The organism is Micrococcus sp. TCR-5 (assembly GCF_052220525.1).
GTDB lineage: Bacteria > Actinomycetota > Actinomycetes > Actinomycetales > Micrococcaceae > Micrococcus > Micrococcus luteus.
The window spans coordinates 111,452-209,713 of record NZ_JBQPDO010000002.1; the positions used below are offsets into that span (position 1 = coordinate 111,452).

At 72.4% G+C, this 98,262-nt stretch carries 89 protein-coding genes and 3 pseudogenes (1 of these 92 running past the window's edge); 58 read left to right on the forward strand and 34 right to left on the reverse strand.

Annotation, left to right across the window (positions count from 1 at the left end; translation table 11 throughout):
* The 4 genes from ACTSKS_RS02280 to ACTSKS_RS02295 all read left to right on the forward strand — a co-directional run.
* Positions 1-364: the 3' portion of a DUF3817 domain-containing protein gene (locus tag ACTSKS_RS02280; RefSeq protein ID WP_036340922.1), read on the forward strand. 185 nt of this gene lie to the left of the window's left edge; 364 of the gene's 549 nt are visible here — the last part of the coding sequence; the start codon falls outside the window, past its left edge; it ends in the stop codon at positions 362-364.
* 22 nt (positions 365-386) lie between these two features.
* On the forward strand, positions 387-2,006 hold the full coding sequence (gene guaA / locus ACTSKS_RS02285) for a glutamine-hydrolyzing GMP synthase (protein WP_044659454.1): 1,620 nt from the start codon (positions 387-389) through the stop codon (positions 2,004-2,006).
* Positions 2,007-2,104: 98 nt separating this feature from the next.
* Positions 2,105-5,854, forward strand: coding sequence for a DUF4011 domain-containing protein (locus ACTSKS_RS02290; protein ID WP_442927244.1), 3,750 nt, complete (start codon positions 2,105-2,107; stop codon positions 5,852-5,854).
* Positions 5,844-6,083: a hypothetical protein gene (locus ACTSKS_RS02295; RefSeq protein ID WP_442927245.1), complete on the forward strand. Its 240-nt coding sequence runs from the start codon at positions 5,844-5,846 to the stop codon at positions 6,081-6,083. The genes ACTSKS_RS02290 and ACTSKS_RS02295 overlap by 11 nt, the downstream gene beginning before the upstream one ends.
* A gap of 20 nt (positions 6,084-6,103) precedes the next feature.
* Here the strand turns inward: ACTSKS_RS02295 and ACTSKS_RS02300 are convergent, their stop codons facing one another.
* Both ACTSKS_RS02300 and ACTSKS_RS02305 read right to left on the reverse strand, forming a co-directional pair.
* Positions 6,104-6,373 (reverse strand): FmdB family zinc ribbon protein, encoded by a 270-nt coding sequence (locus tag ACTSKS_RS02300; RefSeq protein ID WP_164570574.1) that lies wholly within the window; start codon positions 6,371-6,373, stop codon positions 6,104-6,106.
* 88 nt (positions 6,374-6,461) lie between these two features.
* Positions 6,462-7,127, reverse strand: coding sequence for a 5-formyltetrahydrofolate cyclo-ligase (locus tag ACTSKS_RS02305; protein ID WP_442927246.1), 666 nt, complete (start codon positions 7,125-7,127; stop codon positions 6,462-6,464).
* Between the two features lie 57 nt (positions 7,128-7,184).
* On the opposite strand from ACTSKS_RS02305, the gene ACTSKS_RS02310 reads away from it, so the two are divergent.
* From ACTSKS_RS02310 to ACTSKS_RS02320, 3 genes are all read left to right on the forward strand, one after another.
* Positions 7,185-7,811 (forward strand): GNAT family N-acetyltransferase, encoded by a 627-nt coding sequence (locus ACTSKS_RS02310; protein WP_041104377.1) that lies wholly within the window; start codon positions 7,185-7,187, stop codon positions 7,809-7,811.
* A gap of 77 nt (positions 7,812-7,888) precedes the next feature.
* On the forward strand, positions 7,889-8,800 hold the full coding sequence (locus ACTSKS_RS02315; protein ID WP_216879932.1) for a hypothetical protein: 912 nt from the start codon (positions 7,889-7,891) through the stop codon (positions 8,798-8,800).
* Positions 8,801-8,822: 22 nt separating this feature from the next.
* Positions 8,823-10,058: a phosphotransferase gene (locus ACTSKS_RS02320; RefSeq protein ID WP_270618454.1), complete on the forward strand. Its 1,236-nt coding sequence runs from the start codon at positions 8,823-8,825 to the stop codon at positions 10,056-10,058.
* Between the two features lie 64 nt (positions 10,059-10,122).
* On the opposite strand, the gene ACTSKS_RS02325 is transcribed toward ACTSKS_RS02320, so the two are convergent.
* Entirely contained in the window at positions 10,123-11,958 is a 1,836-nt protein-coding gene (locus ACTSKS_RS02325; protein WP_317677089.1) for a hypothetical protein, read from the reverse strand.
* A gap of 159 nt (positions 11,959-12,117) precedes the next feature.
* On the opposite strand from ACTSKS_RS02325, the gene ACTSKS_RS02330 reads away from it, so the two are divergent.
* The 5 genes from ACTSKS_RS02330 to ACTSKS_RS02350 all read left to right on the forward strand — a co-directional run bounded on the left by ACTSKS_RS02330 (position 12,118) and on the right by ACTSKS_RS02350 (position 16,688).
* Positions 12,118-12,594, forward strand: coding sequence for an NUDIX hydrolase (locus ACTSKS_RS02330; protein WP_036381048.1), 477 nt, complete (start codon positions 12,118-12,120; stop codon positions 12,592-12,594).
* Entirely contained in the window at positions 12,591-13,739 is a 1,149-nt protein-coding gene (locus ACTSKS_RS02335) for a glycine betaine ABC transporter substrate-binding protein (protein ID WP_317677087.1), read from the forward strand. The genes ACTSKS_RS02330 and ACTSKS_RS02335 overlap by 4 nt, the downstream gene beginning before the upstream one ends.
* An 84-nt stretch (positions 13,740-13,823) precedes the next feature.
* Positions 13,824-15,062, forward strand: a complete 1,239-nt coding sequence (locus ACTSKS_RS02340; protein WP_036383844.1) for a pyridoxal phosphate-dependent aminotransferase — start codon at positions 13,824-13,826, stop codon at positions 15,060-15,062.
* Positions 15,055-15,975: a PPK2 family polyphosphate kinase gene (locus ACTSKS_RS02345; RefSeq protein WP_036383847.1), complete on the forward strand. Its 921-nt coding sequence runs from the start codon at positions 15,055-15,057 to the stop codon at positions 15,973-15,975. The genes ACTSKS_RS02340 and ACTSKS_RS02345 overlap by 8 nt, the downstream gene beginning before the upstream one ends.
* A gap of 128 nt (positions 15,976-16,103) precedes the next feature.
* Positions 16,104-16,688, forward strand: coding sequence for a type 1 glutamine amidotransferase domain-containing protein (locus ACTSKS_RS02350; protein WP_036383850.1), 585 nt, complete (start codon positions 16,104-16,106; stop codon positions 16,686-16,688).
* A gap of 146 nt (positions 16,689-16,834) precedes the next feature.
* Here the strand turns inward: ACTSKS_RS02350 and ACTSKS_RS02355 are convergent, their stop codons facing one another.
* The gene (locus tag ACTSKS_RS02355; RefSeq protein ID WP_036316619.1) at positions 16,835-17,122 is read right to left on the reverse strand and encodes an exodeoxyribonuclease VII small subunit; all 288 of its coding nucleotides are present in this window, start codon (positions 17,120-17,122) and stop codon (positions 16,835-16,837) included.
* Complete coding sequence (gene xseA, locus ACTSKS_RS02360) at positions 17,119-18,432, reverse strand: exodeoxyribonuclease VII large subunit (RefSeq protein WP_036383854.1); 1,314 nt, start codon at positions 18,430-18,432, stop codon at positions 17,119-17,121. Before xseA ends, ACTSKS_RS02355 begins: the two co-directional genes overlap by 4 nt.
* Before the next feature lie 188 nt (positions 18,433-18,620).
* On the opposite strand from xseA, the gene ACTSKS_RS02365 reads away from it, so the two are divergent.
* Together ACTSKS_RS02365 and ACTSKS_RS02370 are read left to right on the forward strand one after the other, a co-directional pair.
* The gene (locus ACTSKS_RS02365; RefSeq protein ID WP_317677084.1) at positions 18,621-19,709 is read left to right on the forward strand and encodes a hypothetical protein; all 1,089 of its coding nucleotides are present in this window, start codon (positions 18,621-18,623) and stop codon (positions 19,707-19,709) included.
* 53 nt (positions 19,710-19,762) lie between these two features.
* On the forward strand, positions 19,763-20,869 hold the full coding sequence (locus ACTSKS_RS02370) for a 4-hydroxy-3-methylbut-2-enyl diphosphate reductase (RefSeq protein ID WP_144786646.1): 1,107 nt from the start codon (positions 19,763-19,765) through the stop codon (positions 20,867-20,869).
* A gap of 123 nt (positions 20,870-20,992) precedes the next feature.
* On the opposite strand, the gene ACTSKS_RS02375 is transcribed toward ACTSKS_RS02370, so the two are convergent.
* The 3 genes from ACTSKS_RS02375 to ACTSKS_RS02385 form a co-directional block, all read right to left on the reverse strand.
* On the reverse strand, positions 20,993-22,693 hold the full coding sequence (locus ACTSKS_RS02375) for an SLC13 family permease (RefSeq protein ID WP_442927247.1): 1,701 nt from the start codon (positions 22,691-22,693) through the stop codon (positions 20,993-20,995).
* Positions 22,694-22,823: 130 nt separating this feature from the next.
* Entirely contained in the window at positions 22,824-24,083 is a 1,260-nt protein-coding gene (gene rmuC / locus ACTSKS_RS02380; protein WP_442927248.1) for a DNA recombination protein RmuC, read from the reverse strand.
* A 65-nt stretch (positions 24,084-24,148) separates the two neighbouring features.
* Complete coding sequence (locus ACTSKS_RS02385; RefSeq protein ID WP_095347598.1) at positions 24,149-24,586, reverse strand: hypothetical protein; 438 nt, start codon at positions 24,584-24,586, stop codon at positions 24,149-24,151.
* 56 nt (positions 24,587-24,642) lie between these two features.
* Between ACTSKS_RS02385 and ACTSKS_RS02390 the strand changes: the two genes are divergently transcribed.
* Together ACTSKS_RS02390 and ACTSKS_RS02395 are read left to right on the forward strand one after the other, a co-directional pair.
* A complete protein-coding gene (locus ACTSKS_RS02390) occupies positions 24,643-25,176 on the forward strand; it encodes an O-acetyl-ADP-ribose deacetylase (protein ID WP_442927249.1) in 534 nt (177 codons plus the stop codon).
* Positions 25,177-25,271: 95 nt separating this feature from the next.
* On the forward strand, positions 25,272-25,748 hold the full coding sequence (locus ACTSKS_RS02395) for an Hsp20/alpha crystallin family protein (RefSeq protein ID WP_041104345.1): 477 nt from the start codon (positions 25,272-25,274) through the stop codon (positions 25,746-25,748).
* 99 nt (positions 25,749-25,847) lie between these two features.
* Here the strand turns inward: ACTSKS_RS02395 and ACTSKS_RS02400 are convergent.
* A pseudogene (locus tag ACTSKS_RS02400) lies at positions 25,848-26,291 on the reverse strand (GMC oxidoreductase); the annotation flags it as partial.
* Between the two features lie 386 nt (positions 26,292-26,677).
* On the opposite strand from ACTSKS_RS02400, the gene ychF reads away from it, so the two are divergent.
* The 4 genes from ychF (at position 26,678) to ACTSKS_RS02420 (ending at position 31,090) form a co-directional block, all read left to right on the forward strand.
* Complete coding sequence (gene ychF / locus ACTSKS_RS02405; RefSeq protein WP_144918878.1) at positions 26,678-27,763, forward strand: redox-regulated ATPase YchF; 1,086 nt, start codon at positions 26,678-26,680, stop codon at positions 27,761-27,763.
* A 16-nt stretch (positions 27,764-27,779) separates the two neighbouring features.
* The gene (locus tag ACTSKS_RS02410; protein WP_442927250.1) at positions 27,780-28,334 is read left to right on the forward strand and encodes a hypothetical protein; all 555 of its coding nucleotides are present in this window, start codon (positions 27,780-27,782) and stop codon (positions 28,332-28,334) included.
* A 126-nt stretch (positions 28,335-28,460) separates the two neighbouring features.
* Entirely contained in the window at positions 28,461-29,477 is a 1,017-nt protein-coding gene (locus ACTSKS_RS02415) for a hypothetical protein (protein WP_442927251.1), read from the forward strand.
* Positions 29,478-29,563: 86 nt separating this feature from the next.
* Positions 29,564-31,090, forward strand: a complete 1,527-nt coding sequence (locus tag ACTSKS_RS02420; protein ID WP_442927252.1) for a hypothetical protein — start codon at positions 29,564-29,566, stop codon at positions 31,088-31,090.
* Between the two features lie 214 nt (positions 31,091-31,304).
* Here the strand turns inward: ACTSKS_RS02420 and ACTSKS_RS02425 are convergent.
* Both ACTSKS_RS02425 and ACTSKS_RS02430 read right to left on the reverse strand, forming a co-directional pair.
* Positions 31,305-31,721: pseudogene (locus ACTSKS_RS02425) on the reverse strand (SCO1664 family protein); the annotation flags it as partial.
* Entirely contained in the window at positions 31,717-32,871 is a 1,155-nt protein-coding gene (locus ACTSKS_RS02430) for a glycerate kinase family protein (protein ID WP_442927253.1), read from the reverse strand. The gene ACTSKS_RS02430 and the pseudogene ACTSKS_RS02425, both read right to left, overlap by 5 nt.
* Before the next feature lie 151 nt (positions 32,872-33,022).
* On the opposite strand from ACTSKS_RS02430, the pseudogene ACTSKS_RS02435 reads away from it, so the two are divergent.
* The 9 genes and pseudogenes from ACTSKS_RS02435 to ACTSKS_RS02475 all read left to right on the forward strand — a co-directional run bounded on the left by ACTSKS_RS02435 (position 33,023) and on the right by ACTSKS_RS02475 (position 40,950).
* Positions 33,023-34,246: pseudogene (locus tag ACTSKS_RS02435) on the forward strand (IS3 family transposase).
* A gap of 261 nt (positions 34,247-34,507) precedes the next feature.
* Entirely contained in the window at positions 34,508-35,059 is a 552-nt protein-coding gene (locus ACTSKS_RS02440) for a hypothetical protein (RefSeq protein ID WP_442927254.1), read from the forward strand.
* A gap of 105 nt (positions 35,060-35,164) precedes the next feature.
* Positions 35,165-37,132, forward strand: coding sequence for an ATP-binding protein (locus ACTSKS_RS02445; RefSeq protein WP_442927255.1), 1,968 nt, complete (start codon positions 35,165-35,167; stop codon positions 37,130-37,132).
* A gap of 74 nt (positions 37,133-37,206) precedes the next feature.
* Entirely contained in the window at positions 37,207-37,860 is a 654-nt protein-coding gene (locus ACTSKS_RS02450; RefSeq protein ID WP_442927256.1) for a hypothetical protein, read from the forward strand.
* 439 nt (positions 37,861-38,299) lie between these two features.
* Entirely contained in the window at positions 38,300-39,070 is a 771-nt protein-coding gene (locus tag ACTSKS_RS02455) for a hypothetical protein (RefSeq protein ID WP_442927257.1), read from the forward strand.
* Positions 39,071-39,428: 358 nt separating this feature from the next.
* Positions 39,429-39,689 (forward strand): type II toxin-antitoxin system Phd/YefM family antitoxin, encoded by a 261-nt coding sequence (locus ACTSKS_RS02460; RefSeq protein WP_115166012.1) that lies wholly within the window; start codon positions 39,429-39,431, stop codon positions 39,687-39,689.
* Complete coding sequence (locus ACTSKS_RS02465) at positions 39,690-39,944, forward strand: Txe/YoeB family addiction module toxin (protein WP_442927258.1); 255 nt, start codon at positions 39,690-39,692, stop codon at positions 39,942-39,944.
* A gap of 1 nt (position 39,945) precedes the next feature.
* The gene (locus ACTSKS_RS02470) at positions 39,946-40,512 is read left to right on the forward strand and encodes a mismatch-specific DNA-glycosylase (RefSeq protein WP_442927259.1); all 567 of its coding nucleotides are present in this window, start codon (positions 39,946-39,948) and stop codon (positions 40,510-40,512) included.
* A 63-nt stretch (positions 40,513-40,575) separates the two neighbouring features.
* Positions 40,576-40,950: a hypothetical protein gene (locus ACTSKS_RS02475; protein WP_442927260.1), complete on the forward strand. Its 375-nt coding sequence runs from the start codon at positions 40,576-40,578 to the stop codon at positions 40,948-40,950.
* 13 nt (positions 40,951-40,963) lie between these two features.
* Here the strand turns inward: ACTSKS_RS02475 and ACTSKS_RS02480 are convergent, their stop codons facing one another.
* The 7 genes from ACTSKS_RS02480 to ACTSKS_RS02510 are packed head-to-tail and all read right to left on the reverse strand — an operon-like array spanning position 40,964 to position 46,673.
* Positions 40,964-41,746, reverse strand: coding sequence for an SCO1664 family protein (locus ACTSKS_RS02480; RefSeq protein ID WP_442927261.1), 783 nt, complete (start codon positions 41,744-41,746; stop codon positions 40,964-40,966).
* Positions 41,746-42,288, reverse strand: a complete 543-nt coding sequence (locus tag ACTSKS_RS02485) for a DUF3090 domain-containing protein (protein WP_101967565.1) — start codon at positions 42,286-42,288, stop codon at positions 41,746-41,748. Before ACTSKS_RS02485 ends, ACTSKS_RS02480 begins: the two co-directional genes overlap by 1 nt.
* Positions 42,285-43,010, reverse strand: coding sequence for a histidine phosphatase family protein (locus ACTSKS_RS02490; protein WP_181743493.1), 726 nt, complete (start codon positions 43,008-43,010; stop codon positions 42,285-42,287). Before ACTSKS_RS02490 ends, ACTSKS_RS02485 begins: the two co-directional genes overlap by 4 nt.
* Positions 43,011-43,041: 31 nt before the next feature.
* The gene (locus tag ACTSKS_RS02495) at positions 43,042-43,431 is read right to left on the reverse strand and encodes a hypothetical protein (protein WP_141843602.1); all 390 of its coding nucleotides are present in this window, start codon (positions 43,429-43,431) and stop codon (positions 43,042-43,044) included.
* Positions 43,428-44,834, reverse strand: coding sequence for a Dyp-type peroxidase (locus ACTSKS_RS02500; protein ID WP_119217901.1), 1,407 nt, complete (start codon positions 44,832-44,834; stop codon positions 43,428-43,430). The genes ACTSKS_RS02495 and ACTSKS_RS02500 overlap by 4 nt, the downstream gene beginning before the upstream one ends.
* Before the next feature lies 1 nt (position 44,835).
* Entirely contained in the window at positions 44,836-45,531 is a 696-nt protein-coding gene (locus ACTSKS_RS02505) for a hypothetical protein (RefSeq protein WP_044659971.1), read from the reverse strand.
* A gap of 53 nt (positions 45,532-45,584) precedes the next feature.
* On the reverse strand, positions 45,585-46,673 hold the full coding sequence (locus tag ACTSKS_RS02510) for a catalase family protein (protein ID WP_172717669.1): 1,089 nt from the start codon (positions 46,671-46,673) through the stop codon (positions 45,585-45,587).
* Between the two features lie 210 nt (positions 46,674-46,883).
* Here ACTSKS_RS02510 and ACTSKS_RS02515 point away from each other — a divergent pair, with 210 nt between their 5' ends.
* From ACTSKS_RS02515 to ACTSKS_RS02530, 4 genes are all read left to right on the forward strand, one after another.
* On the forward strand, positions 46,884-48,536 hold the full coding sequence (locus ACTSKS_RS02515; RefSeq protein WP_163721247.1) for an ABC-F family ATP-binding cassette domain-containing protein: 1,653 nt from the start codon (positions 46,884-46,886) through the stop codon (positions 48,534-48,536).
* Between the two features lie 114 nt (positions 48,537-48,650).
* Complete coding sequence (locus tag ACTSKS_RS02520; protein WP_442927262.1) at positions 48,651-49,334, forward strand: type 1 glutamine amidotransferase domain-containing protein; 684 nt, start codon at positions 48,651-48,653, stop codon at positions 49,332-49,334.
* 42 nt (positions 49,335-49,376) lie between these two features.
* The gene (locus ACTSKS_RS02525) at positions 49,377-50,387 is read left to right on the forward strand and encodes an NADP-dependent oxidoreductase (RefSeq protein WP_442927263.1); all 1,011 of its coding nucleotides are present in this window, start codon (positions 49,377-49,379) and stop codon (positions 50,385-50,387) included.
* Positions 50,388-50,413: 26 nt separating this feature from the next.
* Positions 50,414-51,220 carry an alpha/beta fold hydrolase gene (locus ACTSKS_RS02530; RefSeq protein WP_354403229.1) on the forward strand — a complete coding sequence of 269 codons (807 nt, stop codon included), beginning with the start codon at positions 50,414-50,416 and terminating at the stop codon, positions 51,218-51,220.
* Positions 51,221-51,251: 31 nt separating this feature from the next.
* Here ACTSKS_RS02530 and ACTSKS_RS02535 read toward each other — a convergent pair whose 3' ends face one another.
* Positions 51,252-51,743: a MarR family winged helix-turn-helix transcriptional regulator gene (locus tag ACTSKS_RS02535; protein ID WP_036382885.1), complete on the reverse strand. Its 492-nt coding sequence runs from the start codon at positions 51,741-51,743 to the stop codon at positions 51,252-51,254.
* A gap of 111 nt (positions 51,744-51,854) precedes the next feature.
* Between ACTSKS_RS02535 and ACTSKS_RS02540 the strand changes: the two genes are divergently transcribed.
* Both ACTSKS_RS02540 and ACTSKS_RS02545 read left to right on the forward strand, forming a co-directional pair.
* Positions 51,855-52,274, forward strand: a complete 420-nt coding sequence (locus tag ACTSKS_RS02540) for an organic hydroperoxide resistance protein (protein WP_063190262.1) — start codon at positions 51,855-51,857, stop codon at positions 52,272-52,274.
* Positions 52,274-52,699, forward strand: coding sequence for a DoxX family protein (locus tag ACTSKS_RS02545; protein WP_069941691.1), 426 nt, complete (start codon positions 52,274-52,276; stop codon positions 52,697-52,699). Before ACTSKS_RS02540 ends, ACTSKS_RS02545 begins: the two co-directional genes overlap by 1 nt.
* A gap of 150 nt (positions 52,700-52,849) precedes the next feature.
* On the opposite strand, the gene ACTSKS_RS02550 is transcribed toward ACTSKS_RS02545, so the two are convergent.
* Entirely contained in the window at positions 52,850-54,364 is a 1,515-nt protein-coding gene (locus ACTSKS_RS02550) for an acetyl-CoA hydrolase/transferase family protein (RefSeq protein WP_412004956.1), read from the reverse strand.
* Positions 54,365-54,551: 187 nt separating this feature from the next.
* Between ACTSKS_RS02550 and ACTSKS_RS02555 the strand changes: the two genes are divergently transcribed.
* The 3 genes from ACTSKS_RS02555 (at position 54,552) to ACTSKS_RS02565 (ending at position 58,651) form a co-directional block, all read left to right on the forward strand.
* The gene (locus ACTSKS_RS02555; protein WP_036338689.1) at positions 54,552-55,562 is read left to right on the forward strand and encodes an NADP-dependent oxidoreductase; all 1,011 of its coding nucleotides are present in this window, start codon (positions 54,552-54,554) and stop codon (positions 55,560-55,562) included.
* Between the two features lie 70 nt (positions 55,563-55,632).
* Positions 55,633-56,955 carry a DUF4921 family protein gene (locus tag ACTSKS_RS02560; RefSeq protein ID WP_442927275.1) on the forward strand — a complete coding sequence of 441 codons (1,323 nt, stop codon included), beginning with the start codon at positions 55,633-55,635 and terminating at the stop codon, positions 56,953-56,955.
* Positions 56,956-56,998: 43 nt separating this feature from the next.
* Complete coding sequence (locus ACTSKS_RS02565) at positions 56,999-58,651, forward strand: ABC1 kinase family protein (protein ID WP_036338696.1); 1,653 nt, start codon at positions 56,999-57,001, stop codon at positions 58,649-58,651.
* A gap of 28 nt (positions 58,652-58,679) precedes the next feature.
* Here the strand turns inward: ACTSKS_RS02565 and ACTSKS_RS02570 are convergent, their stop codons facing one another.
* Positions 58,680-59,810: a saccharopine dehydrogenase family protein gene (locus ACTSKS_RS02570; protein ID WP_036382893.1), complete on the reverse strand. Its 1,131-nt coding sequence runs from the start codon at positions 59,808-59,810 to the stop codon at positions 58,680-58,682.
* A 143-nt stretch (positions 59,811-59,953) separates the two neighbouring features.
* Between ACTSKS_RS02570 and ACTSKS_RS02575 the strand changes: the two genes are divergently transcribed.
* The gene (locus tag ACTSKS_RS02575) at positions 59,954-60,943 is read left to right on the forward strand and encodes a cation diffusion facilitator family transporter (RefSeq protein WP_134416730.1); all 990 of its coding nucleotides are present in this window, start codon (positions 59,954-59,956) and stop codon (positions 60,941-60,943) included.
* A 27-nt stretch (positions 60,944-60,970) separates the two neighbouring features.
* Here the strand turns inward: ACTSKS_RS02575 and arfB are convergent, their stop codons facing one another.
* The 3 genes from arfB to ACTSKS_RS02590 form a co-directional block, all read right to left on the reverse strand.
* On the reverse strand, positions 60,971-61,426 hold the full coding sequence (arfB, locus tag ACTSKS_RS02580; RefSeq protein WP_036316421.1) for an alternative ribosome rescue aminoacyl-tRNA hydrolase ArfB: 456 nt from the start codon (positions 61,424-61,426) through the stop codon (positions 60,971-60,973).
* Entirely contained in the window at positions 61,419-62,864 is a 1,446-nt protein-coding gene (locus ACTSKS_RS02585; RefSeq protein WP_442927264.1) for an MFS transporter, read from the reverse strand. The genes arfB and ACTSKS_RS02585 overlap by 8 nt, the downstream gene beginning before the upstream one ends.
* A gap of 137 nt (positions 62,865-63,001) precedes the next feature.
* Complete coding sequence (locus ACTSKS_RS02590; protein WP_141843617.1) at positions 63,002-64,738, reverse strand: bifunctional 3'-5' exonuclease/DNA polymerase; 1,737 nt, start codon at positions 64,736-64,738, stop codon at positions 63,002-63,004.
* Positions 64,739-64,987: 249 nt separating this feature from the next.
* On the opposite strand from ACTSKS_RS02590, the gene ACTSKS_RS02595 reads away from it, so the two are divergent.
* Entirely contained in the window at positions 64,988-66,469 is a 1,482-nt protein-coding gene (locus ACTSKS_RS02595) for a sugar porter family MFS transporter (RefSeq protein ID WP_442927265.1), read from the forward strand.
* A 73-nt stretch (positions 66,470-66,542) separates the two neighbouring features.
* Here ACTSKS_RS02595 and ACTSKS_RS02600 read toward each other — a convergent pair whose 3' ends face one another.
* A complete protein-coding gene (locus tag ACTSKS_RS02600; RefSeq protein WP_036316429.1) occupies positions 66,543-67,844 on the reverse strand; it encodes a dicarboxylate/amino acid:cation symporter in 1,302 nt (433 codons plus the stop codon).
* 228 nt (positions 67,845-68,072) lie between these two features.
* On the opposite strand from ACTSKS_RS02600, the gene ACTSKS_RS02605 reads away from it, so the two are divergent.
* Genes ACTSKS_RS02605 through ACTSKS_RS02620 form a run of 4 tightly spaced genes read left to right on the forward strand, consistent with a single transcriptional unit; the run spans position 68,073 to position 71,471 of the window.
* Entirely contained in the window at positions 68,073-68,714 is a 642-nt protein-coding gene (locus ACTSKS_RS02605; RefSeq protein ID WP_002855197.1) for an ABC transporter permease, read from the forward strand.
* Positions 68,711-69,718 carry an ABC transporter ATP-binding protein gene (locus ACTSKS_RS02610; RefSeq protein ID WP_134416722.1) on the forward strand — a complete coding sequence of 336 codons (1,008 nt, stop codon included), beginning with the start codon at positions 68,711-68,713 and terminating at the stop codon, positions 69,716-69,718. Before ACTSKS_RS02605 ends, ACTSKS_RS02610 begins: the two co-directional genes overlap by 4 nt.
* Positions 69,715-70,467 carry an ABC transporter permease gene (locus ACTSKS_RS02615; RefSeq protein WP_036316433.1) on the forward strand — a complete coding sequence of 251 codons (753 nt, stop codon included), beginning with the start codon at positions 69,715-69,717 and terminating at the stop codon, positions 70,465-70,467. The genes ACTSKS_RS02610 and ACTSKS_RS02615 overlap by 4 nt, the downstream gene beginning before the upstream one ends.
* Positions 70,464-71,471: a glycine betaine ABC transporter substrate-binding protein gene (locus tag ACTSKS_RS02620; RefSeq protein WP_134416720.1), complete on the forward strand. Its 1,008-nt coding sequence runs from the start codon at positions 70,464-70,466 to the stop codon at positions 71,469-71,471. Before ACTSKS_RS02615 ends, ACTSKS_RS02620 begins: the two co-directional genes overlap by 4 nt.
* 27 nt (positions 71,472-71,498) lie before the next feature.
* Here ACTSKS_RS02620 and ACTSKS_RS02625 read toward each other — a convergent pair whose 3' ends face one another.
* The 5 genes from ACTSKS_RS02625 to ACTSKS_RS02645 all read right to left on the reverse strand — a co-directional run bounded on the left by ACTSKS_RS02625 (position 71,499) and on the right by ACTSKS_RS02645 (position 77,380).
* Positions 71,499-73,136: an alkaline phosphatase D family protein gene (locus tag ACTSKS_RS02625; protein WP_052520106.1), complete on the reverse strand. Its 1,638-nt coding sequence runs from the start codon at positions 73,134-73,136 to the stop codon at positions 71,499-71,501.
* A gap of 110 nt (positions 73,137-73,246) precedes the next feature.
* Positions 73,247-74,419, reverse strand: a complete 1,173-nt coding sequence (locus ACTSKS_RS02630) for a cysteine desulfurase family protein (protein WP_442927266.1) — start codon at positions 74,417-74,419, stop codon at positions 73,247-73,249.
* Positions 74,416-75,336, reverse strand: a complete 921-nt coding sequence (nadC, locus tag ACTSKS_RS02635; protein WP_442927267.1) for a carboxylating nicotinate-nucleotide diphosphorylase — start codon at positions 75,334-75,336, stop codon at positions 74,416-74,418. Before nadC ends, ACTSKS_RS02630 begins: the two co-directional genes overlap by 4 nt.
* Entirely contained in the window at positions 75,333-76,661 is a 1,329-nt protein-coding gene (nadA, locus tag ACTSKS_RS02640) for a quinolinate synthase NadA (RefSeq protein WP_442927268.1), read from the reverse strand. Before nadA ends, nadC begins: the two co-directional genes overlap by 4 nt.
* The gene (locus tag ACTSKS_RS02645) at positions 76,658-77,380 is read right to left on the reverse strand and encodes an NUDIX hydrolase (protein WP_442927269.1); all 723 of its coding nucleotides are present in this window, start codon (positions 77,378-77,380) and stop codon (positions 76,658-76,660) included. The genes nadA and ACTSKS_RS02645 overlap by 4 nt, the downstream gene beginning before the upstream one ends.
* A gap of 128 nt (positions 77,381-77,508) precedes the next feature.
* Here ACTSKS_RS02645 and ACTSKS_RS02650 point away from each other — a divergent pair, with 128 nt between their 5' ends.
* Entirely contained in the window at positions 77,509-78,342 is an 834-nt protein-coding gene (locus ACTSKS_RS02650; RefSeq protein WP_442927270.1) for an alpha/beta fold hydrolase, read from the forward strand.
* Between the two features lie 126 nt (positions 78,343-78,468).
* Here the strand turns inward: ACTSKS_RS02650 and ACTSKS_RS02655 are convergent, their stop codons facing one another.
* Both ACTSKS_RS02655 and ACTSKS_RS02660 read right to left on the reverse strand, forming a co-directional pair.
* The gene (locus ACTSKS_RS02655; protein ID WP_041105414.1) at positions 78,469-79,416 is read right to left on the reverse strand and encodes a DUF808 domain-containing protein; all 948 of its coding nucleotides are present in this window, start codon (positions 79,414-79,416) and stop codon (positions 78,469-78,471) included.
* A gap of 145 nt (positions 79,417-79,561) precedes the next feature.
* Positions 79,562-80,080, reverse strand: a complete 519-nt coding sequence (locus ACTSKS_RS02660) for a ferritin (RefSeq protein ID WP_041105037.1) — start codon at positions 80,078-80,080, stop codon at positions 79,562-79,564.
* A 129-nt stretch (positions 80,081-80,209) separates the two neighbouring features.
* On the opposite strand from ACTSKS_RS02660, the gene ACTSKS_RS02665 reads away from it, so the two are divergent.
* On the forward strand, positions 80,210-80,749 hold the full coding sequence (locus ACTSKS_RS02665; protein WP_041105039.1) for a PACE efflux transporter: 540 nt from the start codon (positions 80,210-80,212) through the stop codon (positions 80,747-80,749).
* 24 nt (positions 80,750-80,773) lie between these two features.
* Here the strand turns inward: ACTSKS_RS02665 and ACTSKS_RS02670 are convergent, their stop codons facing one another.
* A complete protein-coding gene (locus ACTSKS_RS02670; RefSeq protein ID WP_041105041.1) occupies positions 80,774-81,676 on the reverse strand; it encodes a patatin-like phospholipase family protein in 903 nt (300 codons plus the stop codon).
* 81 nt (positions 81,677-81,757) lie between these two features.
* Between ACTSKS_RS02670 and tpx the strand changes: the two genes are divergently transcribed.
* On the forward strand, positions 81,758-82,258 hold the full coding sequence (tpx, locus tag ACTSKS_RS02675; RefSeq protein ID WP_442927271.1) for a thiol peroxidase: 501 nt from the start codon (positions 81,758-81,760) through the stop codon (positions 82,256-82,258).
* Positions 82,259-82,260: 2 nt separating this feature from the next.
* Positions 82,261-83,442 (forward strand): S1C family serine protease, encoded by a 1,182-nt coding sequence (locus tag ACTSKS_RS02680; RefSeq protein WP_095694781.1) that lies wholly within the window; start codon positions 82,261-82,263, stop codon positions 83,440-83,442.
* A gap of 15 nt (positions 83,443-83,457) precedes the next feature.
* Here the strand turns inward: ACTSKS_RS02680 and zupT are convergent, their stop codons facing one another.
* Positions 83,458-84,246 (reverse strand): zinc transporter ZupT, encoded by a 789-nt coding sequence (gene zupT / locus ACTSKS_RS02685; RefSeq protein WP_442927272.1) that lies wholly within the window; start codon positions 84,244-84,246, stop codon positions 83,458-83,460.
* 65 nt (positions 84,247-84,311) lie between these two features.
* Here zupT and ACTSKS_RS02690 point away from each other — a divergent pair, with 65 nt between their 5' ends.
* The 10 genes from ACTSKS_RS02690 (at position 84,312) to ACTSKS_RS02735 (ending at position 98,196) form a co-directional block, all read left to right on the forward strand.
* Positions 84,312-85,790, forward strand: a complete 1,479-nt coding sequence (locus tag ACTSKS_RS02690) for a phytoene desaturase family protein (RefSeq protein WP_095694779.1) — start codon at positions 84,312-84,314, stop codon at positions 85,788-85,790.
* Positions 85,791-86,047: 257 nt separating this feature from the next.
* Positions 86,048-87,907: an ABC transporter family substrate-binding protein gene (locus ACTSKS_RS02695; RefSeq protein ID WP_095694778.1), complete on the forward strand. Its 1,860-nt coding sequence runs from the start codon at positions 86,048-86,050 to the stop codon at positions 87,905-87,907.
* Positions 87,908-88,069: 162 nt separating this feature from the next.
* Positions 88,070-89,590: an ABC transporter permease gene (locus ACTSKS_RS02700; RefSeq protein ID WP_095694777.1), complete on the forward strand. Its 1,521-nt coding sequence runs from the start codon at positions 88,070-88,072 to the stop codon at positions 89,588-89,590.
* A gap of 5 nt (positions 89,591-89,595) precedes the next feature.
* Positions 89,596-90,786, forward strand: coding sequence for an ABC transporter permease (locus tag ACTSKS_RS02705; RefSeq protein WP_144826564.1), 1,191 nt, complete (start codon positions 89,596-89,598; stop codon positions 90,784-90,786).
* Complete coding sequence (locus ACTSKS_RS02710; protein ID WP_073117068.1) at positions 90,783-92,663, forward strand: ABC transporter ATP-binding protein; 1,881 nt, start codon at positions 90,783-90,785, stop codon at positions 92,661-92,663. Before ACTSKS_RS02705 ends, ACTSKS_RS02710 begins: the two co-directional genes overlap by 4 nt.
* A 148-nt stretch (positions 92,664-92,811) precedes the next feature.
* On the forward strand, positions 92,812-94,722 hold the full coding sequence (typA, locus tag ACTSKS_RS02715) for a translational GTPase TypA (RefSeq protein WP_148408396.1): 1,911 nt from the start codon (positions 92,812-92,814) through the stop codon (positions 94,720-94,722).
* Complete coding sequence (locus tag ACTSKS_RS02720) at positions 94,715-95,281, forward strand: hypothetical protein (RefSeq protein WP_206496550.1); 567 nt, start codon at positions 94,715-94,717, stop codon at positions 95,279-95,281. The genes typA and ACTSKS_RS02720 overlap by 8 nt, the downstream gene beginning before the upstream one ends.
* Positions 95,278-95,604 carry a ferredoxin gene (gene fdxA, locus ACTSKS_RS02725; RefSeq protein ID WP_002855160.1) on the forward strand — a complete coding sequence of 109 codons (327 nt, stop codon included), beginning with the start codon at positions 95,278-95,280 and terminating at the stop codon, positions 95,602-95,604. Before ACTSKS_RS02720 ends, fdxA begins: the two co-directional genes overlap by 4 nt.
* Before the next feature lie 5 nt (positions 95,605-95,609).
* Positions 95,610-96,761, forward strand: coding sequence for a succinyldiaminopimelate transaminase (gene dapC / locus ACTSKS_RS02730; protein ID WP_135039538.1), 1,152 nt, complete (start codon positions 95,610-95,612; stop codon positions 96,759-96,761).
* 148 nt (positions 96,762-96,909) lie between these two features.
* Positions 96,910-98,196, forward strand: a complete 1,287-nt coding sequence (locus ACTSKS_RS02735) for a citrate synthase (RefSeq protein ID WP_073117070.1) — start codon at positions 96,910-96,912, stop codon at positions 98,194-98,196.
* Positions 98,197-98,262 lie beyond the last annotated feature (66 nt).

A 98,262-nucleotide genomic window follows, 5' to 3' on the forward strand; every position in this document is an offset into this window, starting at 1 on the left:
CGGCATCATGCTCCTGCTGCTCGTGGCGGAGATGGTGCTGAAGTACGGCATGCACGTGGAGCTCTACGCGGGCGGCACCACCCTGGACGGAGAGGCCAACGGCCTGGGGCTGCACCCCACGGACAGCGTGACCGGGGGAGTGAACCTGTCCCTGTTCATCCTCATCGCCCACGGCTGGATGTACGTGGTGTACCTGCTCGCCTCGTTCCGCCTGTGGTCCCTGATGCGCTGGGAGCCGCTGCGCCTGCTGGCGATGGCCGGCGGCGGCGTCGTGCCGTTCCTGTCCTTCGTGGTGGAGAAGCGCATGACCCGCGTGGTCCGGGACGAGCTGCACCGCTTCCCGGACGCCGCGCGGCGCTACTGAGCGCCTCGACTATCCTGGACGGGTGACGCAGAATGCCCCCCACCCCGACACCCCCGCCCCGCTCAGCGACGTGATGCCCACGGTGCTGGTGCTGGACTTCGGCGCCCAGTACGCACAGCTCATCGCGCGTCGTGTGCGCGAGGCCAACGTCTACTCCGAGGTCGTGCCCGCCTCCACCCCGGCGGCGCAGATCCTGGAGCGCAAGCCCGCGGCGCTGATCCTCTCGGGCGGGCCGTCGTCGGTGTACGAGCCCGGCGCCCCGCAGCTGGATCCGGCGCTGCTCGAGGCCGGGGTGCCCGTGCTGGGCCTGTGCTACGGCTTCCAGTCGATTGCGCACGCCCTCGGCGGCACCGTGGCCAAGACCGGCACCCGGGAGTACGGCTCCACCCGCCTGGACTCGGTGGACGCCGACTCCGTGCTGTTCGCGGGCCAGGACCTCGAGCAGGTCGTGTGGATGTCCCACGGGGACGCCGTGACGCAGGCGCCCGAGGGCTTCGCCGTGACGGCCTCCACCGCGGGCGCCCCCGTCGCCGCGTTCGAGGACCGCGAGCGCCGCATCTTCGGCGTGCAGTGGCATCCCGAGGTGGGCCACTCCTCCCGCGGCCAGCGGGTGCTCGAGCAGTTCCTGCACGTGGGTGCGGGCCTGGGCTCGGACTGGACGGCCAGCGGGGTGATCGAGGAGCAGGTCGAGCGCATCCGCGAGCAGATCGGGGACAAGCGGGCCATCTGCGGCCTGTCCGGCGGCGTGGACTCCGCCGTGGCCGCGGCCCTCGTGCAGCGCGCCATCGGCGACCGCCTCACCTGCGTCTACGTGGACCACGGCCTCATGCGCGAGGGCGAGTCCGCCGAGATCGAGCAGGCCTTCGGCGAGGCCCACGGCGGCGCCCGCCTCGTGATGGTGGACGCGCGCGAGGACTTCCTGTCCGCGCTGGCCGGCGTCACCGACCCCGAGGCCAAGCGCAAGATCATCGGCGAGCGGTTCATCCGCACCTTCGAGAAGGCGCAGGCGGACATCGTCCTCGAGTCCGAGCACGACCCGGACGCCACCGAGGTCCGCTTCCTCGTGCAGGGCACGCTCTACCCGGACGTCGTCGAGTCCGGCGGCGGGGACGGGGCGGCCAACATCAAGTCCCACCACAACGTGGGCGGCCTGCCGGACGACATCGAGTTCGAGCTGTGCGAGCCGCTGCGCGAGCTGTTCAAGGACGAGGTCCGCGCCGTGGGCGCCGAGCTCGGCCTGCCTGAGGGCATCGTGCACCGCCAGCCGTTCCCGGGCCCGGGTCTGGGCATCCGCATCATCGGCGAGGTCACCCAGGAGCGCCTGGATCTGCTGCGCCGCGCGGACGCGATCGTGCGCGCCGAGCTCACCGCGGCCGGGCTGGACCGCCAGATCTGGCAGTGCCCGGTGGTGCTGCTCGCGGACGTGCGCTCCGTGGGCGTGCAGGGTGACGGCCGCACCTACGGCCACCCGGTCGTCCTGCGCCCCGTCACCAGCGAGGACGCCATGACGGCGGACTGGGCCCGGATCCCGGACGACGTCCTGTCCCGCATCTCGAACCGCATCACCAACGAGGTCGACGGCGTCAACCGCGTCGTGCTCGACGTGACCAGCAAGCCGCCGGGCACCATCGAGTGGGAGTGAGCGGCGCGTCCGGCGCCGCATCCGGCCGCCCCTGACCGGGGCGGCCGTCCGCACGAAGACCGCCTGGACCCAGGCGACGGAGGAAGGACCGCACGCACGTGACCGAGCAGGAGTTCCCGCGCCTGGCCCGCGCCCGCGCCGCCGCACGCCCCGACGAGGGGCAGACCCGCCCCGACCCGGCCGCCTGGGTGTCCTCCCTGGGCTCGGGCGCCGAGAACGACACGATGCTGCGGTTCGCGCCCTCGGCGGCCAACAGCATCGACCTCACGGAGGCGAACTCCTCCGGTGTCTCGCAGCTGCTGCTGGGGCGGCGCACCCGCCTGTCCACCCTGCTGCCGGCCGGCCCGGTGCTGGACGCGGCGCACGAGGTCTCCCTCGGCCTGCGCGCCAAGGTCCGCGAGCTGGCGGAGGAGCGCGGCATCGACGTCGGCGCGCTCGCCGTGGGCGTGGCCACGTGGACGGCCGAGGAGGACGGCCGGCGGGAGCGCCGCTCCGCCCCCGTGCTGCTGGCCCGCGTGGCCCTGACGGTGCGCCGCGGCGCCCGGGGCCGGGACGAGCTGGAGGTCCAGATCACCGAGCCGGCCCGCCTGAACCCGGCGCTCGTGCGGAACCTGCGCCGGCACCACGGCATCGCCCTGGACCCCGAGGCGTACCAGCAGGCCGCCTACGCCACGGCGCGCCTCGAGCCCGCCCCCGCGTTCGCCCGCCTGCGCGAGGAGACCGCCGCGATCGCGGACCTGCACATCCAGGATTGCCTGCTCGTCTCCACGTTCGCGGACCTCGGCGAGACCGCCTCCCTGCCCGCCTCCCTCGAGGATCTGCCGGTCGTGCAGGCCCTGTACGACGCCGGGACCGGCATGGTGCCCCGCCCGGCGGCGCTGCAGCCCACGGGCGCGCCCGCGGAGGATGACGTCGCCCCGGCGGACGAGCGCCTCGTCGTCGACGTCGACGCCGCCCAGGCACGCGTGCTCGAGCACGCCGCGGCGGGGGAGTCCCTCGTGGTGGCGGCCGCCCCCGGCACCGGGCAGACCCAGACCGCCGCCGCCCTGGCCGCGCGCCTGGCCTGGGAGGGCCGGCGCGTGCTGGTCGTGGCCGAGCGCTCCGCCGCCCTGGCCGACGTGCTCGACCGCCTCGAGGAGGCGGACCTGCGCTCGATCGCGCTGGATGTGCCCGCCAACGCGGACCCCGAGCTGCTCCGCCGCCAGCTCGTGCAGGCCGTCCTGCGCTCCGAGCGGGCCGTGGACCCCGACACCGCCCGGGACGAGGCCGCCCTGACCGAACGACGGCGCCGGCTGCAGGAGCACGTCGGCTCACTGCACCACGTCCGCCCCCGCTGGGGCTGCTCGCCGTTCCAGGCGATGCAGGCCCTGGCCGCCCTGACCGGGCTCGAGACGCCGCCGGCCACCACCGTGCGCCTCAAGCGCTCCGTGCTGGACTCCACCGTGAACCGGCAGGCCGTGGGCGAGCAGCTCGTGCGCGCCGGGGAGCTCGGCGCGTTCTCGGCCGCCGCCACCGAGAGCCGCTGGTTCGGCGCCCGCGTGCGCAACGTGCAGGAGACCGAGGCCGCCTCGGAGCTGGCCGACGAGCTGGCGGCCGCCCTGCACACCACCCGGCGCGCCGTGGACACCGCCGCCGCCCAGGCCGGCCTGCGCCCCGAGCGCACGGTGGCCGGCTGGGCGGAGCAGGCGGACCTCTACCGCCGTGTGGCCCGCACCCTCACCGAGTTCACCCCCGAGGTGTTCTCCCTCGACGTGCCCCAGCTGGTCGCGGCGACCGCCACCAGCTCGTGGCGGCGCCTCCACCTGGTCGAGATGTCCTCGGTGACCCGGTCCCGCCTGCGCCGCGCGGCGAAGGACGCGGTCCGCCCGGGCGTGCAGCCCACGGACCTGCACGGCGCCCTCGTGGACGCCGCCGCCGTCCTGGAGGACTGGAACCGCCACGCCGCCGAGCCGGGCACGCCCCCGCAGGTGCCGGACCAGGGCGAGCACGTGATGGGCCAGGTCGGCCAGGTGCGCGAGCGCCTACGCCGGCTCGAGGGCGTCCTCGCCCCGGAGGCCGTGGCCGAGGCGCCCTTGGAGGAGCGGGACGTGGACGACCTCGTGGCCGCCGTCGACGGGCTCGTGGCGGACCGCGACACCCTGGCCACGCTGCCCGAGCGCACCCTCGTGCTGGACAGCCTGCGCGACCACGGCCTGGCGGAGCTGCTCGAGGACCTGCGCGACCGCGAGGTGCCCACCGAGGCCCTGACCGCCGAGCTCGAGTTGGCGTGGTGGCAGTCCGCGCTCGAGGCGATGATCTCCGGGGACGACTTCCTGGCCATGATGAGCGGCACGGACCTGGCGGAGGTCGAGCGCGGGTTCCGCGACCTGGACCGCGCCCATCTCGAGCGCGGCGGCGCCCGGCTCTCCGCCGCGCTGGCCGCGCGCTGGCGGGAGGCGCTGCGCACCTATCGCGCGGACGCGGCCGTGCTGCGCACCCTGCTCAAGCAGGGCAGCCCCACGGTCGAGTCCCTGGCCACGATCACCCCCGAGCTCCTGCAGCCGCTCGTGCCGGTGGTCACCACCTCGCCCATGGCCCTGTCCGAGTTCCCCCCGGAGTGGCGCGCCGACGTCGTCGTGCTGCTGGAGGCCGACGCGACCGCCCTGGCCACCGCGATGGGCGCGCTCACCCGCGCCCCCCAGGTGGTGGCCCTCGGCGACCCGGTCATCGGGCGCCCGCAGTCGTTCCAGGTGTCCGTGGACCCGACGGCGACCGCCGGGCCCCTGCGCCCGCTGCGCTCGGCCCACGACGCGCTGGACGAGGTGCTGCCCACCCTGCCGCTGCGCACCGTGCACCGCCCCCTCGAGCGGCGCCTGGTGCGCCTGCTCTCCGCGCTCGCCTATGACGGCGCCCTGGACGCGCTGCCCACCGCGGGCGAGGCCACCGGCCGGGATCGTGCCGTCACGGCCGAGTACCTGCCCGAGGGCACCGGCATCCCGATGACCGGCGGCGACGTGGTCGAGTCCACGAACGCCGAGGTCGCCCGCACCGTGGAGCGCGTGTTCGAGCACATCCGCGACCGGCCCGAGCAGTCCCTGGCCGTGGTCACGGTGTCCGAGCAGCACGCCCGCAGGGTGGCCGCCGCCGTGCAGGCCACGGCCGCGCAGGCGCCGTGGGCCCACGAGTTCCTCGCCCGCGGCCGCGGCGAGGACGCCGCCGACGCCGAGCCGTTCGTGATCGTGCCGGTCGTGCGCGCCGCCTCCGTGGTGCGCGACGCCGTGATCCTCACCCCCGGCTACGGCCGCACCCCGCACGGGCGCGTGGTGCACCACTTCGGCGCCTTCTCCGACCCGGACGGCGAGCGCATGGTCACGGTCGCGCTCACCCGGGCACGCCGCCGCCTGCACCTCGTCTCCGCGCTGCGCGCCGCGGACCTGGACGAGGACCGGCTCGACGGCGGCGCCCTCTGGTTCCTGCGGCTGCTCGAGGCCTACCTGGGCGACGACGCCGCGGACCCGGTGGGCATGGTGGGCGATCCGCTGCTGGCCGATCTGCGCGACCGGCTCGAGGAGCACGGCGCCCGCGTCCTGCCCCGCTACGCCGGCGTCATGGACCTGGCCGTGCTCGATCCGCGCGCGGACGAGGCGCCCCGTCCGCTGGCCCTGGCCGGCGACGGCGGCGAGGTGTACCGCGCCCTCACGGTGCGGCAGCGCTCGCGGACCCTGCCCGAGGGGCTCGAGGCCCGCGGCTGGGAGCCCCGGACCCTGTGGGCGATCGACGTGTTCGCGGACCCGGAGTCCGTGGCCCGCGAGCTGGCCGACCGGCTGGGCGTGGAGCCGACGGACGAGACCGACGACGATGTCCGCTGACGGCGCGCCGCGCCGCCGCGGCCCGCGCCGGGCGGACGCCCCGGGCACCGGCCCGGCAGCCGCCGACGGCCGCGAGCCGCGCCTGCCCGGGATGCCCCGGCTGACCGGGCAGGCCGAGACGTCGCCGGCGACCGCGCCGACCGGCCAGGAGGCCGGGGTCAAGTCCGGCCCGGTCGAGGCCGAGCGCGACCGCTGGCTGCGCGAGCAGCGCCCGCCCCACTGGGGCTGAGCCGGCCCGATCCGGCCGGGTCAGTCCGCGGCGGCGGAGGACGAGGACGACGTCGACGACGTCGAGGACCCGGCGGCCGAGTCCGAGGTCGAGCCGCCAGACGAGCCGGTGCCGGAGCGCGAGTCGGTCCGATAGAACCCGGAGCCCTTGAAGCTCACGCCGACCGAGCCGTACTGCTTGCGCAGGACGCCGCCGCACGCGGGGCACTCGGTGAGGGCGTCGTCGGTGAAGGCCTGGACGACGTCGAAGGCGTGGCCGCAGTCCTTGCAGCGGTAGGCGTAGGTGGGCATGCTCAGCTCCAGCTCGCTCGGGGCGCGCCGGGGCGCGCGGTTCTGGGGGGATCCGACCCCCGATGCTACTCCGCGCCGCGGGCCGGGCTCAGACCCAGCGCAGCCCGGCCGCGGTGACGACGCCGTCCACGGGCCGGTCCGTGGGTTCGGCGGGGACGGCGCCCGCCGGCAGCAGCTCGTCCTCGAACACGAGGGCCACGGTCGGCACGCTCCGCGGCAGCTCGGCGAGGAAGCGGTCGTAGTAGCCCCCGCCCTGGCCCAGGCGCATCCCGTCCTCGGCCACCGCGAGCGCCGGCACGACCACCGCGGTCGCCGCCGCCAGCGCGTCGGACCCGAGCCGTTCGCCCACGGGCTCGTCCACGGGGGCGTTCGCGGCGCGCGCCGTCGCGGCCTCCGGGTGCCACGGAGCCCAGCTCAGGCGGCGTTCCGGCTCGATCACGGGGACGAGCACCCTTGCCCCCGCGGCCAGCAGGCGGGTGCGCAGCCCACCGGTGTCCGGCTCGGTGGCCATCGGCAGCACGGTGGCCACCACCGGGGCGGTCCCGTCCGCGGTCGCCGCGGCCACGCGCGGACCCAGCCACGCCCACAGGTGCTCGACGGCGGCCGCGGACTCGGCGGCGCGGCGCGCAGGGGAGCGGTCGCGGCGGGCGGTGCGCAGGCGCGCACGCAGGGCGGCCTTGGCGTCCACGACGTCGTCGACGCCGGCGACGGGGCCCGTGGCGGCGGGCTCGGGCACGGGAGGGGGAGTGCGCATGTCCCCATGATGCCCGCCGCACCGGTGCCGCGCCCGGCCGCGCATAGGATCGACGCCATGTCCTGGCAGCGTTCCCCCTGGCCCGTGACCCTGCGGCACGGCACCCTCGCCCTGCGGCCGCTGCGGAGGCGGGACCGGGAGGCGTGGGAGGAGCAGCGGGCGCACAACCGCGAGTGGCTGACGCCGTGGGATGCGACGAGCCCCGTGCCGGGCGCGGGTCCGGCGTCGTTCGGGCAGATGGTCCGCTGGCACGGCCGCCAGGGCCGGGACGGCAGCGCCTACACGTGGGGCATGGTCCTCGACGACGACCGCCCGGACCGGGACCGCCTGGTGGGGCTGCTGTCCCTGGGCGGGATCCAGTACGGCTCGGTGCTCTCCGGCTCGATCGGCTACTGGATCGACCGTCGCGAGGCCGGCCGGGGGCTGACGCCGACGGCCGTGGCCATGGCGACGGACTGGGCGTTCCGCAGCGCCGGCCTGCACCGGGTCGAGGTCAACATCCGCCCGGAGAACGCGGCCAGCCTGCGGGTCGTGGCGAAGCTCGGCCTGCGCGACGAGGGCCTGCGCAGGGCGTACCTGCACGTGGACGGCGCCTGGCGGGACCACCGGACGTTCGCGGTGACCGCCGAGGAGGTCCCCGACGGCCTGCTGGCCGGGTGGCTGGCCACCCGGCCGCGCCCCTGAGCGGCCCGGCGGGACACGCCGCGTGCGGACACGCCGCGATGGCCGGGCCGGTCCGCCCCCGGCGCTAGGCTGACCGCATGGACGAGACCACCGCGCCGACGAGGGCCGTGCAGGCCGCGCTCGACGCGCTGGCCGACGCCCGGGTGAGCGCGTCGCTGGTCATCGTGGCCCTCGTGGCCTTCCTGGCCTGGCGGCTCGTGCTGCGCCGCCATCGTCTCGCGTCCGCCCCCGCCCGCCCGTCGATGCCGAGGTCCTTCATGCACCGCCTGCAGAGCTCGCCCGCCGTCCGTGCCCTGACCGCCCGGTTCTCGGGCCGCCTGAGCGCCGCCGCGGACGCGGCGCGCACCGCTCGCGGCCGGGCCGGCCTGCACATCCGGTGGGGGCGCACGGCGCTGTTCCTCGCCGCCCTCGTGGCCCTGCTTGTGTTCCTCGTGGCCGGTCTCGCCGCGGCGTTCGGCGCGGGCACGCTGTCCCTGGCCGGCTGGTCGCTCCTGTTCGCCGTGGCCGGGCTGGCCGGCCTGCGGGCCCTCGCGGTCCGCGACCGCGCCCGTCGCGCCCGGCCCGCCGCCGTCGTCGTCCCGGAGCGCCCCGCCGCCCCGGCGGCCGAGGAGCGGCAGGCCCCTCCCGCGGACCCCGAGCGGGACCGCCGCGTGCTGGAGACCGTGCTGGCCTTCGAGACCGAGGCGCCGCGTCCGGCCGCCGCGCCCGCCGCACCCCGGGTCGAGCCCGTGGTGGTGACCGCCTCCGCCGCCGCCCCCGCAGCGGACCGCGCCGTGACCATCCCCGCGGTGCCGCGCCCCACCTACCTGGACGCCCCGGAGATGGCCCGCCCCCTGCCGGCGCCGCTCGAGACCCCCGCCCCCACCGGCGCGGACACCCGGCTCCAGGACGCCGCGCGCACGGCGGACGATCAGATCAGCGCCGCCGCCGAGCAGGACATCGCCGCCCTGGACCTGGACAACGTCCTGGCGCGGCGCCGGGCCTGCTGAGCCCCGCCGGGCGGGCGCGCCCGTGAGCATCGACCGAGCCGCCGCGCGCCAGGCCGTCCGCGCGTCGGGCGAGCGCTGGCTGCGCACCCGAGCCGACGCCCTGCACCTGCAGCGGGGACGCCGGCTCGCGCGCGTCCTGGACCTGGACGTGATGACCGGACGCGCGGGCGACGCCCGCGTCCGCTCCCGCACCCTCGTCCTCGCCCGCGACCCCCGGCACCCCGCCGCCCCCGCCACGGCGTGCCCGCCCGTCCCGGGCGAGCGCGGGGTCCTGGAGGACGGCACCCTGTGGTGGTGGGCCCCCGCCGACCCCGTCCTGCCGGGCCTCACGCTGGCCGCCGACCCGGACGCGCTCGCGGCCCTGCTCGGCACGGCGCCGGGCCGGGCCCGCCTCACGTGGCGCGGCTACCGGCCGCGGGACCGGGCGGTCCTGGCCGTCGAGGCGACCGGCGACGACGGCGTCGTGGCCCGCACGTTCCTGAAGGTGCTCCCGCCCGCGCGCGCCGCACGGGTCGCCCGGCGCCAGGCCGCGGCGGGGGCGGCCGGGGTGCCGGTGCCCGCCGTCCTCGCGGCGCCGGAGCGCGGGGTGCTCCCGCTCGCGAGCGTGCCGGGCCTGCCCTGGCGGGCGCTGCTGGCCGGGCCCGAGGCCGCCGCGCTCGACCCCGCGCGGGTCGCCGCGCTGCTGGACCGGCTGCCGCCGGTGCCCGAGGAGCCCCCCGGCCCGGCGGGCCCCCCGGCCGGGGCGGCCGGGGGCGCCGACGCGGACGACGGCGGACCCGCCGTCCTGCTCGAGCACGCCACGTGGGCCGCCGTCGTGCTGGACCCCGAGGCCCAGGACGAGGCGGCCGCCCGGGCGGACCGGATCCGCGCGGCGCTCGCGGCCGGGGACCCCGGCCCGCGCGTGCCCGTGCACGGCGACCTGCACCCGGGGAACCTGCACGTGGACGCGGCGGGGGAGCGGATCACCGGCGTGCTGGACGCCGACGACCTGGGCATGGGACACCGCGTGGACGACTGGGCCGTCCTGATCGCCCATCTCGAGGCGGGCGCCGTGGACCTCGGCGCCGGCGGCGCCGCGCTGCACGCCGTGGCCGCACGGTTCCGGCGCCACGCCCGCAACGAGGTCGACGAGGTGGCGCTGGCCGCCCGCGTCGCGACCGTCCTCGCCGCCCTCGCGGCGCAGCCGACCGCGCCCCGCGCCGTGCGGGCCGCCCGCCGGGCCGCCGCCGACGCCGCCCTGGGCCGCGTCGGCCTCTGACCCGCGACGGCTGCCGCCACCGTCGGGCCGGCCCGCCGGGCCGGGCCGCCCCCTCGAGCGGCGGTCAGTCCGCGCCGAGCCCCTCCCGGAGCGCGTCGAGCTCGTCCCGGACGCGCGCGGCGCCGTCGTGGTCCCCGAGGGCGGACAGGCACTGGTGCAGGCCCGTGAGCGCGCCGAGGCGCACGAGCGTGGAGTCGGTGGAGTCGCACACCAGGCGGAAGAGCGTCGCGGCCTGCTCGGGGCTGCCGTCCTCGGCCACCACGTAGGCGGCGAAGAGCTCGGCCTGCGCGGCGCCCTCGCGGTCCCCGGCGGCGGTGAACAGGTCGGCGGCCTGCAGCGCGGTGGCGATCGCCTCCGGCCCCCGCTCGAGCGACCACAGGGCCCGGGCGCGGGTGTCCGTGTAGTCGGCCACCTGCCAGTCGGCGCCGGCGCCCCGCACGAGGGCGAGCGCCTCCTCGAGGAGGTCGAGGCCCTCCGCCTGGCCGGACTCGCACAGCAGGTACCCGTGCGCGTGCAGCGCGGCCGGCAGCACCGCCGGGTCCTCGTCCACCGCCTGGCGCGCGGCCGCGACCGCCCGCTCGAACAGGTCGAGGGCGGAGGGCCGGGTGCGTTCGTCGCGCTCGCGGTTCACGAGGGCGCCGGCGGCCAGGAGCGTGCGCGCGGCGTCCTCCCACTGGCCGTGGGCCTCGAACAGGCCGGCCGCCTCCCGCCACAGGGGCAGCGCGTTCTCGGCGCGGTCCTGGTCGTGGTGGGCGTGGCCGAGGTCCACGAGGGCGCGGGCCTGCTCGACGTCCCGGCCGTGGGTGGCCTCGCGGCGCACCAACCGGGCGAGCAGGGGCTCGGCCTCGTCGGCGCGGCCGGCGAGCACGAGCTGGTGCGCCCACCAGTAGCTCAGGCTCGAGGCCTCCGGCGCCTCGGCCTTCTCCGCGTGCACGGAGGCCAGCTCCCACGCGGCCACGGCGACCTCCTCGTACCCGTCGAGGTCGCCGGCCACGCGCCCGGCCAGGGCCGCCGCGGAGGCCGCGCCGCGCCGCAGACCGACCGAGGCCATCCGCTCCGCCGCCTCGAGCGCCAGGTCGAGGGCCGCCGTCGGACGGTCCAGCTCATGGGCGGCGATCGCCCGCACCGTGGTGGCGGAGGCCAGGACGGCCCGGGCGGCGGGCAGCGCGGTGACGACGGCGGCCGCCGCGTCCGCCTCGGCGTGCTCGCCCCGCCACAGGTGCAGGCGGGCGAGCAGCAGATGCGCGCTGGACCACGAGCCGGTGGGCAGCAGGGCACCGGCCGCGCGCAGCCCGCCCAGGACGGCGATGACGCGGCGGGCCAGCTCGAGCGCGGCGTCCAGGTCCCCGGTGTGCACGCGGTGCACGGCCAGGGCCAGGGCGGCCTCGGGCAGGACGGTGTCCCCGGGGTCCTCGCCGGGAGCGCCCGGCTCGTCCTCCACGACGCCGGCCAGCACCGCCGCCTCGACCGTGTCCGGGTCGCGCACGAGGGCGCCGCCGAGCTGGGACTCGAGCCCGGCCTGCCGGGGCCGGCCGAGGTGGCGCAGCAGCGCCGCCCGGGCCTCCACCCAGCGGGTCAGGGCGGCCTCGTCCCCGACCTGGCCCGCGGCGACGGCGAGCGCCCGCAGCAGGGCGAGGCGGACGTCGTCCTGGCCGGGCCCGAGCGCGGCGAGACCGGAGTCGGCGAGGCGGGCGGACTCCCGGGGCTCGTCGCGCAGCGCGGCCTCGAGGGAGAGCTCCCACCAGCCTCGGGCGTCCAGGGCGGTCGGGGCGTCGGGCGCCGCGGTGCCGCGGGCCTGCCGGAGCAGGGCGCGCACCCGGTCCAGGGCGGCGTCGACGGCCGGCTCCACGGGGCCGCCGGAGGGGTCGTCCCGGTGGGGCGGGTCCTGCGGGGTGTCCACGGGCGCTGCTCCTTCCGGGGGTGGGACGGGTGGTCCTCCAGCCTAGGGCGCGGGTCGGTGGACCGTGCCGCTGTTCGCGGTGGGCGGTGCTCGTAGACTGGCCGGGCCCGCAGCGTCGCCCGCCGCGGGCCGTCCCACCGCCGCCAGGAGCCCGCAGCCATGAGCACCACCCCCGCCGCCCCGGACGCCGCCGGAGCACACCCCGCCGGCCCGTTCCAGACGCGCGCCGGCGCCTACGCCCTGATCGTGGACGGCGGCCGCGTCCTGCTCAGCTCGTGGCAGGGGCCCGAGTTCCTGCAGTGGACGCTGCCCGGTGGCGGCATCGAGCTCGGCGAGAGCCCGGAGGAGGCGTGCCTGCGCGAGGTCTGGGAGGAGACCGGCCACACCGCCGAGCTCACGGGCCTGCTGGGCGTCACGACCGGGACGATCCCGGTGGAGAAGCGCCTGCGGGGCGAGCCGCTGCCGCTGCTCACCGTGCAGGTCCTCTACACCGCCCGCATCACGGGCGGCGTCCTGCGCCCTGAGGTCGGCGGATCCTCGACGGACGCGCGCTGGTTCGACCTCGCGGAGCTCAGCGGGCTGCGCACCGCCTCCTGGGTCACCGAGGCGCTCGCCCGTGCCGGGGTGGCGGCGTGAGCCGCCCCGCCCACCGCCGCCCCGCGGCCCTCGCCGCCTCGGCCCTCGTGCTGTCGCTGGCCCTGGGGGCGTGTGGGCGGCAGGCGGACGCCCCGCCGACGCCCTCCGCGTCAGGCGCGCCGATCACGGTCGTGCACGGCGGCGAGGGCCTCGAGGCCGCCGTCGCGGCGGTCCTGTCCCGTCACCTGCGCCTGCACGGCCACGCCGTGGCGGACGAGGACGGCGTCGCCGTGGAGCAGCCCGCGTGGTCCGCCGCCGGCGGGGACACGGTCGCCGTCGTGGACACCCTGGCCCTGGCCGTCGCCGCCGACCCCGCAGCGGCGCTGCCGTCCCCGCCGTCGCCGTCGTCGACGCCGACCGGGACGGAGGCCGGCACGTCCACGGACGCTGTGCCCACCCCCTCGGCCACCCCCTCGGCCACCGCCTCGACCGCCGCCCCGAGCCCCACCGCGCTGCCCGTCGGCGACCCCGCGGCCGACGCCCCGGCGGCCGGGCGCGTCCTGGGGACGCTGCTCGCCGGGCAGACGGCCGCGGCGGGGACACCGCAGGACGAGGCCCCGGCGGTGCTGTCCTCGTCGGCGGGCGTGCTGCGCCTGACCGCGGTCGTCACCCAGACCACCGCGGCCCGGCTCGAGCTCGAGTCGATCACGGACCTCAACGGCTGGTGCGAGTCGCTCACCGCCGTCGCACCCCCGCCCCTGACCGCCGCGGCGGACCCGGACGCGGCCACGGCCCTGCGCGCCCGCCTGGACCGGCTCGCCGGCTGCCGCCCCGAGACCTGGCTGGCCGACACCGAGGACCCGACCGCCGCCGTCGTCGCGGACGAGGCCCAGGTCGCGCTGCTGACCGGCACGGATCCGGAGATCGACGCGAACACGCTCGTCCCGCTAGAGGACGACGGCCGCGTGCTCCCGGAGGGGCGGCTGACCGCCGTCGGCTCCGCCGCGACGCTGGACGACGACGCCGAACGGCGCATCGCCGAGGTGATGTCCGCCCTCGACGGCGACGGCCTGCGGGAGCTCGAACGGCTCACCACGGGCGCCGACCCGCTTCCGGTCGCCGAGGCCGCGCAGTACTGGCTGGTGGACCAGGGCCTGGAGGACGCGCCCGAGGACTGGTTCGTCCCCCGCGGCTCCTGGTTCTGAGCCCGCGCGAGGGAGGGGCGCCGGCCCGCGTCGCACGAGCTCGACTGTGACGCACACCGCCCGGGGGGTGCCATGATGGGGGGCATGCCGACCCCGCATCCCCGCCAGTTCCGCCAGTCCGCCAAGCTGCTGAACGTCCGCTACGACGTGCGCGGCCCCATCCTGGAGGAGGCGCAGCGGATGGAGGCCGCGGGCCACCGGATCATGAAGCTGAACATCGGCAACCCGGCCCCGTTCGGCTTCGAGGCGCCGGACGCCGTCCTGGCGGCGATGCACCAGCACCTGCCGCACGCGCAGGGCTACTCGGACTCCAAGGGCATCTACTCGGCGCGCACCGCCGTCTCGCAGTACTACGAGTCCCGGGGCATCCGGGACATCGGCGTGGACGACGTGTTCATCGGCAACGGCGTCTCCGAGATGATCACGATGGTCCTGCAGGCCCTGGTCGACGACGGCGACGAGATCCTCGTCCCCTCGCCCGACTACCCGCTGTGGACCGGCGCCACCACCCTGGCCGGGGGCCGGGCGGTGCACTACCGCTGCGTCGAGGAGGAGGGCTGGGAGCCCGACCTCGAGCACATCGAGTCCCTCGTCACGGAGCGCACCAAGGGCATCGTCCTGATCAACCCGAACAACCCCACCGGCGCGGTCTACTCCCGCGCCGTGCTGCAGGGCATCGTGGACGTGGCCCGCCGCCACCACCTCGTCCTCATGGCGGACGAGATCTACGAGAAGATCACCTACGACGGCGCCCGCCACATCAACGCCGCCGGCCTGTCCGACGACGTGCTCACCCTGACGTTCTCCGGCCTGTCCAAGGCGTACCGGGTGGCGGGCTACCGCTCCGGATGGGTGGCCGTGTCCGGGCCGAAGCACCGGGCCGCCGACTTCCTCGAGGGCCTGACCCTGCTGGCCAACATGCGGATGTGCGCCAACGTGCCCGCGCAGCACGCCATCCAGGTGGCACTGGGCGGCTACCAGTCCATCAACGACCTCGTCCTGCCCGGCGGTCGGCTGCTCGAGCAGCGCAACCTCGCCCAGGACCGCCTGAACGCCATCCCCGGCGTGTCCGTGCAGCCGGCCCACGGCGCCCTCTACCTGTTCCCGCGGCTGGACCCGGAGGTCTACGCGATCGACGACGACGAGGCGTTCGTCATCGAGCTGCTGCGGGCGAAGAAGATCCTCGTCTCGCACGGCGGGGCGTTCAACTACCCACACAGCGACCACTTCCGGCTCGTCACGCTGCCCAGCGTGAAGGACCTGAGCGAGGCCCTGGACCGTCTCGAGGACTTCCTCGAGGACTGGAGGGAGCGCCATGGCTGACACCCCGGCCGCCGAGGCGGGACGACCCGCCCGCGCCACCGACGCCCACGGCGTCTTCGACGCCCCCGCGCGGGAGCTGTTCGCCGCCCGCCGTGGAGACGAGGTCCGGGGCCCGGCCGACGTCGACGCCGCCGCGACGCTCGGCTACGGCGGGGACAAGGCGAAGGGCAAGAAGGACCTGGCCGCGCGCGGCGGGGCGCTCGCCGACCTGCAGGAGCTGCTGTTCGCCCAATCGGTGCGCGACGCGCCCGTGGGGGAGGTGCCGTCCCTGCTGGTGATCCTGCAGGGCATGGACACCGCCGGCAAGGGCGGGATCATGCGCCACGTGATCGGGGCGATGGACCCGCAGGGCGTCCACCTGCACGCGTTCAAGGCGCCGACCCCGGAGGAGCGCGCCCACGACTTCCTGTGGCGCATCCGACCGCACCTGCCGCGGCCCGGCCTCGTCTCCGCGTTCGACCGCTCGCACTACGAGGACGTGCTCGTGCACCGCGTGCGCGGGCTCTCCCCGCTGGCCGAGGTGGAGGAGCGTTACGGGGCCATCCGCGAGTTCGAGGCGGCCGTGCGCGCCGCCGGGACGCGGATCGTCAAGGTGATGCTGCGGATCTCGCCGGAGGAGCAGGCCGAGCGCCTGCTGGCCCGCCTGGACGACCCCACGAAGCACTGGAAGTTCAGCGAGAGCGACCTCGACGACCGCGCGTACTGGGACCAATACATGGACGCGTACCGGATCGCGATCGAGCGGACGGACACCGAGGACGCGCCGTGGTTCATCGTGCCGGCGGACCGCAAGTGGTTCGCGCGGCTGGCGGTGCAGCAGCTGATCATCGAGACCCTGCAGGGGATGGGGCTGGACTGGCCGGAGGCCGACTTCGACGTCGCGGCGGCCCGCCGTCGCCTGCTGGCGGGCTGAGCGCCGCCGTCGTCGCGGTGGGCGGGGCAGTGGTGGTCGGACCTTGCCAAGCCCGGGGCCGCGGTGAGTGGATGGAGGAACACCGGGCGCCGCAGAGGCGCGCCGGACCCGATCCGAAAGGTGCACTCATGACTGAGAACGCTGTCCAGAACGCCCCGCTGTCCGGCAAGACCGTCGCGTTCCTCGCGACCGACGGTGTCGAGCAGGTCGAGCTGACCTCCCCGTGGGAGGCCGTGATCGCCGCGGGTGCGACCCCCGTGCTCGTCTCCCCGAAGTCCGGCACCATCACCGCGATGAAGTCCGACTGGGAGCACGGCGAGTCCTTCGAGGTGAACACCACGGTGAAGGACGCCAAGGCCGAGGACTTCCACGGCCTCGTGATGCCGGGCGGCACCCTGAACGCGGACGCCCTGCGCATCGACACGGACGCCCAGGCATTCGTGCGTGCCTTCTTCGAGCAGCACAAGCCGGTGGCGGCCATCTGCCACGCCCCGTGGACCCTGATCGAGGCCGGCGTCGTGGACGGCCGCCGTCTGACCAGCTACGCGTCCCTGGAGTCTGACCTGAAGAACGCGGGCGCCCAGTGGGTGGACGAGGAGGTCGTCGTGGACAGCGGGCTGACCACCTCGCGCACCCCGGACGACCTCGACGCCTTCAACGCCAAGCTCGTGGAGGAGCTGGGCGAGGGCAAGCACGAGGATCAGACCGCCTGACCGACGTCGGGAGCAAGCCGCGTGGGGCGGGGGCCGTTGGCCCCCGCCCCCGCCGTTTCTCGAACGAAAGCGCCGCGGAGGCCGCCGTTTCTCGAACGAAAGCGCCGCGGAGGCCGCCGTTTCCCGAACGAAAGTGGGGGGCGGGATCAGTCGGCGTCGGGGGCGGCCTCGCCGCGCACCTGGTCGAGGCGGGCGCGGGCGCCGTCGAGCCAGGCCTGGCAGCGGTCGGCCAGCGCCTCCCCGCGCTCCCACAGGGCCAGGGACTCCTCGAGGCCGGCGCCACCGGCCTCCAGCCTCCCCACGGTCTCCACCAGCTCGGCGCGCGCCTGCTCGTAGCTCATCCGGGCCACGTCCGAGACGTCCGCGGAGGTGAAGCCCTCCACGCCGCTCGGGCGGCCCGCATCCTGCGTCTGCTCCATGCCCTGCTCACTCATGCCTGTCGTGTCCTCTCGTGGGATGGGGTCGGGGTGGTCCGATGCGTCGCGACGACGTCCGCGGCGATCCGCCCGGCCGCCACGAGGATGTCGAGTCGGTCGTCCGTGGCGACCTGGTCCGCCTCGCGCACGACCTGTCCGGCGTGCTGGACCACCGCGTAGCCGCGGTCCAGGGTGCGCTGCGGGGACAGGGCGCGCACGCGGGCGCGCAGCTGCGTGAGGGCGTCCTCCTCCCGGACGAGCCGATGGCCGAGGGCGGACCGGCCGCGCTCGCGCCACCGGTCCGTCTCCTCCTGCCGCGTGTCCACCATCACGTGCGGGCGGGCCAGCACGGGCCGGGAGCGCAGGGCCGCGAGCCCCTCGGCCTCGGCGCGCACGCGACGCTCGACGGCCGCGGCCAGCCGCAGGCGCGCGTCGGCGAGTCCCGCGGCCTCCTGGGCCGCGTCCGGGACGATCCGCTTGGCCGCGTCCGTGGGCGTGGAGGCGCGCAGATCGGCGACGTCGTCGAGGACCGGGCGGTCCGCCTCGTGGCCGATCGCCGACACGACGGGCGTGCGCGCCGCCGCCACGGCGCGCACCAGTGCCTCGTCCGAGAAGGGGAGCACGACCTCCTCGAGCGCGCCGCCGCCGCGGGCGATGACGATGACGTCCACGGCCGGGTCGGCGTCGAGCTCGGCGAGCGCGGCGGCCACCTGCCGCGGGGCCTCGGCGCCCTGCACGGCGACCTCACGGATCTCGAACTCGGCGGCGGGCCAGCGCAGCAGGGTGTTGCGCAGCACGTCCTTCTTCGCGTCCGAGTCGCGGCCGGTGATGAGCCCGATCCGGTGGGGGAGCAGGGGCAGGGGCCGTTTGCGCGCGGGGGAGGTCAGCCCCTCCTCGGCGAGGGCCCGGCGCAGCAGCTCCACGCGGGCCAGCAGGTCGCCGAGGCCGACCGGGCGCATCTCCTGCACGTTCATGGACAGGCGCCCGGCCTTGAGCCAGAAGTTCGGCTTCACGCGCGCCACCACGCGGGAGCCCTGCTGGACGCTCCCGTCCAGGGTCATGGCGACGTTCCGCCAGGCGGTGAGCGGCAGGGAGACCTCCTCCTCGAGGTCCCGCATGGTCATGTAGACGTTGCCGCGGTTGTTCTTGAACTCGATCAGCTGGCCCTCGATCCACGTGGCGGGGGCGCGCTCGATGTGGGCCTTGAGGTTCTCGGAGAGCCGGCGCAGGGGCCACGGCTGCTCGGCGGAGGTCTCGCCCGCACGAGCGGGTGCGGAGACGGGCACGTCCGACGCCGCCGAGGCGCCCTCGGTCACGGGCTGGTCCATCCGGGTCCCTCCTGTCCGCGCCCGGTCCACCCGGGCACGGGCCCACCGTACCGCCCTCGCCGGACGCGCAAGACGGCGTCCCGGTGTCCCCCCGGGGCCGCCGCCGACCCGGTCGGGCGCTCAGACCGGGGAACCTCCGGCCAGGATCGGTACGCTCGACGGGGTCGGAACGGAATGGAAAGGACCCCATGCGCACCACCCTCAGCCTCCTCCTCGCAGCCCTGGCGGGCCTGCTGGCGGTGCTCGCGACGGCCGGCGCCCTCGTCGACGAGGCGACGCACCGCCCGGAGCTGGTGCGCGGGGTGACGGAGCAGGTCGCCGTGGACCCCGAGGTCCGCGCCGCCGTGCCGGGGGTGATCGACGACGTCGTGCACGACGCCGTCCCCGAGCAGGTGCCGGGCCCGCTGGCCCAGGCGGCCGAGGACCTGTTGCGCCCGCTGGCCCAGCGCGTGGCGGACGACCCGCAGGTGGTGCAGGGCTGGTCCGACACCGCCGACGAGGCCCGGCGCGCCTGGCTCGCCCAGCTCGAGGACCCGGAGGGCGCGGACGAGCCCGGCTCGGGCGCGGACGTGACCATCCCGTTCGGTCCCGTCGCGCAGTCCGGGATCACCGCCGCCCTGGGCGACATCGAACGTGACCTGCGCGAGGACCGGTTCGACCTGCCCGCGCAGGCGCTGCTGGAGAGGATCGTGGGCGCGGACGTCGGCGACTGGGCCGCGGACACCCTGCTGGCGCCTCTGTACGACCGCGCTGCGGACCTGCGGGACAGCACCGCGCTGCGCATGGACGCGCGCATCGACGCCCTGGCCGGCACGGACCGGGCCACCGTGCACCGCTGGGTGGACGCCTCCACGCACTGGCGCTGGGCCGCCGCGGCCTCCGTGCTGGCGCTCGTGGGCGCCCTGCTGCTCGCCCCCCGAGGGCGGCGGGGCCTCGCCGTGGCCGTGGCGGGTGCGGTCGCCCTGGCCGGCGGGCTGATCGGCGGCGCCCGCCTGGGGCCGGACGCGGTCCACCTCACGGCGCCCGAGGGGGCCTCCCCGGGGGTGGCCGCGTTCGTCCAGCAGATGGAGGAGGCCGCGGGCCCGGCGTTCGCGGCCGCCGTCGCCCCCTACCCCCAGACCCTGACCACCCTGGGCTGGATCGTGCTGGCCGCGGGCCTGTTGCTGGCCCTGGCCGAGCTCGGGGTCGCTCGGCGTGGCCGGGTCCGTGCCGCCCGGGCGGACGGTTCCCCCGCGGGGGGCCGCTCCCACACCGCCGCCGACGTCACGTCGCGCTGAGCCCGCGGCGAAGCCCGGGCCCGGTCTGCGTCCCGGCCGATAGCATGGAGGGCATGTCCGCTCCTTCCGTCTCCGCCCGTCCGTCCGCCGTCGGCCTCGGGATGCCGCAGGTCCCGCGCGTTCGTCGTCCCCGTGAGGAGGTCGAGGCGGCCGCGCCCGTGTCCGGTGAGAAGCGCGTGCTGCTGGCCACCCCCCGTGGCTACTGCGCCGGCGTGGACCGCGCCGTCGTCGCCGTCGAGAAGGCCCTCGAGCACCACGGCGCCCCCGTGTACGTGCGCAAGGAGATCGTCCACAACCGGCACGTCGTGGACACCCTGACCGAGCGCGGCGTGGTGTTCGTGGACGAGCTGGACGAGGTGCCCGAGGGCGCCCTGACCGTGTTCTCCGCGCACGGCGTGTCCCCGGCCGTCGTGGAGGAGGCCGCCCAGCGCAACCTGCGCACCATCGACGCCACGTGCCCGCTGGTGACCAAGGTGCACCGTGAGGCCGTGCGCTTCGCCAAGCAGGACAAGCAGATCCTGTTGATCGGCCACGAGGGCCACGAGGAGGTCGAGGGCACGTTCGGCGAGGCGCCCGAGCACACCACGGTGATCAACGACGTCGCCGAGGCCCGGACCGTCCAGGTGGAGGACCCGGACAACCTGATCTGGCTCTCCCAGACCACGCTCTCCGTGGACGAGACCCTCGAGATCGTCTCCGTGCTGCGCGAGCGGTTCCCGAACCTGCAGGACCCGCCCTCGGACGACATCTGCTACGCCACCTCCAACCGGCAGGCGGCCATCAAGTCGATCTCGCCGGAGTGCGACCTGGTGATCATCGTGGGCTCGGCGAACTCCTCGAACTCGGTGCGCCTCAAGGAGGTCGCCGCCGAGTACGGGGCCTCCCGCGCCGAGCGCGTCGACTTCGCCAACCAGGTGGACGAGTCCTGGTTCGAGGGCGTGGCCACCGTGGGCCTGTCCTCGGGCGCGTCCGTGCCCGAGGTGCTGGTCCAGGAGGTGCTCGCGCTGCTCGCCGAGTACGGCTACGGGCAGGTGGACGAGGTGGTGACCGCCGAGGAGGACATCATCTTCTCCCTGCCCAAGGAGCTGCGCGCCGAGCTCAAGCGGGTGGGTGACGAGTCCCGCTCGCTCGGCGGACGCCGCCGCGACGCCGAGGCCTGACCGCGCCCCTCGTCTCCTCGCTGAGGCCCGCAGACTCGCCGTCACGACGCCGGCGTAGCGGCGCGTCTGCGGGCCTCGGCGTGCCCGGGCCTCGGCGTTCCGGGCCGGCGGGTGGTCAGGGACTCAGAGCCCGAAGACCCAGACGAGCAGGGTCATCGACGCGATGGAGATCAGCACGACGGCGATGATGTTCAGCCACACGCCGCCCTTCACCATCTGGCCGATGGTCACGTAGCCGGAGCCGTACGCGATGGCGTTCGGCGGGGTGGCCACGGGCAGCATGAACGCGCAGGTCGCGGCGAGGGCGACGGGCGCGGCCAGCATGAGCGGGGCGACGCCGGTGCCCAGGGCCACGCCGGAGGCGACGGGCAGGAACGTGGCCGCGGTGGCCGTGTTCGAGGTCATCTCGGTCAGCAGCAGGATGCCGACGGCGGCGATCACCACGAGCACCCACACGGGGATGTCGCCGAGGCCCTTGACCTGCTCACCGAGCCACGTGGACAGGCCCGACTTGGAGAACTGACCGGACAGGGCCAGGCCGCCGCCGAATAGCAGGAGCACGCCCCACGGCAGCTCCTTCGCGGCCTCCCAGTCGAGCAGGCGCACGCCGCGCCCGGCCCCGCCGCCGGCCGGCAGGAGGAACAGGATGAGTCCGACGACCATGGCGATGGCCGCGTCCGAGAGCAGCGGGGACGTCAGGTCCAGGACGTACTCGGAGATCAGCGGCACGGTGATCCAGGCCAGCGCGGCGAGGATGAAGACGGCGAGGACCTTGGCCTCGGGGGCGCTCATGCGGCCGAGGCGGGCCAGCTCGGTGGCGATCAGGTCGCGGCCGCCGGGGACCACGTCGATCTCCGGGCGGAACAGCACGCGGGTGAGCAGGAACCAGCACGCGAAGAGCAGCACGACGGCGATCGGCACGCCGACCAGCATCCACTGGCCGAAGCCGATCTCCACGCCGTGCTCGGCGGCCATGTGGCCCGCGAGCAGGGTGTTGGGCGGGGTGCCGATGATGGTGCCGAGCGAGCCGATGGACGCGGCGTAGGCGATGCCGAGCATGAGCGCGGTGCCGAAGTTCGTCTTCGTGAGGGAGCGGATCTCGGCCTGCGTGGGGGCCTCGCCGGGCGCGGATGCGGGCGCGGCGGGGCGGTCGGCCTGGCCCGCTGCCTCGTCCGCGGTCAGGGCGCCGTCCGTGCCGTAGCGCTGGACGAGCACGAGGATGGACACGCCGATGGGGAGCATCATCACGGCGGTGGCGGTGTTGGACACCCACATGGAGATGAACCCGGTGGCGATCATGAAGCCCAGGACGAGGTTCACGGTCCTGGCGCCCATGAACTTCAGGACGCCGAGCGCGATGCGCCGGTGCAGGTTCCACCGCTGCATGGCCAGGGCGAGCATGAAACCGCCCATGAACAGGAAGATGATGTTGTTGCCGTAGCTCGCGCCGACGGCGTCGAAGGTGATGCCGCCGTCGGACTCCTCGGCGGGCACGCCGAGCGGGAAGATGACGAGCGGCAGCAGGGCGGTGGCGGGGATGGGCAGGGCCTCGGTCATCCACCACACGGCCATGAGCACGGCGGTGGCGGCGACGAGGCGGGGCCAGACGCCGAGGTCGCCCGGCATCAGCAGGAACAGGGCGACGGCGAGCAGGGGGCCGGCCACGAGGCCGATGATGCGCTTGACGTTCTCGCCGCCGGACAGCGGCTCGTCACGCATGCCCGGGGAGAGCTCGTGCTCGAACTCCTGGGCGGCCGCCCGGGGGTCGAAGCGGGAGACGTGCTCGTTGACGTTGCTCGGCGGGGGGATCGATCGGGACTCCATGGGGGGCCTCCTCCTCAGGTCAGGCCCTTGGCGCGGCCTGGCAATTCTCTGTGAGTTTCACGGTAGCAAGTGGCCCGGGACACGGAAAGACGACGTCGGGGCCCGCGACGGCCCACCCGCCCGGCCCCGCTCACGACTCCCGCGCCGACTCCGCCCGACGACGGCGCAGCTCGTCCTCCTCCACGCCCGCGACCAGTTCCGGGGCGGCCAGGGGCCGGGGCGCGGACTCGAGCGTGCGGATGTCCGGCGTGGGGGCCAGGCCCGGGTCGGCGTCGCGGAGGCGCCGGGCGGCGGGGAGCACGCGCGACTCGACGTTGCCGACGAGCTGGTTGTAGCGGTCCACGGCGGTCTTGAGGGAGCCGCCCATGCGGTCCAGGTGGGTGCCGAGCGTGCCGAGGCGCTCGTAGAGGTCCTTCGCGCTGGCCACCACGGTGTGGGCGTTCTCGGCCAGGGTGTCCTGCCGCCACGCGTAGGCCACGGACTTCAGGGCGGTCAGGAGGGAGACGGGGGCGACGAGCGCGACGTTCCGGGAGAACGCGTGGTCCAGCAGCCCGGGGTCCGCGTCCAGGGCCGCGGCCAGGAGCGACTCGGCGGGCAGGAAGCACAGGACCAGTTCGGGGGAGTGCTCGAGGCCGGCCCAGTAGGACTTTGCGGAGAGCTGGTCCACGTGGCGGCGCACGGCCGCGGCGTGCTGGGCGGCGAGTGCCTGACGCCGCTCGTACGCCTCCTCGCCGGGCTCGTCCGCGAGGGCCTCGGCGGCCAGCGCGTCCCCGATGGGGGCCTTGGCGTCCACGGCCATGGCCTTGCCGCCGGGCAGGGACACCACGAGGTCCGGGCGGAGGCGCTCGCCGTCCCTGCCGGACAGCGTGGCCTGCTCCGTGAAGTCCACGTGGTGGAGCATGCCCGCCGCCTCGACGACCCGCCGCAGCTGCGCCTCGCCCCAGTGGCCTCGCGCGGAGGTGGACTTGAGCGTGGCCATGAGCGACGTGGTCTGGTTCAGCAGGTCCCGGTCCGTGGCCGCGGCGGCGCGGAGCTGCTCCCCGAGCCGGCCGAACTGGGACGCCCGATCCCGCTCCAGCACGCTCACCTGCTCCTGGAGGGCCGCCAGCCGCTGGCCCAACGGCGCGAGCGTGGACATCACCTGGGACTCCGCGCGTTGGCGCTCGGCGTCCTCGGCGCGCGCGGCCGTGAGCGCCCGCTGCTCCGCCCGGGCGGCCGCGAGCTCCTCCCGTGCCCCCTGGTGCTCGGTGCGCAGCGCGGCCAGCTCGGCCTGGGCCCGGCGGGCCTCCTCACCGCCGCCGGCCGCCCGGCGCCACATGAGCCACGCGCCCACCAGGGCGCCCAGCACGAGTCCGAGGATGAGGGCGAGCAGCAGGCTGAGGATCTCCATGCCCCCACCCTCGCAGGCCGCAGGGACACGTTAGGCGGCGGCGCGCCGTCGTCGTGGCGGGCGGCTCAGCCGAAGAGCGGGTTGGGGCCGTTGGCCACGACCTGCGGGTCGCCGTCGACGCGGGCGGCGATGCCTGCCGCGGCCACGCCGGGCAGATACGGGAAGACCATGCGGGTCGAGGCCAGGGCGGCGGCGTCGAAGGCCTCCACCGCGACGGCCGGGCGGGGTCCGTCCGCCGTCTCGATCTCGCCGTCGAACACGGCCACCGCCCGTGTGGGGCGCGGGCTGATCGTGGCGACCGTGGCGGCCGCCTGCTCGGGCTCGAGGTCCGGGTGCTCCCACATGCCGCGCTGGCCGTCGGCGGCGACGGCGAGGATCGTGGGGGCGAACACGGACTGCCGGCCGAGCGTGTCGAACACGTGCTCCACCGCGAGGCTGATCAGCGGCAGCAGCTCGCCGCCGGGAGGCGTGGGGGTCGGTCCGGTGGGCGTCGGGGTGCTCATGGGGCCGAGGCTACCGGCCCTGTCCGACGGCGCCCACCCGTGCCTAGCGTGAGCCCATGCAGCTCACCATCGCCCCCGGGGACATCACGGCCACGCACGCCGACGTCGTCGTCAACGCCGCCAACTCCACCCTGCTCGGCGGGGGCGGGGTGGACGGGGCCATCCACCGGCGCGGCGGGCCCGAGATCCTCGCCGAGTGCCGCCGCCTGCGCGAGACCGAGCTGCCGGACGGGCTGCCCGCCGGGCAGGCCGTGGCGACGACGGCGGGCCGCCTCCCGGCCCGCTGGGTCGTCCACACGGTGGGCCCGGTGTGGGCGAAGACGATCGACAAGTCCGACACCCTCGCCTCGTGCTACCGCGAGTCCCTGAAGGTGGCGGCCGGGCTCGGCGCCCGGACGGTCGCGTTCCCGGCGATCTCCGCGGGGATCTACGGCTGGCCCATGGAGGACGCGGCGCGGATCGCCGTCGAGACCTGCCACGCGATGGCGGACGAGGTGGGCGGCACCGTGGACGAGGTGCTGTTCGTGCCCTACGGGAAGGAGGCGGAGACGGCGTTCCGGACCGCCCTGGACAGGGTTGAGCGGGGCTGACTCAACTCCGTGGAATACCCCGTGGGGGGACGGCGTTGCACAGGACAGTCGCCGCTCAACCGGAGCGGCCCGCCCTGCATGAGGAGTGATCGACCATGGCTCGTCCCATTGATCCGTTCCGCGAGATGGAGCGCCTGATGACCGGCTTCGCCCGCACCTCCGGCGCCGCCTCCATGCCCATGAACCTCTACCGCGAGGGCGACGTGTTCGTCGCCGAGGTGGAGTTGCCGGGCGTGGACCCGAGCTCGATCGACGTGGACGTCGAGGAGCGCACGCTCACCGTCCGCGCCGAGCGCAAGGAGGCCCCCGCCGGGGAGGACCGTCGCTGGCTCACCAAGGAGCGTCCGGCCGGCACCTTCGCCCGCCAGCTCAACCTCGGCCAGGGCCTGGCCCTGGACAAGATCGAGGCCGACTACAGCGACGGCGTGCTGCTGCTGACCATCCCGGTGGCCGAGCAGGCCAAGCCGCGCAAGATCCAGGTCAAGCACACCGGCTCCGCCGCCCAGGTGGAGGGCGAGGCCGTAGAGGGTGAGGCAGTGGAGGACTCCGCCGTCGAGACCTCCGGCGAGTGATCGCCCTCTGACGGAGCCGCGCGTGACCGGCGCGCGGCCCGCCCCCGAACGCAGTTGCGGCGGGTCCCCACCGGGGGGCCCGCCGCTTCCGCGTGGTGGTCAGGCGCGGTCGGCCAGGATCAGCTGTGCCGCCTTCTCGCCGATCATGAAGCACGTGATGTTGGGGTTCACGGTCACGTGCTCGGGCATCACGGAGGCGTCGGCCACGCGCAGGCCCGTCACACCCTTGACGCGCAGGCGGGCGTCCAGGGGGCTCATGGGGTCGTCGTCGGTGCCCATGCGCACCGAGCCCACCGGGTGGTACACGGTGTTGTGGGTCCGCTTCACGTAGTCGGCGATCTCCTCATCGGTCTGCACGTCCACGCCCGGGGCCAGCTCGCGCCCCGCCCACGCCGCCATGGACGGCTGGGAGACGATCTCCCGGGCCAGCCGGATGCCGGCCACCGCGACGGCCACGTCATGGCCCTCCGGGTCGGTGAAGTAGCGCGGGTCCACGGCCGGCTTGTCCCGGTAGTCGTTGGAGCGCAGGCGCACGGTGCCGCGGGGACTTGGCGTGGGGTGGACCCGGTGGCCCTGCGGTCTCGGCTGTCGTCCTCTGGTCGGCAGACACAGGTGTGCTTCCTCTCGTCGGGGTCTGGGCGGCCCGCCCACCCTACGGATCGGTCATCTGGGCGGGGATGCGTGCTGGGTGGTGCGGGTCTCTGGGTTCCGTGGGCGCGTGGGGGCGGGGGGCTGGGCCTCTGGGTTCCGTGGGCAGGAGAGCGAAGGTTTCTGCCCCCGGGAGGGAAAACCCTGCCGGTTCTGCCCCCGAAACAGGGGAGAGCGCGCTTCCTGCCCACGGAGCGGGCGGGGATGCTGGTTCTGCCCACGGAGCGGGGCCGGTGCGGGACGCCTCCGCCGCGGCGGGCCCGCCGGTAGACTGCCGGACTGTGGCTTTGACAATCGGATTCGTGGGACTGCCCAACGTGGGCAAGTCGACCCTGTTCAACGCGCTGACGCGCCAGACCGTGCTCGCGGCGAACTACCCGTTCGCGACGATCGAGCCGAACGTGGGCGTGGTGAACCTGCCGGATGAGCGCCTGCCGCAGCTGGCTGAGATCTTCGGCTCCGAGCGCATCCTGCCGGCCACGGTGTCCTTCGTGGACATCGCCGGCATCGTGAAGGGCGCCTCCGAGGGGGAGGGCCTAGGCAACCAGTTCCTGGCGAACATCCGTGAGGCCCACGCGATCGCCCAGGTGGTGCGCGCGTTCGACGACGGCGACGTCGTCCACGTGGACGGCAAGGTGGACCCGGCCTCGGACATGGAGACCATCAACACCGAGCTGATCATCGCGGACATGCAGACCGTGGAGAAGGCGATCCCGCGCGTCGAGAAGGAGGTCAAGGGCAAGAAGAAGGAGCCCGCCGACCTCGAGGCGCTCCAGGCCGCGCTCGCGGTGCTGGAGCGGGGCGAGACGATCTTCGCCGCGAAGGACAAGGACAAGCTGGACATGGACCGGCTGCGGGAGCTGAGCCTGCTCACCGCCAAGCCGTTCATCTACGTGTTCAACTCGGACGAAGGTGTGCTGGGGGACGAGGCCAAGCAGCAGGAGCTGCGCGATCTGGTGGCCCCCGCCGACGCCGTGTTCCTGGACGCCAAGCTCGAGTCCGACCTCGTGGAGCTCTCCGAGGAGGAGGCCGCCGAGATGCTGGAGATGGCCGGGCAGGACGAGTCCGGGCTGGACCAGCTGGCCCGCGTCGGCTTCTCCACCCTGGGCCTTCAGACCTACCTGACGGCGGGGCCGAAGGAGACGCGCGCCTGGACGATTCCGGTGGGGGCGACGGCGCCCGAGGCTGCCGGCGTGATCCACACCGACTTCCAGCGCGGCTTCATCAAGGCCGAGATCGTGAGTTTCGATGATTTGGTCGCTGCCGGCTCTATGGCTGATGCCAAGGCCGCCGGTAAGGTGCGCATGGAAGGCAAGGACTACGTCATGAAGGACGGCGACGTGGTGGAGTTCCGGTTCAACGTGTGACGTCTGGAGGCAAAAAGTGAACAAAGTCGGGCCAGCGGCTGGGTATGAGGTTGCACGACATGCCGACGCCCTGTTGGCTGCCCTGCCTGTGGATGGCACCCCACGCACTAACTCAGAGATCCGGGCGGAAATCGGGCTCGAAAAGGGGCACTACTACGCGGTCCGTGACGCGCTGCTGAATCAAGGCCTAGTAACCAGGAGTTCTGGTCGGGGCGGCAAGACCGCCCGGGTTGTCAGCGACCAAGATGAGGTCGAATCCAAGCTCTCCCGCAAGTGGCGCTACGCCTTAATTGTAGCCTTCGTCGTGGCCGGTCTAACTGTTCTTGCTGCAGTCCCCTACTCCCTGTGGTGGCGTGATTCTGCAACTTGGGTGTGGAATGTTCTTAGGCTCGTCTTCGGCGCGGTGACGATCCTTGCTGTAGGTCTGGCGCTTGAGATCTACCGCCAGCAGGCCGAGGCAACGCACCAGCAGGAGCAGGGGCTGACCCGGGTGCTCGGGCGTATCCACACACTCGCTCAGGGACCCTCTTTGCCGCCAACGACCTATCGACGGCAATTCGTAGTGGCATAACTGAGGGATCGGGCGCGAAGCTCTCAAGCGAGCCGGGTGGAGGGGCCATAGCGGCGGATAACAATAGCTAGTGTCAGGGTCTGGAGTTCCAATTTTACGTGTGACGACTAGGGGGAGAAGTAGTTCATGGCGGAAGTCACTTTTCTTAGCCAGGCCGAGCCGGTGGATGAATACGGGCGAGCTCTTTATGCGGTCTCTCGATCGGTTCTGCGCGCACACTTCGACGAGTTGTCATCGGCAGACTTGGAAGATCTGAACTGTGATCGGCTCGACGTCACGTTTCGTCAGCTATCAAAAGTCGCGCGTTTGCACCGCGACAAGGGTGCACGTGGTGATGGGTTTGAGTGGGCCATCCACGAAGCAATCTCTGGCGGCGAGCCTCGTGTACTCGAGTATGTTACCCACGCCCTCCGGAAAGTCAGCCCTGGTGCCTTCTCAAGTATTGACTGCCCCACTTCCTTGATGTTCGGACATGAGCGAGCTAGACATCTTGGCTTCACCGATGCGGTCGTCAAAAATGCTGGCGGCGAGGCTGTCTTACTCCCCGATGGCTCCGGAAGGCCGTTTGCTTTCGGCTCTTGGGTTCCAGTTGCTGCCAAAGGAGTGGCCGGTGAGCCGCAGCTGGCCAAAAGGATCAAGAAGGTTTGGAAGACCGATCTCTTCCTCGGGGGTAAGGGCCTGCAGAAATATGCGGCAGCGACAATCAAAAGTAACTGGCACCAGTTGGAGGATGGCCAAGGACTACGGGTAGCTATCGTTCCGCAGGCTGTCGACCTCGAGCCGGGGTACCAGCGTTGGAAGACACTCCATCTGGTTGCACTTCCCGACCCGGATGGTTTTATGGGACTGTTTAACGATGCATACGAGGCGGTCGCCGAGGCGATCCTGACCGTCGGGCGCCATGACCGGGCCCCCTACTACTACAAGCCCAGCGCCAAAGCACAGCGAGTCGAGCAACAACTAGAACGATATGCGACAGTTAAGGTTGTGGAGATTCTAGAGGCGCTCAACGATGCTGCTCAGCAGAACCTGATCGCAGTGAACAAGAAGTTGCTCTCAGTCGACGCTCCCGCATGGCTAACGGTTAATGAGACACGAATGCCCGTTATCGCGCCTAAGCCGGCCTTCGAAAAGCTCGAATAGGCTCTGCCTGTGAGATTTACTGTCATTTACAATCGAAATACGATTGTGGTCGATGGAAATATTATTGAACTCATTGATTGTAAGGAATGATTGCACAGGCGTTTAATAGCGTTATTCATGTTTGCTCCAGGGTTTCAGCCACGCTGGACACTCACGACGGCAATCCGATTACCTTCCCCAGGTTGGAGGCGGCCATGCATAAACATAAAGTAGTCGTTCCAGTTTCCTATCCGTCTGGTTATGTTACTGGGGTCAGCGGCAAATCGCTGGCCAAGGAAATTGGCGCGACCCCGCCAGGCAAATTCCGGCACAAGATGAGGCCGGTTTGTGTCAAGGAACTGTCGGGATCTATTCATGTGAAAGCAGTTGATGTTTTACATCAGCTAGGTAAGGCAATTACTCCGCCGGCCCCCTTGGTTGGGCCCTATGACCCGACTTTATGGCCGATCATTAAATATTTCAATTTTTTCGACGAGGTCGGCGATCGTTTACACTGCGGGGCCCAAGCGTCATGGTACGTGGAACATGGACGGACGGCGGTTTCCGATGAACTCGGCGTTGCATTCTCGTTGATTGCAGCAAGGATCTGGATGGAGAAAACGCATCTTTCTTCAGGGGTAACATTCCATGATGTAGAAGGAGCTCTCGCGGGGCGATACGGACATGGCTATATGGGGATTACCCCTCAGTCGCGACGAGCCCGCTCAAGGCCGGACTGGTTGGCCAGTGGATTTGTTTCGCAATATCCGGGCTCTCGGACAGTTTGCTTGGTAGAGTCAAAGGGGACCAAGGGGGCTACCCGAAAGAATCATGTGAGTGTATTAGGGGGTGCCCTTGATCAGCTTGGCTCAGTCACCGTGACTAATGGCAGCGGAAATCCAAAGCATGCCGCTGGTACAAAGCATTCTCCGCCTGGGCTTGCAGTGCGTGCCGTAACAGGTAGAGGCCAGGTCGAAATTTGGTCGATAGACCCCCCTGGTTCGGGTGAGAGCGTATTCACAGTAGGCCTTCCATCGAATTTGGAGATCACCGAGCTCCTCAACGCCTGGAGTGAAAAATCGCGGCGGACGAATTTGGCGGGTGCGATCGAAAAGAGCGATGGTTCATTGGAAGCAGAAAGCTTCCCAGCGGGCCAGGCAAGTCAAGACCCAAACACATCAGAATCTTTGCCTAATGATGGAGAGGAGAGTTCTCATCCTCGGTTATCGCTCGAGGCTGAGCAGCTTTCTGCCTACCTCACTGGAATGAGTGCAGTCAGGGCGGTGGGCTGGAGCCGGGATGCTGCCGCCGCGCGGGTCGTCTATGATACTCGGTGGCCGGCTCCAGAATCTCGCTTGGAGGAGGACTACCGTATTGACACAGAAGCTGGTCGCGCATTTGGGAGGGTCGAAAGAATTCCCGGCACCAAACGTGGAATTTTTCTAGGTGTATTAGGCGACGTTATCCAACCTCTGCGTGACGGTGATTTTGAGGAGTATGACCGAGCTCGGTCCCGAATTGAACAGGGCAATAACGGGGATGCGCTGGGGGGTGGAGTTCCTTCCACGAGCACTTACGGGTCAGGGCTCTCGGTAGACGGAGATGGGACAGTGATGGCAGTAGTAGAATCGTGAGGCGGCAAAGTCGTCTATGATATACGGGTTGCATCGCGCACGTAATCGAACACAGGTAGATTTCTTAGGATAATTCTAAGCTGCGGTCGACTTGTGCCGGCGTATAGGAGCCCGCCTATGAGTGCCACCCTCGTCGCCACCGGTCTGGCTGGCGGACACGGACACCGCACGCTGATCGACCTTCTCCGCCCCTCGCCCTTACGGGCTCCCCACCTCAAAACAGCGGCCAAGAAATGGCGGGCGTCAGCCCGCTCGGGGCAGGGAAGATTCCGTCGTCGAGCAAGTGGGTACAGCGTGCGGCAAGGGCGCCGATCTCCTCGGCACTGAGCAACTCCCCGAGCCTTCGCCCCAGCTCACCGTCGAGCCCCTCGAGAACCCGGCCGACGCCGTCGCGCTCCTCCTCGTTCAGCTCCTCACCGATCCACGCCCACAGCACGGTCCGCAGCTTGTCTTCCACATGGAACGTGAGCCCGTGGTCCACCCCGTAACGGTGCCCGCCGGGCATGGCGAGGGTGTGGGCGCCCTTGCGGTCGGCGTTGTTGACGATCACGCCGAACACCGCCATCCGACGCAGCGCCGCCGAGTCCTCGTGGGCCAGGACGAGGCCCTGCCCGTCCTCGCCCTCCTTAACGTGTGAGGTCGGCGGGGGAGCAGGCCATCACCAGCCGTCCGACGTCGCGGGCGGTCGCGGTCAGGTCCTCTGCCGTACGACGGATCGCTGTCGCCAGGTCCTGGGGCCCGCGGCCAATGGGCACGATCGCGGTGATGCCCTCGTCGTAGAGGGTGTCCGCGTCCTGTCCCACGGAGCCGGCGAGGACGATCACCGGGATCACGCGGCCTGCTGCACGCACGGCCTGGGCCACGCCGATCGGCACTTTCCCGGCCAAGGACTGGCCGTCGATGCGCCCCTCCCCGGTGATGACGAGGTCAGCGGTCTTCACGAGGTCGTGGAAACCCGCCGTCTCGAGGACGACGTCGATGCCCGGCTTCAAGGTGGCCCCGATGAAGGCGTGCAGGCCACCGGCGAGACCCCCCGCCGCTCCCGCACCGGGGAGCGCCTCGATCGCGACCCCGAGGTCTCGCTCGACGATGCCCGCGAGATGGACCAGTCCGGTGTCCAGGCTCGCCACTGATGCAGGATCCGCCCCCTTCTGGGGGCCGAACACGTGGGCTGCACCCTGCGATCCCGTGAGGGGGTTGCTGATGTCGCACATCACCTCCACGTCGACGTCGCGGAGCCGGTCTCGTGCCGGGGTGGAGTCGATCCGCGCAATCCGGGTGAGGGTGTCGCCGGTCGGGACGAACTCCTCACCTGCGGCGTCGAGGAACCGGACGCCGAGGGCTGCGGCAGCGCCGGTGCCGCCGTCCGTCGTGGCGCTCCCGCCGGCCCCGACGATGACTCTGCGCGCGCCAGCGGACACCGCGTCGAGGATCTGCTCGCCGACCCCGAACGTCGTGGCCCGTCCCGTGTCCTCGCGTCCTGAGGCGAGAGGGAGCCCGGCACATGAGGCGGTCTCCACCACCGCCACGTCCGGGTCGATCAGTCCGTAGTGGACGGGCACGCGTTCGCCGTAGAACACCCCGCAGACGGTTGCGGATCGCAAGGCGCCCCCTACGGCGGCCACGAAGGCCTCGACGGTGCCCTCCCCGCCGTCGGCGATGGGCACCACGAGGACCTCGGCGTCGGTGACCGACGCGAGGCCGGTTGCGATCGCGGAGCCCGCCTCCCGCGACGACAGGGCCCCCTTGAATGAGTCTGGGATGACGATGATGCGCTGCACGCGTGGATCTCCTGAGTCAGGTGACGGGGTCAGACGAGGACGAGGTCGAGGATCCAGATGAACACGATGGAGGTGAGTCCCATCAGGAGTATGACCATCGTCTTGAAGCGCCCTGGGTTTCGTTCCGATCCCAACGAAGGAGAATCGGAACATGCCCAAGAAGTTCAGCCCCGAGCTGCGTGAACGCGCGGTCAGGATGGTCCTGGAACGCCAAGCCGCCCAGGGAGGACCCCGTTCGCATTCCATCCGGGCGGTAGCCCCGCAGCTCGATGTCAGCGAAGAGACCTTACGGATGTGGTGCCAACGCCACGGCCACGAAGTAGCCCAGGCACCGGCCTCAGAGACCCCCGCGGAGGAGATCCGCAGGCTCAAACGCGAGCTCGCCGAGGCACGGCGCGCGAACGAGATCCTCAAAGCCGCCTCGGCTTTTTTCGCAGCGGAACTCGACCGCCCCACGACGAGATGATCGCGTTCCTCGACGAACACCGCGATCAGTTCGGGGCGAGGCCATCTGCCGCACCCTGCGTGCGACAGAGTGTGGGTTCATCACCTCGACGTAAGCTACCGCGCCGCGAAGACACGCCCCAGGTCTTCGAGAACGCTGCGGGACGAGATCCTCGTGGAGGAACTCCGCCGGATCCACGCGGAGAACTACAGCGTCTACGGGGTGCGAAAGATGCACCACGCGATGGCCCGCGCCGGGTGGGAGATCGGCCGGGACCAGGTCGCCCGTCTCATGCGTGCCGCCAACCTGCAGGGAGTGCGCCGCGGCCGCAAGCCGATCACCACACGGTCGGCAAGCGTGCCGCATGCTCATCCGGATCTGGTCGAGCGCCGCTTCACTGCCGAGCGCCCACACCGGCTCTGGGTCGCTGACATCACCTACGTGCGCACGATCTCGGGGTTCTGCTTGAGTCGCTTTCATCACCGACGTCTACTCCCGGCGCATCGTGGGATGGGCGGTCTCGGGCAGCCTTCATACCGCGGGACTGCCGTTGCTCGCCCTGGAGCACGCCCTCGTGAGCAGCGGCGCCAGCCGAGGCCGCCAAGGCCTGGTGCACCACTCGGATCGCGGCAGTCAGTACGTCAGCTTGGCCTGCTCGGATGCGCTCATCACGGCGGGGGTGAGCGCCTCGGTGGGCACCGTGGGCGGCTCCTATGACAACGCTCTGGCTGAAACCGTGAACGGGCTCTATAAGGCCGAGCTCATCCACTCCAAGCGGATCTGGGAGTCCGTCGAGGCGGTCGAGCTGGCCACCATGGGGGGCACTGGTGGAACACCACCCGTATCCACGAGGCCCTTGGCTATCGCACTCCCGCAGAGGTTGAGGCGGCTTACACTCACGATCAGGATTCAGCGCCCGTTGCATCCTGACCTCGGAACGAAACCCAGGGCGCTTCAGTGCGCATCATTGCCTGCGGTGTGGGAACACCACAGATCGTATGTCACCTATGGGTGCATCAGCCCCTGGTGTCCTGTCGCATGATGGCCGGGGCCCGTCGACCGCCAGGCCAGACCTCGTTGCCAGCATGCGATCCCGCGCGCTCGTCGCCTCGGCGCATAATCGGCATACATCGCGCCGGCAATGGGCGGAAGCGTCTCCACCGTGTCTGAGCGACATGGCAGGATTGAGCCATGGATGTCCTTGCGCTGGTGATCTCGGCCCTGTCGCTGGTCGTCGCTGGCGTTGGCACGTACCAAGCGAACAAGCGTGCCAAGGAGGCCCTCGCAGAGTCGCGCAACGCCGCCGAAGACGCTCGTTGGTTTGCTGTGCAGGAAGCCGTGCAACGACTCATCGGGTTCGACCCCACGGCGGAGCCCGTGGGAGAGCGGCTGGCCAATCTGCGCATTACCGCGATCGCGCTCGTGGACCAGCTCGACGGGTGGGATGGAATTGACTCGTGGCTGGAGGCCGAGCGCACGCTGGGCGCGACCATTGGCCGGCAGGTGATGGAGGCAGCCAAACCGGGTGACACAGTGGAGCGACGGGTGGCGAACCTTGAGCCGCTGATGAGCTGGGCACACGCGCTGAGCAGCAACCTGCGCCATCTCCGGTCAGCCGGTCACGACGCGGAAGCCCTTGCCAAGCTCCAGGCCAACGCGGAAGAGCTGGTGCAGGACATCCATGCACGTCACGGCTGGGATCTGCCGCCACGGTCCAACCCTAGGATCCAGCCGCTGGAGTAGGGCTCTTCGCTGGGCAGCGGAGCGAGAGCATACGGTGGTCGTGGACCGCCTGCGAGCCGCTCCGCGGTCGCGGCGCGTGTCGCCGTCTACTGGCACACTGAGTTCATGCCTCGGATTACCCTCACCGCTGGAAATGACTTGGTCCAGCGCCTGGCCGGCGAGGCTGATCCGGTCCGAGCGGTCATCGAGCTCATCTGGAACAGCCTTGATGCTGACGCCAATAAGGTGTCAGTCACTCTCGACCGCAACGCCGCAGACGGCATTGTCGGCGTGACCGTTCACGACGACGGCCTCGGCATGAGCCCGGAACGCGTCGAGCAGGACTTCAAGTGGGTGGGGAACTCCTGGAAGCTCGGGGCGCGCGTCACGGAGCGTGAGAAGCGGCCCCTTCACGGCAGGCTTGGCCAGGGGCGTCTGCGTGCCTTCGCGCTGGGAACCCGCATCACATGGGAGACCGTGGGCCAGGATGCCACGGGCACGTTCAAGAAGACTCGCGTATCGTCGACCATCGATCATCGCAACGACTTCTCCGGCCCCGATCCTGTCGATGCCCAGGGACCGACCTATACCAAGTTCCGAGCGGAAGGCCGCGACTCGCTCGGCCGCCTCGAAGGCGACGCTGCGCGGCCGCGTATTGGTGCTGCTCTCGCTTTGCATCTGCTGACTTTCCCGACGATCGAAGTCCGGTACGACGGTGTCAAGATCGACCCCGCCGCAAGCATCGAGCGCCAGACGAAGCACGAGCTGAAGTGGTCCTGCGACGGCGTCGAGCGCCGAGCCGCGTTGAAGGTCGTCGAGTGGCGGGACGTGAAAGGCCGGACACTCTATCTCTGCGACGAGAAGGGCGTTCCCGTCGACGAGACGCCGATCAGGCGCTTCGCCGACTTCAACTTCGCTGCCTACGTCCTGTGGGACGAGATGGCGGAGCACGCCAACGAGCTGCTGCTGATCGATATGGAGCAGGAGACCTCCCTGCTCGGATCCCTGATGCAGGTCGTGGACTCCACGCTCGAAGACCACTTCGAGGCTCGCCGTGCCGAGCAGCGTCGCGAGCTCGTCGGACGCTGGAAAGAGACCAAGACCTACCCCTACGAAGGTGATCCTGCCTCGGAGGAGGAAGTGGTTGAGCGAGCGACTTTCGATGTCGTCGCGACCGCTGTACGCCGGCGCATCCCCAAGACCCGCGGCCAGGAGAAGCTGACGTTGGGGTTGCTCAAGGACACACTTCAGCGGAACCCCGATGGAGTGAAGACGCTGTTGGATCAGTACGTCGGGCTCACCGAAGGCGAGAGCGAAGAGCTCGATCGGCTGCTTAAGCGCACGCCGCTCTCAAGGCTCATTCGGGCGACCACCGATGTGACCGACCGCCTGGACTTCCTGAGCGCTCTTCGCGAGATCGTGTTCAACCCCGAAGCTAAGGGATTGGTCAAGGAGCGCGACCACTTGCACAAGATCCTCGAGCGCGAGAGCTGGGTATTCGGGGAGCAGTTCAACATGATGAGCTCTGAGATAGGTCTTACCCGAGCGCTCGAGCAGCACCTCAGCATGCTTGGCCGCGAGGGTGAGCCCACCACGAAGGTCACCAAGACCGACGGCAGCCAGGGCCGCCTGGACCTGATGTTCTCGCTAGCGGCACCCGAGCACGAGACGAAGCGGCACCTGGTTGTGGAGCTGAAGGCCCCATCCGTGGTTGCGTCGTACAAGGAGGCCAACCAGATCAAGGGCTATGCGCGCGCGATCGTCGAAGATCCGCAGTTTGCCGGCACCCACACCGTCTGGGACTTCGTGCTCGTCGTGAACGACTACAGCAACGACCTGCGGCGCGACATCAACCAGCGTGGCCGTGAGTCGGGGCTGCTCGACGAGTCCGAGCTCGACCCGAACTCCCCGCTGCGCTACAGGGTCTGGGTGCGTCGCTGGTCGGAGATCCTCGAGTCCGCGGACCAGCGCTTGCTCTACTACAAGCGCGGATTGCAGCACGATGCCTCTCTCATCGATGTCAAGAGGTATCTGCGCGAGCACCACGCAGACGTCCTGCCGGAGGGGCTGTTCTCGGAGGATGATCCGAGCTAGGTCGGATCGCGATGCCAGCCTGGTTTCCGAACGGAAGGAGCGTGCCTATGGAGGCGCATGTAAGGTTGCCTCGCGTGATTGATGCTGCCCAGCAACTTGCCGGTGGCCTTGCGAACCCCTGTCGCCTCGTCACCCTTCATCGCGATATTGACCAGCTGCACGATGACGACGGCAATAGACTTGGACAGTCGAAGAAGCAGCATGCCCTGCGTTGGGCGGTGTTCACGATGTCTTATGGGGCGATCGAGGCATTCTTCAATGACATCTTGAGAGGCAATGACGACACCCGCGTCATCCCTATGAATCCCGGCAGGCTCCGTGACGCCGGCGCAAAGCAGGGCGTTGCTCTCTTCACGAACGATTGGGCTGTGCGAACCCGAGCACTTCTTCAGGATCGACCTGGACGGCGCTCTCGTTGGGTCGTGTACTCGGGAACGCAACAGCTCAATGCCTATCTTGCTGACATGAAAATGCTCCGAGATCTTTTGAACCATGGTCAAGACCCTCGCTCGGTTTCGAACAAGTCGGGCGCGCTGTGGCCGCTTGCCGACGGTAGGAACTCGATGCGCCTGATGGGTGCCGAGGGTTTCATTCAGGCATGCTGCGACCTCGCGTCGCAGACCGTGTTCGCGTACGGAGGGCACGCCGTAGACCTGCCTAGTTGGCCCGAGCCTAAACGCTCTGGTCTGGCCGCCGAGCCGAAGCCCGACCTCAAGCTCGTGCCCTAGCCGAGTGAACACCACTTCGCACATCGAGCAGCTTAAAGGTTGGTATGTGCCGGAACTCGGTGGAGTTCCGGTTCAACTTTTGACACCCATAGAATCCGCAGGATGATGGGGTTCTCGTCTTACGCGCTTGGTGCGTTAGAGGGGCTGTTGCGTTGGAAGTGCGTGATTGCTCGCCGTGTGACGAAGCCCTCGCTCAAGACGATCGGCGGGGGCTTCATCGTACGCGGCGCTGTGTGCCTCGCTGACGCGTTGAGAGCGCGTTCAGAGCGCGTGGGGGTCTACGGGTGTCGGTGGGGGAGCAGGAGTAGCTGCGTGAGGCGCTGAGGGCGTATGGCATTTGGCTTGAGTGGGTCATCTAACATGCGGGGCTGCTGTGTGGGATGATGCAGCCGAGCTGCTGAGGCAAATACTTGACAAGCAAAGCGGAGGGCTTACATCAATGAGCGCAGACGGCAAGCAGGTGGGCAGACATATTCCCGAGAGTGTGCGTCGCCAACTGCGTAGCGAAGTCGGTTTTGGTTGCCCGTGGGATAGATGTGGTGTTCCATACCTCGAATACCATCATTTTGACCCCCCGTTCCATGAGGAGGCGCATCATCGACCCGAGGGAATGGTTGCGCTATGCCCAATTCACCATGCGCGAGCTAACTCGCTGACGGTTGAACAATGCCGTAAGTTGAAATCCAATAGGACGCACGGAGTGGAGGGGCGATTCGACTGGATGCGACACGAGATTGTCGCAATCGTCGGCGGTAACTATTATCACGAAGTGCCCAACATGGTTGTGTTTAACGGGGCACCCGTTATTTACTTTAGTCGAGACGCGGGAGGTCATTTATTACTGAGCGTACAAATGTTGACAAAATCGGATGAACCGCGAGCGTGGCTGGATAGAAACGACTGGCGGATCCTCGGCAATCCAATTGATGTTAAGTGCAACACTAATGGCGATAGGCTAAAGGTTGCATACGCGAACGGCGATAAATTTGAAATCCGCTTTAAAGAGTGGAAAATGCCCAGTGAGCTATTCAAGGCACACCCGCGCCTTCTATCAATTCATGCGGATATGAAGTTTCCGCTCGTCACGGCGTCAGTAACCATGAATGTTGCCGATGCTACAATTGAGCTTAGTGAAAAGCGATCGGTTGTTGGCGGTGTCACTATGACCGGCAGCGTCGTATCCCGATCTCCTAACGGGTTCGTGTTCTAACAGAATAATATTGCTATCAGGTTCGTAACCCATTCTCATGCGGATGCCTGCGCCCGTCTGCCGCCCTCGGAGACTTTCAGCCGCCCGATGGTGCCCTTGTGCCCTCTACCGCGCTGTGCGCCTCTCTGAGTGCCTTGTAGGTGGTGTTGCGGCTGACGGGTGCGTCGCGCACTATGCGCGCGACAGGGATTCCCTGAGCGTGTCTGGCGACTACCTCTGCTGCTTCCGCGAGGATTTTCATCGGGCCGCGCTCACAGACCCCGTAGGCGACGAGTTCCGCGTCCTCCAGGTGCCTCTTGGACTGCATGGGCCGACTGGTACCATAAGCAGGTACCACGACGCGCCTGAGGAGGCCCGCATGTCCATCAGTGCCAGTGAAGCGCGCAAGACCCTGTTCCCGCTCATCGAGCGAGTGAACGCGGACCGCGAGGCCGTGGAGATCGTCTCCCGCAGGGGCAACGCCGTCCTCATGCCCGCGGACGAGTACGCGGCCTGGCAGGAGACCGCCTACCTGTTCCGTTCCCCGGCCAACGCCCGCCGGCTGCTGGACGCCTACGAGCGCGCCCGCGCAGGGAGCGTTGAGGAGCACGCACTGGACCGCCTGGACGGGGACGCCTGAGTGCGCCTCGTGTGGGACCGCTCCGCCTGGGAGGACTACACGCACTGGCAGACCACGGACCGCAAGGTCCTCAAACGGATCAACACCCTCATCGACGCCGCCCTGCGTGATCCCTTCGAGGGGATCGGCAAGCCCGAGCAGCTGAAGTACGGCGTGGCCGGGGCATGGTCCCGGCGCATCACGGAGGAGCACAGGCTCGTCTACCTCGTCGACGGCGAGGACCTGATCATCCTCCAGGCGAGGTATCACTACTGACATGCGCTTCACCCAGGCCGAGCTCCAGCAGTTCCGCGACCGCACCGTCCCCGACCTGCTGCCGGACCCGCTGCGGCTGCTGTTCATCGGCATCAACCCCGGCCTGTGGACCGCCGCCACCGGTGCGCACTTCGCCCGCCGCGGCAACCGCTTCTACCCGGCCCTGCACCGCGCCGGGCTCACCCGACACCTGATCGACGCCTCCGACGGCTACAAGGCCGAGGACCTCGCCGAGCTGCACGCCCGCGGCATCGGGATCTCCAACCTCGTCCCGCGGGCCACCGCCCGCGCCGACGAGCTCACCGCGGAGGATCTCGCCGCCGCCCCCGCCCGCCTGGACGTGCTTGTGGCCGCGCATGCGCCGGCCGTCGTCGCCGTGTTGGGGGTGACGGCCTACCGGCAGGCGTTCGGACGCCCGAAGGCGGCGCTGGGAGAGCAGCAGACACCGTGGCCGGGCACGCGGCTGTTCGTGGCGCCGAACCCCAGCGGGCTCAACGCCCACGCCACCCTGGACTCGCTCGCCGCGGATTACCGCGCGGCCGGTGCCGCGGCGGGGCTCGTGGACTGAGTGCACCCGCCGTCCCTGCGGCCGCGCTGGACGCCCGCTGGGATCTCCGATCGGGTGGGCGCCGTGCGCACACGAGTCACCACCTCGCTCCTGGGCCTCGGCCTGACCGCCGCGGCCCTCGTGGGGTACCAGACGCAGACGTGGACTTCGACGTGCTCCACAGACACCACCCTGCGCAGCTGCGAGATCTCCGTGTCAGGCAACGCGTTCCAGGACCTGCCCTTCCCCGTCTACGGTCCGATCCTCGGCGGCGTCGGCGAGCGACTCCGGCTCGAGACGGCGAGCGATGAGGGGACGGCCACCTTCTCCGTCGGCGGCACCGAGGGGGGCACCTACTCCTGCGAAGCGGGGCAGACGCTCCTGATCGGCGACAGCGCGCTGCTGTGCCGCGCCGTCGGCGAGAACTCGCTGGACTTCACGATCAGCCGGACGCGCTGACGCCTCAGGCCCGTCAGAACAGCGGCCAGGGCACGGCCGGCGTCAGCCCGCTCGGGGCAGGGAAGATCCCGTCGTCGAGCAACTGGGCACAGCGTTCGGCAAGGGCTTCGACTTCCTCGGCACCCAGCAGCTCCGCCAGCCCCCGCCCCAGCTCACCGTCGAGCCCGTCGAGAATCCGGCCGACGCCGTCGCGCTCCTCGTCGCTCAGCTCCTCGCCGATCCATCCCCACAGCACGGTCCGCAGTTTATCCGCCACATGGAACGTGAGCCCGTGGTCCACCCCGTGGCGGTGCCCGTCGGGCATGGCGAGGATGTGCGCGCCCTTGCGGTCGGCGTTGTTCACGATCACGTCGAACACCGCCATCCGGCGCAGCGCCGCCGAGTCCTCGTGGGCCAGGACCAGCCGATTCCCCTCCTCGTCCTCACCCTCCAGGATCGTCAGCCACCCCGCGGCCGGCACCTCGTCCGCCGGGAACAGGTCCACAGCATCCTGCTCAGGGTCCTGCTCCTGCCAGAGCTGCACCATGCCCTCGCCGAAGGGCCCGTCGCGCAGCCAGGTGCGCGGCACGATGTCCCAGCCCAGCGCCTCGGACACCAGGTGCGCGGCCACCTCGCGGCGGGCCAAGGTTCCGGCAGGGAAGTCCCATAGCGGGGCCTCGCCGGCCACCGGCTTGTAGACCACCGGGGTGTCACCGATCGCGCCGAGGAACGTGGCGTTGGACGCCGTCGTGATGCGGCCGGTGAGCGTCAGCTCCCCGGCCATCAGCTCGTCGGCGGGCACGTCCGCGGCGCGCATCAGGAGTCGGGGAGAGTGCAGTCGTGGCCGTCGGGGTCGATGGGCTGGCCGCAGTCCGAGCAGATCGGACGCCCGGCGTCCACGACCTCCCGGGTGCGCCGGGCGAACGCCCGGGCGGCGCCGACGGGCATGCGCACGCGCACGGCCTCGGCGTCCGCCTCGAGCGCCGGGTCGGCGTCGTCGTCGGAGAGGGGGTGCGCGTCGATGAGCACCTGCGCGGTGGTGGGGTCCCAGCCCAGGCCGATAGCCCCCACCCGGAACCACTCCTGCACCGGGTCCAGCGGATCGTTGTCCACGAGTTCCACGGGCGTGCTGGCCGGGACGCTGTGCGGGTTGCCCTCCAGCGCCATGAGATCGTCGAGGATCTCGTCGATCATCTCCGCCATCAGGGCCGACTGCTGCTTCTCCAGCGCCAGGCTCACCAGCCGGGGCCCGGTGCGCACCTGCAGGTAGAACGTGCGGGCTCCGGGACGCCCGAGCGTCCCGATCACGACCCGATCCGGCCAGTCGAACTCATGGGCGGGGGCAGGTGCATCAGTCATGCCACGATCCTAGGCGTCTGCTCGTCGACCGCGCCGGGGCCGGTGCCCGCGCCGCCGCCCACCGGGGCGTCGTCGGACGGGCGGAGGGTCGCCAGCCAGGACAGGTCCCCGGCGTCGGTGTTCATCGCCCAGACCCGCGGGCGGCTCGGACCGTAGCTCACGATGGAGACGGAGGCGGGCCCCACCTCGATCCGCTGGAACAGATCCAGGTGCGTGCCGAGCGCGTCGGCCAGGATCGACTTGATGACGTCCCCGTGGCTCACCGCCACCCACACCGCCCCGGACCCGTGTTCGGCCTCCACGGCGGCGTCGTGCCGGCGGATCGCCGCCACCGCGCGGGCCTGCATGCCCGCCATGGACTCCCCGCCGGGGAAGACGACGGCGGACGGCTGGGTCTGCACCGTCGCCCACAGGGGCTCGGTGGCCAGGTCGCTGAGCGCGCGCCCCTGCCAGTGGCCGTAGTCGCACTCGGTGAGGTCGTCGTCGACCAGCGAGGGCACCGTCCCCGGCTGGCGATCGAGGAGGGCGCGTGCCGTCTGCGCGCACCGCTCCAGGGGACTGGCCACCACCGCGGCCACGGGCACGGCCGCGATCCGGTCCCCGGTGCGGGCCGCCTGCTCCCGTCCGTGGTCGTCCAGGCTGACCCCGGGGGTGCGGCCCGCCAGCAGTCCGGTCGCGTTGGCCGTGGTGCGGCCGTGCCGCACGAGAAGTACCGTCGCCATCACTCCAGCCTACTGACGGGGTGGACGTGCCTCAGAGGGACGGATCACGGGGCAGGGGAGTCCACCGCAGGGTGAGGCCCCCGACGGCGGCCAGCGCCGCGTGGGCGTCGTCGGCGGCGTCCTCCAGCCCGTCCGCCACGTCTTCACCGGCCGAGGTGAGCAGCAGGACGGCGTGGTCGTCCGCGTCGGGCTGCTCGCCCGGGTCGGCGCGCCAGCCGCCCCTGCCCCGCACGCCGTCCTCGTCCCCGGGCAGGGAGCCCAGCCATGCGGCGGCCGCCCGGGCCGCCCCGGGGCCGACGACGTCCAGCCGCAGGGTCGCGGGGGAGCCGTCGTTGCCCGGCGGGGTGCCCCACAGCCAGTCGAGGTCCACCTGCCACGGCTGGGCGCCCGCGGGGCCGCCCGGGGACGGGGGCTGCATCACGCGTCGGCGTCCGACTGCTCGGAGGTCCAGCCCGCCTCACCGATCCACCGCAGGGCGCTGAGCGAGGGCATGAAGAGGTACTCGCCCCCGGCCATCCGGTTGAAGGTGGTGATGCCGTCGATGCGCTTGCGGGCCGGCTCGGCGGGGATGGTGAACCGTCCCTGCGTCGGGTCGTCCTCGTGCAGACCGACGATCGGATCCCGCTCGGAGCCGAGGTCGACGAAGTTGCCCCCGTTGATCCACTCCTGCTGCATGAACTCGATCGTGTCGAAGGCCCGGGCGCTGATGAAGATGAAGTAGATCCCGCGATCCTCCTTCGCGTCGTCGGCCGAGGTCACCTCCGGCGACCACCCGGGACCGTAGGTCGAGGAGCGCCGGATGATCCGCTTGATGTTCACGTCCGTCATGATCGACAGATCGCTGTCCCGCGGGTTGAGGCGACGCATGTGGCTGGAGTGCGGGCACATCAGGCCCTTCGGGTCGTCCTCGAAGGTGAAGTCGTTGCGCCGCTGCGGGTCGTTGCCCAGCTCCTCGTCGTCGTGGTCCGGGGAGAGCACGAGCGGGGCGCCGCTGCGCCAGCGGCCGAACATCTTCGCGGCGATCCGGTGCTGCTCCTCCGGGTCCGGGCTCTGCGAGGCCAGGTACTCGTTGAAGGCGCCCACCCGACTGGCGAACTTGCGCAGCACCACGTAGGTCCCGTTGCGGCCCAGCACATCCGGCTGCGGCACGGCCAGCGGGGAGCCGGTCTCGCTGTTCTCGCCCAGGATGAACTCGCCGGCGGAGATGGAGCGCTCCTGGCCCGGCTGGGGCCGCACCCCGCTGCCGGCCACCGTCGGCTGCGAGATGGAGTCCCGGAAACCGAAGGGGTTCTTGTTCAGCTCGTCGACCCCGAACCGGTGGGTGGCCACCAGGGTCACTCCGGTGGAGTGCTCCAGCACCTCCTCCGCCTGGTCCAGGGCCGCGTCCAGGGCGTCGGCGTCGGCCGCGTAGATCGTCAGCGCGATGTGGCAGGCGTCCTGGGTGAACGCCTCGTCCCAGTGCTCCGGGGCGTTCGGCCCGGTGTCCATGAGCTGCTGAGCGCGGGCCGCCATCCCCTGCTGGTAGGGCAGCGGGAAGCTGGCCAGAGAGTCCTCGGGCAGCCCCAGGGCGCGCAGGCCGGCATAGCTGATCGCCACGCCGGTCCAGGACTGCAGGTCGTCGGCCCAGTCCTGCGCGGAGGTCACGTGCTCGGCCAGGCGACGGACGAAGTCCCGGCCGCCTTCGGCCTCCTCCACGGTCAGCATGGCGTGGGCGCCGACGTAGGGCTCAGGCCGCGACCGCAGCACCAGGCCCTGGATGTCGTCCAGGCGCAGCTCGACCCGCTCCCGATCGAAACGTTCCTTCAGGTCCTTGAGCACGCCCATCTCAGTAATCCACCGCCTCGGGGGTGGAGATCGTGTCGGTGAGCTGCTTCAGGGCGGCCGCAGTGTCCTCGTCCAGGTCGGTGCGCCCGGCCATCTGGTCCAGGAAGGTGTTCACCGCGTCCTCGGTGCGCTGCAGTCGGCGCGTGTCCACCACGGTGACCTGCGGGTTCGCCACGAACCACCCGGAGGCGGTGATCTGGTGGTCGGCGATGAAGTCCTTCACGGTCGGGCTGTCGATGCCCGGCCACCCCTCCACGTTCTGGAAGAGGAGGTCCATCAGCTCGGGGATCTTGGTGGCGAAGTCGTTGATGTACGCGTCCCAGTCGCCGTCGTAGGCCGTGGCGAAGAGGATGCGGGTGTTGTCGTCGAAGAAGACGAAGCGCATGTCGTGGAGCGTGGACACGCGCTGGGCGCCGTCCATGTTGCCGCGAGTCAGGTCGAAGATGCGCTGCAGCCGTTCGGCGCCGCCCGGCTTGAGGCGGGCGATCGCGGTCAGCTCCGAGACCTTGCCCGAGCGCATCCCCACGCGGCCGGCGGAGTCGGCGGTGCCGGACAGGTCCGGGTTGTGCTCACGGATCATCGCCTCGAGGGCGATCTTGGCCAGCGTGGGGGCGTCCTGGGCGACGTCCTCGACGGCGCGTTTGACGGCGTCGAGACGGCTCTCGTCCTGGAGCCGGGGGTCTGAGCGGTCAGTCATGAGGTCCTCCTTCGAGAATCCTTTGGGGTGAATGGTGAGGGGTGGGGCCGGGATCAGTCCGGGATGTCGTCGAGCGACGACGGCTCGGGGGCCGGGCGGTCGTTGAACTCGTGGCGGAAGCGAGTGGACTGCTCATAGGCGCGCTTGCGGACGCGCATGATGGAGCCCAACGGCTGGTGCTCGACCACGCCGTTCCAGGGGTTGAAGGTGAGGGCGTCGTCGCCGTAGACGCGGCGGGGATGGCTGTAGCTCTCCTGCGCCTCGATGCGCAGGGTGGCGACGGGCTGGTGCGGGGCCTCCTCCTCGTCCCACAGGACGGAGGCGTCCTCCACCGGCATGCGCTCCGGGTCGGTCGCCAGCTGCGCCCGCAGGACGTACTCTGCGCTCTCACGCGAGAAGAAGTCGGCGACGATCTCGCTGATCGAGGAGAAGTCCTCCACCTTCATGTCCTGACCGGTCAGGGCGCGCACGTTCTCGGACGCCGGGGCCAGCGAGATCTTCGCGACGTGGTCCCCGTAGCGCAGGGCGCCCTGGGTGAAGTACGTCTCGCCGAGGACGTGGGCGTTGTCCCGCCCCAGGCCCTCCAGGGTGGCGCTGGGGGTCCCCCCGACGGTCTCCACCGCACCCCGGACCACGCGCGCGGCGCCCGTCGTCAGGCGCTGCAGCAGCTCGGGGGACTGGGAGTTCTTCTCCAGCAGGCTCAGCATCTCCTTGTAGCGGGCCACGGTGCCGAAGGCGAGCGTCGGGAAGTTCACCATGAGGAAGTCCTGATTGTGGCTGTCCAGATCCGGCAGCAGCCGCTTGCCCTCCACCCCCAGCACCTTCAAGGCCCAGCCCCGCGGGGCGGGAGTGCGGTCGGTGTGGATGTCCCCGGGTGCGGAGGAGAGCCGCGCCACCGCCTCGTAGGTGCCCGGACGGGCGAAGATGCCCTGCGCCAGCTCGGGAGCCAGGCCCTCGTGCACCTCCAGCGTGGCCTTGAGGACGGCGTGGCTTTTGGCGTGGGCGTCGCGGTGGGCGTGCTTGTGCTCTCCCGCCGCGCGGCGCTGTGCCGCGCCCATCTGGGCCAGGATCTCGCGGGTCAGGTCCTCCTCGCGGTCGACCGAATGCTCGATGTCGGGCGTGTACTTCACCGGTTCAGTCATCAGTGCTCTGCCTTCCCTCTCTGGAGCGCCGTGTGCGCCGCGCGGAGCCGCGCACCTGACCCTGGCGACGCTATGACTCTCCCCCTGTCAGGGCAAGGAAGGAAGCGCGCCGCAGATCCGGGAGTCGGGGCCCGGGGGCGGTGCCCCGGGGGATCTGTGACAGTGTGGCGGTGACCCGCCCCAGGGAAGCGCACCCGAGCCAGGAGAAGCATGACCGCCACCCTCGTCGCCTCCGGCCTGGCCGGCGGCCACGGCCATCGCACGCTGTTCGACGCGCTCGACCTCACCGTCGCGCCGGGGGACGTCGTCGGCGTCGTGGGGGCCAACGGCGCGGGCAAGTCCACGCTGCTGCGCATCCTCGGCGGGGACCTGGCCCCGCAGGCCGGCACCGTGTCCCTCGCCCCCTCGGACGCCTTCGTCGGCTGGCTCCCGCAGGAGCACGAGCGCGTGTCGGGGGAGACGGTGGCCGGGTACATCGCCCGCCGCACCGGCTGCGCCGAGGCCACCCGCGAGATGGACGCCTCTGCCGAGGCACTGGCCGACCCGGACGTCACCGACGCCGCCGCGGACCGCTACAACACCGCCCTCACCCGCTGGCTGGCCTCCGGCGCCGCGGACCTGGAGGAGCGCATCCCCGCCGTCCTGGCCGACCTCGGTCTGGACCTCTCCGCCTCCCCGGAACAGGTCCTCATGACCTCCCTCTCCGGTGGGCAGGCCGCCCGCGTGGGCCTGGCCGCGCTGCTGCTCTCCCGCTTCGACGTCGTGCTCCTGGACGAGCCCACCAACGACCTGGACCTGGACGGTCTGCAGCGGCTGGAGGCGTTCGTGCAGGAGCTGCGCGGCGGCGTCGTGCTGGTGAGCCACGACCGCGAGTTCCTGGCCCGCTGCGTCACCCGTGTCCTCGAGCTCGACCTCGCCCAGCACAGCAACCACGTGTACGGCGGCGGCTACGAGGCCTACCTGGAGGAGCGCGCCACGCTCCGCCGGCAGGCCCGGGAGAAGTACGAGGAGTTCGCCGAGCAGAAGCAGGACCTCGTCTCCCGCGCCCGCACCCAGCGGGAGTGGTCCAGCCAGGGCGTGCGCAACGCGATGAAGAAGTCCCCGGACAACGACAAGCTGCGCCGCAAGGCCAACAGTGAGTCGAGCGAGAAGCAGGCCCAGAAGGTCCGGCAGATGGAGAGCCGCATCGCGCGCCTGGAGGAGGTGGAGGAGCCGCGCAAGGAGTGGAGGCTGGAGTTCACCATCGGTGCGGCGCCGCGCTCCAGCTCGGTGGTCGCCACCCTCAACGACGCCGTGTTCCGGCAGGGCGGCTTCACGCTCGGCCCGGTGTCCCTCCAGGTGAACGCGGGGGAGCGGATCGGCATCACCGGGCCCAACGGGGCCGGCAAGTCCACCCTGCTGCGCGGGCTGCTGGGCCGCCAGGCCCCGGACGAGGGCATGGCCGCCCTGGGGTCCAGCGTGCAGATCGGGGAGATCGACCAGGCGCGCTCGCTGCTGGTCGGGACCGTCCCGCTCGCCGCGGCCGTCGAGGCGCTCGTGCCCGAGATGGCCTCCGGGGAGGTGCGCACCCTGCTGGCCAAGTTCGGCCTCAGGGCCGACCACGTGAACCGCCCCGTGGACGAGCTCTCGCCCGGCGAGCGCACCCGGGCATCCCTGGCCCTGCTCCAGGCCCGCGGGGTGAACGTCCTGGTGCTCGACGAGCCCACCAACCACCTGGACCTGGAGGCCATCGAGCAGCTCGAACAGGCCCTGGAGACCTATGAGGGCGCCCTGCTGCTCGTCACCCACGACCGCCGCATGCTGGACACCGTCCGCACCGACCGCCGCTGGCAGGTCCAGGACGGGCGGGTGACGGAGCGCTGATGTCCTGGGCGCGGCGGCCGCGGCGTGAGGCCGGTGGGCACCGTCACCCTTGCCCGAGATTCGGTTGCGTACGACCATGAGAGTGCAGTCCCCACCGACGAAAGGGCCCCAGACATGTCCCGCATCCTGATGATCCTCACCTCGCACGACCAGCTGGGCGACACCGGCCGCAAGACCGGGTTCTGGCTCGAGGAGTTCGCCTCGCCCTACTACGTCTTCACGGACGCCGGCCACGAGGTCACCCTCGCCTCGCCCCGCGGCGGCCAGCCGCCCATCGACCCGACGAGCTCGCAGCTGGAGATGCAGACCGACGCCACCCGCCGGTTCGACCAGGACGAGGAGGCCAAGGCCGCCCTGGCCCACACCACGCCCCTGGCCCGGGTGGACGTGGACGGGTTCGACGCCGTCTTCTACCCGGGCGGTCACGGCCCGCTGTGGGACCTGGTGTCCGACGCCGACTCCACGCGGATCATCCTCGACAGCGACGCGGCCGGGCGCCCGCTCGGCCTCGTCTGCCACGCGCCCGGGATCCTGCACCCGATCACCGCCGCCGACGGCACCCCGTTCGTGCGCGGCCGTCAGGTCGCCGGGTTCACCAACGGCGAGGAGGAGGCCGCCCAGCTGACGGACGTCGTCCCGTTCCTCGTCGAGGACTCGCTGATCGCCGCCGGCGCGGACTACCGCAAGGGCCCGGACGGGGAGAGCTTCGTGGTCACGGACGGCACCCTGGTGACCGGTCAGAACCCGGCCTCCTCCGCCGACGCCGCCCGCCGCGTCCTCGACCTGCTCGCGCGCTGACCCCCGCCGAGCCCACCACTTCGACCCCGAGGAGACCACTCGATGAGCACCCCCACCCACACGCGCGAGATCCACCTCGCCTCCCGCCCCCACGGCGCCCCGACGCCGGAGAACTTCCGCCTCACCGAGGTCGAGCTCCCCGAGCTCGCCGAAGGCCAGGTCCTCGTGCGCAACACCGTGATGTCCGTGGACCCGTACATGCGCGGCCGCATGAACGACGTCGAGTCCTACGTGCCCCCGTTCCAGCTCGACGCCCCCCTCGACGGCGGCGCGGTGGGCACCGTGATCGCCTCGCGCCACGCGGACGTGCCGGAGGGCACGTCCGTGCTCCACGGCCGCGGCTGGCGCGAGCACGCTGTCCTCGACGGCGACACCGTCCAGGCCGTGGACACCTCCCAGCTCTCGGACAGCGCCTACCTGGGCGTGCTGGGCATGACGGGTCTGACCGCCTACACCGGCCTCGTGCACGTGGCCGAGATGCAGGAGGGTGACGCCGTGTTCATCTCGGGCGCCGCGGGGGCCGTCGGCTCGGTCGCAGGCCAGATCGCCCGCCTCCTGGGCGCCTCGCGCGTCGTCGGCTCGGCCGGCACGCCCGAGAAGGTGGCGTGGGTGAAGGAGCTGGGCTTCGACGCCGCGTTCAACTACCACGACGGCTCGCCCACGGACCTGCTGGCCGAGGCCGCGCCGGAGGGGATCGACGTCTACTTCGACAACGTGGGCGGCGACCACCTCGAGGCCGCCATCGCCGCGATGCGGGTCGACGGCCGCGTGGCGATGTGCGGTGCGATCGCCCAGTACAACTCGACGGAGCCGCCGGCCGCCCCGCGCAACCTCGCGCTGGCAATCGGCAAGCGGCTGACCCTGCGCGGCTTCGTCCTGCAGAAGTACGCGGCGCAGGTCCGCCCCGAGTTCCTCGAGCGCGTGGGCCCGTGGGTCGCCGACGGGAAGATCCAGTGGGACGAGACCGTCCGGGAGGGCCTGGAGAACGCACCCCAGGCGTTCATCGACCTGCTCGAGGGCGCCAACACGGGGAAGATGGTCGTCCGGCTGTGACGAGCGACGGCGCACTCGGGGGCGGCATGGCCACCTTCCGGCATCAGGGCCTGACCTTCGATGTCCGCGACGGCGGGCCGGCCGAGGGGGAGGCGGTCCTGTTGCTGCACGGCTTCCCGCAGGACGCCACGTCCTGGAGGCACGTCGAGCCGCTGCTGCACGCCGCGGGGCTGCGCACCCTCGCGCCGGACCAGCGCGGCTACTCCCCGGGGGCCGCGCCGCGGGCGACGGCGGCCTACCGCCTCCCGGCGCTCGTGGGGGACGCCGTCGCGCTGGCGGACGCGGCGGGGGCGCGGCGCGTCCACGTCGTCGGCCATGACTGGGGCGGCGCCGTCGCCTGGGCGCTGGCCACCGCCCACCCCGAGCGCGTCGCGTCCCTGACGGTCCTGTCCACGCCGCACCCGGCCGCCCTGGCCCGCGCCCTGCGCGGCCCGGACCAGCTGCGCCGCAGCTGGTACATCGCCGCCTTCCAGGCACCGGCCCTCCCCGAACGGATCCTCTCGCGAAGGCTGGGCTCCCTGCTGCAGCGGGGGCAGGTCCCCGGGGCGGAGCACTACGCCCGCCGGTTCTCCACCCCGCAGAGCCTGCGCGGCCCGGTGAACTGGTATCGGGCGAACCCGGATCTGGTGACCACCACGAGCAGCGCGCCCGTGTCGGTCCCCACCACGTATGTGTGGGGCACCCGGGACGCGGCCCTGGGGCCGCGGGCCGCCGAGCTCACGGCGGGGCAGGTGGCGGGGGAGTACCGGTTCGTGGCGCTCGACGCGGACCACTGGCTGCCCGAGCGCGAGGCGGACGCCGTCGCCCGGGCGATCCTGGACCGGGTGCGCTGACCCGCGCTCCGCGCGGGCCGCTCCCGCCGTCTCAGCGCGGCCCGGCGGCCTCGGTGATCCGGTTCAGCAGGTCCATGAGGACCTGGCGCTCGGTGGTGTCGAGGGGGATCCGGGTGAGGGCGTCCACCGGGACCGTCCGGGCGGACGCCCGCAGCGCCCGCCCCTCGTCCGTCAGCCGGACCAGCACGCGTCGCTCGTCGTGGACGTCGCGCTCCCGCGTGACGAGCCCCATGCCGGCCAGGCGCCGCACCAGGGGTGTGATCGTCCCGTTGTCCATGCCGAGCCGGTCCCGCAGCGCGCCGACCCCCAGCGCGCCGGCGGCGTCCGACGTCGACGCCTCCGTCTCGGCCGAGGCGTCACTCTCCACCTGCCACAGGGTGAGCATCACGAGGTACTGCGGGTAGGTGAGGCCGAGGCGGGAGAGCAGGGGGCCGTAGCCGCGCGTGACGGCGCGCGCCGCCCGGTGCAGGGCGAAGCAGAGCTGGTCCTCGAGGGCGAGGCTGGGGGTCGGCGCGGCATCCATGGGAGCGATTCTAGTGGTCGCTGGGGAGCGACTTGGTTGCGCGCGACCTAGCCGGGTGGCAGGCTGGAGCCGACTCGTCCCGCACGGGGCGGGCGGATGAAAGGACCTCCCATGGAGACCATCTACACCGCCGAGGCGCTCAGCACCGGCGCCGGCCGCGACGGCCATGTCCGCACCACCGACGGGCGGGTCGACCTCGACCTCGCCGTGCCCACCGAAATGGGCGGCTCCGGCCAGGGCACCAACCCCGAGCAGCTGTTCGCCGCCGGCTACGCCGCGTGCTTCCACTCGGCCCTGCAGATGGTCGCCCGTGCCTCCCGTGCCGACATCACCGACTCCTCCGTCGGCGCGCGCGTGGGCATCGGCCGCCAGGGTGAGGGCTTCGGCCTGGAGGTCACCCTCGAGGTCGTGATCCCCAATGTCCCCGCGGATCAGGCCCGCGCCCTCATGGAGCAGGCGCATCAGGTGTGCCCCTATTCGAACGCCACCCGGGGCAACATCGACGTCGTCCTCGAGCTCGGGGAGGCGTGATGACGAAGCACCGGCAGTCCGTCCCCCTCTCCCAGACCGCCGCCCGCCTCGGCCTCGGCGGGTTCATGACCGCCGCGGGGCTGTCCCACCTCACCGTGGCGCGCCGTGAGTTCCGCGCCCAGGTGCCCTCGTGGGTCCCGCTCCCGGCAGACCTCGTGGTGCTCGGATCCGGCGTGGCCGAGATCGGCCTCGGGGCCGCTCTGCTGGCGCTCCCCGGGCAGCGCCGCCTGACCGGCACCGCCCTGGCGGCCTTCTACACCGCGATCTACCCCGGGAACATCGGGCAGTACGCCGAGCGCAAGGACGGCTTCGGGCTGGACACGGACGGTCGCCGCCTGGCGCGGCTGTTCGGCCAGCCCGCCCTCATCGCGGCCGCCCTGTGGGCCGCGGGAATCCCCGAGCGGGAGCAGGGCGGGCGCGGCTGACGCCGTCGCCGGTCCTGCGGCCCTGGGCCGGCTCCGGGCACGTGCCCGGAGCCGGCGTGATCTCACCCTGCCGCGAGGCGCGGCCCACTGTAGGGTGCCCCGTCGCAGGTGTCCCGCAGGTGTCCCGCAGGTGTCAGGACCGGCGGGCCGTCAGCCGTGACGCATCGTCCCGGTCTCGAGGAAGCGCTGGTGCCAGGACAGGGCCTCGCCCAACAGGTGCGGGGTGTGCAGGCCGCCCGACTCGCGCATCGCGCGGTCGAAGTAGTCCCGCAGCTGCTCCCTGTAGTCCGGGTGCGCGCACGTGTCGATGATCGTGCGGGCGCGCTGCTTGGGGGAGAGGCCGCGCAGGTCGGCCAGCCCCTGCTCCGTCACCACCACGTGCACGTCGTGCTCGGTGTGGTCCACGTGCGAGACCATCGGCACGATGCAGGAGATGTCCCCGCCCTTGGCCGTGGAGGGGGTGAGGAAGAACGACGTGAACGCGTTGCGGGCGAAGTCGCCGGAGCCGCCGAGACCGTTCATCATCTTCGTGCCCATCAGGTGCGTGGAGTTCACGTTGCCGTACAGGTCGGCCTCGAGCATGCCGTTCATGGCGAGGATGCCGAGGCGGCGCACGAGCTCGGGGTGGTTGGAGATCTCCTGGGTGCGCAGGATCAGCTTGTCCCGATACTTCGCGGCGTTGTCGTTGAACCGTTCGGCGGCCTCGGTGGACAGGGAGAACGCGGTCGCGGACGCGGTCGCCAGGGTGCCGGAGTCCAGGGCGTCGAGCATGCCGTCCTGCACCACCTCGGTGAACGCGGACAGGCCCGTGAACCGGGACTTCACCAGCTCGGACATCACCGCGTTCGCGATGTTGCCCACGCCCGACTGCAGCGGCAGCAGCCGCTCGTCGTACCGGCCCTGGGCCACCTCATGCTCGAAGAACTCCACGAGGTGCTGGGCGATCGCGATCGAGTCCGCGTCGGCGGGCTTGAAGGGGGAGTTGCGGTCCGGGGCGTGGGTCTCGACGACGGCCACCACCTTGGCCGGATCGCACCGCAGGTACGTCTCACCGATGCGGTCCGCGGGGTGGGTGAGCATGATCGGCGTGCGGTGCGGGGGCAGCGCGGTGCCGTAGTAGACGTCGTGCAGGCCCTCGAGGTCCTCGCTCTGCCATGAGTTGACCTCGAGGATCACCTGATCCGCCAGGTCGATCCAGGACTTGTTGTTGCCCACGGAGGAGCTGGGGACGAGACGGCCGTCCTCGCGGATCCCGGACACCTCGATCACCGCGGTGGTCATGGGCCCGTAGAAGCCGTTCCACACGGTCTGCGCCAGGTGAGACAGGTGCGTGTCGATGTACTCGATCGCGCCCGCGTTGATCTTGGCGCGCATCGTCGGGTCCGACTGGAACGGGGTGCGCAGCGCGACGGCGTCCGCCTCGGCCAGCGCACCGTCCATCTCCGCGGAGGTGGACGCCCCCGTGTGGAGGTTGATGCGGAACTCCTCGCCGCGCGCGTGCAGCTCCTTGGCCCGCTCGGCCAGCGCCATCGGCACGGCCTTCGGGTAGCCGGACCCCGTGAACCCGCTCATGCCCACGGTGGTGCCGTGCTGGATGAACGCCGCCGCCTCCGCGGCGGACATCACCTTCGACCGGAGGCCGGGGTGGTGGATGCGGGACGACATGGGTGAGGCCTCCGTGCGGGTGAGACGAGTCGAGCGAGAGCGCTGTGACGTGGAACAGCGATCAGCGTACCCGCGTCACGGGTGGCCGTGGGGATGATCACGCCGGAGGTCGCCGAGCCCGACCTGCGTGATCGACGACGGCGAACAGGGCTCGGCACTCCGGGGCGGCGCGCCTAGGCTCGGCGGCATGCGAGCACTCGTCCTCCAGTCCTACGGCGGCCGAGAGGCCATGGCCCTCACCGACGTCCCCGCCCCCACGGCCGGCGCCGGCGAGGTGCTGATCCGCACCCGCGCGGTCGGCCTCAACCCCGTCGACGCGATGCATCGCGAAGGCGACTTCAAGGCCATCGCCCCCGACGACTTCCCCACGGTCGCCGGCAACGAGCTCAGCGGCATCGTCGAGACCGTGGGCGCCGGGGTGACCGCGTTCGCCCCGGGTGACGCGGTGATCACCCGCGTGGACCCCTCCGGCCACGGGGCATTCGCCGAGCTGGCCGCGGTGCGCGCGGACTGGGTGGCCGCCGCGCCCGCCCGCATGCCCCTGACGGACGCGGCCGGCCTGCCGCTCGCCGGCCTGACCGCCCAGCAGGCACTCGGCCCGGAGCACCTGGACCTGCAGCCCGGGGAGCGGCTGCTGATCACCGGGGCCGCCGGCGGCGTCGGGCTGATCGCCACGCGCCTGGCACACCTGCGCGGCGCGCACGTGACCGTGACCGCCTCCGCGGCGGGTGAGCCGTACGTCCGCGAGGCCGGCGCCGACGCGGTGATCGACTATCGCGCCCGCACCGTCGCAGAGGGGGGCGAGCGCTTCGACAAGGTGTTCGACCTCATCGGCGGTGATCAGATGGCCGAGCTGCTCGGCTCGATCGAGCCCGGCGGCCGGCTGGTGACCATCGCGGGCCCGCCGAGCCCCGGCAGCCTTCGTGAGACCGCGCGCCCGTCGCGTCGGCCGCTGGCCGCCGTCGTCTCCCGGGTGGCCAGTGCGAAGGTGCGCCGGGCCGCGAAGAAGGCCGGGGTGACCTACGAGTTCTTCCTCATGCATCCGGACGGGGCGGGCCTGGCCGAGCTCGTCCGGCTCGTGGACGCCGGCGAGCTGGCCGTGACCGTGGACAGCCGCTACCCCCTGGCCGACTGGGAGCAGGCGTTCGAGCGTCTCGAGTCCCACCATGCCAAGGGCAAGGTGCTGCTCGAATTCTGACCGGCGGGCGCGTCGGCGCCGGCCTGCCCGGGCCGGCACCGCCTCGTATCCTGGCCTCGTGCACCCGTCTGTGAGCGAGCCCCTCACCCGACTGCCGGACGGCACCGTCAAGCAGCGCAACCCCTTCACCGGCACCGAGGTCTGGACCGTGCCCGGCCGCGGCCACCGCCCGCTCGGCCTCGTCCGGCCCGCCCCGCAGCCGCTCGACCCCGCCCAGCAGGGTCGGCACTGCGCCTTCTGCGAGCACCGCCTGCTGGAGACGCCGCCGGAGAAGTCACGCATCGTCTCCACGAGGGCCGACGACGGCGCCCCGGTCTGGCAGATCCTGCGGCACCCGGCCGTGGAGCGGCTCGAGGAGACGACCCCGGCCTTCCGCCGGGTCCCCAACCTCTTCGAGATCCTCAGCTACGACTACTGGCGTCTCAACCACGGCTACGAACTCCCCCCTGACGCGCGCCGCCGCCGTGACGAGTACCTGGCCACCGAGGCCGGCCGCGCCCACGTGCGCGCCGTCGTCGCCGCGAAGCTGCGCGCCTCCGGCCGCTCCGCCGAGGAGGCGGCGGCGATGTCCGAGGCGGAGCTGATCGGGGCGTCGGCCGCATTCTTCGGCGGCACGCACGACGTCGTGATCGCTCGGCGGCACTTCGTCGACGGGGCCGTGGACGACCACCAGCTGGCCTCCTCGGGCACCCTCACCCCGGACGAGCACCACGCGTTCCTGGCCCTGACCGCCGACGCGATGCGGGACCTCTATGCGACCACGCCCGCCGTGCAGTACGTCTCCGTGTTCCAGAACTGGCTCAAGCCCGCCGGCGCCTCCTTCGACCACCTGCACAAGCAGCTCGTGGCCATCGACGAGGTCGGCGCGCAGAACGCCGCCGCCCTGGGCCGGCTGCGCGAGGACCCGCAGGTGTTCAACCACGCCGCGCTGGACGTGGCCGTGGCGCACGACCTCGTGATCGCCGCCAACGAGCACGCCGTGATGTTCGCCGGCTTCGGCCACCGGTACCCGACGGTCGAGGTCTACTCCACGAGCCCGGTGGGGCAGCCGTGGCGGCAGACCGCGGCCGAGCTGCGCGCCGTGTCCGACCTGCTGCACGCCGCCCACGCGGCCACCGGCCCGGACGTCCCCTCCAACGAGGAGTGGCACACCCGCCCGCCCGGCGTCGCGGACCCGATGCCGTGGCGCGTGATGCTCAAGTGGCGCGTCTCCACCCTCGCCGGCTTCGAGGGCGCCACCAAGATCAACGTCAACACGATCAGCCCGTGGGACGTGCGGGACCGGGTGCTGGCGAGGCTGCGGGAGCTGCGGGCGGCGGGCGCGCTCGCGGACGGGATGCGGATCGGGGCCGACGCGCGGGTCCGGCCGGGCATGCTCCGGTACGCGGACTGAGCGGCGGGGCCCGTCCCTCCGCGCGGTCGGTAGCGTGGGCGTCATGGCCCTCCACCTGCAGCGCTACCGCGAGATCGCCCACGTCATGGCCCGCAACGGCCTCATGGCCACGGCCGTGCAGGCCGGGCTCTCCCGGTGGCTGCCCCTCGAGGAGGGGGAGCCGCACCTGGGCATCGACGCCGAGGCCCGCCCCGAGCTGTTCGTGCGCACGTTCGAGGAGCTGGGCGTCACCTTCGTGAAGCTCGGGCAGCTGATCTCGGCGCGCCCGGACGTGTTCCCCGAGGCCTACTGCGCGGCGTTCGCCCGCCTCACGGACAGCACGTCGGCGGTGCCCTTCGAGGCCGTCGCCCGGACGGTCGAGGAGGACCTCGGCGCCGACGTCGACACCCTGTTCGCCTGGTTCGACCGGGCGCCCCTGGCCACCGCCTCCATCGGTCAGGCCCACCGCGCGCGCCTGCATGACGGGCGCGCCGTCGTCGTGAAGGTCCGCAAGCCCGGTGTGGTGGAGCAGGTCCAGGCGGACCTGGAGATCCTGCGGACGCTGGCGGCCACGTGGTCGCGGGCCTCACGGACCTTCGCCGACCTGGACGTGCCGGCCATGGTGGACGAGTTCGACCGCTCGCTGCGCGCCGAGCTCGACTACGTGGTGGAGGCGCGGGCCTGCGAGGAGATCGCCGCCGGCTTCCGGGACACCCCGGGCGTGCGGTTCCCGTGGATCGAGTGGGACCTGACCACCTCGCGCGTGCTGACCATGCAGGAGCTCTCCGGGCTGCGCGTGGACGACCTGGCCGGACTCGACGCCGCCGGCATCGACCGGGAGGAGCTGGCGTACCGGGCCGCCGACGTGCTGCTGGCCATGGTGTTCGAGCACGGCGTGTTCCATGCGGACCCGCACCCGGGCAACCTGTTCATCGAGCCGGACGGGACCGTCGGGTTCATCGACTTCGGCTCCGTCGGGCGGATCTCCCCGTCCCTCCGGCGCCGGTTCGCGGGCCTGGCCATGGCGCTGGCCCGGCAGGACACCGACGGGCTGGTGCGGGCCCTGCTGGACATCGCCCCGCCGCGCGGCCCGGTGGACCGCCGTCGGCTCCGGCTGGAGGTGGCCCGGATCGTCGGCCGCCTCGAGGGGCGCGAGCTCGAGGACATCCGCGTGGCGCAGCTGATCTCGGAGATCTTCGCCCTGGTGCGGCGCCACCGGCTGTCCCTGCCGCCCGAGCTCGTGCAGCTGCTGCGGATGCTGATCATCGTGGACGGCATCGGCCGCCGCCTGCACCCCGGCTTCGACTACACCCGCGTGCTCGACCCGTTCGCCCTGCGCCTCGTGGGGGAGCACCTCGACCCCCGGCGGGTGGCGGGCCGGATCGGCCGGGCCACGATCGCGGCGGCCGAGCTCGGCATCGACCTGCCGGAGTACGCCCGCAAGGTGATGGAACGCATCGACGACGGCGGGATCGACGTCACCGTCCGCGCGAGCGAGCTCGAGCCGCTCGTGACGCGCCTCGAGCGGACGGGCGACCGGGTGGTGGCCGCCATGGTGGTGGCCGCGATGATCACCGGCGGCACGAACGTGCTCGTGGCGTACAAGGACCGGCTCGGCCGCTTCGCCGGGCCGGTGGTGGCCGCCGGCGGCGCCGCCCTGACCGGCGGCAGCGCCTATCTGGCCTGGATCAGCCGCCCGCGGCGTCGCCCCCGCTGAGGGCCACGGGCGGGGTCAGTCGTCGGGATCATGCCCGCACCAGGCCGACCGCGGCGCAGGCCGTCTCGAAGTCGTCGAGGCCGAACGCCTGGATCGGGCTGACGACGCCGGCCTCGCGGGCCCGGCCTGCGGCGAGCTGACGGGCGCCCCAGGCCATGAGGTCCCCGGTCAACGTGTAGGCGTTGGGGCCGCGCAGGTGCACGTCCGCCACGACGCGGCCGGCCGCGTCCCGCGCGATCGCCCCGACTCGGGAGCCCGTGCGGGCCCGGTCTGCGGCGTCGGGGCCACCCGGGTCCCCGGCCAAGGGCCGCAGCAGGGCCTGCACGCCGCGGGCGACGCCGGGGAGCCACCCCACCGCGCCGAGGGCGGCGGCGCCGATCTGCGTGGGCCGGGCCGGGAACCAGCCGTTGAAGACCTCGACCTCATCCAGGCCGGGCTGCATCCGCGGCAGGAACAGGGACTCCGTGCCGCCGAACAGCACGCCGCGGCGATCCTGCCCGTCGACCCGGAAGACGGCCGACCGGCTGGCCGGGCCCGTCGTCGCCAGCCGCCCGCCGCGCCACGTGATCGTCCGCTCGGTGAGGGCGTCCACCATCGTCTGGCGCGTCCCGTGGCTGAGGTCGACGCGCGGGTCCAGCTCGCCGTCGGCGAAGTATCCGATCTGCAGGGACCGTGCGCGTCCACCGGCCTGCGCCAGCGCGAGCCCGCCCGCGAGCATGCCCGGCGCGTAGTCGAAGCCGAGGGCGGGCAGCAGGGTGGCGCCCGTGCGTCGGGCGGTGGCGTCCAGGTCCGCCTTGAGGTCCTTCACGAAGCCGACCTCACCGGTGGAGTCCACGTAGTGCGCGCCCCGCTCCGCGGCGGCGCGGGCGACCGGTCGGCCGTAGCGTTCGAAGGGGCCGACCGTGGAGACCAGCACATCGCCTTCCGTGACCAGGGCCCTCAGCGAGGCGGGGTCACCGGCGTCGGCGACGGCGACCTCCAGCCCGTCGTGCCGCCTCGCCGCGTGCTGGAGCGAGTCCCGGTTCCGGCCCGCCAGCACGGGCCGTGCGCCCTGGGCCACGAGGGCGTCCACGACGAGGGATCCGGCGTAGCCCGTCGCGCCGAGCACGATGATGCGGGGGGCGTCGGGGCGGTCGAGGTGCAGGGGAGAATCCGTCATGGCCCCACGCTAGGCCGCGCACGCGGAGACCTCACGGGCTCGGCGACGCCGATCCGCGTGGACCCCCTCTCGCGCTCCCGGACCGGCGGACCCGGACATGGCGAGCCTGGCCCGGCACCCGCCTGCAGGGGCAGACTCGGGGGATGACCCGTACCCCGCCCGCCGTCGCCCCGCCCGCCGCCGAGTCCGGCGGCGAGAGCCTGCTGACCGTCCTGATCGCCCTCGGCGTGAACACGGTGATCGCCGTCGTCAAGTCGATCGTGGGCGCGGTCACCGGCTCAGCCGCGATGGTGGCGGAGGCCGCGCACTCCTGGGCCGACGCCGGCAATGAGGTCTTCCTGCTGCTGGCGGAGCGTCGGGCCGGCCTAGCCCCCGACGCGCGGCACCCGCTGGGCTACGGGCGCGCGGCCTACGTGTGGTCGATGGTCGCGGCCTTCGGCCTGTTCGCGGTGGGCTCGGCGGTCTCGGTCTGGCACGGGATCACGGCCTGGTCCGCCCCCGAGGAGGAGGCGGAGTACACGATCGCGTACATCGTGCTCGCCGTCGCGTTCGTGCTCGAGGGCATCTCGTTCCTGAACGCGCACCGGCGCGTCCGCGGCGACGCGGAGCGGCGGCACATCAGCGATGCCACGTTCCTGCGCCAGACCTCGGACCCCACCCTGCGCGCCGTGTGGGTGGAGGACGCCTCGGCCCTGATCGGCCTGGCCATCGCGGCCGCCGCCCTCGCCCTGCACCAGCTCACCGGGGACCCCCGGTGGGACGCCGCCGGCTCGATCCTCGTGGGCGTGCTGCTCGGGGTCGTCGCGATCTTCCTGCTCTCGCGGAACATGGCGTTCCTCGTCGGCGAGGTCGCCGACCCGGTGATCCGGACCCGGGTGCTGCGCTGGCTGCTGGAGCGGCCCGAGGTGCTCTCCGTGAGCTACCTGCACCTCGAGTACGTCGGCCCGGAGAAGCTCTTCGTCGTCGGGGCCGTGGACCTGGCCGGGGACGAGCGGGAGAGCGAGGCCGCGGTCCTGCTCCAGCGCGTGGAGGACGCCCTCCTCGAACACCCGCGCGTGGCCGCCGTCGTGCTCTCCCTGTCCAACCCCGTCCACGCGCCCCTGGCCCCGGAATCGCAGAACACCCGCGTCTGAGCCCGCGCGGCCGGCGGGCGAGCGGCCTCAGTCGAGGCCGGGGCGGCGGCGCGTGCGCTTCACCTCGGAGCGACGGCGTTTGGCCTCCAGGCGGCGCCGCCGGGAGCCGCGCGTCGGCGTCGTGGCCCGCCGCGGCGTCGGCGGGGCCAGGGCCTCGCGCAGCAGCGCCGCGAGCCGCTCGCGGGCGGCCACCCGGTTGCGCCACTGGGCCCGGTGCTCCGCCACGCTGACGGTGAGGACCGTCCCGGCCAGCCGGGGCGCCAGCCGCGCGAGGACGCGGGCGCGCTGGACGTCGTCGAGGGCGGAGGTGGCCGCCAGGTCCAGGCTGAGCTGGACCCGCGAGTCCGCCGTGTTCACGCCCTGACCGCCCGGGCCGGAGGCGTGGGAGAAGCGTTCGACGAGTTCGCCCGCGGGGATGATCAGCCCGCGGGGTGCGCCGGGGCCGGGGGTGACGCGCACGTCGCCGGGGCGGGGCTCAGCCACGGGGGGCCGCCGTCCGTGGTCCGCGCAGGTCCGCGAGTGCGACGAGGAGCGCGAGGGCCATGCACCCGGCCACCAGCGCGAAGGCGGCCATGAACGCCCCGTCCCAGTCGGCACCGGAGGCGACGCCCAGGAACACCCCCACGATCACGGCGGTGCCGACGGCCGTGCCGACGCGCTGGCCGGTCTGCAGGACGCCGCCGGCCGTGCCGGAGTGCCGCGGCGGGACCTCGGCCAGGCTGAGGGTCTGGTTGGGGGAGACCACCAGCCCCTGCCCGGCACCCAAGATGGCGAGGGTGAGCAGCAGCCACCACGGACTCAGGCCGAACTCCCGGTTGGCCCACGCCACCCCGATGGAGCCCACGACGGCGAGCAGCGCCAGCGCGATGCCGAGGACGACGATCTTCCGGCCCGTGCGCAGCACCACGCGCCCGGCCACGGTGGACATCACGCTCGACATGACCGCCGAAGGCAGGCCGATGAGCGCGGCGTGCAGCGCCGGGTAGCCCAGCCCGTTCTGCATGAACATGGCGATCACGACGAACATGCTGGTCGAGCCGGTGAAGTAGATGGCGATCAGCAGGGCGCCGCACGCGAAGCTGCGGGTCTGGAACAGGCGCAGGTCCACCATCGGGGCGCGGCCCCGTCGGGCGTAGCGGGCCTCCCAGCGTGTCCAGAGGGCGGCCAGGCCGATGCCGACGGGCACGAGCACGAACCGCCACGGCCCGAGCTCACGGTCCAGGAACGGGAGCATGACGGCCACGAGGGCGCCGGCCAGCAGGACGACGCCGACCGGGTCCAGGTCCGGGCGCCGCGCCCGCTCGGGGGCGGTGCGTGGCAGCCAGTGGCGGGCCACGACGAGGGCGCCGAGGGCGATCGGCACGTTCACCAGGAAGGTCGCGCGCCAGCCGAGGTCGCCGCCGAGCCACGCGATGAGCCCGCCGCTGAGCAGCGGCCCCACCGCCACGGACACCCCGACGACGGCGCCGAGCGCCCCGAACGCCCGGGCGCGGGAGGCGCCGGAGAACTCGCCCTGGATGAAGCCGGTGACCTGCGGGTTGAGCAGGCCCGCGCCCACGCCCATGACCAGGCGCGCGAGCACGAGCAGGACGCCCGTGGGCGCCAGGCCGGACAGGAGCGCACCGAGCGCGAACACGCCGAGGCCCACCATGAACAGCCGGCGTCGTCCGAAGAGGTCACCCGCCCGGCCCGCCGGCACGAGCACCATGCCGAACACGAGGGTGTAGCCGGAGATGGCCCACTGCAGCTCCGCGTCACTGGCGTCCAGGCCCCGCTGCAGGGCGGGCAGGGCCACGTTGATGCTGGACACGGCCAGCAGGGACATGAAGATCGGGATGAGGAGCACCGCGAGGATGCGCTGCTGGTGCGGGGTGAAGACCGAGGACGCGGCGCCGTCGGACGGACGCGGGGCGACGGGCATGCGGTCTCCTTCACAAGGGTGTCTCGGGCGCTTTCCAGGATCGGCCCTCGTCCCGCATCGTGCCAGGTCCGAGGGTCCTCGGCCCGGTGCGGCGCACGGAGGCCATGACCGCGACCGTCGCCCTGCCGCCCCGTCGCTCACTTCGCGTCCGCGTACGACCCCACGCTGGAGACGGTGAGCGGGAAGTCCACGGGGGCGGGACCGAACAGCAGGCGGCCGGCGGCGCTCGCGGACTCCGCCACGACCGTCCGCACGGCCTCGGCCTCCGTGGCCGGGCCGTGCAGGACGACCTCGTCGTGGACGAAGAACACGAGTTCCGTGCGCATGCCGGCCGAGCGCAGTCGACGGCGGATCTCGCCCATCCAGCACAGCGCCCACTCGGCCGCGGTGCCCTGCACCACGAAGTTCCGGGTGAAGCGGCCCTGGGAGCGCCGCCGTCGCCGGGCCGCGGACTCGGCGGCCTGGGTGCCGACGTCGGACACGGACTCCTGCCACTTCCGCCCCGGCGCGGGGGACCAGCGGCCCAGCCACGTGGACACCTGGCCGCCTCCCTCGCCGACGGAGGCCGCCCGCTCGAGCAGGCCGATCGCTCGGGGGTAGAGCCGGCGCAGGTGCGGCATGAGCGCCGCGGAGTCGCCCGTCGTCGAGCCGTACATCGCACCCAGCAGGGCGATCTTCGCGCGCCCGCGGTCGGCCAGCGCGGTGCCGGCCGCCCGGCCCTGCTCCGCCACCTCCCGGTACAGGTCGGGCGTGGTCCCGGCACGGGCCAGCGCCTCGTCGGCGGCCATCGCGGCGAGGATGCGCGGCTCCACCTGGGAGGCGTCGGCCACGGTCAGCGTCCACCCGGGGTCTGCGCGGACGGCGTCGCGCACCCCGGCCGGGACCTGCATGGCCCCACCGCCGTGGGCGGCCCACCGCCCGGTCACCACGCCGCCGACCAGGTAGGCGGCGTGGAACCGGCCGTCGTCGCCGATCCACTGGTCCAGCCAGTGCCAGCCGTTGGCCGTCCACAGCCGGGCCAGGGCCTTGTACTCCAGCAGCGGCGCGAGCAGCGCGGCCCGCGCCTCGCGCTCCGCGCCGCCGGCGTCGATCCAGTGCTTCAGGTCCCACTGCCGCGTGGACTCCACGGCCACGCCCGCCGTCTGCAGCGCCCGCAGCAGGCTCGGCTGCGAGTCGGGGCTCAGCCCGGGGGAGCCCAGGACCTCGGCGATGCGTTCGGCCAGGGCCTGCAGGCGGGCCGGACGCTCGCCCGGTGCAGGCCGGGGGCCGAGCTGCTCGGCGAGGAGCGCCTCGTGCACGCCCCGGTCCCACGGCAGACCCGCCGCCCGGATCTCCGCGGCCACGAGTGCGCCCTGCGACTCCGCCGCCGCGAGCAGCCGCAGCCGGTGCGGGTGGGCCGAGCCCTCGACGGCCGCCCGCTGCGCGGCCAGCTCGGCCGCGAGCACGGTGACGTCCGGGGCGTGGCCGGACTCGTCCGGCAGGTCGAAGAAGGACTCCTGACCGGCGGGCACCCGCGCGGGGCGCTCGGGCTCCGTCGGGTCGGCGACCTCGAGCTGCGCCACGGGCGTGTAACGCACCCCGCTGCCCGGCGCCATCGCCGCGTGCCGCAGGATCCGCTGGACGAGGGTCAGGTCCCAGCATCGATCCGCCCGCACCCCCGCCGCCAGCCAGGCGGTGTACTCTGTCCCGACGTCGGCGAGCACCCAGCGGACCGTGCTCGGGTCCACGCCCAGACGGGCGGGCAGACCGGCCACGAGCGCGGCCACGGACCCGGCGGGGCAGGAGCCCAGGGGAGTGGCGTCGTCCCCGTCCACGGCCCACCAGGCGCCGGGGCTGCCGACGGAGGCGGGGGCGGGGCCCAGGACGACGAACATGGCCCTCATTCTGCCCCGTGGCAGGGTCGTGACCCGAGGCGCCGTCTGCCGCAGCCCTGTGCGGCAGACCTCCCGGCACGGCGGCGACCACGGCGGGCACAGCGGGCACGGTTCCCCCTGACGTTCCGCCGCCTCACCGTGGGCGGGGCGAGGGGCTGTGCGACTTGCACGCTCGCTGAGCGGAGAACACACTGTGCGGACGCACCGGCGCGCAGCGGGCCGTCGGGCGCGACCCAGAGAGGACCCACCATGACAGCGACCCGGTCCGGCGGCGCCGCGACGTCGCGCCTCAACGCCAAGGTGGTCGGCATCTCGGTCGCCGCCGCGCTCGGCGGCTTCCTGTTCGGCTTCGACACCTCCGTCATCAACGGCGCCGTGGACGCGCTCGCCGGGGAGTTCGGCCTCGGCGCCGGTCTCACGGGCTTCGCCGTCTCCTCGGCGCTGATCGGCTGCGCGCTGGGCGCCTGGTTCGCCGGGCCGATCGCCAACCGCCGCGGCCGCGTGCCCGTGATGGTGATCGCCGCGATCCTGTTCCTGGTCTCCGCCATCGGCTCGGGCCTGGCGTTCGGCGTGGTCGACCTGATCGTCTGGCGCATGGTCGGCGGCCTGGGCGTGGGCGCCGCGTCCGTGATCGCCCCGGCGTACATCGCGGAGGTCAGCCCGGCCCATGTGCGCGGTCGCCTCGGCTCGCTCCAACAGCTGGCGATCGTCCTGGGCATCTTCGCCGCGCTCCTCACGGACGCGCTCTTCGCGACGATGGCCGGGGGAGCGGCGCAGCCGTTCTGGCTCGGCGTCGACGCCTGGCGCTGGATGTTCCTGGCCGAGGCCGTCCCGGCGGTGCTGTACGGCCTGTTCGCCCTGAAGTTGCCGGAGTCCCCGCGCTACCTGGTCGCCCGCGGTCGCACGGACGAGGCGGCCGAGGTCCTGCACGAGTTCACCGGCGTGGACCGGGTGAACCTGATGATCGAGGACATCCGGCGCTCGCTGGACTCGGAGCACCGCGAGTCGTTGGCGGACCTGCGCGGACCGGCGGCGGGCCTGCAGCCGATCGTGTGGATCGGCATCCTGCTCTCCGTCTTCCAGCAGGCCGTGGGCATCAACGTGATCTTCTACTACTCCACCACCCTGTGGCGCTCGGTGGGCTTCGGAGAGTCGGACGCCCTCACGGTCACCGTGATCACCTCGGTCACGAACATCGCCGTCACCTTCATCGCGATCGCCCTGGTGGACCGCGTCGGCCGTCGCCCCATGCTGATCGCCGGCTCCGCCGGCATGGCGGTCAGCCTCGGCCTGATGGCACTGGCCTTCTCCTTCGCGGAGACCGGCGGCGCCGAGTCCGTGTCCCTGCCGCAGCCGTGGTCCACGGTGGCGCTGGTGGCCGCGAACGCCTTCGTGGTGTTCTTCGGTGCCACCTGGGGTCCGCTGGTCTGGGTGCTGCTGGGCGAGATGTTCCCGAACCGCATCCGCGCCGGCGCGCTCGCCGTGGCCGCCGCCGCGCAGTGGGCGGCCAACTTCACCGTCTCCACCACGTTCCCGTGGTTGGCGGACATCGGCCTGACCCTCGCCTACGGCCTGTACGCGGTCATGGCGGCGCTGTCCCTGGCCTTCGTGGCGGCCTTCGTGCCCGAGACCAAGGGCAAGACGCTCGAGGAGATGAGCGACGTCGTCGTGCGCTCCCCGGGGCAACGGCGCGCGGTGCGCGCCGAGGCGGAGCAGGGCCTGCGCGGCTGACACCGCCCGTCCCGACGACGGCCCCGTCCCGGAGCTGCAGACAGGGAGGGGGCCGTGGTGTGTGCGGGGCGGGTCAGCCGGCGTCGGCGCCGGTCGCGGCCCCCTCGTCGTCGAGGCGCTCCAGGCCCTCGTCCTCGGAGTCCTCGATGAGACGGTCTCCGGCGATCTTGTCGACGATCATCGCGATGGCGGCGTCGCCGGTCACGTTGGTGGCGGTGCCGAAGGAGTCGATGGCGATGTACGTGGCGACCATGAGCGCGACCTGCGGCTCGGTGAAGCCGAGCATCGAGGTCAGCAGGCCCGAGGCCGCCACGATCGCGCCGCCGGGCACGCCGGGCGCCGCGACCATGGTGACGCCCAGCATGAAGATGAAGCCCACGAACACCGGGACGTCGATCGACTGGCCCGAGAGGAACAGCACCGCGATGGAGAACGAGACGATCTTCACGGTGGAGCCGGCCAGGTGGATCGTCGCGCACAGCGGCACGACGAACGAGGCGATCGGCCGGCGCACGCCGAGCAGCAGGGTCTGGCGCAGGGTCACCGGGATGGTCGCCGCCGAGGACGAGGTGCCCAGGGCCGTCGCGTAGGCCGGCAGCATCGTCTTCAGTGCCGTGAACGGGTTGCGGCCCGCGATCGCGCCCGCGACGACGTACTGGAGGAGCAGCAGCACCACGGTGAGGCCGAAGACCAGCAGGATCACGCCGAGGAACGTGGTGATGACCTTGAAGACCTCGCCGGCGGCGGTCATGTTCAGGAACACGCCGAAGATGTAGACGGGCAGCAGCGGCACGATCAGGCCCATGACGACCCGCTCGATGATCGATCGCAGCTGGTCGAAGCTCTCGTGCAGGGCGCCGCGCGGCAGCATCGTCAGGCCGATGCCGAGCACGAACGCGAGCAGCAGGGCCGTCATCACGCCGAAGGGCGGGTCCATCTGCACCTCGAACAGCGGGCCGAGCAGCGCGTCCTCGGGGTTGGCCATCCCCTCGAAGGACCCGGGCGTGAGGATCAGCGGGAAGACGAGCAGGCAGACCAGCAGGGCGCCGAAGCCGCCGACCAGGGTGGAGCCGTAGGCGATGCCGCCGGTCAGGGCCAGCAGCTTCCCCGCGCCCCGGCCGATGTCGCCGATGGCGGGGGCGACGAGCGCCAGGATCAGCACCGGGACGATGAAACCCAGGAAGTTCGAGAACAGCCCGTTGAAGGTGGCGAAGGCCTGCACGAGCCAGGTCGGCGCGACCAGGCCGACGAGGACGCCGGCCACGATCGCGACGAGGATGCGGGGCAGCAGGCCGACGCGGCGGCGGGGCACGGCGACGGCGCCCCCGGAGTCGGGGCCGGACGCGTCGAGGGCATCGGAGTGGGAGCGAGACATGGCCGACACGCTAGCGCAGGCCGTCCTGCCCGTCGCCCGGTCGGTAGGCCATCCTTGGCGGTGCCGGCGACCCCCGTCGTGGCGCAGAACACAGGGAGCGCCACCGTCTCGGGGAGCGTGCAAGAGCACGCCCGACCCACCCGGACCGAAGGAGACGACGATGACGGTCCTGCCCCGCCCCGCAGACGCCCGGGCCGCCCAGGGGCGCGCTGCCGGCGTGGAGGCCGCATGAGCGAGTTCCTCGCCTCACGCTGGCCCGACATCCTCTTCCGGGCGTGGCAGCACGGGTGGCTCGTGCTGCAGGCGCTGGCCATCGCCACCGTGCTCGCCATCGCGCTGGCCGTGATCGCCACGCGGATCAAGGCCCTGACCCCGATCGCGAACGCCTTCACGGCCGTCGGGCTGACCCTGCCCTCCTTCGCGCTCATCGGCGTCCTGATCCCCCTGGTGGGCATCGGGACCGTCCCCGCCGTCGTGGTGGTGGTCTTCTATGCCCTGCTGCCCATCCTCCGCAACGCGCTCGTGGGTCTGCGCGGCGTGGACCCGGAGGTGCTGGAGGCCGCCCGGGGGATGGGCATGGGGCCGGTGGCGCTGTTCACCCGGGTGCGTCTCCCGCTGGCCTGGCCCGTGATCCTCACCGGCATCCGGGTCGCGGGCCAGCTCGGCATGGGCGTGGCCGCGGTCGCGGCCTACGTCCTGGGGCCCGGACTGGGCTCGTACATCTTCACGGGGCTGGTCTCCCTGGGCGGCGCCAACGCGTTGAACTACGCCCTCGTGGGCACCCTCGGCATCGTCGTCGTCGCCCTCGTCCTGGACGGGCTGCTCGTGCTGCTCGGCCGGCTCACCATCTCGAAGGGACTGCGCGCATGAGCACCGACCGTGACGCCGGGGCCGAGATCCGTCTCGAGTCCCTGACGAAGCTCTTTCCGGGGCAGGACCGTCCCGCCGTGGACGCCCTGGACCTCATCATCCCCGCGGGGGAGACCGTGGTGTTCGTCGGCCCGTCCGGCTGCGGCAAGACCACCTCGCTGAAGATGATCAACCGCCTCATCGAGCCCACCTCCGGGCGGATCCTGATCGGTGGGGAGGACATCACACGCCGCGACCCCACCCGGCTGCGCCGTCAGATCGGCTACGTCGTGCAGGGTGGCGGGATGATGCCCCACCTGTCCGTCGCCGAGAACGTCGGCCTGGTGCCGCGCCTGCTCAAGTGGGACCGCCGGCGCATCGCCGACCGCGTGGACGAGCTGCTCGACCTGGTCGGCCTGGACCCGGCGATCTACCGGGACCGTTTCCCGCGCGAGCTGTCCGGCGGACAGCAGCAGCGCGTCGGCGTGGCGCGGGGCCTCGCGGCGGATCCACCCGTGCTGCTCATGGACGAGCCCTTCGGCGCCGTGGACCCCCTCACCCGCCAGCGCCTGCAGAAGGAGATGCTCGACATCCAGGCCAGGGTGGGCAAGACCATCGTGATGGTCACCCACGACGTGGACGAGGCCGTGCTCCTGGGCGACCGGATCCTGGTGCTCGAACCCGGCGCGCACGTGGCCCAGTACGCCACCCCCGAAGAGGTCCTGGCGCGGCCGGCCACCGAGTTCGTGGCCGACTTCGTGGGGTCGGGGGCGGGGCTCAAGCGGCTGGGGCTGCGGTCGGTCGACTCGCTGCCGCTGCGCCCGATCGCACAGCACCCGACGGGCACGCTGCCGGGCGGGCCCGTGCTCGACGCGGCCACCCCGATCAGCGAGGCCCTCGCCGTGCTGGTCACGGCCCCGGCGGAGGAGATCGCCGTGGTCCGTGATGGCACGGTCATCGGTCTGCTCGACTATCCGACACTGCGCGCGCACGCCCGCGCCGGCGACGAGCAGGCTCGGCCGTGATCGCCCGGCTGCGTGCGGCCTCCGCCGAGGACCGCCTGCTCCTGATCGGCCTGCCGCTGCTGGTGGCCGCCCTGCTGATCGGGTGGACCGTCTGGGTGCGCGGAGCCGCCCTCGACGACGTCGAGGCCCGGCTGCTGACCTGGCCCACCGTCCTGCGCCTCACCGCCGAGCACCTGGCCCTCGTCGGCGTGTCCACCGTTCTGGTCGTGGCGACGGCCGTCCCGCTCGGCGTGCTGCTGAGCCGCCCCGCCGCCCGGCGGTTCACCCCCGTCGCCATGGGGCTGGCCAACGCCGGCCAGGCCGCTCCCGTGATCGGTGTGATCGTCCTGCTCGCCATGGCGTGGGGGTTCGGCTTCCGGGTCGCCGTCCTGGCCCTGTCCCTCTACGCGTTCCTGCCCGTGCTGGCCAACACGCTGGCCGGGCTGCGGGGCGTCGACCCCACCGTCGTCGAGGCGGCCCGCGGCATGGGCATGTCGCCGCTGCAGACCCTGCTCCGGGTGGAGCTGCCCTTGGCCCTGCCCGTGATCATGGCGGGTCTGCGGACCGCCCTGGTGCTGCTGGTGGGTACCGGGGCGTTCGCGACGTTCATCGACGCCGGCGGCCTCGGCCTGCTCATCCAGACCGGGATCGTCCTGTTCCGTTTCCCGCTGCTCGTCTCGGGGGCGATCCTCGTGGCCGCCCTCGCCCTGATGATCGAGTGGATCGGCCGCCTCGTCGAGACGCTGGCCACGCCGAGGGGGCTCGCATGACCACCCCGCGCGCGACCACCCCGTCCCGCCGCCGCGGCCGGACCCCCGCTCGTGCCGCGCTCGCCGCGCTCGGCCTGGCGGCCTCCCTGGTCCTGTCCGGGTGCGGGCTGAGCACCGCCGGCGGCTACCTGCCCTCGGGCACGCCCGCCGGCGACGTCGCCGGGATCGACCTCGAGGGCGCCCACGTGGCGGTGGGCTCCAAGAACTTCAACGAGGGCGTCGTGCTCGGCAAGATCACCGCGATCCTGCTGCGCTCCGCGGGGGCCGACGTCGAGGATCTGACCAACATGCCGGGTTCGCTCAGTGCGCGCCAGGCCCAGGTCGCAGGCGTCGTGGACGTCGAGTGGGACTACACGGGGACGGCCTGGATCACGTACCTGGGCCACACCGATCCGATCCCGGACGCCCAGGCGCAGTGGGCCGCGGTCCGGGACGAGGACGCGCAGCAGGGCCTGGTGTGGCTGCCGCCGGCCGAACTCGACAACACCTACACCTTCTCCGTGCGCCAGGACCGGGCGGAGGAGCTCGGCCTGGAGACCCTGGCGGACATCAAGGACCTCCCCACGGAGGACCAGTCCTTCTGCGTGAGCGCCGAATTCGCCGCCCGCAACGACGGGTTCCTGCCCATGCTCGAGGCCTACGGGATCGAACGGCCCACCGGATCCCGGCTGCGCCAGATGGACATCGGGGCGGTGTTCGCCGCGGTGGCGGACGGGTCGTGCACCTTCGGGGAGGCGTACGCCACGGACGGGCGGATCGCCGCGCTGGACCTGACGACCCTGCAGGACCCGCTGAGCTTCTTCCCGAAGTACAACGCGGCCCCCATCGTGCGCGAGGAGGTCCTGGCCGAGCACCCCGAGATCGCCGACCTGCTGGCGCCCGTGACCGCGCGCCTGGACAACGCGACGGCCGCGCGCCTGAACGCCCGGGTGGACGTCGACGGCGAGGAGCCCACCCAGGTCGCGTGGGACTGGCTCCGCGAGGAGGGCCTGATCACCGACTGACGGTCACCCGCCGCGTGGCACGGCGGATCAGGCCGCCGTCAGCGTGCGCGAGTAGACCGTCCGGCCGGCGGCGTTGATCAGACGCACCCGGAACTCGCGGCCGTCCTCGGGGATCTCGACGTGGCCGAAGTACTGGTGCTCGCCGGAGCGCGGCGAGCCCATGACCGGCCCGTGCGCCTCGAAGTCCAGGCGCGGGCCGAAGGTGCCGTCCAGCGTGTTCGGGCCGAACGATCCGGCGTTGATGGGGCCGGCCACGAACTCCCAGAACGGCTCGAAGTCGGTGAACGCCGCGCGGTCGGGGGAGTAGTGGTGCGCCGCGCAGTAGTGGACGTCGCCGGTGAGGAACACGACGTTCTTCACGCCGTGGTCCTTGATCGCCTTCAGGAGGCGGGCGATCTCCAGCTCGCGGCCCAGCGGGGCGCCGTCGTCGCCGTTGGACAGGGACTCCTGCCCCGTGCCGTCGGGGACGATCAGGCCCAGAGGCAGGTCGTTGGCGATGACCTTCCACGTGGCGGTCGACGCGCGCAGCCCACGGATGAGCCACTGCAGCTGCTCGTCGCCCAGGATCGGGGTCTCGTGGGTCTCGAGCCCCGGGGTGTTCTCGCCCTTGTGGGTGCGCATGTCCAGGGCGAACACGTCGAGGGTCGCGCCGCGGGGGATCCTGCGGTAGATGCGGGCGGGCTCGAAGCCCGAGCCGCGGCGCAGGGCTGTGGAGTCGGCGATCGGCATGTACTCCTGCCACGCGCGGCGGGCGCGGGCGGCCAGCGTGTCCACGTCACGGACCTGGGTGTAGCGCGGGTCTTCGAGGACCTCACCCGGCCACCAGTTGTTGGTCGTCTCGTGGTCGTCCCACTGGGCGATGACGGGGACGTCCGCGTACAGGGCGCGGAGGTTGTCGTCCATCATGTTGTAGCGGTGGCGGCCGCGGAACTCGTTCAGCGTCTCGGCGACCTTGGACGTCTCCTCCGTGACGAGGTTGCGCCAGGTGGGCTCGCCGGCCACCTCGAGGGTCTCCGGGATGGGGTTGTCCGCGTAGATCGTGTCGCCGGAGTGCAGGAAGAAGTCGGGCATCGTGGCGTGCATCGCCGCGTAGCCGCGCATGCCGCCGATCTCCGGGTTGATGCCGTAGCCCTGCCCCGCGGTGTCCGCGGTCCACACGAAGGACTGGGCGGCGGAGGTCTTCCGGCCGAACCGCGCGCCGGGCGCCGTCGTGAAGCGGGCCACGGCCGACTCGCCCAGGCGGCCGGCCTCGTCCTCGAACGCGTACGTCACCTCGAAGCGGGTGTCGGAGGGCAGCGTGTCCGCGAGGATCTTCGCGGTGTGGTCGGTGGCCCCGTCGACCCAGCCGGAGCGCAGGGTCAGCCCGCGGGCGAAGCGGCCGCGCAGCACCTTCCCGTCCTCGTCGACCGCGCGCAGCGTGGCGTGCAGGCGCGAACGGCCGGACGAGCGCGCCCACAGCACGGCCGAGTTCGAGGTGACGTCGCCGGTGGCGACGCCGGACGGCAGCGTCAGACGGGACGCGACCAGGCCACCGGGGGTGTGGCGGGCCGGACGGGCGGCGGCGGGGCCGGCGAGGGCGGCGGGGGCGAGTACGGCGGCGGACGCCGCGGCGAGCACCGAACGGCGGGAGGCGGAGTGGGACAGGGGTGCGGTGGTCTGCTTCACGGGGCCAGGGTGGGGCACGCAGGCGAGGGACATGTGGCCTCGGGCTGACCCCCGGGTGAACGTCCGACGCCGGCCCCCGGCGGCATCGGGGTCGACCGGCCCGGGGCCGCTCAGCGCAGGGCGGTGACCGTCCGGACGGCGTCGACGATCGCGTCCGCCGCGGCGTCGAGCAGCGGGGCGTCGGCGTCCGGGCCGAACGTGCAGCGCAGGGCCGTGCGGGCCTCGTCCTCGCTGAGGCCCAGCGCGAGCAGGGCCGGGGACGGCTCGGCGTCGTGGGCCGAGCACGCGGACCCCGCCGAGGCCAGCACGCCCCGGCGGGCCGCCTCCTCCAGCACCGACTCGCCGTTCACGCCGGGCAGCACGAACGAGGCGTGACGCGGCAGCCGCCGCGCGAGATGGCCGGTCAGCCTCGCGTCGGGCACGAGCTCCCGGACGCCGTCGAGCACGCGCGCCGCGAACCGGTCCCGCAGCCCGGACCACGCGTCCGCGGCCGCGGTGCGCTCCGCCTCGGCCTCCTCGAAGGCCGCCGCGAACCCGGCGGCACCGGCCACGTTCTGCGTCCCGGACCGCCGGCCCCGCTCCTGGCCGCCGCCGGGCACGAGCGGTTCCAGGGCGTGACCCGGGCGCACCCACAGCGCGCCGACCCCCTTGGGCCCTCCCACCTTGTGCCCGGACAGCGCCACGAGATCCGCCCCGAGGGCGCGCACGTCCACCGGGATCTGCCCCGCGGCCTGCACCGCGTCCACGTGCAGCGGCACGCCCGCCTCCCGGGCGACGGCGGCCAGCTCGGCCACCGGCTGCACCGTGCCCACCTCGTTGTGGGCCAGGTGCACGCTGACCAGCGCGGTGTCCGGGCGCAGGCGGGCGGCGAGGTCGTCCGCACAGGTCAGGCCGTCACGGTCCAGCGCGAGGTGCTCGACCTCGACGCCGTGCAGCCGGGCCAGCTGGTCACAGGACTGCCGCACCGCGCTGTGCTCGATCCCCGTGGTCAGCACGTGGTTCGCCGGGCGGCCGGCGAGGATCCGGGCGCGCACCGTGCCGAGCACGGCGAGCGCGTCGGCCTCCGTGCCGCCCGAGGTGAACACGACCTGCCCGGCCCGGGCACCGATCGCGCGGGCCACCCGCGCGCGGGCGTCCTCGAGCAGGGCCGACGCCGCCCGGCCGGCCTCGTGCGCCGAGGACGGGTTGCCGTAGACGCCGGTGAGTGCGGGCCACATCGCCTCGAGCGCGCTGCGCCGGACGGGCGAGGTGGCCGCGTGGTCCAGGTCGAGGGTGGTGCTCATCGGCGCGGCGAGCCCTCCTCGACCACGGCGTCCAGGCCCAGGTCCAGGGACCGGACGGTATGGGTCAGCGCCCCCACCGAGATCACGTCCACGCCCGTGGCCGCGATCGCCCCGATCGTCTCCAGGCTCACCCCGCCGGAGGCCTCGACGACGGCGCGGCCCGCCACCAGCTCGACGCCGGCCCGCAGCTCGGCCGGCGAGAAGTTGTCCAGCATGATCGTGTCGACCCCGGCGGCGAGCACCGCCGGGATCTGCTCGAGCCGGTCGACCTCCACCTCCACGTGGGTGGTGTGCGGCAGGCGTGCCATCCCGGCGCGCAGGGCCGCGGTGAGGGCCTCGCCCGGGTCGCCGGCGCCGCCGAACCCCAGCGCGGCCAGGTGGTTGTCCTTGAGCATCACGGCATCCGAGAGGCTGAAGCGGTGGTTGTGCCCGCCTCCGTCCCGCACCGCCTGCCGCTCGAGCACGCGCAGACCCGGGGTGGTCTTGCGGGTGTCCACCACCCGCGCGTGCCCGCCGCCGGCGCGCACGGCGGCCACGTGGGCGGCCGTCGTCGTGGCGATCCCGGACAGCCGCTGGACGAGGTTCAGCGCCACGCGCTCGGCGCGCAGCACCGAGCGGGCGGGGCCCGCGACCTCGGCGACGACGGCGCCGGGGGACAGGTCGGCGCCGTCGGCCAGGTGCAGGGTGACGGACACGGCCGGGTCGACGAGCCGGAAGGCGGCCTCGAGGGCGTTCGTGCCGGAGAGCACCCCGGCCTCGCGGGCCACCACGCGCGCGGTGATCCGGGCCTGCTCCGGGACGAAGGCCTCCGAGGAGACATCACCCCAGGGCGCGTCCTCGGCGAGCGCTGCGGCCACGATCCGCTCCACGTCCGGCTGCGGGGACGGCGTCGCCGGGGCGCGGTCGGCCGGGGTCACGACCCGGCCCCGGCGGACTGCGCGGCCGACTGCTTCGGCGCGACGGCCAGCATCCGCTCGAGCGCAGTGCGGGCCGGGTCGGCGACGGACGCGGGCACGGTGATCCGGTTGACCACGCGGCCGGCCACGAGCTCCTCGAGCACCCACGCGAGGTAGCCGGGGTGGATGCGGTACATCGTGGAGCACGGGCAGATCACGGGATCGAGGCAGAAGATCGTGTGCTCGGGGTGCTGGGCCGCCAGGCGCTGCACGAGGTTGATCTCGGTGCCGATCGCGAAGGTCGAGCCGGCCGGAGCCGCCTGGATGGCCTTGACGATGAAGTCGGTGGACCCGGAGGAGTCCGCGGCCTCCACCACGGGCAGGGGGCACTCGGGGTGCACGATCACCTGGACGTCCGGGTGCTCGGCGCGGGCCTGCTCGATCTGCGCGACGGTGAAGCGGCGGTGCACCGAGCAGAAGCCGTGCCACAGCAGGACCTTCGCGTCTCGCAGGGCGTCCTCGGAGTTCCCGCCCAGCGGCAGGCGGGGGTTCCACGTCGGCATCCGCTCGAGCGGGATCCCCCTGGCGCGGCCCGTGTTCCGGCCCAGGTGCTGGTCCGGGAAGAACAGGACGCGCTGGGCACGCTCGAACGCCCAGTCCAGCACGGCCGAGGCGTTGGAGGACGTGCACACGATGCCGCCGCGCTCGCCGACGAAGCCCTTGAGGGCCGCGGAGGAGTTCATGTAGGTCACGGGCAGCAGGGGCACGCGCCCGTCGTCGTCCGGCTCGGTGCCGTAGACCGCCTCGAGCTGCTCCCACGCATCCTCGACCGAGTCCAGGTCGGCCATGTCCGCCATGGAGCAGCCGGCGGCGAGGTTGGGCAGGATGACGGCCTGGTCCGGGGTGGAGAGCAGATCCGCGGTCTCCGCCATGAAGTGCACGCCGCAGAACACGATCGCCTCCGCCTCGGGCCGGCCCTGGGAGGCCCGCGCGAGCTGGAAGGAGTCGCCCACGAAGTCGGCGTGCTGGACGACCTCGTCGCGCTGGTAGAAGTGGCCCAGCACGACGACGCGTTCGCCGAGCGTCTGCCGCGCCGCGCTGATCCGGGCGTGGAGCTCCTCGTCCGAGGCCCGCTGGTACTCCTCGGGGATGCGGCCCTGCACGGGGGCGTCGGCCGGGACGGCGTCGTCCTGCGATGCGCCGGGGCCGTAGGCGGGCAGGCCGGCGTCGAACGCCCAGGGGCCGCGGGTCAGGTCGGGGGAGCACGAGGAGCCGCGCGCGGCGTCCTTGTCGATCAGGCTCAGGGTGCGGGCCACCGAGGCGGTGGTCCCGGTCGGGGTGGTCATGGGTGGCTCCTGGGTCGGGGCTGGTGGTCAACGGCGGGCCGGTAGCGGTAGAGCTTGGGCGGGCGGTGCGGGGTGCCGCCGCGGACCTCGCCGGTCTCCTCGAGGGTCCCGGCGGCGAGGGTGGCGCGGCGGAAGTTGGCGGCGTCGAGGCCGCGGCCGAGGACGGCCTCGTGCACGGCGCGCAGCTCGGCGAGGGTGAAGGAGGGCCCCAGCAGCGCGTGCCCGACGCCGGCTCGCGGCAGGTCCGCGCGCAGGCGCGCCACGGCCGCCGCCAGGATCTGGGCGTGGTCGAACGCCAGCGCGGGCGGCGCGTCGGCTCGGTGCCAGCGCACGTGGACCCCGATGGGCAGCCCGGCCACGTCCGGGTCCGGGCGGGACGCCGGGGCGGCGCCGTCGTCGTCCAGAGCGGGGCTGAGCGCCCAGTGGGCCACCGTGAGGACGCGTCCGGTGGGGGAACGGTCCACGGCGCCGAACGCCGCCAGCTGCTCGAGGCGACGGACGGGACCGGGCACGCACTCGGCGGCCACGCGTGCGGCGACGTCGGCCAGCTCCTCGTCCGCGCCGAGCCACGCGCCCGGCAGCGCCCACCGGTCCAGGAACGGCTCGCGCATCCGCGGGACGAGGGCGACGCAGAGGCGGGGCACGCCGTGCGGGTCCGGGCGCACGCCGAAGACGGCCGTGGACACGGCGACGCTGACGCGGGCCTCAGCGACGGGCATGGGACCTCCCGGAGTGGACTGGCGGGGCTGTTCTGGTCAGTATGACACTGTTCCCGCCCATCTCAGAGGGTCAAGATGACTGTAAGGCGGGGGAGGCGCCGGTGCGGTCCCGCGCTAGCCTGAGTGGGGTGAACACGACCGCCGCCTCCGCCCCGTCCGACGCCCCCCTGGCCTCCACCCGCATCGGGGAGGGCCCGCGCCGCGTCGCGTTCCTGCACGGCCTCATGGGCCGCGGCCGGAACTTCACCGGCCCGGCCAAGGAGCTGGGCGACGACTTCACGGTGGAGCTGATCGATCTGCCGGACCACGGCGCCTCGCCCTGGACGGACCGGGTGGACTACCGCGAGATCGCAGACCGGGTGGCCGCCCACCTGCGCACCGGCCTCGCCGCCGACGGGCCGGTCCACCTGCTGGGCCACTCGATGGGCGGCAAGGTCGCGATGGTGCTCGCCCTGCGGCACCCGGAGCTCGTGGACCGGCTGATCGTGGAGGACATCTCCCCGCGGCTCTCACCGCAGGCCACGGACGAGTTCGTGCACCTGCTGGGCACCATGCTGCGCATGGACCTGGACGCGTACGACTCGCGGGCCGAGGCCGACGCGGCCATGGCCGAGCACGTCCACGACGCGCGGGTGCGCGGCTTCCTGCTGCAGAACCTGCGGCGCACGGCCGGCCACTTCGCGTGGCAGCCCAACGTGGCCATGCTCTTCGAGCACCTGCGGGAGATCGGCTCGTTCCCGGACCCGGTGGTCCCCGAGGATCCGGAGCGCGTGTTCGACCATCCTGTGCTGTGGCTGGCCGGCGCCGAGTCGGACTACGTCCAGGACGAGGACGTGCCGCGGATGAAGGAGCTGTTCCCGCGCGTCGTGCGCGTGACCGTCCGGGACGCCGGCCACTGGCTGCACGCCGACCAGCCCGAGGCCTTCGTCTCCGCGGTGCGCACCTTCCTCACCGCCGACTGACGGGGCCCGTCGGGAGACGGAGACAGCGCCGAGGCCCGCAGACGCGCCGCTACGTTCCGTGCGTAGCGGCGCGTCTGCGGGCCTCGGCGTCGGGCGCGGGTGGGAGTAGACCCGTCAGCCGCCGCATCAGTGGGCGGGCGCGGCCTTCTTCCCGCGCAGGCGTCCGACGAGCAGGACCACCCCGAGCGCGACCGAGCCCCAGAGCAGGCCCCACACAGCCGACGTCGCAGTCTCCGTGAGCCAGCCGAGGAACGCGCCGGCGGCGTGTGTGACGGGCTCGACGATCCCGTGCTGCACGGCGTAGGGCCACGGCACGCCCAGTGCGTCCAGCTCCACGAGGGCGATGTGGCCGCCCACCCAGAGCATCGCCACGGTGCCGATGACGGTCACCACGCGCAGCACGTGCGGCATGGCCTTGACCAGCCCGGCGCCGAACGAGCGGCCGCCGGAGGTCGAGGCGTTCTGGTGCAGGTGCAGGCCGACGTCGTCCATCTTCACGATCAGCCCCACGGCCCCATACACGCCCACGGTGATGAGGACGGCCACCACCGCCAGGACCGCCGCCTGCATCCAGAAGCCCAGGTCGGCCACCTCGTTCATGGAGATGACCATGATCTCCAGGGACAGGATGAAGTCCGTGGTGATGGCCCCGCGCACCACGGTGTCCTCGGCCTCCGGACCCCGCTCGACGGCGGGCTCCTCGTCGTCGGCATGCCCGTGGCCGGTGAGCTTGCCCCACACCTTGTGCGCGCCCTCATAGGACAGGTAGGTGCCGCCGGCCAGCAGCAGCCACGGCAGGATCCAGGGGGCGAGCCAGTCGAGCAGCAGCAGGGCGGGCAGGATGAACACGAGCTTGTTGCGCAGGGAGCCCTTGGTGATCCGCCAGATCATCGGCAGCTCGCGGGCCGCGGCTGCGCCGGCCATGTACTGCGGGGTCACCGCGGCGTCGTCGACCACCACACCCGCCGCCTTGGCCGCGGCGCGTCCCGCCCCTGCGGCCACGTCGTCCACGCTCGCGGCGGCGAGGCGGGCGAGGGCGGCGACGTCGTCGAGCAGGGCTACGAGTCCGACCATGGTTCCTCCTGGGGTGGGGCCGACGGGCGCGCCGGTGCGCGGGCAGGGCGCAGGTCGAGCATAGCGGCGGGGACGGACACGCACCGGCCCGGTCCCGTGGGGGACCGGGCCGGTGCGTGCGCGGCCGACGAGGCCGCCGGTGGGCTCAGGCGTCGTTCTCGGTGGTCTCCACGGGACGGGAGCCCAGGCGGCCGTCGATGCGGAGCAGGCCCGAGCCGTCATCGCCGACGAGCTCGAGCTGGCCCACGATCTCGGAGACGGTGGCCTCCTCCTCGATCTGCTCGTCCAGGAACCAGTTCAGCAGCGGGCGCGAGTTGAGGTCGCCCGCGGACTCGGTGGCCCGGTACAGCTCGCGGATCGCCTCGGAGACCTTCTGCTCGTGCGCGAGCGCGGCCCGGAAGATCTCCAGGGCCGACAGGCCGGCCTGCACGGGCGGGGCCGGGATGGCGCCGATCGTCGGGAAGCTGTCCCGGTCGGCGACGTGGTCGATGAACTTGTTCGCGTGGACGATCTCCTCGTCCGCCTGGTGCCGCAGCCACGCGGCCATCCCGGACAGGTCCAGGTCGTCGGCGGCGATCGCGAGCTGGCGGTAGACCATGGACGCCTCGAACTCGAGGGTGATCTGTTCGTTGAACTTCTGCAGCAGGTCATCGGTGAGCTTCATGCCTCGAACTCTAGGCAGGCGGCCGGGGCGCGGTGAAGGCGCGCCCGCCCCTCATCGAGGAGCGACGACGGCGGGCGGCCGGTTCCGCCGGATTCGGCGCCCCGCGGTGCCAGCCCTAGGCTGGGCGCCGTGTCCGAGACCCGCCGCGCCCGCCCGGGCGTCGACCCCGTGTCGACGCCGCCCTCCGACGTGCCGCGGGGCCCGGGGGGCCGGGACGCGCTCGTGCGCCGCCGCGTGTTCCGGACGCCCCTGCTGCGCCGCGTGGTCTACGCGGTGGTCTTCGAGCTGCTCGCCATCCTCTTCACCACCGTGATCCTGGCGGCGCTCGGCAACGGCGGCGGGCCCTCGCTCGCCGTGGCGGTCGTGTCCTCGACCGTGGCCCTGCTGTGGAACATCGTGTTCAACTCGGTGTTCGAGACCCTCGAACGCCGCCTCGGGATCACGGGCCGGCCCTGGTGGGTGCGCGTGGCCCACGCCGTCGGCTTCGAGGGCGGGCTGATCGTGTTCCTCGTGCCCGCGGTGGCGCTGATCCTCGGCATCGGGCTGGGGGAGGCGTTCCTCATCGAGGCCGGCCTGCTCGTGTTCTTCCTCGTCTACGCCGCGGTGTACGCCTATGCGTTCGACTCGGTGTTCGGCCTGCCGGACTCGGCCGCCCGCGCCGAGGCCTGACCCGCCGCTCGGAGCAGGCGCGGCTCAGCGGGACGCCGGCAGCCCCAGGAACGCGCGGATCGCGGGCATCTCGCGGCGCACCTGGTCCAGGCCGAGCTCGTGGGCGGCGGCCAGCTTGGCCACGGACCGCTCGCCGTTGGCGATGGGCATGGTCTCGGGCACGAACAGATAGGCCCGTCCCTGCCGCTCCATCTCGAACAGGCGCTCGCGGGTGGCGTTGTACCGGCGCCAGCGCGTGAGCAGCGCGTCCGCGACGGCGGGGTAGCGCCGGAAGGTGCGCTGATAGAACGAGGGGAACCGCTCGGGCCGCTTCACGTACCCGCGCTCCCGGGTCAGGACCACGAGGACCTTCTCGAACCCCGCGTCCTCCGCCGCGGTCAGCGGGATCCCGCCGTCCACGCCGAGGGCGCCGTCCACGAACACGGTGCCCTCGGCGTGCACGGGGGGCATGAGGACCGGCATCGTGGACGACGCGCGGACGCGGACCATCAGGTCGGTCAGGGTGGTCATGTCGGAGCGGTCCCACCAGCGGGTCTCGCCGCTCGCGGCGTCGAACCCGCCCAGCACGAGCCGGGCGGGGTTCGCGCGGAACGTGGCGAAGTCGTAGGGCAGGTCCGCCTCGGGCAGGCCGGCGTGCTCGTAGATGTACTCGGCGTTGAACAGGCCCTTGCCGCGCACGAAGCTCAGCCAGTTGCCGAACCGAGGATCGTCGGCGAAGTCCACGAACGAGCGCCGCGCACGGGCCGGGTCGCGGGACAGGTAGTTCACGGCGTTGGACGAGCCCGCCGAGATGCCGGCCACGAAGTCCACGTGGATCCGCTCGCGCAGCAGTTCCGCCACCACGGCCGAGGTGAGCGCGGCGCGCATGCCCCCGCCCTCGAACAGCAGGGCCGTGTCGGTGACGTTGGACGTCATGGGCTCGGTCATGGTCGGTCCCTCCGTGTTCGCCGTCCGCCGAGCCGGGCGGGGAGTGCTCCCGTCCGGCCGCGCCCATCCTAGGCTGTCCCCATGGCGACGACCCACATGAAGAGCACCCCCGTCCACACCGTCGGTGAGCTGCCCCAGGTGGGTTCCCCCGCCCCCGACTTCACCCTCACCGGGGCGGACCTGTCCCCGGTGACCCTGCGGGAGCTGCGCGGCCGCCGCGTGATCCTGAACATCTTCCCGTCCCTGGACACCGGCGTGTGCGCCGCCTCCGTCCGCGAGTTCGACTCCCGCGTCGCGGACCTCGGGGACACCACCGTCGTGGCCGTGTCCGCGGACCTGCCGTTCGCCGCCGCGCGCTTCTGCTCGGTCGAGGGCATCGACCACGTCCGCAGCGGCTCCGTGTTCCGCTCGTCCTTCGGCGACGACTACGGCGCGCGAATGACCGACGGTCCGCTCGAGGGCCTGCTGGCCCGCGCCGTCGTCGTGGTCGATGCCGACGGCGTGGTCCGTCATGCCCAGCTCGTCCCCGAGATCTCCGAGGAGCCGGACTACGAGGCCGCCCTGGCGGCCGCCCGGGGCTGAGCGTGACGCCGCCGGGCTGGCCGCCGCGCGCACGACGCTCGCCCCTGGCGTTCGTCATCGCGCTGTTCGGCGTGCTCGGGGCGCTGGTCCTGGCCGGGGGCCTCACCGCGCTCCTCGCCGGCCGGTTGGTCGACGTCGCCGCGGACTCCGCCCCGACCGTGCCCGCCGCCGAGGCCCCCGCCCGGGAGGCGGGCGAGCTCGCGGCGGGCCTGACCCACGTCCACGACGGCGTGACGGTGGACTGGTCCGCATCGGCCCACGACGGCTCGTCCCTGGACCCGGGCCAGCCGGTCGCGGACGCCCCGGGCATCCTCCTCGTGGAGACCGCTCTCGGCGCCCGCACCGGCACGGGGACCGGCATGGTGCTCTCCCCGGACGGGCTGGCGGTGACCAACTACCACGTGGTCGAGGACTCCTCGGAGGTGCACGTGGTGGTCGCGGACACCGGCGCGCGGCACACGGCCACGGTGCTCGGGCGCGATGCCGAGCACGACATCGCGGTGCTCGATGTCGAGGGCGTCTCAGACCTGCCGGTGGCCAGCGTCTCGCTGGACCCGATGCGGCGCGGGGACCAGGTGGCCGCCGTCGGCAACGGCGGAGGCCAGGGCTATCTGACGGCCGTGCGCGGCACCGTGCTCGGCACGGACCGCTCGATCATGGCCGCGGCCGAGGGCACCGATCAGTACGCGCGCCTGTCCGGCCTGATCCAGACGGACGCGGACGTCGTGCCCGGCTACTCCGGCGGCCCGGTGGTGGACGACGCCGGCCAGGTGGTCGGCGTGACCGTGGCGGCCAGCGACGGGACCACCGCAGACGAGGTGGACGGCTTCGCGATCCCGCTGGAGGTGGCCTTCGACGTGGTGGACCAGGTCCTCTCGGGTGAGGAGACGGACACCGTGAGCATCGGCGCGGACGGCGCCCTGGGCATCATGGTCGGCGCGGATCCCGACGTCGGCGTCGTGGTCATGCAGGTGGACGCGGGCTCGGCGGCCGAGCAGATCGGCCTGGTGGAGGGCGATGTGATCCTCGAGATCGAGGGGCGGGCCGTCGGCGACGACGCCTCCCGGATGTCCCGCCTGGTCAACGACCACAACGTGGGGGACCGGATCACCGTCCAGTGGCGCACCGCCGACGGCGGGGTGCGCGAGGCCGAGGCGGTCCTGCAGCCGGCCCTCGTGAACTGACCGGCCCCCCGGCGCTCAGGAGAGCAGGTCCAGCGAGAGGGCCATCGCGGCCACGCCCAGCAGCACGCCGCCCAGCGCCGCGGCGCGGCCCCCGGCCGCCCGGGCGGCGGGCACCAGCGCGTCGAGGCTCACGGTCACCATCACGCCCGCCACGGCCGCGAAGACGGCGGCCACGAGCGCGGGTGTGAGGAACGGGGCCAGCAGCAGCCAGCCGATCAGCGCGCCCAGCGGCTCCGCGATCCCCGTGAACGCGGCCCACGCGAAGGCTCTGCGCCGCGATCCGGTGGCCTGCCGCACGGGCACGGCCACGGCCACGCCCTCGGGAACGTTGTGCACGGCCATAGCGACGGCCAGCGCGAGGCCCACCGACGGATCCTGCAGGGTGCCGGCGAAGGTGACGAAGCCCTCCGGCAGATTGTGCAGGCCGATCGCCAGGGCCGTCACCGTGCCCAGGCGCAGCATCCGCCGCCGGTCCAGGCCGGCCCGGTCGTCGGCGTCGCCCGGCATCTCCGAGACGGGGTCGGGGACGGCGCGCTCGAGCAGCACGTAGGCGCCTGCGCCGAGGGTCAGGGCGGCCACCGCGACGGCGGTCGCCGCGGGGCCGACCGCCCCGCCCAGTCCCTCGACGGCGGCCGGCAGCATCTCCAGGAAGGAGACCGCGAGCATGACGCCCGCGGCGAGGCCGAGGGCGGCCCCCAGCCCGCGGCCCGAGGGCGCGCGTCCGACGATCGCCAGGACGCCGCCCAGCACCGTGGCCAGCCCGGCGAACGTCGTGAGAGCGAGCGCGGTCCAGAACGGGTCCACGGGGGAGGGCCTCCTGACGGGCGGCGGGCGGGGTGCGACCATCCTAGGGACTACAGGAGGAGACCATGACCGAAACCGCCACCGGCCCCGGATTCGCCCTGCCCCGGGGCGTCGAGCCGGGCCGCGCCGTCGTCGTGGGCGCCGGACCCAACGGCCTGACCGCCGCCGCCCTGCTGGCCCGCGAGGGCTGGGAGGTGGACGTGTTCGAGCGGGCCCCGGTGCCCGGCGGTGCGTGTGCGTCCGCGCCGGTGCTGGGGGAGGGGACCGTGGTGGACCTCGGGGCGGCGGGCCATCCGTTCGGCGTCGCCAGCCCCGTGTTCCGGGAGCTGGGGCTGACGGACCACGGGCTCGCCTGGCTGCACCCGGCCGTGCCGATGGGACATCCGCTGCCGGACGGGCCGGCCGCCCTCCTGCACCGGGACCTCGAGGCCACCGCCGCGGGTCTCGGCGTCGACGCGCGGGCCTGGCGGGCCGTGCACGGGGCCCTGGTCGCGCACGTCGACGAGATCCTGGCGGGCGCGCTCGGCCCGGTGCTGCGCCCCCCGCCCCATCCGGTGGCGATGGCCCGCTTCGGCCTGCGCGCCCCGTGGCCGGCCGATCTGCTGGGCCGGGCGATGTTCCGCACGGAGGCCGCCCGCGCCCTGTTCACAGGCTCGGCGGCCCACGCGATCCTGCCCTCGAGCCGGCCCCTGACGGCGGCGTTCGGCGCGCTCTTCGGTGCGCTCGGGATGAGCTCGGGCTGGCCGGTGGCGCGCGGCGGGTCGGGGGCGATCGTCGACGCGCTCGTGGCGGTGCTGCGGGCGCTCGGCGGGCGGCTGCACCTGGGTCACGAGGTCACGGACCTGCGTGCGCTGCCCGCCGCGGACGCCGTCGTGCTGGACCTGACCCCGCGCCAGGTGCTGCGCGTCGCCGGCACGGGCCTGCCGCCGCGATACGCCGCGGCCCTGCGCCGGTGGCGCCCCGGGCCGTCCGTGTCCAAGGTCGACTTCCTGCTCGACGGGCCGATCCCGTGGCGCGACGCCCGGCTCGCGGGCGCGGGGACGGTGCACCTGGGCGGGACGGCCGCCGAGATCCGGCGGGCCGAGGACGACGTCGCGGCCGGCCGGATGCCGGCGCGGCCCTTCGTCATGCTCTGTCAGCAGCAGGCGGCGGACCCCTCACGGGCCACCGGGCCCGCCCAGGGGCACACGGTCGTCTGGTCCTACGCCCATGTGCCCCACGGCCACCCCGGCGACGTCCGTCCGCTGATCGAGGCGGAAGTGGAGCGGCACGCACCCGGCTTCCGGGACCGGATCGAGGCCGCGGTCGCGATGCGCCCGGCCGATCTGGAGGCGTGGAACCCGAACCTCGTGGGCGGTGACATCGCGGGGGGATCGCTCGCGGGAGCACGTGCGCTCCTGCGCCCCACCGCGTCGATCCGGCCGCACCGGGCGGGCCGGGCCGGGCTCTATCTGGCCTCCGCCTCCACCCCGCCGGGCGCCGGCGTCCATGGCATGGGCGGGGCGTGGGCCGTGCGGACGCTGCTGGCGGACCGTCGTCGCTGACCGCGCCGGCGCTGGGGCGGAGCGGCCCCGGGCCGGGGCCTGCCGGGGTGCCGGCGACCGCTGTGCGACACGGCGGAGACGGATCCAGATCCGGATCCGGACTTTCGCGAATCGGAATGTGCCCGCTACAGTGTGGTCCATCTCACGGGCCGTCCCGTCTCGACGGAACGGCCCGGGGGTCGCCTCGCACCATCGGATCCCCACAGGGATGCGGATGCGGGACGTCCTTGCACCTCTCATGAACGGAAGCATCTTCCATGAAGTACACGAAGCTCTCCGCTGCCGCGGCCCTGGCCGCCGGCTCGGCCCTCATCCTCTCCGCATGCGCCCCGGGCGGCGGCAATGCAGACGACTCCAGCAGCAACGGCTCCGGCGCCAGCCAGGGCGGCGACTCGGGCGCCGGCAACGTCGTCGAAGGGGACAAGGGCCAGAAGCTCACCGCCGAGGCCTCCGGGCCGGAGATGGCCGACCTGGGCGACGTCGAGACCCAGGACGGCTCCATCGCCTACTCGGTGGGCGCCGATGACTTCCTGTCCTACAACGGCCTGCAGTCGAACACGTACACCACGTACAACTCGGCCGTCGTGGACCGCATGTTCTCGTCCTTCTGGTACTTCGGCACCGACGGCTCGATCATCCCGAACGAGGACTTCGGCACGTACGAGAAGACCTCGGACGACCCGCTGACCGTGAAGTACACCATCAGCGACGACGCCAAGTGGTCTGACGGCACCCCCGTCACCGCGGGCGACTTCATCTTCCACTGGGCCGCGAACAACGACACGGTCAAGGCGGAGGGTTCCGAGACCCCGCTGTTCGACTCGATCTCCTTCGAGCAGGGCAAGTACATCCCGGAGGCGCCCGAGGGCGAGGCCGACGGCAAGGAGTTCACCGTCACCTACCCGGAGCCCTACGCGGACTGGGAGATCCTCATCAGCACCGCACTGCCGGCGCACATCGTCGCCGAGGAGGCGGGCATGAGCTTCGAGGAGCTCGTCACTGCCGCGAAGGAGAAGGACGTCGAGGCGCTCACCCCGGCGGCCGAGTTCTGGAACGACGGCTGGGACTTCAGCCCCGGCGAGCTGCCGGACGCCTCGCTGGTGCCCTCCATGGGCTCCTACAAGTTCAAGGACGGCGGCTGGCAGGCCGGCCAGTCCATCACTCTCGAGGCCAACCCCGAGTACTGGGGCACCCCGCCGGCCACCAAGGAGCTCGTCCTCCGCTTCGCCGACCCGAAGACCCACGTGCAGGCCCTGCAGAACGGCGACCTCGACGTCATCGAGCCGCAGGCCACCGTGGACACCCTCCAGCAGCTCGAGGGCCTCGGCGACGACGTCAACGTCCAGACCGGTGACCAGCTGACCTGGGAGCACGTGGACTACAACCGCGGCGAGGGCTCCGTCTTCGCGGACTCCCCGGAGCTGCGCGAGGCCTTCGCCCTCTGCCTGCCCCGCCAGCAGATCGTGGACAACCTGATCAAGCCGATCTATGCGGACGCCCAGGTCATGAACCTGCGCGAGGTCTTCCCCTTCCAGGACAAGTACCAGGAGGTCGTGGACGAGGCCTACCCGAAGGAGATGGACGAGCCGAACATCGAGAAGGCGAAGGAGCTCGTCGAGAAGTCGGGCGTCTCCAAGCCCACGGTCCGCCTCGGCTACCAGGCCGGCAACCAGCGTCGTACCGAGACCGTCGCGCTCATCAAGAGCTCTTGCGACCAGGCCGGCTTCGACGTGCAGGACGCCAACTCGCCGGTGTTCTTCAAGGAGGTCATGCCGGCCGGTGACTACGACGCCGCCCTCTACGCCTGGGCCGGCTCGGGCCAGAAGGCCTCCGGCGCGAACATCTACCAGTCGGACGGCGCCCAGAACCAGCAGAGCTACAACAACCCCGAGGTGGACGCGGCCTGGGACAAGCTCGCCACCTCGCTGGACGAGAACGAGCAGCTCGAGCAGGTCAAGACCATCGAGAAGCTGCTCTGGGAGGACTTCCAGGCCATCCCGCTGTACGCTCACCCGGGTCTGGTCGGCCACAAGGCCGACGTCGCCAACGTGCGCGACACCGCCGCCCAGTCGGGTGCGCTGTGGAACGTGGAGCAGTGGGTCCGCGTCCAGGAGTGACGCCCCGCTGACCTCTGACCCGGCGGTCCGCCTCCCGCGGACCGCCGGCGTCGGGATCGAGGACAGAGCCCGGCCGGGCACCGGCCGGGCTCTGGCCGTGAACCGCGGCAAACCCGCACCCCTCCCTTTCCCTTGCACTCGCACGGAAGGTCACCCCCTGTTGTGCTGAAATTCATCCTCAAGCGCCTCGGCAGCTCCCTCCTGGTGCTGTTCGGCGCGTCGATCCTGCTCTTCTTCCTCGTGGCCCACTCGGGTGACCCCCTCCAGGACCTGCGAGAGTCACAGAACCCCAACCGCGAGACCCTCATCGCCGCCCGCACCGAATTCATGGGGCTGGACCAGCCCTGGTACGCCCGGTACTGGGACTGGCTCCAGGGCATCGGCGGCTGCGTCACCGGTCAGTGCGACCTCGGCCTCAGCCGGAACGGTCAGTCCGTCGGTGACCTGCTGAGCAACGCCGCGGCCTCCACGCTGCGCCTCGTGGTGCTCGCGACCGTCCTGGCGATCATCATCGGCATCGCGATCGGCATCATCACCGCGATCCGCCAGTACTCCGGTCTCGACTACGTGGTCACGTTCCTGATCTTCCTCTTCTTCTCGCTGCCCGTGTTCTGGGCGGCCGTCCTCCTGAAGGAGTACATGGGGATCCGGTTCAACGACTGGATCCGCAGCCCCGAGCTGAACTGGCCCCTCCTCATCGGGGTCGCCGTCCTCGCGGGCCTGGTCCTGCAGGCCGTCATGGCGGGCGACCTCAGGCGGCGCGCCTTCACGTTCGGCGCCACCGCCGCGTTCATCCTGCTCGCCGGCTGGGTGCTGTTCGCCGTCGACTTCTGGCGGCATCCGCAGATGGGCCCGGTCGTGCAGCTGGTCATCGGCCTGGCCGCCGCCGTCGGCGCCACCGCGGTGATCTCCGGTCTGCGCAACCGATCGGTCCTCAAGGCCGCCCTGGTCACGGCCGCGATCGGCCTCGTCGCCTACTACGCCACCTACAGCCTGCTGTGGCGGACGCCGTCCGCGCTGCTGCTGGCCGGCCTCGGCGTCATCCTCGTGCTGGTGGCCATCCTGGTGGGCCGCCTGCTCGGCGGCTTCTCCAAGGGCTCGGCCGTGTCCGCCTCGCTGGTGACCGCCCTGATCATGGGCGTGGCGATCGTGGCGGAGCACCTGATGAACTACTGGCCGACCTTCCTGAAGGTCAAGCCGCGCCCGATCTCCACGATCGGCTCGGGCACCCCGAACCTGGACGCCCACTTCTGGGTGGTGTTCCTGGACCGCGGTGCGCAGCTTCTGCTGCCCACCATCCTGCTGACCATCATCTCGGTGGCCACGTACTCGCGGTACACGCGCTCCTCCATGCTCGAGGTCTCGCGCCAGGACTACATCCGCACCGCGCGCGCCAAGGGCCTGCCGGAGCGCCAGGTGATCCTGAAGCATGCGTTCCGCAACTCCCTGATCCCCATCACCACGATCATGGCCTTCGACTTCGCCGGCCTGATCGGCGGCGCCGTGATCACGGAGCAGGTGTTCGGCTGGAAGGGGATGGGCGAGCTGTTCGCCACCGGCCTGCGCGACGTGGACCCCATGCCCGTGATGGCGTTCTTCCTCGTGACGGGCACCGCCGCCGTGCTGATGAACCTCGTGGCGGACGTGCTCTACGCCGTCCTCGACCCCCGGATTCGAGTGTGAGCCAGATGACCACCAACAACTCCTCGACGACGGGCGCGCAGCTCGACGAGAAGCAGATCTTCGACCTCGCGGAGGCGGAGGACGCCAAGCTCCGCGCCAAGGCCGGGAAGTCCTACTCCCAGGGTGCCCTGGTCCGCAAGCGGTTCTTCCGCCACAAGGCGGCGATGATCTCCCTGATCGTGCTGGTCTTCATCACGCTGATGGCGTTCTCCTCCATCGGCTTCGCCGGCATCCCCGGCTGGTGGGACAAGTCCTACACGGCCGCGGCCTCCGTGGTGAACGGCGGTCGCCCGACGCTGTCGGTCGTGCCGCAGGCCTTCGGGGGCGAGGGCATCCGCTGGGGCGAGCATCCCTTCGGCCAGGACACCACGGGCAAGGACTACTTCGCCCTCGTGATGCGCGGGACCCAGCAGTCCATGATCATCGCGGCCATCGTGGGCCTGCTCTCCACCGTGATCGGCGCGGTCGTCGGCGCCGTGTCCGGCTACTTCGGCGGCTGGGTCGACTCCGTGCTGATGCGCCTGACCGACCTGATCATCGTCATCCCGCTGCTCGTGCTCGCCGCGGTGCTCGGCCAGATGGCCAGCGGCATGAAGATGGGCATCCTCCCGCTCGCGGTGGTGCTCGGCCTCGTGTCCTGGACGTCCCTGGCCCGCCTCGTGCGCGGCGAGGTCCTGTCCCTGCGCGAGAAGGAGTTCGTGGCGGCCGCCGTCGCCATGGGCGCCAAGCCGGGCCGCCTGATCTTCAAGCACCTGCTGCCCAACACGATCGGCGTGATCGTCGTGAACGCGACGTTCGCCATCGCGGGCGCGGTGCTGCTGGAGACCTCGCTGTCCTTCCTCGGCTTCGGCGTGAAGGCGCCGGACTCGTCTCTGGGCCTGCTCATCTCCGACTATCAGAACGCGTTCACCACCCGTCCGTGGCTGTTCTGGTGGCCCGGCATGATCATCCTCGCGATCGCCCTGTCCGTGAACTTCCTCGGTGACGGCCTGCGCGACGCCTTCGACCCGCGCCAGGGTGCGGGCGCCCACCGCAGGCCCCGCTTCTTCGGCCGCCGCGCGGCCGCCACCGAGGCCGGTGCGACGACGGCGGGCGGTCTGGCCGCGGCCCCGACGGCCGGCCGGATCGAGGCCCCCGTGGAGGCGGCCGGCGGATCCGCACGGATCTCCGACGCGGACGAGGACGGTCAGCGATGAGCGCGAACGACAAGAAAGGCCGATCCATGTTCGGCAAGAAGAACCAGAACGACGTGACCGCCGGCGGGCAGGGCTCGCACGCGGCGTCGTCGGCCGACCTCGAGGCGCGCGGCGCCGCCGTGCCCGGCTCCTCCGGCGCCGGCGGCGTGCCTCCGGGCCCCGCGACGAGCGCGATGGGCGTCGTGGCCCGCCACGACGACCTGGGCGGCGAGCCGGTGCTCGCCTTCCGCGACGTGGACGTGAAGTTCGCGACCGAGTTCGGCGAGGTGCACGCGGTCAAGGGCGTGACGTTCGACGTCAAGCCCGGCGAGGTCGTCGCCCTCGTGGGCGAGTCCGGCTCCGGCAAGTCCGTCACGAGCGCCACCGCCATGGGCCTGCTCCCGGGCAATGCGGACATCACCGGCTCCGTGAAGCTGGCCGGCCGCGAGGTGCTCACCATGACCCCGGGGCAGCTGCGCGACATCCGCGGCGACGAGGTGGCGATGGTGTTCCAGGAGCCCATGACGGCCCTGAACCCCGTCCTCACCGTGGGCGACCAGCTCACGGAGGCCCTCGAGCTGCACGGCATCGCCTACGGCACCGAGGCGGACAAGCGCGCCGTCGAGCTGCTCACCATGGTGGGCATCCCCGACGCCGCCACCCGGCTCAAGCAGTACCCCCACCAGTTCTCGGGCGGCCAGCGCCAGCGCATCGTCATCGCGATGGCGATCAGCTGCTCGCCGAAGGTGATCATCGCGGACGAGCCCACCACGGCGCTCGACGTGACGGTCCAGGCCGAGATCCTGGAGCTGCTGCGCTCCCTGAAGAACAAGATGAACACCGGCATCCTGCTCATCACGCACAACATGGGCGTGGTGGCGGACATGGCGGACCGGGTGTGCGTGATGCTCCACGGCGAGCTCGTGGAGCAGGGCTCGGTGCACCAGGTGCTCCAGCACGCCCGGCACCCGTACACCCAGAAGCTGCTCTCGGCGGTGCCGCGCCTCGGCGAGCCCCTCGAGGTGGCAGAGCCGGAGCCGGTCACGGCCACGCAGACGCAGGCCCGGTACGCGATCGAGGCGGAGAACCTCCACCTCGAGTACGACCACCGCGGCAAGAAGAACCGCGTGGTCCACGACGTCAGCTTCCAGGTGGCCCCGGGCGAGATCCTGGGCCTGGTGGGCGAGTCCGGCTCGGGCAAGTCCACCATCGCCAAGTCGGTCCTCGGCCTGCTCACCATCGCGGAGGGCTCGCTGCGCATCCAGGGCCACGACCTGGCGACGATGCCCAAGGCCGAGCAGCGCGCCCTGCGCAAGAACATCGGCGTGGTCTTCCAGGACCCGGCGGCCTCGCTGGACCCGCGGTTCCCGATCGGCGACATCATCACCGAGCCGATGGTCGTGCACAAGGTGGGGGACCGGCGCTCGCGCCTGGCCCGCGCCGAGGAGCTGCTGGACGCGGTGCGTCTGCCGCGCTCCGTGGTGAACCGGTACCCGCACGAGCTCTCCGGCGGTCAGCGCCAGCGCATCTCGATCGCCCGCGCCCTGACCCTGGACCCCCAGGTGCTCATCGCGGACGAGCCGACCTCGGCCCTGGACGTGTCCGTCCAGGCCGCCGTGCTGGACATGTTCGCGGAGCTGCAGCAGCGCTACGAGTTCGCGTGCCTGTTCGTGTCCCACGACCTCGCGGTGGTGGACATGCTGGCCCACAAGGTGCTCGTCCTCAAGGACGGCCGCCAGGTGGAGCAGGGCCCCACGGAGGAGGTGCTCCACCGTCCGAAGGAGGAGTACACCCGTCGCCTCCTGGCGGCGGCGCCCGTGCCGGACCCGGACCAGCAGGCGGAGCGTCGCCAGGAGCGCCGCGAGTTCCTCGCCTCCCTCGGCGAGGGCGTCTACTGACCGCGCGGGTCGGCGGCGGGCGCGTCCCGCCGCCGACCCCGGGCCCACCGGCCCGCCTGTCCACGGCGGCCCCTGCGCGTACAATCGCACGGGGGCCGCCGTCGTCGTGTGCCTCCACCCCTTTGATGTCGAACCGGACAGGACGCCCATGACCTCGACCGAAACCCGCCGCTCCGATCTGCGCAACGTGGCCATCGTGGCCCACGTGGACCATGGCAAGACCACGATGGTGGACGCCATGCTGCGCCAGACCGGTGCCTTCAACACGCACGGCGACGTCGCCGAGCGGGTCATGGACTCCGGGGACCTGGAGAAGGAGAAGGGGATCACGATCCTCGCCAAGAACACCACGGTGTTCTACTCCGGCCCGTCCGCCCCCGAGGGCGAGACCGTCACCATCAACGTGATCGACACCCCCGGCCACGCCGACTTCGGCGGCGAGGTGGAGCGCGGCCTGTCCATGGTGGACGGCGTCGTGCTGCTCGTGGACTCCTCCGAGGGCCCGCTGCCCCAGACCCGCTTCGTGCTCCGCAAGGCCCTCGCGGCCAAGCTGCCCGTGATCCTCGTGGTCAACAAGACGGACCGCCCGGACGCGCGCATCGACGGGGTCGTCTCCGACTCCATGGACCTGCTGCTCGGCCTGGCCTCGGACCTGGCCGAGGAGGACCCGGACCTGGACCTCGACTCGGTGCTGGACGTCCCCGTCGTCTACGCCTCGGGCAAGGCCGGCCGCGCCTCCCTGACCCAGCCCGCCGACGGCGCCCTGCCGGAGGCCGAGGACCTCGAGGCCCTCTTCAACGTGATCATGGAGCACATCCCGGCCCCGTCCTACACCGAGGGCGAGGTCCTCCAGGCGCACGTCACCAACCTGGACGCCTCCCCGTTCCTCGGCCGCCTCGCGCTGCTGCGCATCTTCAACGGCACCCTTCGCAAGGGCCAGCAGGTCGCGTGGGCCCGCCAGGACGGCGCCCTGAAGACCGTGAAGATCACCGAGCTGCTGGCCACCAAGGGCCTCGGGCGCGTGCCCGCGGAGGAGGCCGGCCCGGGCGAGATCGTCGCCGTCGCCGGCATCGAGGACATCATGATCGGCGAGACCCTCACCGACGCGGAGAACCCGAAGCCGCTGCCGCTGATCACGGTGGACGACCCGGCCATATCCATGACCGTGGGCATCAACACCTCCCCGCTGGCCGGCCGCGTCAAGGGCGCCAAGGTCACGGCCCGCCAGGTGAAGGACCGCCTGGACAAGGAGCTGATCGGCAACGTCTCGCTCAAGGTGCTCCCCACCGAGCGTCCGGATGCGTGGGAGGTGCAGGGCCGCGGCGAGCTCGCCCTGGCCATCCTCGTCGAGCAGATGCGCCGCGAGGGCTTCGAGCTCACCGTGGGCAAGCCGCAGGTGGTCACCCGGACCGTGGACGGCAAGGTCCACGAGCCGATGGAGCGCATGACCATCGACATCCCCGAGGAGTTCATGGGCGCGGTCACGCAGCTCATGGCCGCCCGCAAGGGCCGCATGCAGGAGATGTCCAACCACGGCACGGGCTGGATCCGCATGGAGTTCCTGGTACCGGCCCGCGGCCTGATCGGCTTCCGCACCCGCTTCCTCACCGAGACCCGCGGCGCGGGCATCGCCTCCTCCTACGCGGCCGGCTACGAGCCGTGGACCGGTGAGATCGAGTACCGCACCAACGGCTCCCTCGTGGCCGACCGGGCGGGCACCGCCACGCCGTTCGCCATGATCAACCTGCAGGAGCGCGGCACCTTCTTCGTGCAGCCCGGCGCCGAGGTGTACGAGGGCATGATCGTGGGCGAGAACTCGCGCGCCGACGACATGGACGTGAACATCACCAAGGAGAAGAAGCTCACCAACATGCGTGCGGCCTCCTCCGAGTCGTTCGAGGGCCTGACGCCCCCGCGCCGGCTCACCCTCGAGGAGTCCCTCGAGTTCGCCCGCGAGGACGAGTGCGTGGAGATCACCCCCGAGGACATCCGCATCCGCAAGGTCGTCCTGGACGCCAATGAGCGCCTGAAGGCCGCGCGCGCCCGCGCCCGTGCCTGAGCGTCCCCGCCGCCGCGCCCGGCCCGCCGACGTGGTGGGCGGGGCGTTGCTCGGCGTCGTCGCCGGCGCGCTCGGCACCGCCGTCCATCTGAACCTGGCCTCCCTGCCGGGCGGCTGGACCCTGCCCTGGGGTGCGGTGCTGGCGCTTGTGCTCGTGGGCTCGACACAGCGCTGGTGGATGGTCCGACGCGCGGGCCGCGGCGGGCGCGCCCTGCCGGCGGGGGCCGCGGTCGTCGCCGGCGCGTTCACCGCCGTCCTGGCCCTGCAGCGCCTGCCGGTGGACGACGCCCTGGGGTTGTCCTGGACGGCCGGCCTGTGGGCGGCGGCGCCGGGCGCCGTCGTCGCCTCCGTGGCCTGGAACGTCGGCCAGCCGGTGCTCGGTATGGTCCTGTTGGCCGCGGGCCGGCGGCTGGACCGCCGACCCGCGGAGGCCGCCGAGGCCGCCACGCGCCCCTGCCGGGCCACTGTGACCGCCCGCGAAACGCGTCCGGGGGAGCGAGTACCCTGGACCGCAGCCCCGCAACCCCGTGCCCAGAGAGAGGTGGACGGTCAGCCATGACCTACGTGATCGCGTTGCCGTGTGTGGACGTCAAGGACAAGGCGTGCATCGACGAATGCCCCGTGGACTGCATCTACGAGGGTGAGCGCATGCTCTACATCCACCCGGACGAGTGCGTCGACTGCGGTGCGTGCGAGCCGGTGTGCCCCGTCGAGGCCATCTACTACGAGGACGACACCCCCGACGAGTGGGCCGAGTACTACAAGGCCAACGTCGAGTTCTTCGACGACCTGGGCTCCCCGGGCGGGGCCGCCAAGCTGGGCATGATCGCCAAGGACCACCCGATCATCTCCGCCCTGCCCCTGCAGAACGCCGACGCCTGAGCCCCATGCTGACGCTGCCGGACTACCCGTGGGACACGCTCACCCCCTACCGTGAGCGTGCCGCCGCCCACCCGGACGGCGTCGCGGACCTGTCCATCGGCACGCCCGTGGATCCGACGCCGGCGCTGATCCGCCGGGCCCTGACCGAGGCCGCCGACGCGCACGGCTACCCGACGACGCACGGCACGGACGCCCTGCGCCGCGCCGTCGTCGACTGGTACGCCCGGCGCCGCGGGGTGCCCGGGCTGGACCCGGCGGCCGTGGTGCCCACGGTCGGGTCCAAGGAGTTCATCGCGTGGCTGCCCACGCTGCTCGGGCTGGGTGCAGGCGACGTCGTCGTCCACCCCGAGGCCGCCTACCCCACCTATGCGGTGGGCGCGCTGCTGGCCGGGGCGGAGGCCGTGGCCGCGGACGACCTCGACGCGCTGGCGCCCGAGGTGCGTGAGCGGGTGCGCCTCGTGTGGACCAACTCGCCGGCCAACCCCACCGGCGCCGTGCTGGACGCGGCGGCGCTGCGCCGCACGGTCGACGCCGCCCGCGCCGTGGGCGCCGTGGTGTGCGGGGACGAGTGCTACGCCGAGCTCGGCTGGGACGCGTGGGACGGGGCCGTCGTGCCCTGCATCCTGTCCGACGAGGTCTCCGGCGGCGACCTGACGGGCCTGCTGAGCGTCTACTCGCTGTCCAAGCAGTCCAACCTCGCCGGCTACCGCGCCGCGTTCGCCGCGGGGGATCCGGAGCTCGTGGCGACCCTGGTCAACACCCGCAAGCACGCGGGCATGATCGTGCCCGCCCCGGTGCAGCACGCGATGGCCGTGGCCCTGGCCGACGACGCGCACGTCGCGGAGCAGAAGGACCGCTACCGCCGCCGTCGGGACGCGCTGCGCACCGCCCTGGAGGCCTCCGGCCACACGGTGGACCACTCCGAGGCGGGGCTGTACCTGTGGACCCGGCGGGCGGACCTGGATCCGGCCGACGCCACGGCGCAGGACTCGTGGGACCTGCTGGGCGAACTGGCGGACCTGGGCATCATCGCCGGGCCCGGCGTGTTCTACGGTGCTGGCGGCGACGGCTACGTCCGCGTGGCGATCACCGCCACGGACGAGGCGGTCGCCCGGGCCGCGGCGAGACTCACCGCCCGCGGGCCGCGGACCGGCTGAGCCGGGGTCGGGGGCCGTCGTCGGGGGAAGCGACCGCGCGTCCCGGGCCGGTCCTTGATAGTTTGGAGCAGAGTCGTCCCCGTGTGGGCGCGCCCACGCCGGCGCGTGAACCCGGGCCATCGAGAAGACAAGACGAGGGAGCACACCCGTGACCCATCACGAGTCCGTCCGGCTGACCGTCGGCGAGCAGAGCCTGGACCTGGGCGTCGAGCACGCCACAGAGGGCAACAACGGCATCAACATCGCCCCGCTCCTGAAGGAGACCGGCGACGTCACCTACGACCCGGGCTTCATGAACACGGCGAACGCCAAGTCGGCCGTCACGTTCATCGACGGTGACCAGGGCATCCTGCGCTACCGCGGCTACGCCATCGAGGACCTCGCCGAGCACTCCTCCTTCATGGAGGTGGCCTACCTGCTGATCTACGGCGAGCTGCCCGAGTCCAAGGAGACCCTGGAGGCCTGGGAGACCAACATCCTGCGCCACAACATGGTGCACGAGGACCTCAAGCTGTTCTTCAACGGCTTCCCGCGGGACGCGCACCCCATGCCGGTGCTGTCCTCCTCCGTGTCCGGGCTGTCCACGTTCTACCCGGACTCCCTGGACCCGCACGACCCGGAGCAGGTCCACATCTCCACCGTGCGTCTGCTGGGCAAGCTGCCGGTGCTGGCCTCCTACGCGTTCAAGAAGTCGCTGGGCCAGCCGTTCATGTACCCGCACAACTCGCTGAACTACGTGGAGAACTTCCTCCGCCTGTGCTTCGGCGTGCCGGCCGAGGAATACGACATCGACCCGGACGTGGTCAAGGCCCTCGACCTGCTGCTCATGCTGCACGCGGACCACGAGCAGAACGCCTCCACCTCGACGGTGCGCCTGGTCGGCTCCACCCAGGCCAACCTGTTCGCCTCGGTGTCCGCCGGCATCAACGCCCTCTACGGCCCGCTGCACGGTGGCGCCAACGAGGCCGTGCTGAACATGCTCCGGAAGATCAAGTCGGAGGGCATCACGCCCGAGGACTTCATGGAGAAGGTGAAGAACAAGGAGGACGGCGTCCGTCTGATGGGCTTCGGGCACCGCGTGTACAAGAACTACGACCCGCGGGCCAAGATCATCAAGAAGACCGCCGAGGACATCCTGGGCAAGATGGGCGGCAACGACGAGCTGCTGGAGATCGCCCAGCGTCTCGAGGAGAAGGCCCTCGCCGACGACTACTTCGTGGAGCGCAAGCTCTACCCGAACGTCGACTTCTACACCGGCGTGATCTACAAGGCCATGGGCTTCCCGGAGAAGATGTTCACCGTCCTCTTCGCCCTGGGCCGCCTGCCCGGCTGGATCGCCCAGTGGCGCGAGCTCATGGAGGACCCGGCCACCAAGATCGGCCGCCCGCGCCAGATCTACGTGGGCGAGCAGCTGCGCCAGTACCCGCAGCGCTGACCCGGGGGCACTGACCCTGGGGCGCTGACCCTGCGTTTGGGGGCGGTTTCGGGTGGTATTCCGACG

Bases quoted from the DNA above. Each gene is read 5' to 3' on its own strand.
- ACTSKS_RS02655 (WP_041105414.1), bottom strand. From the start codon at position 79,416: ATGGTCGGACTCGTAGCCCTGCTCGACGACGTCGCCGCCCTCGCCCGC.
- ACTSKS_RS02575 (WP_134416730.1), top strand. From the start codon at position 59,954: ATGACCCGTACCCCGCCCGCCGTCGCCCCGCCCGCCGCCGAGTCCGGC.
- ACTSKS_RS02300 (WP_164570574.1), bottom strand. From the start codon at position 6,373: ATGCCCACCTACGCCTACCGCTGCAAGGACTGCGGCCACGCCTTCGAC.
- ACTSKS_RS02695 (WP_095694778.1), top strand. From the start codon at position 86,048: ATGAAGTACACGAAGCTCTCCGCTGCCGCGGCCCTGGCCGCCGGCTCG.
- ACTSKS_RS02605 (WP_002855197.1), top strand. From the start codon at position 68,073: ATGAGCGAGTTCCTCGCCTCACGCTGGCCCGACATCCTCTTCCGGGCG.
- ACTSKS_RS02570 (WP_036382893.1), bottom strand. From the start codon at position 59,810: ATGACGGATTCTCCCCTGCACCTCGACCGCCCCGACGCCCCCCGCATC.
- ACTSKS_RS02525 (WP_442927263.1), top strand. From the start codon at position 49,377: ATGAGCACCCCCACCCACACGCGCGAGATCCACCTCGCCTCCCGCCCC.
- ACTSKS_RS02585 (WP_442927264.1), bottom strand. From the start codon at position 62,864: ATGCCCGTCGCCCCGCGTCCGTCCGACGGCGCCGCGTCCTCGGTCTTC.
- dapC (WP_135039538.1), top strand. From the start codon at position 95,610: ATGCTGACGCTGCCGGACTACCCGTGGGACACGCTCACCCCCTACCGT.
- ACTSKS_RS02500 (WP_119217901.1), bottom strand. From the start codon at position 44,834: ATGGGCGTGCTCAAGGACCTGAAGGAACGTTTCGATCGGGAGCGGGTC.
- ACTSKS_RS02710 (WP_073117068.1), top strand. From the start codon at position 90,783: ATGAGCGCGAACGACAAGAAAGGCCGATCCATGTTCGGCAAGAAGAAC.
- ACTSKS_RS02415 (WP_442927251.1), top strand. From the start codon at position 28,461: ATGGCGGAAGTCACTTTTCTTAGCCAGGCCGAGCCGGTGGATGAATAC.
- ACTSKS_RS02555 (WP_036338689.1), top strand. From the start codon at position 54,552: ATGCGAGCACTCGTCCTCCAGTCCTACGGCGGCCGAGAGGCCATGGCC.
- ACTSKS_RS02470 (WP_442927259.1), top strand. From the start codon at position 39,946: ATGCGCTTCACCCAGGCCGAGCTCCAGCAGTTCCGCGACCGCACCGTC.
- ACTSKS_RS02455 (WP_442927257.1), top strand. From the start codon at position 38,300: ATGAGCGCAGACGGCAAGCAGGTGGGCAGACATATTCCCGAGAGTGTG.
- ACTSKS_RS02565 (WP_036338696.1), top strand. From the start codon at position 56,999: ATGGCCCTCCACCTGCAGCGCTACCGCGAGATCGCCCACGTCATGGCC.
- ACTSKS_RS02515 (WP_163721247.1), top strand. From the start codon at position 46,884: ATGACCGCCACCCTCGTCGCCTCCGGCCTGGCCGGCGGCCACGGCCAT.
- ACTSKS_RS02690 (WP_095694779.1), top strand. From the start codon at position 84,312: ATGACCGAAACCGCCACCGGCCCCGGATTCGCCCTGCCCCGGGGCGTC.
- ACTSKS_RS02365 (WP_317677084.1), top strand. From the start codon at position 18,621: ATGCGCACCACCCTCAGCCTCCTCCTCGCAGCCCTGGCGGGCCTGCTG.
- ACTSKS_RS02670 (WP_041105041.1), bottom strand. From the start codon at position 81,676: ATGACCGAGCCCATGACGTCCAACGTCACCGACACGGCCCTGCTGTTC.
- ACTSKS_RS02485 (WP_101967565.1), bottom strand. From the start codon at position 42,288: ATGACTGATGCACCTGCCCCCGCCCATGAGTTCGACTGGCCGGATCGG.
- ACTSKS_RS02340 (WP_036383844.1), top strand. From the start codon at position 13,824: ATGCCGACCCCGCATCCCCGCCAGTTCCGCCAGTCCGCCAAGCTGCTG.
- ACTSKS_RS02590 (WP_141843617.1), bottom strand. From the start codon at position 64,738: ATGTTCGTCGTCCTGGGCCCCGCCCCCGCCTCCGTCGGCAGCCCCGGC.
- ACTSKS_RS02480 (WP_442927261.1), bottom strand. From the start codon at position 41,746: ATGCGCGCCGCGGACGTGCCCGCCGACGAGCTGATGGCCGGGGAGCTG.
- ACTSKS_RS02530 (WP_354403229.1), top strand. From the start codon at position 50,414: ATGGCCACCTTCCGGCATCAGGGCCTGACCTTCGATGTCCGCGACGGC.
- xseA (WP_036383854.1), bottom strand. From the start codon at position 18,432: ATGGACCAGCCCGTGACCGAGGGCGCCTCGGCGGCGTCGGACGTGCCC.
- ACTSKS_RS02620 (WP_134416720.1), top strand. From the start codon at position 70,464: ATGACCACCCCGCGCGCGACCACCCCGTCCCGCCGCCGCGGCCGGACC.
- ACTSKS_RS02445 (WP_442927255.1), top strand. From the start codon at position 35,165: ATGCCTCGGATTACCCTCACCGCTGGAAATGACTTGGTCCAGCGCCTG.
- ACTSKS_RS02355 (WP_036316619.1), bottom strand. From the start codon at position 17,122: ATGAGTGAGCAGGGCATGGAGCAGACGCAGGATGCGGGCCGCCCGAGC.
- ACTSKS_RS02295 (WP_442927245.1), top strand. From the start codon at position 5,844: ATGTCCGCTGACGGCGCGCCGCGCCGCCGCGGCCCGCGCCGGGCGGAC.
- ACTSKS_RS02310 (WP_041104377.1), top strand. From the start codon at position 7,185: ATGTCCTGGCAGCGTTCCCCCTGGCCCGTGACCCTGCGGCACGGCACC.
- ACTSKS_RS02630 (WP_442927266.1), bottom strand. From the start codon at position 74,419: ATGAGCACCACCCTCGACCTGGACCACGCGGCCACCTCGCCCGTCCGG.
- ACTSKS_RS02395 (WP_041104345.1), top strand. From the start codon at position 25,272: ATGGCTCGTCCCATTGATCCGTTCCGCGAGATGGAGCGCCTGATGACC.
- ACTSKS_RS02705 (WP_144826564.1), top strand. From the start codon at position 89,596: ATGACCACCAACAACTCCTCGACGACGGGCGCGCAGCTCGACGAGAAG.
- typA (WP_148408396.1), top strand. From the start codon at position 92,812: ATGACCTCGACCGAAACCCGCCGCTCCGATCTGCGCAACGTGGCCATC.
- ACTSKS_RS02660 (WP_041105037.1), bottom strand. From the start codon at position 80,080: ATGAAGCTCACCGATGACCTGCTGCAGAAGTTCAACGAACAGATCACC.
- ACTSKS_RS02520 (WP_442927262.1), top strand. From the start codon at position 48,651: ATGTCCCGCATCCTGATGATCCTCACCTCGCACGACCAGCTGGGCGAC.
- ACTSKS_RS02505 (WP_044659971.1), bottom strand. From the start codon at position 45,531: ATGACTGACCGCTCAGACCCCCGGCTCCAGGACGAGAGCCGTCTCGAC.
- ACTSKS_RS02370 (WP_144786646.1), top strand. From the start codon at position 19,763: ATGTCCGCTCCTTCCGTCTCCGCCCGTCCGTCCGCCGTCGGCCTCGGG.
- fdxA (WP_002855160.1), top strand. From the start codon at position 95,278: ATGACCTACGTGATCGCGTTGCCGTGTGTGGACGTCAAGGACAAGGCG.
- ACTSKS_RS02545 (WP_069941691.1), top strand. From the start codon at position 52,274: ATGACGAAGCACCGGCAGTCCGTCCCCCTCTCCCAGACCGCCGCCCGC.
- ACTSKS_RS02510 (WP_172717669.1), bottom strand. From the start codon at position 46,673: ATGACTGAACCGGTGAAGTACACGCCCGACATCGAGCATTCGGTCGAC.
- ACTSKS_RS02315 (WP_216879932.1), top strand. From the start codon at position 7,889: ATGGACGAGACCACCGCGCCGACGAGGGCCGTGCAGGCCGCGCTCGAC.
- ACTSKS_RS02345 (WP_036383847.1), top strand. From the start codon at position 15,055: ATGGCTGACACCCCGGCCGCCGAGGCGGGACGACCCGCCCGCGCCACC.
- ACTSKS_RS02350 (WP_036383850.1), top strand. From the start codon at position 16,104: ATGACTGAGAACGCTGTCCAGAACGCCCCGCTGTCCGGCAAGACCGTC.
- nadA (WP_442927268.1), bottom strand. From the start codon at position 76,661: ATGACCACCCCGACCGGGACCACCGCCTCGGTGGCCCGCACCCTGAGC.
- ACTSKS_RS02385 (WP_095347598.1), bottom strand. From the start codon at position 24,586: ATGAGCACCCCGACGCCCACCGGACCGACCCCCACGCCTCCCGGCGGC.
- ACTSKS_RS02375 (WP_442927247.1), bottom strand. From the start codon at position 22,693: ATGGAGTCCCGATCGATCCCCCCGCCGAGCAACGTCAACGAGCACGTC.
- ACTSKS_RS02535 (WP_036382885.1), bottom strand. From the start codon at position 51,743: ATGGATGCCGCGCCGACCCCCAGCCTCGCCCTCGAGGACCAGCTCTGC.
- ACTSKS_RS02305 (WP_442927246.1), bottom strand. From the start codon at position 7,127: ATGCGCACTCCCCCTCCCGTGCCCGAGCCCGCCGCCACGGGCCCCGTC.
- ACTSKS_RS02540 (WP_063190262.1), top strand. From the start codon at position 51,855: ATGGAGACCATCTACACCGCCGAGGCGCTCAGCACCGGCGCCGGCCGC.
- ACTSKS_RS02390 (WP_442927249.1), top strand. From the start codon at position 24,643: ATGCAGCTCACCATCGCCCCCGGGGACATCACGGCCACGCACGCCGAC.
- ACTSKS_RS02595 (WP_442927265.1), top strand. From the start codon at position 64,988: ATGACAGCGACCCGGTCCGGCGGCGCCGCGACGTCGCGCCTCAACGCC.
- ACTSKS_RS02330 (WP_036381048.1), top strand. From the start codon at position 12,118: ATGAGCACCACCCCCGCCGCCCCGGACGCCGCCGGAGCACACCCCGCC.
- tpx (WP_442927271.1), top strand. From the start codon at position 81,758: ATGGCGACGACCCACATGAAGAGCACCCCCGTCCACACCGTCGGTGAG.
- rmuC (WP_442927248.1), bottom strand. From the start codon at position 24,083: ATGGAGATCCTCAGCCTGCTGCTCGCCCTCATCCTCGGACTCGTGCTG.
- ACTSKS_RS02550 (WP_412004956.1), bottom strand. From the start codon at position 54,364: ATGTCGTCCCGCATCCACCACCCCGGCCTCCGGTCGAAGGTGATGTCC.
- ACTSKS_RS02490 (WP_181743493.1), bottom strand. From the start codon at position 43,010: ATGGCGACGGTACTTCTCGTGCGGCACGGCCGCACCACGGCCAACGCG.
- ACTSKS_RS02440 (WP_442927254.1), top strand. From the start codon at position 34,508: ATGGATGTCCTTGCGCTGGTGATCTCGGCCCTGTCGCTGGTCGTCGCT.
- ACTSKS_RS02645 (WP_442927269.1), bottom strand. From the start codon at position 77,380: ATGCCCGTCGCTGAGGCCCGCGTCAGCGTCGCCGTGTCCACGGCCGTC.
- ACTSKS_RS02460 (WP_115166012.1), top strand. From the start codon at position 39,429: ATGTCCATCAGTGCCAGTGAAGCGCGCAAGACCCTGTTCCCGCTCATC.
- ACTSKS_RS02610 (WP_134416722.1), top strand. From the start codon at position 68,711: ATGAGCACCGACCGTGACGCCGGGGCCGAGATCCGTCTCGAGTCCCTG.
- ACTSKS_RS02600 (WP_036316429.1), bottom strand. From the start codon at position 67,844: ATGTCTCGCTCCCACTCCGATGCCCTCGACGCGTCCGGCCCCGACTCC.
- ACTSKS_RS02420 (WP_442927252.1), top strand. From the start codon at position 29,564: ATGATTGCACAGGCGTTTAATAGCGTTATTCATGTTTGCTCCAGGGTT.